Raw genomic sequence first — 115,343 nt, forward strand, 5'->3', positions numbered from 1 at the left:
GTAGACAGAAAACAGGTAGTCGGCAAGTGATGATGGAACCGCAGCGGATCATTCTGAACTAAGGCAATAACAAACAGCCAAATATCCAATTTTTTTTTTGGAGAAACACGTCAACTTAATAGGTGTTGTTGTTTTTGCTCAAATGGATAAAGTCCAGATGTAATAATATGTTATTTTTTGTGGATAACCTTTGATCGCAATTAAACTATTCTACGATGTTAGGTTTGATGCATGCTTAGNCAAATGGATAAAGTCCAGATGTAATAATATGTTATTTTTTGTGGATAACCTTTGATCGCAATTAAACTATTCTACGATGTTAGGTTTGATGCATGCTTAGTGTATTTTTCATCGTTGCAGATGCGAGGGGAAGTGAAATCGTGTCTGTAACGATATATTTCAAGCGTACGGCTCTATATAAGAACCTGGTCATCGGCCAGGTTTTTTTATCTCTTGACCGGAAGCCATCATAAAAAATCACAACCCAGCGGAAGTTACCCCATGGAACAGATGGAGCAACCATTGTACCATCAGGACATAGATGTTATAGAAGGAGGAAAAGGAACGAATATGGAGATGAAAAACGGTAAAGAAGCGTTTGTGGAACGTATCATGCAGCTGCCTGTTTTGGATACTCACACCCACCTTGTGGGCGATCGTCTATGTGCAAGCGACTTCTGGGAAATTGCGCATTATTTCTGGTTGTTTCGCGAGCTGCAGGCTGCAGGGTATCCGGCGAATGCCATGGAGCTCCCGGAGGATACACGTATCGCTGCCTTTTTGGAAGCTTACCATGGATCAAGAAACACGATGATGAATGTGGTGTTGACCCAAATTTTCAAAAATCTATATGGCATTGTGATCAGCGACGCTGCCTCAGTACGGAAAGCTGACGAAGCTGTCAAACAGACCGCGCAAAGTGTCACATGGGCGCAAGAGGTCGCAGATCGTTTGAACGTTCGCAGGTTCGTCGTGAATATACCCGAGCATGCGGAGTTCCAAGGGATGCGAGAGAACGCCATACTGATTCCGCGAATTGACGGGAAATTGGGCGGATGGGTCAAAGAAGTTGAGTTGTCGCATAACCCGGCTGAGGCATTCGCTCAAGCGCGTGAGAAGCTTAAGCAACTACTCGACGAGTACAAGGAAGCCGGTTACGTGGGCATCATGACGACATTGCCAAGCTATGAAGCCAGAGCGAATCGCAAGGTTGTGATCGGGCAAGGCAGCACGAAGGATGAGATATTAATGATGCTTCTGCACGAATTAGGTGCTGCTGCTGAGCAGAGAGGACTTCTCATTCAGTTATTTCTCGGCGTGGAACGTTCCTGGTGCGGAACAGCCACCCCGGTCAATGACCCGGCCCGTATCTTGAAGCTATCTGCTTTGTTTGAAGCTTATGCCTGTACCTTCGAGCTTGTGGTGGCCTCGGAGCTCAACAATCTGGATATTGTGCAAGCGGCATGGAATTTTCCGAATGTTCATGTGGGCGGACATTGGTGGTTTAACTTTCGGGCGAGTACATACCGGGATAGTATGCAGTACCGGCTAGAAGCGCTTCCGGCAATCAAAAGCTCGCTCATCGTATCCGATGCCCGTTGTATGGAATGGAGCTACGGCAAGATTTTACTTGTCAAACGGATTGTGAGCGATTTCCTGTGGGGACAACTCGAAGCTGGGTGGATCGATCATGACACGGCCTTATTTGTTGCAGAGAACTGGTTGTACGGAAGTGCAGCGAAGCGCTATGGCATCGTTCGTTGATTCAGATTTTCCAATCGTAAAAAAACACAAAGCCCTATAAGTTTCACCATCGCTACCTCCAGACAACCCAAGTAAGATGAAGAAGACAAATTGAAGCAGCATATAAGAAGGGGAGGAAACCATGGCCAGTAAAATACAGCCATCCGATCGAACGGTTTACGATTTCTCATCGCAGAGTCAGAAATGGGCTTTTGTGCGAAAGCATTGGCCGATTTACGTGATCTCATTACCGGGAATTATTTATTTTTTACTTTTTAAATATATCCCGTTATTCGGCTCCGTCATCGCGTTTCAAAACTACAACATTTTCAAAGGTATTAAAGGAAGTAAATGGGTTGGTTTGGAACATTTCCAACGAATGTTCGAGTATACGGATTTCCTTCAAATTTTGAAAAATACGATATTAATCGGTATTTACGATATGTGCTTCGCTTTTCCAGTTCCGATTATTCTGGCCCTTCTCATCAATGAAGTGCGAGTGATGATGTATAAGAGGATTGTTCAAACCGTAGTTTATATGCCGCATTTCCTGTCATGGGTCATCGTAGGCGGAGTTGTCGTAGGGGTATTATCGCCATCCACGGGAATCGTCAATCATTTGCTATCCATATTTAATATCGAACCTATTTATTTCTTAGGCGAAAATACCTATATTCGGACCATTCTAATCAGCTCAGGGGTGTGGAAGGATAGCGGATGGGGAACCATCATCTATTTGGCTGCGATTGCTGGTATCAACCCCGATCTGTATGAAGCTGCACAAATCGATGGAGCCAGCCGTATTCGTCAAGTGTTCTCCATCACAATTCCGAGTATTTTGCCAACGATTGTCATTTTATTCCTACTGCATATCGGTAATTTTCTAGATTTCGGTTTCGAACGCGTCTTTGTATTTCTTAACCCGCTTAACAATGAGAATGGGGAGATTATTGATACGTTTGTGTACCGGGCAGGGCTTGTTGATCGTCAATACAGCTACACGACCGCCATTGGTTTGTTCAAGTCGGTTGTGGGTCTTATGTTAATCATGATCAGTAATACGTTTAGTAAAAAGTTGACCGGAGAAGGTTTGTACTGATACGGAAGGAGACAGGAGGTGAATCGCTATGATTATGACAAGAGGCCATAAAATTTTTAATATATTCAACATCATTTTGCTAGGTATCATTGGATTGAGCATGGTGCTTCCCCTTATTCACATTATTGCGCAGTCATTAAGCAATAACACGGCCATTAATGCGGGGAAGGTATCACTCTGGCCAGTTGGCTTCACACTGGGAAGCTATAAACTTATTTTACAGGACCCGACGATATGGATTGGGTTTCGGAATAGTGTCATTATTACGGTTTTTGGCACCTTGATCAACCTGTTTATGACAACAACGCTAGCTTATCCTTTATCTAGACCTGAATATTTGTTCCGTAGATCGATTCTCGTGATGGTGCTGTTTACCCTTATTTTCAGCGCACCGTTAATTCCGAATTATTTGTTAGTGAAACAGTTAGGGCTTCTTAATACACTTTGGGCTTTAATGCTTCCTATGGCGATAAGCGCGTTTAATTTATTCGTTATGCGTTCATTTTTCCTGAACTTACCGACGGAGCTGCTGGATTCGGCAAGAATTGACGGGTGTGGGGAGTTTCGGATATTGTGGAATATTGTACTGCCACTTTCGAAACCTGCAATGGCTACGATGGGCATCATGTACGCAGTGGGTCATTGGAACCGTTATGCAGAGGCTGTGTTTTATATCGATCATCGCAATTGGATTCCGCTGCAAGTGCGGCTAAGAGAAATTGTATTTACAGATCAAATGGGGCAATCGGACGTTTCTTCGGAATTAATGCTATTACTATCACCTGAAGGGATTAAGATGGCAGTCATTGTCGTGGCTACAATCCCCATCCTTTGCGTATATCCGTTCCTGCAGAAGCACTTTATCCAAGGGATGATGGTAGGTTCAGTGAAATCCTGATATTTTCTTTTGGAAAGAAGGGGTTCTTTTGAAAAAAGTTACAAGTGTCGCGATCGTCGCTGTAATGTCTGTTGGTACTTTAGCAGGCTGTTCAACGGGAAAAACCGATCAGGAACAAGCGACGCCGTCATCAGTCACAACAGCGGCAAAAAAGGCACCGACCAAGTTTTCTATTTCATATCCGACCACGACTAACACTGGATACCACACTCGTGTTGACATTAACAATGACAAATGGGTGAAGAAATTGGAGGAGCTGACGAATACCGACCTTACGCTGAGAGTAACGGAAGTAAGCAAGATGGGCGTTTTGTTCGCGAGCAATGACATTCCAGATGTGGTAGGCAGCTTGGGCACTGCGACAGACAAAGCGATGTCAGGTTCCGTAGAAGCAGGAATGTTCTTGCCACTGGATGACTTGCTGAAACAGAATGCACCTAATTTAATGAAAACAGTGCCAAAGGAAGCGTGGGACGCCGTATCCTATAATGGGAAGATTTATGGTATCCCCAACTGGTTAGAGAATCCTTCTAGACGTGCTACGTTTATTCGTACCGATCTACTTGAAAAGGCAGGTTTACAGCCACCTAAAACAATCGATGAATTCCTGAATGTACTTCGAACGTTTAAGGCAATGGGTGTTAAATATCCATATGGTGCTCGTGAGAATTTGAAATATGCCGACACCGTTCTGGGTGCATTTGATGTGCTGCCTTATAAAGAACAATTCGAGTTTGTAAACGGTCAAGTTGTTCCGAAGTTTTTTGACGTGGAAAATATGACCAAAGCACTTAACGTGATCAAGACCATGTTTGATGAAGGTTTGATGGCCAAAGAGTTCGCGACGACAACCTCGACCGATTGGTTGAAAAATATCCGCAACGGCGATGTTGGTATCTGGTCCTCCAACTTAGTCAGCTTGAATGATTTCCGGACGAACATTCCGAATGCAGTGAAAGACGCCAAGATTGATGTTATCGCTTCACCGAAGGGACCGGATGGCAAAGGCGGATATCTGATGTATCAGCCAGTCATTGGCGCTCACTATATCAACAAAAACGTGAAACTTGAAACGGCCGCAGAAATCGTTAAATATTTCGACTGGATGACGTCAGAGGAAGCATTCAAGTTCTTTACTTTTGGTATCGAAGGTGATACGTATACGGTAGTTGACGGTAAAGTGAAGTATAAGGAACCGACCAACAAAGAAGAACAAGAGGAGCAGGATCACCGTGGTACGCTGCACTCCTCCCATGAAAGTACGGTTAACCGTCTGAAAATGCAAACGGATTCTAACGGACCTTATATTTTGAATGCATTTGACAATATTTTAGCAAAAGAAGGCTTATCGGGTATTGGTTTTTCTCCTAATTTGGAGGCCGATGCCAAGTACCCGGATGCCGCTTCACCGGGTTCGGATGCTGGTCCGAAGATTATTATGGATCATATGATTAAAATGATTTACGGCAAAGAACCGATTTCCGACTGGCCAAAGGTCATTGAAGAGTATAAAACCAAAGGCGGCAACGAGATCATTAAAGAAGCGACGGACCGTTATAACAATAAAAAAGGCGTGCTTTTTCTGGGTAAGAAACCGTAATACTTCAGTCACTAAGAAACTGCCCCGTGAGTGAGAGGCCACTGAAGAACTGTCACATTTTATTAAATGGTGTTTACTAAGCAAAAAAGAAGACATCGCCCACTCGGGAAGATGTCTTCTTTTGCTGTATGTAGCTTTTCCGTACATCAATTTCAATCATTTAGCTTTAATATTCGTTTTAGATTCACCGTAAAAATCGCCATTGCTCCCTGTAGTTCCATACCTAATAAACCCGAGGATGTGGCTACATCATACCCGTGTCTGTGCTTCAACTCACTGTTTTTAGCTTCAATTTTGTAACGTTCCTTCGACTTCGCTTTGAAATCTTCACTTTCTTGAAATACCATTTGCTCAGAATGTTCGTCGGACTTTATGCTGACGGAATAGCTTTTCGACTTGGCTCCTTCCTTGTAGCAACCTTCCCGAAGAGGGCAACGCTTACACTTCGACACATCAAAATAATAGGTCGTCACCTGGTTCTTGCTGACGCCTTTTTTTCCTTGCCGCGCTCTCCGCATCGCCAAATGGCCGGCTTTACAGACATACATACCTGCGTCTTTGTTGAACTCAAACTCCTCTTCTTTTTTTCGGTTTCCTTGGCTAACCACAGGATTTAGTTTGGATACTAAATCAATATCATTTATTTTGCTGTAGATGAGATTGTCCTTCTCCGAGTACGCCATATCGCCAATCACTGTTCGGACATCCATGCCTGCGGCTTTACTTTTTTCAATAAGTGCTTGCAACTGCTTGCCGTCGTTCTTTTCACCTGTGGTGACGATGGCAGCTGTAATAATACGTTCCTCGGTCATGGCCAGATGTGTCTTGTACCCAAAAAAAGCGGAGTCCGCACTTTTGTGCCCAATACGTGCGTCAACATCTTCCGAAATTTGAAGATGCTCCACATCATCTTGAACAGTTTCCTTCAACAGATTAAGCGGTTCCTGAAGTTTAGGAACTAGCGGTATCCCTAAATCATTTTCTACGATGTGAATAAGCTTTTGTCAATAGCTAAGCTCGTCTTTCAAAAATGTACTGACATTTTTAGCAGGAAGCTTACCCTTTAGGGTTTCGTCTATGGTATAGAGGGCTTTTCGCACCTTGCGTGCTCGATCCTGTAAGATTTCTTGTGGGGACTTCTGGTTGTAGCGCGCTTTCGTGTGGGTGGCATCAACAATAATTGATGTGCTTTTGATGATTTCCTTCTCAATGGCGAGTGACACGGTTTTCTCAATGAGCAAATCCAACATATTCATGTTTTTCAACCGGAGTTTTCGGAACTTGGTCAAGGAACTGGGATCCATTACAGGGTCCTCCGGTGCCATCCCTAGGAAATACTTAAAAGACATATCGTACCGAGAGCGATCGACAATATCCACATCGGACAAATCGAATATAGCTTTCAGTAACAAGTATTTGAACATTCGAATTGGATCAATAGCGTTACGACCATTATCGAGACAATAATTGACTTGAAGTTCTTCGTATATGAATGAAAAATCCACGAGTTCATTAATTTTGCGTAGCAAATTATCCTTGGGCACAATCAAGTTATAGAGTTCGTAGTAAGGACTTAATACCAAAGTCTGCTGTTTTTGGATCACTCGGCTCACCTTTTTTCCCATGATACCTAAAAGTATACAAGAAAAAAGCGCAGTCTCCTCAAAATTTTGAGAAAACTGCACCTTTTATTTAATTGAACTTTTTCAGTGGCCTCGTGAGTGAGGCGGTTTTTTTGACGCCAGAATTTATAAGATTACCTCCGGCATTCTTGCAGGGTTACATAGTTTTGGCTCGCGTTTGAGGGGAAGGAATACCTCTTGACAGTCTAATTCTCATCCCGAAAAGCGCTTGGTGTTTTCCCGACCTTTTGCTTAAAAACCAACATAAAATGCTTTGGACTTTGATAACCGGAAAGACGCGCTACATCATAAATCTTCAATTGAGTACCTGAGAGCAATTGCTTGGATCTTTCGATCCTCGCTTCCGTAATATAGTCTGAAAGATTGGTCTTCGTTTCGGTTTTAAACAGCTGGCACAAATAGTTTGGATTAAGATGGACATTATCCGCTATAACCTGCAGCCGCAAATCATCCTGAATATGAGTTCCGATATACTCCCTCACCTTTCGTATTATTGAAGAAGTCTTTTCCGTATGAGTTCCGGTGCCTTCGACTGGATTCTTCTCGGCCGGCTTGGGTTCGAAGGGGGATGGAGTCATTGGACCTGGGATCCTTCTGATCTTACCTATCGCCGTTATCAGCGCCATTCTGTCAATTGGTTTCAGCAAGTAATCGCATACCCGATAACGAATCGCCTGCTGAGCATATTCAAAATCGCTGTATCCGCTTACAATGATGATTGGAATGTCTGCATGCATCTCTCTAATCCGGGCCGTCAGGGTCAAACCGTCCATTTCCGGCATCCGAATATCCGTAATGATGCAATCCGGTGGTTCCTCATGCAGCATATAATGCAGCGCTTCTTTGGCATTGGCTGCACTTTTGACTATCCGGAAATCATCCGGCATTTGCTCGATTAATTGGGTAATACCTTGACGGATAACCGCCTCATCCTCCACCAGTAAAATATTCATCTTCGAAAATGTCCTTTCCTATATCGGTATCGTTAGTGTAAAGGATGCCCCGCAGTCCGGTGTCCCATCAATATCAAGGGTATGTTCCTCCCCGTACATAAGTATCATTCGCAGATTGATGTTTCGGAGGGCTAAGCCTCTGCCGGACAGAACGCCTTGTTCAAATAGCGACTCTTTTGGTGGTTTCAACGATTTCCTTAGTCGCTCGATATCCGAGTCGGTAAGTCCTTTTCCGTTATCACTCACCGTCAGCAGCAGCTTATTATCAAATTGTGCAGCCATGATCCAGATCGTCCCCCCGTGCTCAAGACTATCTAGGCCGTGATAGATGGCATTCTCAACCAATGGTTGGAGCAATAGCTTTGGAATAGCCAACCCCAGCAGCTCCGTTTCGGCGTCGATAATAACGCTCAGTCTATCTCCGTAGCGGATTTGCTGAATTTTGACATACGAACGTATCGATTCCAGTTCGTCGCCAAGCATGACCATGCGGTCATGCTTATCGACAGAATAACGCAGCAAGCTGCCCAATGCGGATACCATATCGGAAACGTCGTAAGCCTTGTGCCGGATTGCCATCATATTAATCGATTCCAGTGTATTATAAATAAAATGTGGATTTATGCGCGAAAGCAGTGCGGCGATCTCGGCTTCCCGTTCCTTTAAACCCAACACGTAGACTTCCTGGATCAGGTTATTAATCTCCTCGGTCATCCGGTTGAAGCCTTGAATCAAATGACCGATTTCATCGTTCGATGAAACGATAAGGCTTTGATTCAACTTGCCATGCTGCATAAGCCGCATTTTATTCTTAAGTAAAATTAACGGCTGGCTAAATCTGTAGGAGAAGAACAGCGCCAGCAGACCCGCAGCAAACAGACATACTAACCCGATACCAATCGTATAGTTGCGTAATTCGACCGATTTCTGCAGAAGTAATTCCAGCGGAATCATGCTTACCACTTTCAACTGCAGCAGTCTAGAATCCTCAGACAAGATTAAGTAAGGCTTTCCATCGATATCCATGCGCCTATTCGTATTTTCATTGGGTAGCTGTTCAAGAACTCTGTACGTAGGGAAATCCGTATTATCTGCGTTCTGCTCGTAATAAAGCTCGTTATTCCTGTTGACAACCACTACACGCCCGATCTCGGCAACCTGATAACCAGACATAATCTGTTCAAAAACCTCCAGACGATAATCGAGCTTGATCATGCCGATCACCTGCGTAGAGCTAGGGTCTCTAATTAATTTGGCAAGAGAAACATATCGCTCAGAAGTCGATTCCAGTAAATAGTTGGGCTTGTGCTGGGCAATAGCCACCCATTTGCCATCCGCCTCTTTAACCTGGGGCCACCAGGTTTCCTGATTATAATCGATAAACGGTTTAACAATGTAAGGATCCATACTCGTAAATATAAACCCATTATTGGCAATAACCTGAATGCCACGAATTTCCGTTTTATAAAAATTAGTAGCGACGATATGGCGGTACATCCTGCCTCTTTCCTCTATGGAGGGCACCGCCAGACGATTTCCAGGATCGTCGTATTTTTCCAGTAAAGCGCGGACATCTTCGTTGTAGAGCGGAAGAAGTGATAGATTCTGCATATTTTCTTCCAGGTTTTGTTCAAGGCTTTGGTTGATTTGATGAATAATCCGAACTGCGTAATCCATTGTTTTTTGTTCTAATGTAGAGGAAAAGTCTCGATAGGTAACGAAACCCTGTATGCCAAGAGGAACGGCGATTAATAAAAGAAATAGGATGAGCATTTTCTGCCTCAAATTCATATTGATTTGTTTAGAAGACGGCCTCCAGCTGCATCTTCGGCTCCTCACTTCAGAATATAGCCCAAGTATATCACGATGGAAGGCGATTAAAAGGTTAATTCCAAATGATCTGAACATATAGAACCAAACCTTAAGATTAGAGGATTTTTTTGGCTAAGTGAATCCCTATATAATAAGTTCATTCAATCAGAGGAGGCGCTAAAAAAATGAAAGCGTTGTTTAAAATAATAATTCCAGCCGCAGTGGGACTAAGCCTGATCGCAGGTTGTGGGGGGACGCAGCAGGGGAATAACGTCAGCAAGCCTGCCACAGCTAAACCTGCTGTAGATGAAAAGATTGAATTAACCTTCTACTACCCCGTGCAGGTAGGCGGTCCATTAACTGCAACCATTGAGAGCATGGCTCAGCAATTCACGAAGGAAAATCCTAACATTACGATCAAACCTGTATATACCGGAAGCTATGGAGATACGACAGTCAAGGTACAGGCAGCAGTACAGGGAGGGAACCCTCCGGATATAGCTGTTCTTCTTGCAGCGGATCTATTCACATTCATGGATATGGACTCCATCACACCGTTGGATGAATTTATTTCTCAAGAAGGTAATAATTATATATCTGACTTTTTCCCGGCATTTACAGCCAATTCCAAAGTCGATGGGAAAATGTACAGTCTTCCCTTCCAACGCAGCTCTGTCGTTCTCTATTACAACAAAGATGCCTATAAGGAGGCAGGACTTGATCCGAACAAACCGCCACAAACGTGGGAGGAGCTTAGGGATATATCGAAAAAGCTGACGAAGCCTGGTAAATGGGGGATCCAAATACCATCCACCGGACCGACATCATCTACTTGGATGTTTCAAACTCTTGCCCTGCAAAGCGGTAAAAACCTCATGTCAGACGATGGAAAACAAGCCTATTTCAATACACCCGATAATGTTAAAGCACTGCAATACTGGGTAGATTTGACCAAGAAAGATAAGAGCATGCCCGCAGGCATTGTTGACTGGGCTACGACGCCATCGGATTTTATTCAGGGTAAAACCGCTATGATGTATCATACAACCGGCAATTTGACCAGTGTGAAAAAGAATGCTCAGTTTGATTTTGGCGTTAGCTTCCTGCCGCAAAATAAACAGTTCGGTTCCCCGGTTGGCGGTGGAAACCTGTACATATTTAAAGGAATTCCTGAGAAAAACAAAATAGCCGCATGGAAGTTTATGAAATTCATGACCGAGCCGGAGCGGGCGGCACAGTGGAGTATTGACACCGGTTATGTAGCGGTGCGGCAATCGGCTTACCAGACGGAAAAAATGAAAGCTTATACAAAGGAATTCCCGGCTGCACTCGTTGCCAAGGATCAACTTCAGTATGGAGCCAGTGAACTGGCAACGCATAATTCCGGTAAAGTAGCCAAGGCACTTAATGATGCCATTCAAAGGGCATTGACCTCCGAGGTAGACCCTGCCACCGTTTTGAAGCAGGCGCAAGAAGAAGCAGATAAAGCACTGGCTCCTTTCAAAAAATAACACAACTAGAGGAGTGAACAAATGTGCTTAGATGGAACTATTGGAGGACAACTTTATTCGCTTGGATGCTGCTGTTGCCTTCACTCGTTATTTTAATGCTCTTTACTTTTTATCCGATTTATAAAACATTGATTTTGAGTTTTCATCATTCGGATCTCGCGGTTCGCAAGCCTATTTTTATCGGGTTAGACAATTATAAGGCTTTGGCAAGTGACTCCATTTTTTGGAAAGTCATGTCCAATAACATCTGGTTTGCTATCGGAACTGTCCCGACATCGATTGCATTAGCACTCTTTATGGCTGTCATGGCCAACAAAGCAATCCGTGGAAAAGGATTCCTAAGGACAGCTTTCTTTTATCCCAATGTGATACCGATGATTGCAATCGCCAATGTGTGGCTGTTTATTTACACGCCGCAGTACGGATTATTAAGCAGGTTGTTAAATTATGTGGAGCAGGGCGGGCTGAACTGGCTCGGCTCCCAGCAATTGGTCATGTGGGCGTTAATTATCATGATTGTATGGCGCGAGGCTGGATATTTTATGATCTTTTATTTGGCCGGATTGCAAAATGTATCCCGAGATTTATATGAAGCCGCTGACGTCGATGGAGCAAAACCATGGCTGGTATTTCGCAAGATTACAATGCCGCTGCTTATGCCCACAACTCTGTTTGTCATGATTATCGCTATGACGAATTCATTTAAGTTGGTCGATCATCTCTTCATCATGACGAAGGGCGGGCCGGACAATGCCAGTAGTCTACTGCTCTATTATATCTATGAACAAGCATTCGCCTTCTGGGATTTAGGCAAAGCCTCTACGCTAACCATCGTAATGATTGCGGTGCTCCTGTTGATCTCGGCAGTTCAATTCTTCGGATTGGACAAAAAAATTCATTATGAATAAGGGAGTACGGGTTACATGTTGAAAAAGCTGCATCTTTCATCTTGGGTAACGTACAGTTTTATTATTGCGGCTGCCCTGGTTTGGTTCATCCCGCTATTCTGGATGGTATATACAGCATTCCGACCGTCCAAGTTGGCATTATCCCAACAATTTTCATTCGAATTTACCCTGCAAAACTTTGTGACTGTTTGGCAGGGTGCTCCCTTTGCGATTTATTATTTGAATACGCTTCTGATCGTTGTCGGGGTATTGGTTGTACAAATGGTAACGGGCACGATGGCGGCATACGCTTTTGCCAAAGTGAATTTTCTCGGAAGATCTCTCTTGTTCACGTTATTTCTTATTCAGATCATGGTTCCAAACGATGTATTGATTTTCCCAAACTATATGACGTTAAAGGAAATGTCACTGCTTGATACGAAACTTGGCATTATGATTCCGTTCTTTGCTACCTCATTCGGTATTTTCCTGCTGCGACAGCACTTTAAAACAATACCGAACGAGTTGGAGGAAGCAGCAAAGGTAGAGGGATATTCCAAATGGTCGATTATATGGAGAATATATTTTCCGCTCAGTAAATCCGCATACCTCTCATTTGGTCTAGTTTCGGTCAGCTATCATTGGAACAATTTCCTTTGGCCTTTGATTGTTACGAATTCTGTAGAGAATCGACCCCTGACCGTTGGTCTTGCGATATTCGCACAGGCTGCGGAGACGGGAGCACAGTGGGCTGAAGTTTCTGCGGCTACATTGATAGTTGCGGCTCCGCTGCTAATAGGATTTTTTGTATTCCAACGCCAATTCATCCAAAGCTTTATGCAGTCAGGAATTAAATAAAGGAGGACTTACAAGATGGAATCAAAAAGAAAATTCTCGATTTCCACGTTTGCCCTCATTCATGTACCACTTAAGGAAGCTGTCAAGCGTCTGGTAGAGGAAGGTTGGAAGGGCATTGAACTGATGTGTGAGGACGGCCATCGCGAAATATTAGCTTGGTCCTCAGAAGAGTTGGAATGGCTAAAGACGTTTGGTATCCAAAATGATGTTCGCTGGACGTTGCATGCTCCCATTCATGGTATCAACCCATGCGCCGAGTCTGCCGTACGAATCGAGGAAAGTAAAAAACTTCTGCTGGAGGCAGGGGCGATTGCCGAATTCCTTCAATGCTCCTATGTTGTTCTGCATGCCGGCCTTTACGAGAAGCAGGACAACCATGGGATCGAAGCGTTACAAGATGAGACTGCAGCGTTGCAGCGCTGTCAACTTTTTATGCAAGATATAATCAAGGAAACGGTCAGCGACAAGTTTGTATTTGCTTTGGAGAACGTCCCCCCTTACCCGGGTTTACTGGGGATAGAGATAGGGTTTATTGCACAAACGGTAGAAGCCGTCAATCATCCTCGCTTAAAGGTCGTATTCGATGTAGCCCATGCCCATTTACTTGGAGAAGGCAAATGCCTGTTAGGCTTGGAACAGGTATTGCCGCATGTGATAGGTCTTCACATTAACGATAATTGTGGAGATCAAGACAACCATCTTGCGGTTGAGGATGGAAATATCCCATTTCCGGCTATAGTTACTCTGTTGGAGACTCATCAGTTTTCGGGTCATTGGGTAATGGAAACCTGCCGTGTTGAATACGCGGACTCTTCGGTTAAACGGCTGCAACAAATGGGGACTGCTTCCCTATGGTCCTGATCATTGGAACTGATTTTACAACTCAAATTTGGGAGGATACTGATGAAAAATTTCGTCTTGAAATTCATTCCGTCTCCACGAACATTTGTTGTCTATGCCTTGCCTGTTGCTCTACTTGCCATCAGCCTGCTTCCACTTGATCCTGGACGTGCTTATGCTTCTACCTTTAGTGATATTCTGGATCAATTTCATGATCCGAATGGCCGTGTCCATGTCGTAGCACACAAAGCCGATTGGCATCATCATCCCGAGAACTCATTATCCGCTATCCAAAGCTCTATTGATATGGGCGTCGAGATGGTGGAACTTGATATTCGTAAAACGAAGGATGGCATCCCTGTTCTCATGCATGACGATAACATCAATGACATGACAAATGGTACAGGTAAGGTAGCCGACTTAACCTTGGCTCAAATCAAATCTTATTACCTTAAGGAGGGTGAAGGAGGTCCGAGTGCCCCCCTAACGACGGAAAGGATTCCCACCCTTGAAGAAGCTCTAAATGTAACCAAAAACAAAGCTATGGTCAATCTGGACAAATGTTGGGACATCCGTAATGATGTGTGGAATGTCCTAGTTCAGACTGGAACAACCAATCAAGCCATATTTAAAAGTACTGCCGCCAACTCGGTTGTAGATGCATGGTTGGACTCCAAATCGCCTCGCCCTCTATATGCGGCAGTGTTGGAAGAAACCAATGTCAGTCTGTTAGACGACCTGCTGGCAGGAGCTAAGCCAGACATATTCGAACTTGTATTCGATCAGGAGAGTGATGTTGTCGCATCCGAGATAACGATTAATAAGATTCTGAACGGTGGCTCAAAAATATGGATGAATACCATGCTCTCACACTATGCGGGCGGTCATACCGACAGCGGTTCGCTGGTCGATCCAGAAAGTGGATGGGGATGGGTCATCAATAAAGGCGCTTCATTTATACAAACAGATCAGCCGCAAAAGTTGATCAACTATTTGAATTTGCGGCAGCCTTTGGCATCTGGATGGAATCAACAAGATATCGGAGCCGTGGAGGCCCTTGGAAGCTCGGGATGGAAGAACGAACAATTTACAATTTCGGCTTCAGGATACGACATTTGGGCTGCCGCCGATGAATTTCATTACGTGTATCAGCCTGTTAACGGTAATGTAACTATCGTTGCCCAGGTAGCCGATATGGAGAACACGAACGGTTATGCAAAAGCAGGAATCATGATTCGCGAAACACTGGATAGCGGCAGCAAATTTGCCGATGTGGTCGTCACTCCTTCTGAAGGCATCAAATTTCAGCGCCGTATTACGACTGGCCAGAACCTGACTAATACGACTGGATACTCGGACAGTACCGCTGGAAAAGCTCCGCAATTTGTCAAGCTAGTTCGCAGCGGTGATAGCTTTACCGCATACAATTCTACGAATGGGAGCACATGGCAGCAAATTGGCAGCGCGGTCACGGTCACTATGAACAGTACCGTCTATGTCGGCTTGGCAGTAACATCCCACAACGACGGTGTATTAGGAAACGCTACCTTCAAAAATGTTTCTCTGACCCAAGCTTCTCCTTATACGCTAACAACCGTAGCATTGCAGCAGGGAGTTAATGGGTACACCCAAACGACGGATGCACATCTGATCGAATGGAGCTCGTATGCAAGCCGCAATACGGGAGGAAATGATGAACTGGAAACAAGTTCTTACTCAGGAGCGAGCAACGACGAGAAGCATGCGCTGATCCGATTCGGTATTCCTGCAGCGATTCCATCCAATGCAATCATTACAAGCGCACAACTTGAAGTTAAGCTTAGCTTAGTACGCAACGGTGCAGCTCATAAATTGCTCCAAGTGCATGAAGTGACCGGTAGTTGGACTGAGGGATCTGGCACAGGGATTGATGGTCAGAGTGTTACCGGGGTGAACTGGACGAATAAACCATCTTACGGCACAGCCACACTGGATCAACATATGATTCACAATATCAAGGACAGTTGGTACACTTTTAATGTCACAGGTCTGGTACAAAATTGGGTAAACGGCAGCAAAACGAATAACGGTATCGTTCTGCTTGAGAATACGGTGAACACGGCTCCTGGCAGCAAAGCCTTCGCCTCATCCGAATTTTCGAATGCGAGCAGCAGGCCGATTCTCGTCATAACCTACCGTACTCCATGACACAAGGCAAGCACTGCCCACCACATGAGCAATTCATTTCATGTAATCCATAAACTCACCTTGGTTATTACCACAGCTATCAAAAACAAGGAGTAGAGCCCTCGCGGCCAACTACTCCTTGTTTTTCTCTTCAATGTTATCCGACCCACTAACCAAACTTTAATTGCAAAAGTATGTTCATTAGATATGAATAAATAACCTGATTCGCAAAATGAGCGAACTTTCGTTAACCGGGCAAATGACCAAACAATACTCTAATATCGAGGTGTATGAAGATGAACGCTGTTTGGCATATTTCTCAGTTACCAGATTTTAGCGGAACGTAGATGCTTTATTTTGCTCAAAACTGCATATTTCACGTTTTCGCGGAACGAGGATCCGCTAAATCCAGCTTTCGAGGTGTAAAAACCGGTAAAACGCCAAAATAGCGGAACCACGTTCCGCGTACTGGTCTCAAATCGGCATGTTCACCAAAATAGCGGATCCTCGTTCTCCTCAAGCCTCAGATTAGCAGCTTATATGTCCAAAATCAGTCATTCATAGATTTGACCAGCTGCTATCTATATTTGAACATATTCTTGACTTCTACCTGCCCTCGCACCAAACTTTTAACTAGCCCTTCAATAACGTATCACGTCACATAGTTTATCAATGGTCAAACAAGAATCACGCGCCCCCTACAATGATGGAGTATTACGAGCCGACGCTCTCCCCTTGGGTCACAATATACTTAGCGGAACGTAAACGCCGTCTTGTTTTAACATACTTCATCCTGTGTTCAGAACCGTCTGTGTTTAATCGTATAAAACGACATAGCGTCTTAAAATTATACATACAGGAAACGCCAACTTTTCGTTATGATACATACAGAGTCGTGAAACCGCTTGCACTTTGAAATGGAAAGAAGGGGTGTTTATATGAAAAAAACAATCAGTCTTACCCTGGCTGTCATGATGACAGCTTCTGCATTAACTGCCTGTTCTTCGGATGGAAAGGTAGCGGGAAATGCTTCACCACAGCCATCGGGCAACGTGAAGAAAGCTCCGGTCAAATTCTCCCTGCTCTATCCAACGACTGTCAGTACGGGATATCATACCCGAGTACCTGATTTGAACAAGGATAAATGGATATTGAAGCTTGAGGAGTTAACGAATACGGATTTGGACGTGAAGGTCGTGGAGGATGCCAAATTCGGCGTTATGTTCGCAAGTAACGATATTCCCGACGTTGTCGGCAGTATTGGCGGTCCTGGCAGTAAGTCGATGTCCGGTTCTGTAGAGAACGGTGTTTTCATGCCGCTGGACGAGCTTTTGAAGCAGAATGGGCCGAATTTGTTAAAAGTGGTGCCCAAAGCAGCTTGGGATAGTGTTTCGTATGAAGGGAAGATTTATGGCGTTCCTGAATTTTTGAGCAATCCATCCCGTCGTTCCACGTACATTCGTGCGGATTTACTAGAAAAGGCTGGGCTTCAAGCTCCTAAAACCGTAGACGAATTTCTGAATGTGCTGCGGGCCTTTAAGAAGATGGGCGTAGAGAATCCATATCAAATGAGGGAAAACTTCAAGTATGCGGACGTTATCCTAGGAGCTTTCGATGTTTTGCCTTATAAGGACCAATTTGAGCTGGTAAATGGTCAAGTAGTCCCGAAATTTTTTGATGTAGAAAATGTTCAGAAGGCACTCACCACGTACAAAACGATGTATGATGAAGGATTGATTCCTAAGGAATTCGCAACCATCACTTCTACCGATTTTACGAAAAGCATTGAGTCGGGCAAAGCGGGAATCTGGTCGCAAAATGCTTCAGGATTGCCAGGTTACCGTACGAAGGCCCAACAAGCTGTTCCTGGAGCAAAAATTGATATTATTCCTTCACCTAAAGGTCCGGAAGGAAAAGGCGGATATTTCTATTATGCACCTGTCATTCGTTCCTTCTTCATTAATAAAAATGTGAAGCAAGAAACAGCTGCGGGAATTATTAAAATGTTTGATTGGATGGTTACTCCGGAAGCTGAAACTTTCTTTACCTTCGGAATTGAAGGCGATACTTACACCAAGGATAGCAGCGGCAAAATTACTTATAAATTCCCGACGACGAAGGAAGAAACAGATGAAGAAGGGTTCCGCAGCGGAACGATGTGGGCGGTGCATGACTCCACTTACAATAAACCAAGACTGCTGCTGAATGAAGATGGAAAAGCGACCTTGAAAGCATTCGATGAGGTTCTATCGAAGGAAGGATTGGCCGGTATCGGATTCTATCCTGATTTGAGCAGCTTCGCTAAATTTCCGGATCTTGCCGCTCCTCAGCCTGACGTAGGTCCGAAAATCATTATCGATCACATGATCAAAATGATTTATGGCAAAGAACCAATCACCGATTGGCCGAAGGTGATCGAAGAGTATAAAGCCAAAGGCGGCAATGAAATTATTAAAGAAGCGACTGAGCGCTGGAACAAGAAGCAAGGCGCGATTATGATCGATACGAAATAAACGGTTTTTCAAAAGAGGCATCCCTCACGCAGAAGTATTCAGCGGAGGGATGTTTTTCATATGCTAATTCGTAAAAAAACACATGTTATCTTAAGTTTGTCCGTTCTACTTGGGCGAATAATCTCCTATAATGAAGGCAATAAATCAATCGAGAGGTGAGTGTCTGAATGGAAAGTATTGCAGAACGTATGCTGCCCGCGCCTCGCGGAGGCGGATTTCGGATGGAAGGTTATTGGGTATGGTGCGGTTCGGTTATTCGGGGAGAAGATGAACGCTATCATATGTTTGCTTCTCGTTGGCCCAAATCGCTGCCTATGCATCCTGGTTGGCTGGTTGCTTCAGAAATCGTGCGGGCGGTTTCGGATACTCCGGAGGGTCCATATACTTTTCAAGAGGTCGTCTTACCTGCTAGAGGAGCTCAATATTGGGACGGGCGCAGCACGCATAATCCACATATCACCAAATTCGGAGATAAGTATCTTCTTTACTATATGGGTTCAACTCATCCGCTGCCTGATGTGGTCGCCGGTGATGGATTCGGGTTGGAAGACCCGCGATGCATCGTTGCACGTTCCAATAAGCGAGTGGGTCTTGCTATGGCGAACAGTGTTTTTGGCCCTTGGGAAAGAAGCGATAGGCCGATACTCCCTGTGCGTCCAAACCGGTTCGATAGCTATTTGACCTCCAATCCGGCACCTTGCTTACAGGAAGACGGTTCCGTGCTGCTTGTCTACAAAGCTCGTCAATATGAAGGTAATGTTCATGGGAAAATGACGATCGGGGCAGCCGCAGCAGATAGCTACCGAGGACCCTATCGCGTATTAACAGAGGAGCCTATTTTTCCCCCGGATCAATTTCATATTGAGGATCCATTCATTTGGAAGACGCAGGAAGGGTATGAGCTGTTAGCCAAGGATATGGAGGGGACGCTTTGCGGGGAAAGACATGGAGGCATTCATGCTATCTCTCCAGACGGGTTGAAATGGCAATTGTCAGAGACGCCAAAGGCCTATTCACGTACGGTTCTTTGGGATGATGGAACGGAGCAGACGATGGGCAATCTTGAACGGCCTTTTCTGTTATTTCATGACGGAAAACCGACGCACCTGTTCGCTGCAGTAGCCGACGGACCAGGGGGTTTTCGCAATGCAGAGAACACTTGGAATATGGTTATTCCATTGAAGCCTTAGGGAGGTAGTTTACATATGAAAGCTATACTGGTTGGTTTGGGATCTGCTGGTTTCAGTTGGTATAAACGTCTAAGAGATCAAGGCTTATTAGCAGCCGTTGTTGAGGTTGATAGGGCCATGAAAGAGAAGATGCAGGAGGATCCGTATCCTTTCTACACCTCATTAGAAGAAGCTTTGCAAAACGAGCAGGCGGATTTTCTTGTCAATGTGACTTCCCCGATGATGCACACAGCTGTAAACCATGCGGCGTTTGACCGAAAGCTGGCTGTTTTGTGTGAAAAACCCATTTCCTTTGATTATGAGGAATCCATTGAGGTCGTGGCTCGAGCTGCTCGGGAACACATCCCTTTTATGATCGCAGAAAATTACCGCAGGATGCCTTATATTCGTAAAATGAAACAACTAATAGACGAGGGTGCCATTGGCACACTTTCCTCGCTGGATATTCAGTTCTACAGGTACCACCATGTGCAGCGGAGATATACCGTTAGTATCCTGGATGATATTGGTGTTCATCACTTGGATATGATCCGTTATTTAACTGGAAGAGAAGGAAAATCGGTCCAGGCCAAGCTCTACAATCCAATTGGCGCGTGGGAAGAGGAAGGGGCAATTATTAATGCCTATGCTTTCTTTGAAATGGACAATGGTATCACTGCAGCCTACAATGCATCCATCGCTGCAAGAGGGACAGAGACACCGTGGAGCGGCAATTGGAGAATTGAAGGAACCAAAGGCGCTATGGAAGTCATCGATAAGGAAATCCGCCTAATTCGGGACGGAGAAGTCTTGCTGGTCGATGATATTAGCGGAGTTAATGAAACGGATACACTGGCTGAGTTTTTGTCGTCGCTTCAGGAGGGTCGCGAAGCGGAGACAAGCGGCAGGGACTATTTGAAAACCCAAGCACTTGTTCATTACACGAAGCTGGCAAGCGAATCCGGTCAAACGAAGGCCATTGAGGTTCCAACTCTATAAATGAATGGGGAAACTAGCATGCAAATAACGAACCCGCAACAATCGGCGCCAGGCGTATGGCGCTTTACGATCGGAGAACCGCAAGGAATTACACCGCTCTCCTTGATGGTCGTTTCGCCGAAAACCGAGGCTATGCAGCGAATGCCGCAAGTACAGCCGCCTTTTGCTTGGGAAAGTATTCAGCTCGAGGAAGCAAGTGGCTGTCTTATTCTGTCTATTCCGCTTGATCGTACAGAAAAGCTTTATGGTACAGGTTTGCAATTATTAAGAATGAATCAACGGGGAAGAAACCGTTATTTGCGTGTGAACAGCGATCCTAAGCAGGATACGGGTGAGACGCATGCTCCTGTGCCTTTTTACGTAAGTGATCTTGGGTATGGCGTTTTGGTGGATACCTCACGGATCGTTACGCTGTACTGCGGGTCAACCATGAGGCAGGAGGAAACGCAAAGCGAGGATATTCGTGATCGCAACACCGATAAGGGATGGAAGGCAACACTAGTCGCATCGCGGGTAGAGATCCGGATTCCTGTCGAAGGTGCAGACGTGTATGTATTTGGCGGTCCAACCCTTTCGGATGTGGTCGCTAGATACAATTTATTTTGCGGTGGCGGCACACTGCCTCCAAAGTGGGGACTTGGCTTCTGGCACCGAGTACCGACGCTGTATACGGATCAGCAAGTGCTTGAAGAAGCGGAGCAGTTCCGCCTGCACGATATTCCCTGTGATGTGATCGGGCTCGAACCCGGTTGGCACAGCCAAAGCTACCCAGTCAGTTATGAATGGGAGAAAAGCCGATTCCCTGAGCCTGAAAAATTCGTGAAAGCTTTGGACCAAAGCGGCTTTCGGGTGAACCTGTGGGAGCATCCCTTCGTATCGCCAAAGAGTGCGCTGTACGAGAAACTGAAGCCGCTTTCGGGGAGTCATTCGGTATGGGGCGGGCTTGCGCCGGATTATTCGCTGCCAGCAGCTGTGGAGCTTTATAAGAAGCAGCATGAGGAGCAGCATGTCAATATCGGAGTATCCGGTTATAAGCTGGATGAATGTGACGGCAGTGACTTGACCAACAATTCCTGGATGTTTCCAGGACATGCCCAGTTTCCATCCGGTCTGGATGGGGAGCAGATGAGACAAATGTACGGGTTGATGTTCCAAAAAATGACGGCTGATCTGTTCCGCAGCAAAAATCGGAGAACATACGGACTTGTTAGAGCTTCGAATGCCGCAGCCTCAACGATGCCTTATGTCCTTTATTCGGATCTCTATGATCATAAACAATTTATTCGTGGTCTATGTAACTCCTCCTTCAGCGGGCTGCTGTGGACTCCAGAGGTTCGAAGAGCCAGAAATGCCGAAGATTGGGTACGGCGGATGCAAACGGTATGTTTCTCGCCACTTGCGATGCTGAATGCTTGGGGAGATGGAACGAAGCCTTGGTCTTTCCCTGAAGTGGAAGGAACTGTCCGCCATTATATCAAGCTGCGGATGAGATTGCTGCCTTATTTGTATACGGCTTTCGCCACTTACCGAGAGCAGGGTATTCCTCCTTTCCGCGCAATGCCATTCGTCATGTCCGTACCAGAAATCGCAGAAGCCGAGGCGATGTATGTCGAAGCAGCTGAGCAAACCTTGAATACGACAGATGCTGCTTACGGCAAGAAAAAAGTAAGAGAATGGGATGACCAATATATGTTCGGCGATGCATTGTTAGTAGCCCCACTCGTTGAAGGAGAGTCTGAGCGGGAGGTCCTGCTACCGTCTGGAATCTGGTATGGATTAGAGACAGGAGAACGTTATACCGGTGGATGCATCATTCGCGTTCAAGCAGGCTTGGAGCGAATTCCGGTATTTGTTAGAAGCGGGTCCGTCATTCCGATGATGCCTGCGCTATCGCATGTCCCTCCCTTAGGCACGCGTGTTCCGCTTGAACTGGTTCATTTCGGTGATGGAATGGGTGAAGGAAATCTGTACGATGATGACGGGGAATCGTTCGATTATGAACAAGGCAAGTTCGGCTGGTGGAAGGCGGCAGTCACGCAAAATGCAGCTGGCGTCTATTCCGGGGAACTCATAGGGACTGACGGGGAGCCTACATCTTTCAGTTCTGTCACGTGGCGTTTCGCACACAAGGGATTCTTACCGTTGTAGAACCAATTTCCGTGAGTTATCATAATTGGATAGCGATTCTGAGAAACATAGGGGAGGTCTGAACATGCATGTACTGATTGTAGACGATGAACCTGTCATTCGCAGAGGAATGGTAAAGATGGCGGAAATGTACGTGCCTTCTTTCTCGAAAATACAGACGGCTGAGAACGGTGTGGCTGCTTTAGAGCGGATTCGCGCCTGCGAACCTGATCTTGTGTTGACGGATGTTCGCATGCCCAAAATGGACGGATTGGAGCTCTGCAGAATCATTCATGAGGAATTTCCTCAAATTAAGACCGTTGTGATATCCGGTTACAGTGACTTTGAATATGCCCGAAAAAGCATGAATTATGGTGTTCGGCACTATATGCTGAAACCGGTTACCAAATCGGATGTGCATGGCATGTTGGATCAATTGATCAAAAAGCCATCACGCAGCTATATGCCGCCTTCCCGTTATATCGAGTGGATCGATCAAATGGAACAGCAAATATGGGCCTTGCAAATGGAGGAACTAAACAGCTTAATCAGCCGGTGGCGTGAATACTGCCTATCTGCCAATTTATCGTTGGCCCAGCTGAAGGAGCTATTGGACGATTGTAATGCGCTTCTTGTCAAACGCTTTCAAGTCCGCAATTACTCCCCTTCCTCTGTGCAAGCCCACTTGCAGGCGGATAGTGTGAAGGAAGCCCTCGAAGCGTTTGAGAAGGGTTTGGTTCAAATGGCGAAAGGACTTCAAGACGTTCGAAGCGGCAGCTTCAAAGATCCAATGGAAGAGGCCAAAGGCTTTATCGACAGCAGGTTGTCAGAAGACATTTCGCTGGATCAAGTGGCTGCGATGGTCGGATTGACACCTACCTATTTCAGCTCGCTTTTTAAAAAAGTAACGAATGAGACCTTTGTTCAGTACCGGATCAAAAAAAGGATGACGAAGGCGAAGGAAATGCTGGCTATCCCTTATGTCCGAATCGTGGATGTAGCCTCCGATGTCGGGTATGACGATTACCCCCATTTTACGAAAACCTTTAAAAAAATTGTTGGCGTTTCGCCTTCTGAATATCGCGCAGGGCTCGGTATCAAATGAAAATTAGAGGTCTAACGAAAAAGCTATTCGTCTATTTTCTAATTGTCATTATTCTTTCTCTTAGCAGTGTCGGTATTTTCTCTTATATGACATCTTCTGATGAATTAGCCGAGATGGTTGAGAACCAAATGAATCAAATCGTCGGAAACGCGGTTCATCATACGGATCTGTATTTGAAAGACTATGAGCGCTCCATTGTCTCTATTTTGACGAACAGGCAGGTTATGGAGTTTATTGATCTGAAGGCGAATCGGGAGGAATATGACTTTTTTACCTATCGGAAAATGATTCTCGAAACGAGTGTCGATCCGTTATTTATTCGCAATCCTAAATTAGCTTCTGTGTATTTGCTCAGCGATAAGCTGAATGCAGTCTATTACTATAATGGTGTGAACGAGCAATCCTTCAATGCGGAGGATAAGCGAAAACAGCGGGAATATTTTCTCGCCAATACAACGGCTGACGGAAAATTGAGTATTTTGAACCACACCATTATTGAAGGTCAAGAGAATCAAATGCTCACGCTAGTCCGCCGTATTCGAGGCTTCACCTCGCCTGAATTGAGTGGCTTGCTCGCCATTGAGATGAGATCTGCTGATTTATCTGCCCTATGGAAAGGGATTGATTTAGGTAAATACGGGTACTTGTTTATCATGGATGAAAAAGGTCGTTATATCTATCATCCTGATGGAAAAAAAGTCGGTTCAGATGTTCCCAAAGAGTTCGTGGAGAAGCTGCAAGAGGCTGGGACTTCTTCCTTCGTTGACAGCAGTGAGGGGGATCAGCGCATGTATCTAAGCCGCACATCCGATTATTCGGGTTGGCAGCTTGTTGTCTCCATGCCGCTTCATGAACTGCGTAAACCGGTGGCTAACATCCGTTCAACAACGCTTGTAGTCGGACTATTTACACTAGTATTAGCAATCTTACTTGCTTATAGATTCGGTAGGTCGATTACCAAGCCGATCCAAGTACTCAAATCTGGGATGAGAGAGACGGAGAAAGGGAATTGGGCCACGATTCCTCTCCCCTCTCACAGGGACGAAATTGTCGAACTCATGGTTCGCTATAATCTGATGGTCAAACGGCTATCTGAAGCGGTTGATCGCGTGGTTCAGGTCGAATTAAGCAATTCAGAAATTCGGATGGAACGGCAGAAGGCTGAGTTTCAATCTCTTCAGCTGCAAATCAATCCTCATTTTATGTACAACACACTGGAGACGATTATCTGCTATGCCACGATTCAGGATTCAGAGGAGATATCCGAAATCGTTAAGGCACTGGCTTATATGCTGCGATACTCGGTCCAAACGAATTTGGAAGAAATAACGGTTGCGAACGAGTTGAAGCACGTTTTGTATTATCTGGTCGTACTGAGGCATAGAATTGGCCGGGAGTTTGAGATTGATGTTGCGATTAAGCCCGAATATTTGCTTCATGTCATGGTTCGGCTGACTCTTCAGCCTCTGGTCGAAAATGTGTTCCAGCATGCATTTCCGGAAGGATTGGAAGATTATCATTTCGTCCGAATCGACGGAGGGATAAAGGATGGAATCTTCTGGATCAGTGTAGAGGATAATGGTTCAGGAATGTCGGAGACACAACTTACGCAGCTCCAAGAGAAGTTGAGGACCAACAGACTGGCAGATGCTGAAATCGATGAAGCAGGTAAAAAAGGCGGTATTGGTGTGCTGAACGTTCATCGGCGGATTCAAATGGTTTATGGGGAGAATTATGGACTGAGGATTGAAAGTATGGCTGAGCAGGGAACTAAAATGATCATGGTGATGCCTGCATCGCCTAAACATGATGATAAACCAAATCTTGTATAGGGGGCGTAAACTTGAACAATCGCGAGAAATTGTGGTACCTTCAGCCTGCTAAGATGTGGGTAGAAGCGCTTCCGATCGGTAACGGTCGACTAGGCGGGATGATTTTCGGTCATGTGCAAGAGGAAAGAATTCAATTAAATGAAGATTCCATCTGGTACGGAGGTCCCAAGGATGGACTCAACCCCGATGGTTCTCGATATTTAGAAGAAATCCGAGAGCTGCTTTTTACCGGAAATGTCGTGGAGGCCACGCGATTAACGCGAATGGCACTCTTTTCTACACCTAAATATTACAACCCTTATCAGCCTTTGGGAGACCTAAGGCTTTATTTTCATGACCAGAAAGGCGAAGTTGAGGCGTATCGGCGAGAATTGGATTTGAAGCAGGCAATCGCTCGTACAACCTATAGGATCAATGGAGTCACTTACCGTCGCACGATGTATACCAGCTGCCCAGATCAAGTAATGATGATTCAATTGGAGTGCGATCAGCCAGGTAAGCTTAATTTCTCTGCGAATCTGAATCGCAGACCGTTTGAGGGAGAAACCGGCGCATTGTCGGAGGATAGCATTTGGATGGGCGGAGAATGTGGGAAGCACGGTGTTGAATATGCCTGTGTGTTGAAAGCCAAATCCCGTGATGGTCATGTGTCCGTGATCGGCGACTTCTTGTCTGTGGAGGGGGCTAGCTCTGTGACTTTAGTACTTGCCGCAGCCAGCACATTTCGAGAGCCTGACCCATTAGCAGCTTGCAAGCTTCAAATTGAAGGCGCGGATCGTTTCAACGCAGATGAGGTGGAACGCCGGCATATTCAAGATTATCAGGAATTGTATAATCGGGTGAGTTTGCGGTTGACCGTAAACGATCCGCTTGATAATCTGCCAACGGACGAGCGGTTGAAGCTTTTACAAGAAAGTCAATCGAGTGTGGATAGCGGTTTGGCGGAGCTTTACTTTCATTTCGGCCGTTACTTATTGATCGCCAGCTCCCGACCGGGATGTCTGCCCGCGAATCTTCAAGGCATTTGGAATGACAGCTTTACGCCTCCATGGGAGTCCAAATATACGATTAATATCAATACACAAATGAATTATTGGCCGGCTGAGGTTTGCGGATTATCGGAATGCCATGAGCCGCTGTTCGATCATATCGAACGGATGCAGGTCAGCGGTCGGCAAACTGCGCGCGAGCTGTATGGCTGCTCGGGTTTTGTCGCTCATCACAACACGAACATATGGGGAGAGACACGTCCTGAAGGTTTGTTTCCGACATGTGTGATATGGCCGATGGGAGCTGCTTGGCTAAGCCTGCATGTATGGGAGCATTTTGTGTTTACCGAAAATATAGAATTTTTGCGGCACAGAGCCTACCCGATCTTGAAGGATGCTGCTGCTTTTTTCCTTGATTATTTGGTGGAAACGCCAGATGGACAGCTAGTGACTGGACCCTCTGTGTCTCCAGAAAACGTGTATGTCTTATCGGATGGAACCAGAGGGTCATTGACCATGGGACCTTCTATGGATACGCAGATTATCCGTGAGTTGTTCGAGGCGTGTAAACAGAGCAGCCTCCTGCTGCAGGTCGATAGTGAGCTTCGTGAGCGGCTCTCCGCGCTGCTGGAGCGGCTGCCTAAGCCACAGATTGGCAAGCACGGACAGATCATGGAGTGGTTGGAGGACTATGAGGAGGATGATCCAGGTCATCGGCATATTTCACAATTGTTTGCGCTGCATCCGGGAACCCAAATCAACCCGCATCGCACGCCCGAATTAACCAAGGCAGCTGCAGCTACCCTGCAGCGCAGATTGGAAAACGGAGGAGGGCATACGGGTTGGAGCAGTGCGTGGATCGTCAATATGTTTGCAAGACTGGAAGATGGCGAACAATCGTATGCGCATTTGAGTCACATGCTGAGGAAATCAACATATCCCAATCTCTTTGATGCGCATCCTCCATTTCAAATTGACGGGAATTTCGGAGCCACGGCTGGTATTGTGGAGATGCTGCTGCAATCCCATGCCGATGAGCTGAACCTACTTCCTGCACTGCCGCCTGTGTGGTCTGATGGAGAAGTGAGAGGACTGAGGGGGCGCGGCGGATACGTCGTCGACCTGAAATGGACCGATGGCAAACTATCGGAAGCGGTCATAAGCGCAGCGAAGGCTGGCTTATGCAGAGTCCGAACACGCCATGCGGTTCTGGTCCGCTGCGGGGGAGAAGATATTGCCTTGGGCGGAAATCAGTCAGTTATAGAGTTTAGCGTTGAAGCGGGCAAAACATATGAACTATTTAGTAAATAATCATCTGCGATTCATCAGGACGAGCAGCTTCTTCGCAACTGCTAATCCATAACATTAACCAAAATAGTAAAGCGAGAAATCCATTACAGTTAAAAAATTTCGGGCAAGTTATCCTCCATGAGTGCATAGGATTGTAGTACACAATTCACCATCACGAGCTGACCTAGATAAGAAAGGCAGCAGTGAAAGGAGGTACCCATGGACATATTCAAAAGAATTTCGGAGCATCGTACGGAGAAGGATTCATTGAGCTGGACCGGTACGTTCGCGGAGTACATAGAATTGCTTCGCAAAAATCCTGGACTCGCGAGAACAGCGCATTCAAGGGTCTATGATATGATTGCTTCGCAAGGAATCAATGACCAAGTCGGGCACAAATCCTACAAATTCTTCAACAAAGAGATTTTCGGCCTGGATAGAGCCATTGAGAAGCTGGTGGAAGAATATTTCCATTCCGCTGCCCGTCGATTGGATGTTCGTAAGCGGATATTACTGCTGATGGGTCCTGTAAGCGGTGGTAAATCAACCATTGTGACCATGCTTAAAAGAGGGCTGGAGCAATTTGCTAGAACTGACTTAGGGGCTGTCTATGCGATTAAAGGTTGTCCGATGCACGAGGAACCACTTCATTTGATCCCTATGGAGCTGCGTCCCGAGATCGAGCGAGAGCTGGGAGTAAAGATTGAAGGCAGTTTGTGTCCTTCCTGTCAAATGCGTTTAAAAACCGAGTACAACGGCTGTATTGAAGATGTTCATGTTGAGCGTGTGTTCGTTTCAGAAGAAGCGCGTGTAGGTATCGGTACGTTCAGTCCATCGGATCCGAAATCACAGGATATTGCCGATTTGACGGGAAGCATAGACTTCTCCACCATCACGGAGTTTGGTTCCGAATCCGATCCGCGTGCCTATCGGTTCGACGGGGAGCTGAATAAGGCAAACCGGGGGATCATGGAGTTTCAGGAAATGCTGAAATGCGACGAGAAATTCCTCTGGAACTTACTGTCACTCACACAAGAGGGTAACTTTAAGGCAGGACGGTTCGCCCTCATTAGCGCCGATGAATTGATCATTGCGCATACGAATGAAACCGAGTATAAATCTTTTATTGCGAACAAGAAAAATGAGGCTTTGCAATCGCGGATGATTGTTATGCCAATTCCGTATAACCTTCGGGTTTCGGATGAAGAAAAAATTTACTACAAGCTCATCGGACAGAGTGATATGTCTCACATTCATATTGCTCCGCACGCGCTCAGAGTTGCTGCGATTTTCTCCATTCTTACCCGCTTGAAGGAAACGAAGAAGCAAGGGATGGATTTAGTCAAGAAAATGCGTATGTATGATGGTGAAGTTGTGGAAGGTTACAAAGAAGCGGACCTCAAGGAAATGCAAAATGAATACCAAGAAGAGGGCATGAGCGGCATCGATCCGCGTTATGTCATTAACCGAATTTCAAGTGCATTGATTCGCCAAGATCTTCAGTGCATCAACGCGCTGGATGTTCTGCGTGCCCTTAAGGATGGTTTGGATCAGCATCCGTCGATTACGAAGGATGAGCGTGAGCGGTTCCTCAATTTCATTTCCGTGGCGCGCAAGGAATACGACGATATTGCCAAGAAAGAAGTGCAGAAAGCGTTCGTTTACTCCTTCGAAGAATCAGCCAGAACTATTTTCGATAACTATCTCGATAATATTGAGGCTTATTGTAATTGGGGGAAAATTAAGGATCCTCTTACCGGTGAGGAAATGGATCCGGATGAGCGCCTGATGCGATCCATTGAAGAACAAATTGGCATTTCTGAAAATGCGAAGAAAGCATTCCGAGAAGAAATACTGATCCGCATTTCCTCCTATTCCCGTAAAGGTCGGAAATTCGATTACAGCAGTCACGAGCGGCTGCGTGAAGCGATTGAGAAGAAGCTCTTCGCTGATTTGAAAGATATCGTGAAAATAACGACTTCCACGAAAACACCGGATGAGAAGCAGTTGAAGAAAATTAATGATGTGACCAAACAATTGATTGATGAACATGGATATTGCCCTGTATGTGCGAATGAGCTGCTGCGTTATGTAGGGAGCTTGCTGAACAGATAAAACTTCATGGTGGAAGTAAAACGGACTTGAGGCGGTGACGATCCCTCAAGTCCGTTTTTTCATTTGTAAAGGAAACTGTCTACGGTCAATCACCGAATCTATCAATCTCTCATATACTATAAGATCTAACGAATAGGGAGGTGCAAGAGATTATGATAGGTAATTCAATGAAAAAGACAGGTGCATACCTTTTACTAGTAGTGAGTTTTCTAGCTTTCGTGATGACTTGGGAGGTGGGGTTATTATCTCCTTTGGGGGGAATATGTATAGCGGGATTTAGCTTCGGCGGAGCCATTCTGATGTGGCTGGATGTCCATGAGTCGAGGCAAGTTGCTGATAAGAAAGATGCAAAACGAGCAAAAGCCGATCTCTGATCGCCAACAAGACAATTCCCCCCAGAAAAAATCCAACGAGCCCGGAAGATGGTCAGACGTCTTTGGATTCGGCAAAATGTTGGACAAACTACCACTCCATAAGCTTTCAGCTCGCATGGCCTACTGTATGTTTTTTGATCTAGTACTGCTCTTATTTGTTCTTGTTCTCCGTGCTTCGGGTACTCAGGTGAATGATTTTCCGAACGCATGGGATATTCGTTTAATTGTGTTCACGACAATTGTTGTTTTTTTCGTCGGACTCTGCGATATCTGGAAAGATCGGAAGTAATAAGATGGTTACAAAGCATAAGAAATAACCGCCCAATTTTTGGAGAAGTGGTCACCAACTAGGCAATCGCACACATACAGTATTGTAGGCTGTTAACTATACAAGAATGTGAGTGATCCAGAAAATGACGAAACCAGAAGAGCAAGAATTTCGTCCACCACAAGGTGGGCACGGAGGCGGCGGCCATGGTGGACCGGGGCATGGCGGTCCAGGTCATGGTGGCCCCGGACATGGCGGTCCTGGTCATGGTGGGCCAGGATTCGGTGGTCCTGATCATCATGGCTTCCCAGGGCATGGCGGGTTTCCGCACTTTGGACATGGCGGAGTGAGCAATCTGCTGCCTTTGGTTGTAGCCCCTTATGTATTGAATGCGACACAGCCTTACTATCCATATCCATATCCAAATACATGTCCATGTCCATATCCATACCAGGATTATCTATGTCAATGTCCATATCCATACCAGACTTATCCATACCAGACTTATCCATACCCACCCTATTCCCCGGGTTATCCAGGTATTTAGACGGTATAATCTCAACACGATAAAGTTTAAGAACCGAGATGCTTTCTTATCAGAAAGTTTCTCGGTATTTTGTTACCACATTAGAGGTTTTCTCATTTATTACATAGTTTTGGATGGAATAACTCAAATTCCTTTATCAAATCTTAATATTTAAGTAGGAAATGCGTAGTTTTCGTGCTACAATTCATTTTGGATAGCGCTTACATAAATGACTCTCTCGTTTACTAATCCTCGCGATTTTCCCCATTGGCTTACATTCATCTAAATCATAGAATACTAATTCAGCTTTTTCAGCTATTGCCTGTTCAACTTTAAGGGGGAATGTGTATTGAGCCATCAACCCGTTCGGATCTTACATCATATTAGTGATATGAATCGTGGAGAAGCGCAAAGCTTTATTATGAATGTGTATCGGCACATGGATCGATCAAAGATTCAATTCGATTTCGTTGTCCACACGCATAATCCTTCTGATTATGATGAAGAAATACGAGCATTCGGTGGGAGAATATTCATCCTGCAGAAGCCTAGAGCGGGCTGGATGGGTTACATATATGAGTTAAAGTCGACGATTCAACATCACGGTCCTTTCCATGCTTTGCATAGTCATACCTATGAAGCTAGTGTCTTAACTTTGTTAACATCAAGGCTGTTTGGCATTGATATTCGTATTGTACATTGTCACAGCATAAGTGATTATACATACTCTTCCTCAACGACTAAGGTATCTCGATGGCTGAAGAGGAACATGATACGGCGATTTGCGACCAGTTGGGTAAGCAGCTCGATCACGGCAAGTCAGGCGCTATTCGGGTATTACTGGTTTAAAGATAATCGCGGCAGAATGGTGCGTAACGGGATAGATGTTGGTCGATTTACAAATAGATTACAGAAGCCCATGACGCTCCGCGAGCAATTGCAGATTCCACCCGAAGAGCCAATTATTGGTCATATTGGACGGTTTAGCGCAGCTAAGAATCATACATTCCTGATTGAGATTTTTGAAGAGCTGCTCTACCGTATGCCGAATGCGAGGCTTATTCTGGTGGGGGATGGTGCATTGCGACCTCAGATTATAGCGATGATCGAGCAAAAAGGGATCCAAAACCGTGTTCATCTATTAGGACGGCGAGACGATATTTCTGAGCTCCTTCAGGAATTTGATGTCATGGTCTTACCTTCATTCAAAGATGGTTTACCCATGGTTTTGATTGAAGCGCAAGCCGCAGGAGTTCCCTGCGTGGTATCCGATGTTTTACCAGAAGAAGCGAATCTGAGAGCAGGTTTTTTCGCATTCGTGTGTTTGAAGCAAGACATTGCCGTATGGGTACAATGGTTAATGAAGGCATTGCGCAGCGATCCTGTCCCGGTTGATGAGCGAATCCGAGCGATTCGACTAGCCGGCTATGATATTAAAGAGGTAGCTCTAGAGTTAGAACATGTCTACGCTGCTCAATAGGAAATAGTGAGAGCCCTTATGTTGATGACATGAGGGTTCTTTTCTTATTTATAATAATTATTAAAAAGGATTGACTTTTATTATTATTTATTTATAATAATTATTATCTGATATAAATTCTCATTGGACAAGCAGTCACTATGGGTTGAAAGGAGTGCACAGCGATGTATGATGTCATTATTATTGGAGCTGGACCGGCGGGAGCCTCAGCTGCTATCTATACTGCAAGAGGAAATCTGAAGACACTCGTGATTGACAAGGCACCGAATACAGGAGCTTTGGCTATTACTCACAAAATTGCGAATTACCCGGGTGTAATTGGAGAGCTGTCAGGTAAAGATTTGCTTGATACGATGCGGGAGCAAGCCAAAGGCTTTGGGGCTGAGTTCATCCAAACAACGATTACAGCCGTAGATGTGGAAGGTGATACGAAGTATGTATTTACGGCTGATGGTATCTATGAAAGCAAGTCGATCGTTATCGCGACGGGTTCCAAAGGACGCAATCGTATGCTGCCTGGAGAAGAAAGCTTGTTAGGGCGTGGCGTTAGTACGTGTGCAACGTGTGATGGAGCTTTTTTCGATGGGAAAACGGTCGCTGTCATTGGTGATTCAGAGGAAGCCTTAGAAGAAGCACAAGCGTTAAGTAAATTTACGGAAAAAATTCACTTCATAGTTCCACGACCAGAACTGCAAGGTGTTCATCACGTTCCAGAATTGCCGGGCACTGACTTTCTCTATAAAGCCAAACCGCTTGAAGTGCTTGGAGACAAGCACGTAGAGGGACTTAGAATACGTACGAGTTCTGGGGCAGAGGAAATACTCCAAGTGGATGGTGTGTTTGTCTTCCTATCCGGCAGTAAACCAGGCACAGATTTCCTACAGGATCAGGTTCCGCTGGACGCGGATGGTTTTATGATTCTGGATAGCTCGATGCAATCATCTATTGCTGGTGTATTCGGGGCTGGAGAAGTTAGACGCACACCGGTGAAGCAAGCGGTTGTTGCAGCTGCTGATGGAGCCATCGCAGCCATGGCGGTCGATAAATTTATTAATAAACGGGCTCAGCTGATCCCGCAATACAAATAATCTTAGCCACACAAGGAGATGAATTCCGATGTCTAATGTCATTGTATATTCAAGTACAAATTGCCCTTATTGCCAACAGTTGAAAAAGTATTTAACGGAACAAAATGTCTCCTACGAAGAAAGAAACATTGATCTGAATGATCAATTCGGACAAGAACTTCACGATTTAGGCCTGATGTCTTTGCCTGTGACGGTCATTGGCGAACACAAAATTTTGGGTCTCAACGTTACTAAACTCAAAAAAGCTTTGGCCGAAATCGCAAGCTAATAACATACTATATAAATAGATAGAGGAGAGCTAACCATGACACAATTAACCGTACAACCCTCACAATCTTTTGCCAAAATAGGGCTTCCTGCCCCTTCATTTTCATTGCTTTCGACGAAGAATATGGAAACCTTAGAAGAGAAAATAGCGCTTGAAGAATATAGAGGAAAATGGCTTGTTTTCTTCTTCTGGCCATTCGACTTTACGTTCGTGTGTCCAACCGAAATTACAGCTTTCAGTGACAATTACGAACAGTTCCTTGAATTGGATTGTGAAATCGTTGGAGCTTCTGTCGACAGTGTGTATACACACAGAGCTTGGACTCAAACGCCGCGCGACCAAAACGGCATCGGTCCTGTGAAATTCCCGTTGGTCAGTGATTTCTCCAAAGAAACAGCACGCGCATATGGCGTGTTAGACGATGAAAGCGGCGCCGCACATCGCGGATTATTCATCATTGATCCGGAAGGCGTGCTGCGCTACCAAGTGGTCACGGATATGAATGTTGGGCGCTCTGTAGATGAGACGCTGCGTGTGCTTCAAGCGCTTCAGGCTGGTGGACTTTGTCCAGCGAACTGGAAACCAGGCGATAAAACTCTATAAGCTGCAAAAGTAAACAAGCCTCAATCGACTCTCACTCGATTGGGGCTTTTGTGTGTATTCAAAGTCTGATTTGAAGTATAATAGAAGAACTATATAGGTGAAGACAGAGAGGTTAGATGCATGATGCAGTCCATATCGGACAAACTGTTTATGGGTTCTTTGATTTTACTCATGATTTCCATTGTGGTTAGCGGAATTGGCTTTCAATTCGTGAATTGGCGCACACAAGTGACAGATGAGTTAGATGGGGAGACGCAAGAAAGCGGCTCTCGCAAGAAAGCCGTATTGGACCGGCAAGATAAGAGCTTGGGACGTGTGCTTCGTTCCTACTTATTTTGGATCGCGATAGCAGGCATTCTAATTTCCATTGGACTTTCATGGTTTAGCTCTAAATAAAAATATAAGGCGTATAGCCCTCGGGATGAGTGTTATACGCCTTTGTTGTATCCTATTTTAGCCGGAATCATGATCTAAACAATTTCTTCTACGCAGGAGCTGCAGACCAGCTTGCCTTTGAAATAGGTCATATTTTCGAAATTACCGCAGAATACACAGGCTGGCATATACTTCTTGAGTGTAATGCGCTCCGGATCGACATAAACCTCGATCGCGTCACCGATATCGATATGAAGTGTTCGTCGCAGCTCAATCGGCAAAACAATCCGGCCTAACTCGTCTACTTTTCTCACTATTCCCGTCGATTTCATCTGAAAGCCTCCTATTTATTTCATTAAACTTCGATCATGTATGTTGTATAAACAATTCCACATATAAACTTGAATTCCTTTTATTTACTTCAAACATTTTAGGCAATTATCTGATACATGCATGAAGGTGGACGGCAAAAAAAGGACTTACACATGTTTCATTGAACACGTTTAAGCCCTTTATACTTATAAGAATCTAGTTTTTGTTCTCCTGTTGTTGTTGTTGTTGGTCTTTGGAGATTTGCTCTTTAAGTGCCGCATTTTTAAGAGCCAACTGTTTGGATAATTCAACTTGTAAAAGGTTGATTTTATTAATCTCATCCTTTAATTTGCTAAGTCGAGACATCTTGCTGCTTAAATCACTGGGTGAAGTACTTATTTTTATATCCCTTTGTAATTGATTTATTTTTGAAAGTGCTTTTTCCTTTTTTTTCTGTTCGTCGATACTTCTTTGTTGAGTTTCAGTAATTTCTTTTTTTAAGCGATTTATGATAGATAAAGTGAAACTTATAGCCATTCAAACACCTCTTAGCAGTTTAGTGTAGCTTCACACCATTCTACACTAAATAGTTGATCCGTGCCAAAAGGGGATGAAAAAGACGGGGAGTGAAGCGGGGCAGCAGCTCTGAATCTCACATGGAAGGAACTACTCAATCAGCTTTACATCAACAATGACTTCCAAATCTTGCTGACCGGCACCGCGATAGACGCCTTTGACGGGAACGATATCGTTGTAATCGCGGCCGTGTCCGAGCTTAATATAGCGCCAATTGACCTCACAGTTATTCGTAGGGTCGTAGCCGAACCAACCAGTTCCCGGGATTAGGCACTCAACCCACGCGTGGGAGGCTTGGGTGAATTCCGTGCTGCCTCCTTGTAGATCGCCAACAAAGTGATAACCGCTAACGTACCTAGCAGGAATCCCTTTATCTCGGCAAATGGCAATCATGAAATGAGAGTAGTCCTGGCAAACACCACGCTTAAATTGAAGCATTTCTCCGACAGTGGTCTGTACGGAAGTAGCTGAAGGATCATAGGTGAAGTCGCGATGAATCGTTGTGTAGATTGTACGCAGTAATTCGTATAAGCTTATATCTTGATCGGAAATGGCATCTGAGTAAGCCTTAAGTTCAGGGGTCAAACCCGTATAACTGGTAGGCAGTAAATATTCTGCATGCTGATTTTGGAAGTCATCGCTAAATCTCATCGCTTTCTCCTCTAAGGGAGATGCGATGCCTGACGGGATGTTATCGTTGTCGTTCGTGACGACAGTGGACACCATTTTAATAGTTAGCTCGCGATGAAGTTTATTGACGGTAAAAGCATGTACGCGATTATGAAAAAAATCCGAGTACGTAAAGAAAGCTGAAGCAGGCTCCGTGGTGATGGCGTGGTGATAACAGGCTTGACGATTGTCCGTGAGAGGCGTTAAACGAACTTCATTGACACTGTCCTGCGCTGTATCGGTGTAGGAATAGCGTGTGATATGCGTAATCTCCAGCTTTTTCATGCGATGACCTCTTCCCGGGAGGGAAAAAAGACTTTCGACATCCTTAAACCCATCACGTTACAGGATTCCCGAAGTGCACTTAACGTCATTTCCAATTTGCCGGATAAAATATCATCTTCTTCCATGCAAGCAAGGTTAGCCTTTACTTTTCCTGCGAGCTTAGCGAGCCTATGAACAGCAAGGTTTAAATCGGGGTCCTCCATTTGAATGCCCTGCAAGGAACGCTCCAATGATTGGAAAGAGAAGCTGACCGAGCGTGGAAATGTTTCGTGGAGCATCAGAAATTTAATTATGCTGCTTAGATTAACTGTATCTGCATGCTCCCTGCGATACGACTCATAACCGCTAACCGATTTCAATACGGACAGCATAAGCGGGTAAGAAGAGAGCTCTTCCCTAGCGTAATCATGACATAACGACTGGAGTAAGCGCAGCAAGTTCTCGGCACGCTCCAAATATCTTCCGGCTTCCACGAAGTGCCATTCATTTTGACGCGGCATGACGGATGTGGCCGCCCCTTGAAACATAGACAAGGTGTCACGAATGAAACGATAGAACAAATGAGGCGAATCGTTTGTAATATCCCGTACTTCTTTTTCTTTTAGCCACAAATATAGGCCATTCATAATATCCCACAGCTCTGCGGGCATTTTCTCGCGAATATTACGAAGATTGGAGCGGGCATGGTTGGTACAAGCGAGCAAAGAATTCGAATTATTTTTATCGAGAGTAATATAATGGAGAACATGCTGCTCGGTGAAGCTCCCATACTGCTCAGTAAATGCGGCCCGATCGCCAATCGTATCAATTAATCGGCTCCACGATTGATCGCTGCTAGTCTCCTTCTCCTCGCGAATATGATAATACACGTCGATTAGCCTCGCGTGATTCTCCGTTCTTTCCGTATATCTTCCGATCCAGAATAAAGCTTCCGCTGTACGTCCCATCATCACCATGAACGCTTGCCTCCAATCAATATTTGATTCTCTATGAATGAGTGACCCAAGTGTCCTTACATCCCCCGCCTTGTGAGGAGTTCACGACGAGTGAACCTTCTTTAAGCGCTACCCGCGTAAGTCCGCCAGGTATAACCTGAATGCTCTCGCCAGCGATGACGAAGGCCCGAAGATCGATATGCCGCGCAGCCATTTGACCGTCCATCATGACAGGAGCTCTGGAAAGCTGGATCGTTGGTTGAGCGATATAACGATCGGGATTCGCTATAATTTTAAGCCGGAAATCAGCCAACTCACTCTCAGAGGCCGAAGGTCCAATGAGCATGCCGTAACCGCCGGAGAGCGATGTCTCTTTGACGACCATTTCATCTAGATGCTGCAGCACGTGATCGCGTTCTTCCGGTCTAGAAAGGATATAAGTAGGCACATTATTCAGGATAGGTTCTTCATTCAAATAGTAACGAATCATGTCTGGAACATAGGCATAAATGGCTTTGTCGTCGGCCACGCCAGTTCCAGGGGCATTCACGATGTTAATATTACCCGCACGATAGGCATTCATGATCCCCGCGACACCTAACATCGAATTCGGATCAAAAGCGAGCGGATCCAAGAAATCGTCGTCAATTCTGCGATATAAGACATCGATTTGGCGGAGTCCCTTGATCCCGCGAATATATACCTTATGATCAATAACAACGAGATCGTGTCCTTCTACAAGCTGTATGCCCATTTGCTGCGCAAGGAACGTATGTTCGAAATAGGCTGAATTGTAGCAACCTGGGGTGAGTAAGCCAATGACAGGATCGGATTTGCCCGAAGGGCTTAGCCGACGTAAAGCGGATAGAAACACATTTAAGCTATGCTCAATATCTTGGATCGAATGGCTAAAAACGAGCTCAGGGAATAAGTGCGTCATGATGGAACGGCTTTTGTACAAATAGGAGAAGCCTGAAGGTGATCTCAGATTATCCTCCAGAACGAAATATTCTCCATGCTCGTCGCGAATTAAATCGATACCTGATACGGTTACGTACACATCATTCGGGATGGATAGACGCATCATTTCAGGTCTGAAATAGCAGTTGGAAAGAACCATTTTCCTAGGGATAATACCATCCTTTAAGATGCATTGGTCATGATAAATATCCTTGAGAAATAGATTAAGCGCCTTAACGCGCTGCTGAAGCCCTCGTTCTAGCTTGAGCCATTCATCCCGAGGAATGATTCGTGGGATCGGATCGAAAGGGATGGTTCTTTCCAATGCTTCAGCTTGATCAGGACTGTAGAGTGTAAACGTAATTCCTTCTTCCATCATGCGTTTCATGGTGGCCGTTTGGCGCTTGCTCAAATTCCCCGCCTTCATGGACATGAACTGAAGGAATACATTTTGATAATGTGATCTTACCGAGTATGAATTCACAAACATCTCATCAAAAAAAGGACGGGGATCATAGGGGGTGGTGACCAGATTCTCAGGTTTGGACATCGCAGCTCCTGGTTTCTTAGCTATACTTCGAGTGGAAGTTACGTTAGAGGGCCCGAAGCAGAAACCAGGCCTCCTTTCTGATCTAAGTTCTTATTTTGTGTTAGAAAATATGACGCGATTTGATGAAAGATTATTCGTTTTTCTTACATTGTAAATTTATCAGAAAATTATGTCAATATATCTTACGTATAAATTAACTGACATGAAATGCGCAAATAGATCGAATGTATGATAGTTTCAAGAATTTTCTGTTTATATCTTGATTTACGTCGAAATCAGCTATAGAATGTCGAATAAGTAGATGTTATATAAAGTCACAATAAAGTCACATGTGTAATGTGAATATAGGGGGTTGGGGTATGTTTGATTGGCTTGGATTTCGAAAGGGTCTACCCTTGTGGTGGTCGTATCGCCTGAATCGTCACCTCAAGGAAGATGTGGAACATATTTTCGAAGGGATTGCGCATACGAGAATTGAAATTTTACGATGCTGGGTAGAGGCCTATTGGTCCAATCTGGATCGTCTGCTTGAGCAGCTCTCTGAATCAGAATCTGGACCTACTGGCTTGACAGACGATGGTTCGATGGTTCAACGGCTGCTGGCAGCTGCTTCAAAGAGCGGGGCAGATTTCTCGGAGATTTTCATCGTAAATGATAAAGCAGAAGTGATATACTCCACGTCCCCCACTCATGTTGGGAAATCATATGATTCAGGAAGTGATCTTACAAAAGGGCTAGAGGAAACACGTAAAGGCAAGAAATGCTTATACGGACCTTATTCCGATCCCCTTACATTAAAGCTAGGTCCAAGCACTTCGCCGTTTCACGATGCTATGACACTTGCATTTATTACGCCTATAATGGTTAACGGAATATGGAAAGGGGCCATTTGCGGACGTGTCCCGAACGATGTGCTCGGCGATCTGATCCAGCGTGAATCAGGACATGTGTATCCAGACTCTGGAGATAATTATTTATTTATGGCGAAGCCTGTGTTGAATAAACAGATTGCCCCAGGCACAGCGTTATCTCGAAGCCGTTTTGAGGATCTTACTTTTACCTATGGTGACAATTTAAAAGATGGCGTGCGCACAGATTACGGCATTGTCGGTGTAAAGGAGCATACGGAGCTTGAGCTCATTTTTACGGATCCGGCAACGGGGCAGCTTCATCCGGGGGTTGCGGGAACGATTGCAAAGGGACATAATCTATTCGTGGAGTTCCCAGGTTATTCCGATTACCGGCATATTTCTGTCATTGGCAAAGGTGTTACCTTCCAGCTTGCGCATTGTCCTGATGTTTGGGGGATGATGTGTGAAGGCGATCTAGAGGAGGTATACCGAATTCGCAGTATTGACTGGAAATTGCTTAAGCTGCAGCTGCGTTTCATTGTAGGATATATATTACTCTCTGCAGGGGGCTTTTGGCTGCTGAATGGACATGTTTCTAGTAGCTGGGGATCAGTAATCTTGGCTGCTGTAAGTCTTGTGTATGGAGGAATAGGCGCAAGCATTATAAGGAAAAAAGGCAGCAGGCCGATTGTAAGGCAGCTCGCGCAAATAAATAAGTTCATCCGCATTAACGCAGAGGGCAGCGGAGATTTGACACAGCGCCTGCAAGTGCAGGAGTTCGCTGGCGATGAGACGCGGGAATTGGCGAAGTGGATTAATAATATGATCGATTCCCTTGAGGGTATTATGCTGCAGGTGAAGCAAGCCGCCGCTGAAGTTCAACTAAGCCAGGAACGAATGAATGAATCAACGAGTTCAACGGAACAATCAACTGGACGAATGAGCACCAAGATTCATGATATGATTCGTTCACTGCGCGGTCAGCTCAAGGACATCGATGTTGCGAAGGATGTAACGCAGAATATGAGTGGGACACTGCTCGAATTGGAAGAGAAGGCTTCGGGTCAAATTGCTGTGGCGCAGGATGAAGTGGATCGTATTGGCGAAAAGATGAATCATATTTCTGCGAAAGTAGCGGAAACGAATCGTACCATTCAAACTTTTTTGCAAACGACGCAAGAAATCCCGAAGCTGCTCAAGGTTATCGAAGAGATTTCCGCTCAGACGAATCTGCTTTCCCTGAATGCTTCTATTGAAGCCGCGAGGGTAGGCGAGCACGGGAAGGGCTTCGCTGTTGTAGCCGGAGAGATTCGCAAGCTGGCTGATTTGACCAAGAAGTCGACAATGGAGATCAATGACACCATTGAGCATATTGAACGTCATGCGAATGAAGCGTTCGTTTCGATGGAAGAAGGCACCAGAGTTGTTCTGGAGGGGACGCAAATAGTAGCGGCGGCGTCTGAAATTCTCAGCAGCGCGAACGCGCACGACACCATGAAGACACAGGTGGTGGATGAAGTGGTGGCGCTGATGGAGAAGGTAGCGGCGGTAAGCATGGAGAACCGCCAAATATCGGCGGAGGTTGAGCGTACCGTGCAAGAGCTGCTGCAGGATATGCTTCACGTGCGCCAAACGACGGGGGATGTTGGCGCGATTACGGACTCACTGCTCCTGCTTGTAAATCAATTTCATTTAACGGAGAGCCGCATTCGATAACGGTTTGATTCTAAGACATTTCCTGCGCATGTTAGCTAACCCATCCTGCATACAATGATAATGCGGATTGGGTTAGCTTTTTGCATGCTTTACGAAGTAAGTTTTCTAACGAAAACTCGAAGGAGGATGTCTAATGAATGACCGTTTGAGCATTCGAACGAATAGGGAGTACATGATGGATCCCGGCTATTTTCCAATGCTCGTAGAGCGTCTGAAGGAGGAGCATGTGCAGATGCGCGAGCAGCTCTCCGAGATCCGAACGATGGCTGCTTCCTTGTACTCCCTCGAGGATTGCTCAATAGGAATGTGTAAGCTGATTGAACTTCAAGATCTGATTCTTTCCCTTGTTGAAGAGCTGGAACAGCATTCAGAATGGGAAGAAAAAGAACTATTTCCTCTTCTGCAATCTTATTTACAACCAACAACAGCACTGTCTGTCTCTCGTTCCATGACTGTACTGGAGCAGGATCATGACTTGGCGAAAAGAGTTGTGCAAGCTTTCGTTGATGGTGTGAATGCGATGAAAGTGCCGATAGATGAGGAGTTTTTACATTTGATGGCATCGGAACTAATGACGGCTTGCTTAATACTGCTCAAACATTTCACCTTAGAAGAGGAGCTTGTGTATCCGCTCACCGATCGGATCGTGGAACAATTAGCCTAAGTACATAAAGAAGGGTCTTTTCAAGTCATTTGACTTGTAGAGGCCCTTTTTTTGTGCAGATAACGCGGTCGCTAGTTCGCTAGTTGACGAGATTTGTGCTATATCATCGCAAATAGAAGCTCTCAAAGGCTCTTATTCCGTTCCAATAGCCACTTTCATCGCAAATAGAAGCCTCCAAAGGCTCTTATTTCTCTGAGTAGCAAACTTTTCACCATTTCAACGACGAATAGAAGCCCCTAAAGGCTCTTATTCCGCTCGAATAGCCACTTTCGTCGCAAATAGAAGCTCCCAAAGGCTCCTATTTCTCTGAGTAGCAAGCTTTTTCACCGTTTCAGCGACAAATAAGAGCCCCTAAAGGCTCTTATTCTGCTCCATTAGCCACTTTCTTCGCAAATAAAAGCTTCCAAAGGCTCTTATTTCTCTGAGTAGCAAACTTTTCACCATTTCAACGACAAATAAGAGCCCCTAAAGGCTCTTATTCCGCTCCATTAGCCACTTTCATCGCAAATAGAAGCTCCCAAAGGCTCTTATTTCTCTAAGTAGCAAGCTTTTCACCATTTCAACGACAAATAAGAGCCCCTAAAGGCTCTTATTCCGCTCCATTAGCCACTTTCATCGCAAATAGAAGCTCCCATAGGCTCTTATTTCTTTGAGTAGCAAGCTTTTCACCCTATCAACGACAAATAAGAGCCCCCAAAGGCTCTTATTCCGCTCCATTAGCCACTTTCATCGCAAATAGAAGCTCTCAAAGTCTCTTATTTCTCTGAGTAGCAAACTTTTCACCATTTCAACGAATAAGAGCCCCTAAAGGCTCTTATTCCACTCCAATAGCCACTTTCTTCGCAAATAGTAGCTCTCAAAGTCTCTGATGTGTCTCAATTCCGGAACAAAACAACAAAATAGCGAATCGAAGTTCTTCCTGTACTCGAATTTAGGCGTTTTCGGCAAAATAGCGTACTCACGTTCCGCAAAAGCTGCTTCTCCCCCTGGTAGGTCGCTGTAACTTTGCACCTAAACAAATAACCCAAGGCAGCGCCTTAGGTTATTTGTTATCGATATGCTTAAGCCTCAAGCGTACTCATCGTTTTCTCTTCGCATTCCTTAGAACAGAAGCTATTATGCTTCTCTTCACAGGCTTCACAGCAGATATGCTTCAAGTGGCAAGCATCGTTGGCGCAGTTGATGTAGCGATCTTCAGCTGTTCCGCAGTGATAGCATTTACCTACGACGATATCTTCGTCTGTACGATTGATGGGGACTGAAATCCGCTCGTCGAAGACGTAGCATTTGCCATCGAATAAGCGGCCTTGAACATCTTCATCTTTCCCGTAGCTCACAATACCGCCATCCAGCTGATAAACCTCTTTGAAGCCTTCCTGTAAGAGGAATCCTGACAGCTTCTCACAGCGGATACCGCCGGTGCAATACGTGAGAATGGGTTTGTCCTTATATTCCTGGAGATTATTGCGAATCCATTCCGGGAATTCCTTCGTAGTCTCAACCTCTGGACGAATAGCGCCTCGGAAATGTCCGATATCGTACTCGTAATGGTTGCGTCCATCAAGGACGATGACATCTTCATGCTGGAGCTTCTCGTAGAATTCCTTCGGCTTCAGATGTGTGCCGGTTAGTTCGTTCGGATTCACGTCTTCTTCAAGTCGGAAAGTGACGAGTTCCTTTTTAGGACGAACAAATAACTTTTTGAAAGCATGCTGTTCACTTTCATCTATCTTGTAGATCATGTCTTTGAACAGCGGCATTTGACGCATCATCGCCATGTAAGCTTCGGTTTGCTCGACCGTTCCTGAAAGCGTCCCGTTAATGCCTTCGGGAGCGATAAGGATACGGCCTTTAATTCCGAGCTTTTTGCAATAAGCCAAATGTTCCTGTGCCAACGCTTCGTGATCTATTACAGTAACGAATTTATAATACAACAAAATGCGATATGGAGCGCCTTCTACTGTCATGATTAACTTAACCACCTATACGTATAAATTGCATGCTCAATCAGAAAAAGCATAAGCATATAGTGACATAAATCAGTGCATTTTTCAATCTAACAGCAATTTTTGGATGGAATGAAAAACTTCCTCCAGAGCTATGGCAACCGATTGAAGTTGGTTCTGGATCATGCTGGCATTTGATTCGTCGGGCCCAGCATGATGTTCTAACATTTCTTCTAGGGCAGTTGCCGCGGCGAATACCCGATTGGCTGACAGGTTGCTAGAAGAGCCGCGGAGTGCATGCAGCTGATTTATGGCTTCGGCATAGTCCCCTTTCTGAATCGCAAGGGTTAATTGCGCAACAATAGGAGCGGATTGACTATGAAATTTTCGCAGCATTTCGTGATAGATCTCGGTTTTTCCGCTAAGCCGTCCGAGTGCTTCTTCTATATCAAGTCCTGGGACAGCCATCCTATTCTTCTCGCTAAGAACAGCATCGACGGCTGCGAACAATCGGCTAGGAATGATAGGCTTGGAGATCACTTCGTTCATACCAGCGCGAATACAATCTAAACGCTTCTCCAAAGTAGAGTCCGCGGTTAAAGCAATAATAGGAATATGCATCCATTTAGGCTCAAGACGAATTCGTTTGGTTGTCTCAATGCCGTCCAGAACGGGCATATGGATATCCATTAGAATCAAGTCATAATCATTATTCTCTAAGTCATTTAATGCTTCGAAACCGTTGGAAGCCAATTGAACGTCACAATTCAACCTGCTTTCCAGCAGCGAACGAGCGACAGTCTGATTAATTTCGTTGTCTTCGACTAGCAGAATACGTTGAAATTTTGTCATTGTTTCCGCTGTTTGTGTGAAGTCTGTCGTAGATATGAGCTCCTTCTCGGCATGGGTGCCTGTTAGTGTTTGTAACGTTTGGTACAGTACGATCCGTGAGATCGGTTTGACCAGAATGGCATGCGGAGCCGATGGTGCAGGCAACTGCTCCAGGGCATCTCTGCCCGATAAGGTTGTGTAAATAATCGTTAAAATGTTCATTCGATTGCAGGCTTCAAGCATGCCCAGCCATACTTCCTCTCCGTACATATCAACAGCTTCCATATCAAGCAGGATCACATCTACGGGAATAACATCAATGGCATTCCTTGCTTCTTTCCAAGAATAAACGCCGGCCGCTTCTGTACACATGGATTGAAGGGTATGAGCAAGCACTTGGTTCAAACCAGGGTGATCTTCCACAATTAATGCGCGCAGCGGGAGGACTGCCTGAGACTTCATAGGTTGCAAGGACAACGAGAAAGGCAAGCTAATCCGGAATTCACTGCCGAGCTCTGGTTGGCTTGACACCTCGATGGTGCCGCCCATATTCTCAATGATGTTCTTGGAGATAACAAGACCGAGTCCCGTTCCTCCAAATTTCCGACTCGTTACTTCATCTACCTGAACAAATGGCTGGAAAAGCTTGGATAGGTGCTCTTCATCCATCCCGATGCCTGTATCGCTGACAGTAAAGCCAATTCTGACTTCTTCCTCACGGAGCTGTTCCACGTTAACACGCAGCATGACTGTTCCTTGCTCAGTAAATTTTATCGCATTGCTAGTTAGATTCAGCAAGACTTGATACATGCGTAGTGAATCCCCAATGAGTCCAAGCGGCACATTGTCATGGATATCACAAATAAAATCAACCGGCTTGTGGCCAAGCAGTACGCTAAGGGTTTCACAAACACGGTCAATGGTCTCATCCAACTGGAACGCATGATGTTCAATAGCTAGCTTGTCCACCTCGAGCTTCGAGAAGTCCAGAATGTCATTAATAATATTGGATAGGGACACCGAGGATCTCACTATTTTGCTTATATAATCCCTCTGAAGCGGTGACATGTGCGTTCGCTCCATCAAGTAGGAAAGTCCGACGATGCCATTTAAAGGTGTCCGAATTTCATGACTCATACGAGCCAGGAAAATTCCTTTAGCCAAATTGGCTTCATCCGCTTCTTGTTTCGCTCGAATGAGCTCCTCTTTGGAATGTACTTGGTCCGTAATATCTCGCGTAATGGCTGAGAAATATCGCTCTCCTTTGTCTGCGGGGAAGTGGGGCACGATGATAACGGAAATGAATATTTGCCGTTGTTCCTTCGTTAGGACCTCTGCTTCAAATTCCCAGAATCCTTCCCGAATAGCTGTGTTCAGACCCTCTTCAAAATTGATGTCATTCTGGATATCTACGTACTCACTGAAATGTTTGCCAACGGTTTGCTGTTTATCTAATCCAACGGTGCTCTTGCATGCTTGATTCATATAAAAAATAAAGCCTTTCTCATCAAATGAGAGAATGGAATCACGTGCGCTTTCTACAATCGTTAACAGCCTCTCCCTAAACTCATTGCTCTCCTTAATATCACTAATGTCTCGAGCGATGAATACGAACCCTTTCAGCTCGCCATTCGGATTTGTAATGCTGCTGACACTAACCTGAACGAAGAAACGAGTGCCATCTTTGTGATGCCAAATCCATTCAGAATCCTCTTTAAGGTGACGTAATGAACGAATCACGAGAGCTGTACAATCAGCTGGCACATATTCCCCAAGCTCTGATGAGTATTGCGCGGCTCTTTCTATCAGTTGTTCTTCATCCAACCACAGAAGGGGCGTTGCTTTCTTGTGAACTTCTGCTAAAGAATAGCCAAGAAGCTGTACAGCTCTACTGTTGAGATGATTAACGATAAAGGAAGGATCTGTCACGATCATGGCATATTGATTGTGATGAATAAAAGCTTCGAACGGCTCGAATAGTTCACGTAAGTTTTCTATCATGCCATTCACAGAATGGGCAAGAGCACCAAGCTCATCCTTGCTTTTGAAAATAAGCGGTTTTATGTAGAAATTACCCGCAGCGACGGATTCTGTGACATGGAGAATTTGCTTGATGCGTTTAATAATCAGTGTATTAGCGGTTAAGTAAATAAGGATAAAAATGACCACGGCCGTCATCACAATTAATCCGATGGTCGACCAAAGTAAGGGGCTCGTGGGAGCCTCGAATGCTGAAAGGGGCACGGAATAAGCGAGATACCAGTCTAATTTAGGTACACGCGCATAGAACCACCGAGCTTTTTGGCCACCGTTAAAAGATTCATCCAGAAAGCCTTCGTTCGTCTGCAGCGCATTTTGAAAGGCTGGCACAAGTGAAGGGTATTCGGTGAAAATATTAAGGTTCAAAATTAAAGGTGTATCGGTATGATACAGAACGAGTCCCTCATGATTCACGATAAGTATTTCGCCCTTCTCCAAAGGGGTATGAAGATGCTCGAAAAAGGTTTGTTCCGCATCAAGAGAGATGTTTATGATACTCGTCACTTCGTTTTTCTCATTGAAGACTGGTGCAGTAATAGAAATGATGTATTTGCCGGTTAATTTACCGATTTCAGGATCAGAGATGAATGTTTTCCCATTTAGAGCCTCTTGGAATCTTCGTTCCCCTGTTATATAAAGCGTTTGCCCGGAAGTAAGAGTCAAGTAGCCATTGAGATCTATAATTCCCATGGAATGATAGCGATTAGCGCCTGTTTTTAATTCTTGGGTCAAAAATTGGAGCCGCTCCTCAAGTGTCCCGTGCTTCATAACATCTACACGACTAATTAGCTCCACTTCTGCCAAACGAATGGATAAGAAATCGTATAAATTTTGTGCGGAATTGGTAACGGAAGTTATCGATTGCTCTTTCATTTGATGAATCAGTTTATCTTTCGAGAGCCGATAATTTGTAATCCCTACAACTGTTAAGGAAATACAAGTGATAAGAACAAGCAATGAGACAAGTTTGAAACGTAAAGATGATGACATGAGCAACCTCCGTGAAGTTTAAAACTGTTAGCAAATCTAACAGTTTCACAATGAATGTAAGGTAAGAAATTTAATGAATAAAATTATGATGATTGCAGTAGATGAATTGAGTATACATCATAGTTGGGTCATTCATTCATTATTTGGGGGGAATTGGTAACATGCGACTTACAGTGCGAACAAAAATGGTTGTGGTATTCACAATCATCTTTCTGATGATTGGAGGTTTAAGCTGGATAGATATGAGTCGAATGGGCGCGTTGAAGGACAATACGAAAAAGCTTGCTGAAAATTGGATGATGGGCATTCAAATTATTGAAGAGATTCACTATAACTCAGATCATATATTAGCAATCTACTATCAGAAGAAGCTAGAGCCAGATGTTAAAAAGCATGAGCCACTCGATGCTGGCATGGCAGCATCAATCGCGAGTATTGATAAATTGTTAGCGGATTATAAGGAATCCCTCGCTGGGGAAGAGGATGCCAATTACTTTAACGAGCTAAATAAGAATTGGGAAGATTTCAAAGCTGCTTTTATGAAAAATAAACAGATTGCCGCTGATCCTAATAAAGTAAAGGAAGCTGCAGAAAGCCTTCAGGTGATGGCAACCACTTTTGGAAAAGCGCAAAAAACGATGGCGGATATGGTTGTGTTTAATCAAGAGGGAGGAAGAAAAGCGGAGCTGGAAAGCTTAAATGTATACAAATCAAGTGTGAACACATCTCTTATCGTTCTTAGTGTCATCATTGCATTCATGCTAATTACTTGCTACATACTTGTTAGAAACATTTCCTCCCCTGTTCGTAAAGCATCACAATCCTTAAATCGGATAGCGAATGACTATTCTAGTAAAAAATAAGGACGAGATTGGCGATTTAGTCGGTTCTGTTAATCAAATGGTTAACCATTTGCGTAAGTCTGTAGAGCAAATGATGCAAGCCTCGAATAGCGTAGCAGCATCGTCTCAGCAGTTGTTTGCAAGCTCCGAGCAGAATACATCTGCCTCGCAGCGGTTGCAGAAGCTGTTCAGGATTTCGCAACTGGAGCTGATAAACAAGCCCAAAGTTCGATAGAATGCAGCAGAGCGATGGAAGAAATGGCTGTAGGTATTCAACGGATTGCAGAAACAACATCGGATGTATCTGATTTATCGATTTCTGCAACGCAGATTGCTGAGCAAGGGACCCATTCGATGGAGCGGGTGGTTAACAAGATGCAGGCAGTGAGTCATTCTGTGGATGCTGCGAACAAAGTCATCAATGAGCTGGAAAAACATACCCAGAGCATCGGTCAAATCTCGACGTTGATTGGAAATATTGCTTCGCAAACCAATCTTCTTGCCTTGAATGCAGCGATTGAGGCTGCACGTGCAGGAGAGAGCGGCAAAGGTTTTGCTGTTGTAGCCGGTGAAGTTCGGAAGTTAGCGTCTCAGACGGATGATTCTGTACGTGGTATATTTGAGCTCATTTCGAACATTCAAAGAGATTCTGCTCGTGCCGCTCTAGTTATGAATACGGGGTTGTCAGACGTAGAGGAAGGTCTTAAAGAGGTAGAGATCGCAGAGTTAGCATTCGGTAAGATCGTCAATGCATCGCAAGAAGTTGCCAGCAAGATTCAAGAAACCGCTGCGGCGGCTCAGCAAATGGCTGCAAGCTCGGAAGAGGTTTCGGCAACCGTAGCTAGTGTAGGCTCTGTTGCGCAGCAAACTTCGGGGACTGCTCAGTCAGTAGCGGCTGCAACGGAAGAGCAGTTAGCGTCCACGAAAGAGATTACAGCTTCTGCTGAAAGCCTTGCTGGAATTGCTCAAGATTTGCATCAAGTAGTGAGTTCATTCCGAATTTCATAAAAGAATGTTGAAGTTCAGACTTTCTGGAACGTTGGTGCGTCTTGTTATCGTGAAGGTTAATTCAACCGAAAGATACTCACGATAACGAATGAGGAGTGAACATGAAATGAAAAAAAATCCTTTTAACATGTTGAAACTTGGTGTAGTCGGATGTGCATTGCTGTTAGGAGTTAGTGGTGCCGTATTCCCATTAACAGGTATGGCATCAGCGGAAGCAGTTACCATAGTTCCAATACTTTCACCAGTTGCAGCTGAGTCAACTTCACCAGTTCAAATGAAAGAAGTAGATCTCACATCTAAAACGCAGGATCTAAAAACCAATATTAAAGTGCCGCAGCTTTCAGGTATGTTGGATACGAAATATCAAGAGCAAACGAATGACTTCATTTTATCCCAAGCAAACAAAGATTTGGCGAATTGGGAGAAAGAGGCTGCGGAAGCCGCTGCTGATGCAAAAACGAATGGTTTCACATATCGCCCCTACGAGCTGACGATTAATTATGTATTGAAATCGGATGGTTCGAGCAATCCGGCGGGTGTTATCTCGCTTGAAGTTACAACATATGCAGCTACAGGTGGTACAGGTATGCCGCGAGTTGATACGTATAATGTGCTAAATCGCGAACAAGGGCAGCGTGTTTCTTTGCAGGATCTGCTTGGAGATAACTTCAAAGAGAATGTAAATGCCGGAATTCAGGCCAAAATCAATGAAAAACCTGAGAATTATTTCAAAGATGCATTTAAAGGCATCAGTGAAGAGCAAACCTTTTATGTGGAAAAAGGCGAAGCGGTCATTGTATTCCCGAAATATTCGATTGCGCCAGGCTCCACAGGCACTCCGGAATTCCGTTTTAACTTGCCTGAGAAATGGCATATGACACCTAAACCCGTTGCCCCTATCCCGGTAGAGAAAATGAAGCTTGATTTAGCGGCAAGCGACAGCCTAACCAATGCCGAAGGCGTGAATCTGCTGCCCTTACGCAAAGTGGCTGAAGGACTTGGCTACGAAGTGAAGTGGAATCAAGAGACATACGCTGCCGAATTGAATAAGGGTGCTGGGTGGACGAGTGTTACTGTGGGTCGAGACAGCTATTTCTATGCGAAAATGGCTCCGGTTACGCTAGGGACAGCTCCAGTTATTCTGAACGACATGTTATATGTACCTTTGAAATTCGTAACGGACATCCTGCGTGCGAATGTGAAAACGGGCGATGCAGGCGCCATTCATATCGAACAATAAGACATTTGAGTCCGTCGATTCATTCATTCATTCATTCATTAATTAATTAATTCATTCATCCATTCAAGTTCTGCATGGAATGTCTTAAATCGGAATCAATCGGCACATATGTTCACTTAACAGTTCATGGATGATTGAATCCAAATTCTTTTGTTTAATGTTGTTGTAAAAAGTGCAACAATTGTTGCCTAGAAACCGCCTCTCACCGTTCTTTGTTGCATTATGTACAACAATTCTGCCCGATACAGGCGATTTTGCAACAAATGAGCTCGAATTGTTGTACGAAATACAACTCCAAGTTGGAATAGCCTATTGGCTTACAAATTGTTGCAGAAATTACAACATTGTAAACCTCAACCTCAATACCGTAACTCATCAGAAAACAGCTCAATGACCCTAAAATCACCTTTTAGAGTCATGCCTACAGTGTCAAGGAAGCATCATGAATCAATCGAAAGTCCTCATTTAGCAACATTAGCCTCTAGCTGCCTATTTATTTGGGTGAGCTGGAGGCTTTTCCATTTCACCATACTGAAAGCGTTTGCATATACTATCTCGTAAAATAGGAGGTGGCAGTAGACGATGTATTTGAAAAACTTATTGTCCGCTTGTATGGGCCTTTGGTTTCTGGTGAGTCCCTGGGTGTTCGGCTTTGAAGCTCATACGAATGCACTTTATACCTGCGCGCTGCTAGGCAGCTTACAATTCGTGGCATCTCTGATGGCCCTAGGGAAAACCGGTAAAAAAGTTTGGCAAAATTGGCTTTGTTTTATTATTGGTGCTGTTTTTATTGTCGTTCCCAACGTATATCATTTGGATTTAATGGCCTTTTTTTCATTTGTCGTGTTGGGCTTTATGACCATACTGGTCAATTACGCCAATCTATATGCCGATCATCAATGAAGTAGTCGAATGCGGAAACGTGAGATTGCCACGAGGTTAGTTTATACTAGTCATATAGTGATAGGTAGGATGGGAGGATCATATACCGGCATGTTAAGTTCATTAGAATTAATAAAAAGGTATCGGGCAGGGGAAACAAATGCCGCAGACCAACCTAAATGGTTAACCTATATCGTTTCGGCGGAGGAGCGCATCGTTAACTTCGAGCGGATTCAGTCGATCCAGGAGCTGGCACAGGCGAACCCTGTGCTTGATTATGTTGAGCGGACATTACAAATTTTGGACGGGCTAGCGTTGTCCTTTTGGAAGAAAGATTTACTAGAAGAGGTGTTGAGCTGGTCTGAAGTAGCGAAAGGCGGGACTTCAAGAGACCGTTTCATGTGGCAAGAAGCAGGTATTCATCTTTACGTCCATAACCTTGGTTCGGCCCAGCTGTACAAGCTCGATAAAGGAAATCCAAGCGAGAAGTCAACTGTCATACATACGTTAATCTACACTCATGGGCTAATTGGTCAAACCATCCGTGGCGAAGTACCGCTTAAAGAACATACACCGTTAATTCGTTTGATGATGGATAACTTGCTTTCAGCTGATGAATTAAGAGACTTGCTCTTGCCGCTGAATCAATGCATTATTGCAGGTGTTTCAGAAGAACTCTGGCAATCCGTTCGTAATGAAGTTGAGACAATGATTGAGCAGATCGTTTCCGATTCTTTGGAAAAAGAGCCTGCCATAAAGGATCGCCTTGCCAGACTGCGGGGAAACACGATTCAAAAAGGAGAAAATTTCGATGCCGAGTATGGGAAGCTGCTGAACGAAGTTCCATTAGATGCATTAACGGCATTTTTGGATGGTAGAACGCTGTGGTTCGTAGAAGCGGCCCTGCAAGAATTTTCTTTGGAGCAGTTGGTGAAAGTATTTCTGATTATCCAGGGTGGTCAAGAGGATTCCATTCAGCACATTAGCTTCGAACCTTTGATGAATACGATGTATTACGATTACAAGGGCAGCAAAAAGGTAAACGTGTATAAGAAGAGGATGATTGAGAAGTATTTGGGTGAGCTTTCTTGGAAGGATTTGATGAGGGATCCGTTGGAATTATCGCAAAAGTTCAAACCCGATGGTAAGTGGGGCAATGCCCATTTGAAGCACCTCATTGATCGAAAGCTGCAGCTCCCGGACACGATATTCTTTACCTTCCAATTTTCCCCTGCTGCTGAGAAACTGATTGATTTTTGTGTAGAAGCAGAGAAATCTCCTCTATATGAAAAGGCGGTTCTGCTACTGTTCGATCTGTTCGAATTGCGCAGAGATGCTTATGATCGGTTTCATAACGAGGAAGAGTACTTAGCCACGATGAACCAAACGGCTGACTATAAGAAGCTGATGCTTGATTACGTTGTAGGGAAGCGGGTTGTCGATATTGGACCTGGCGGCGGGGTTATGCTGGATCTCATTGAGCAGTATTTGCCGGACAAGCATCCGATTGGGATCGACATTTCGTCGAATGTCATTGAAGCGCTGGAACGCAAAAAGCAGCTGGAGGGGCATCGGTGGGACGTTATGAAGGGGGATGCACTTAATCTCAAACAGTATGTAGAGCCGGGCTCAATCGACACGGTTATTTTCTCTTCGATCCTGCACGAATTATATTCTTACATACCCTTTGGCGGAAAGAAATTCAACCATGCTACGGTTGCTGCAGCGCTGCGAAGCGCTTTTGATGTTCTCGCACCCGGAGGACGAATCGTTATCCGCGATGGTATTATGACGGAGCCTGCTGAGCAGAAACGGACCATTCAATTTCTGCAAGATGGGGCGATGGCTTGGCTGCAGCGGTATGCGAAGGATTTCGCAGGGCGAACGATTCAGTATGAGGTCGTAGCTAAGGATGAGGTCATCATGCCCGTGAATGATGCGATGGAATTCCTTTATACATATACGTGGGGAGAAGAAGCTTATGTGCATGAAGTACAGGAGCAATTCGGGTACTTTACTCCGAGCGAGTTTACTGCGTTCATCTTGGATACATTAGGTAATGAGGCCAAAATTGTGGAGAGCAAACACTTTCTACAGGAAGGGTATACGGACGCGTTGGCGGATAAAGTAAGGATCATGGATCAAGATGGAAACGTGGTTCCGCTGCCGGATAGCACGTGTTTGATTGTGATAGAGAAGTAAGCAGCAGACCGGCCGATGAATGCCTATTGCAAAAGAATTTTAATTATGTCATAATGAAATTATCAAATTGACAATATGAAAAGAAATGTGATTAAGCAGGTGATCAAATGAATATCCCAATAGAGAATGAAAGCAACTATCAAGCGAGTAAATATCGCACACCGGACGGCGCGCCTACGGATATCGTCATTTTTACAATTACCTCAGAAGGAAAAGGATCAGTGAAGAAGTCACTTCCTACTCGGGAGCTGCAAGTGTTATTGATTCAAAGAAAGCAATGGCCGTTCGAAGGCCAGTGGGCACTTCCTGGGGGCTTCTCGATGGAAACTGAAACGATCCAAGAGTGCGCACGGCGTGAGCTAACGGAGGAGACGGGTGTTTCGGACGTACACATTGAATATTTCAATGTGTATAGTACGCCGCAGCGCGATCCTCGGGGGTGGATGATCTCGCATGCGTTCTTCGCACTCGTGCACGAGCGCCATCTCGAGAAACGTCAAGCCGCTGATGATGCAGCTGATGTTCGCCTTTTCCCTATCGATGAGGCGCTGGCGATGGATCTCGCTTTTGACCATGAAATCATAATGAAAGATGCTCTTACTCAAATTCAGCAGAAGATGCTGACGACGACGATTGCCAGAGAGTTCCTGTCCGAAGAATTCACGATGAGTGAGCTGTATCAAGTCATTCAAACGGTCGTTCCGACGTTCAAGGAACGGAATTTCATTCGTAAAATTACTTCGACCCAGAGTCGTAAAGGGATAATCGAAGAGGTACTGGATCATAACGGACAGGGCAAAATGTCTAACCGTTACTCCCAACGAGCCGCTCAGTTGTACCGATTTACTGATTATGTGCCTCAGCTGTCTATTTACAGCTAGGCCTCTCTTTTCTATTTTGATATTGTCTTAATAATAATATCAAATATACAATGTGAAGGAGTGTTTAGGATGAGAGCTCTTATTATCATTGATTATACGGTGGATTTTGTTGTTGGGAAGCTTCCTTGCGGGGAACCAGGCGTTGCGATTGAAGCGAGAATTTGTGAAATTACAGAGCAATTTTTGGCCCAGCAGGACTTTGTGGTTATGGCTGTTGATCTCCACGACGAACAAGATCCTTTCCATCCAGAGACGAAGTTGTTTCCTCCACATAATATTCGCGGCACGGCGGGGCGCGATTTATATGGCAGATTGAAAACTGTACATGAGCATAATAACAGCGAGATTTATTGGATGGACAAAACAAGATACAGCGCCTTCTGCGGCACCGAGTTGGAGCTTAAGTTAAGGGCAAGAGGAATTCATGAGCTGCATTTGGTTGGCGTTTGTACGGATATTTGTGTCCTTCATACAGCGGTGGATGCTTACAACAAAGGCTACGAAATTATTGTTCATGAGGATGCAGTCGCTAGTTTTAATCAAACGGGCCATGAATGGGCCTTGCAGCATTTTCAAGGTACACTTGGGGCGAAAGTCGTTCGAGGTTAAAGTGGTAGCTGAGTTGGGTGCAAAGGTATGAATCGGACAGAAATCACGGAGAATGAGGAGATGGTGAATATGCGGAATCTTAAGCAAGAAGCGATTCAAGCTTCATTATTTGTGCAGGGGAACATTGACGTGACTTACGAAATCGATCGCCGAGTAAAATTCCTCAAGGCGTATCTGGTTCATACAGGATCCAAAGGCTACGTGCTTGGGCTGTCTGGAGGTCAAGACTCCACATTAACAGGCAAGCTGGCCCAAATAGCTATCGATGAGCTAAATGCCGAAGGCGGCACTGAAAGCTTTCAATTCATGGCTGTAAGGCTGCCTTACGGTATCCAGAAAGATGAAGATGATGCACAGGCAGCAATTCAGTTTATTCAACCTAGCCGTGTTGTTACGGTCAACATACAACCGGCAGTAGACGCGTCCGTACGGCAATTTGCCGAAGCTACAGGAGAAGTCTTGAGTGATTTTCACAAAGGGAATGTGAAGGCTCGCGAGCGTATGAAGGTGCAGTATGATTTGGCCGCGCACCATCAATTGCTTGTTTTGGGGACGGATCATGCGGCTGAGGCGATTACCGGATTTTTCACGAAACATGGAGATGGTGCATGCGATGTGGCTCCGATCTATGGCCTTAATAAGCGGCAAGGCAAGCTGCTGCTCGAGCGCTTGGGATGCCCAGAACATTTGTATTTGAAAAAGCCTACGGCAGATTTGGAAGATTTAAAACCAGGTCTTCCGGATGAAGAAGCGTTGGGACTCACTTACGATCAGTTGGATGACTACTTAGAAGGAAGCCCCCTACTCGCTTCTGCCGTACAGAAGATTGAGGAGCGCTACGCTGTTACTGAACATAAACGCAGGGGTCCAGTAACATGCTATGACAATTGGTGGAAAGGATGAATCCTATGAAATACGACAACTTGACGCTGCACACAGATAAATACCAAATTAATATGATGTACGCGCATTGGCTGCAGGGCACTTATCAGCAGAAGGCTGTTTTCGAAGTATACTTCCGTAAGCTGCCTTTCGGGAGCGGATATGCGGTCTTCGCTGGTTTAGAGCGGGTGATTCAGTACATTCAAAATCTGCATTTTGGCGATGAGGAGATCGCCTACTTGCGAACACAGGAAGAGAATTATCGGGAAGATTTCCTGGAGGCGCTTCGCGCATTTAAGTTTGGTGGAGACTTGCAAGCTGTACCGGAAGGTACACTTGTCTTCCCGAATGAGCCGCTCGTACGTGTAGTAGCGAGCATGTTCGAGGCGCAGCTGGTTGAGACGGCGATTCTCAACTTCGTGAACTACCAGACGCTTATCGCGACGAAAGCTTCGCGGATCAAACAAGTTGCTCCGCGCGATGTGCTGCTGGAGTTCGGCACAAGACGCGCCCAAGAGGCTGACGCCGCGATCTGGGGCGCAAGAGCGGCCTATGTCGCAGGGTTTCATGCGACATCCAATCTCAGAGCCGGGATGCTGTTCGGCATCCCGACCAAAGGCACGCACGCTCACGCATGGGTGCAGGCCCACGACACGGAAGAAGAAGCCTTCCGTGCTTATGCTGAGGCGCTGCCTGAGCAAGTGACGCTGCTCGTCGATACGTACGATACGCTGCGCAGCGGCGTACCGAACGCGATCAAGACGGCGCGTCTGCTGCAGAGCCGCGGCAAGAGCTTGAACGCCATTCGCCTGGATAGCGGCGATTTGGCTTATTTATCCCAGCAGGCTAGGCGCATGCTGGATGAAGCGGGCTTTCCCGAGGTGAAGATCGTCGCATCGAATGATCTGGATGAGAACATCATCGAGGGGCTGAAAGCCCAAGATGCGAAGATCGACGTCTGGGGTGTTGGCACCCAGCTCATTACTGCTGCGGATCAACCCGCGCTAGGCGGGGTTTACAAGCTGGTGGCCCGTGAGAAGAATGGCGAATTCGTGCCGGTCATTAAGATCTCGGGCAATCCTGAGAAAGTAACCAATCCCGGCTTCAAGGAAGCCTACCGGATCATAAACAAGAAGACAGGCAAAGCGGAAGCCGACTATTTGGCTCTTCAGCATGAAGTCGATATCAAGAAGGGTGAACGAATCAAGCTGTTCGACCCCATCCACCCTTATATCTACAAATATATTGATGACTATGAAGCAATTCCACTGCTCCACCCCATCTTTCTCCAAGGGAAGCTTGTCTATGAAGAGCCCGCATTGGATGAAATTCGTGATTATCATGCGCAGCAAATGCAGTCTGTTTGGCCGCAGTATTTGCGTAAGCTTAATCCGGAAGTTTATCGTGTGAATTTAAGCGCGGCATTATGGAAGCTGAAGATGGATTTGATTCATGAGCATCAAGGGTAGCTATCGCACATCTAGGTGGTCTGCCCCTTTCGTTCAATTCAACAACGCGATCATCTGATACACCTCGCGATGATCGCCGGGGAGCAAGTAATTGGCGACTTTGAGCTGGGAGGAACCATCGCCGTCCAGGAACAGCCCATCCACCAGCTGTCCATTTCCAACCTGATCTTGCACGGCTGTGCGGAACTGCTCCCCGGTGCATGGCGTTGGAGCCACGACTAGGTAAACGTTGTTATTCCTGTCGTAGACGATACCTGATCGCATGCGCTTCTCGTTAATGAGGGGCATCTCTTCCGCTATCGCTTGCTCCGCCCATCCGTCTGGATTCGTAAGTCCCATGCTCACGCCTCCCTGCGCCCAATAATGAGCGCGATCCATCACCTTCAGCTCGTCCGCATGTTCAACGACTTGAATGGTGAAGGTTTGAGCCTTTTCATCCCATACGAGCGTTCCCCGCTTGCGGTCAATATTAAACCAGCCAGAGCCGTAATCGCCGGCTTCCCCTTTGACGGGACGATCATTAATGACAGCGATGCTAAGGAGATAGCCCTGCCAGAAAAAACCGCCATTAATCCCATTTTCCTGCCTTTCAGTCACATTGCCTGTAATTGCCTTCAGCCCTATGTTCTGTGGCGGAGTCCTAATACTATGGAGCGTAACGCCGTTGCTGGCTTGGTGGATGCTATATTCGGAAACAGGGAGGTTTGGCGGTGGTTTCACCGCTGCATGGGTTCCCCAGATGATAGTCCATATAAAACTAGTTATCATAATAAGGAGATAGATAAGAAGGTAAGCTGCATTCATTTTTACAAGTCGTAACATGTACATGGGGCAACTACTCCTATTCTCTTAAATCAGATCCTTTCTATGAGTCTATGAAATTTAATTTCGAATTATGCTTGTAAATAAAAAAACAGTTGAGCGGGGGAATATAGATCCCGTGCAACTGTTTTTTTTTTGCTTATTTAAAATCGCCTAGCAAATAATTGTAGAAGGGTTCGTCCACCCAGAACTTATAGGAGTCGACGTTCAAGCTGGCATTGATTTTCTTTAGGCCAGTAACGACATCGTTAGATTTATCACTGAGCGAGAAGGACTGTGCATAATAATGGCCTTTACTAACTTTATTATTAGAAATTACTTTGTAGTCTTTCACATCGGTTAATGAATAGTAGAGTGGCTGCCACCAGGAAGAGTAAATAAGTCCTGTCTCGTCTTTACTGTTCTTTTTAGCATATTGGAAAATGACTTGCTGGAACTTGTTCTTTTGCTCGGCGTTATCGAATTCGAACTCAATGTCGTATTCCTTGGCGTAGGCAATGAAATTGCCATTCTCGATTTGGACGACTTGATAATCATCGGATTGTGTCGGCTCGCCCCATTCTTTCAAATAGATGAAGGCAGACGTTTTGGGCTCCAGCTGTACTTTCGCTTGAATGTTCTCGCTGCGCAGCAGTCCGATTAACTGAATCGCATGCGTAATGTCAGAATGTCCATAGGTGAGAGAAAGCTTAGGATCAAAGTTTGCGTCGAAACGAGAATCTTTCAAGTTATAGCCGGTAACTAGATTCTTTTTCAAGGCTTCATCGAAGACAGCACGCAATTCCGTTGATGAAATAAGATCCTCCGTACGCCAAGTATCGTTAATTTTGCGGAAAATATCATCATCGGAAGTCGTTCCAATATAGTGCTTGTATTGTCCTTGGAAAGTAAGAATCTTACCCAGCAGTTCATCCGCAAAGCTTTCGCCAGCCGCCGCATCCGCTTCGAAATCGGAGGAGACGAGGCCGGTATCAATAGCGGCGGCCAGTTCTTGGGCGGCTTGCAGCGTTAGTTGATTGTTTTGATCGTAGTCTATATGTACTTTAGCCAGAGCGGCTTTAATTTTATCCTTGGGATATGTATATGCGAGTTCCTTCAAGCCGGCGGCTTTTAAAGCGATGAAAGTTGCCTGCAGCTGGGTAAGCGTCTGATCACCTTGCAGCTTGCCTTCGGATAGAATGCCTTTTTCGTGCAGAGCAAGGGCTGCTTTGTAATAAGGGCTGTCCTTTTGCAAGTCTGTAAAGGCATTGGTTTGATCTTTCGCTTCCGCTTTCAAGATGCTGTTAACTGCGATAACGAAATCGCCTTTTGATATGGAGTCTGACAAGCTGATGGTATACTGGTTTTTCAAAAACTGTTTGTAAGCTACTGCAGAATCACTTGCTTCTGCGGCAGCGCTTAATGTGCTTACAGAGGCGAAGAGGACGGCTGTTAAAGCAGCTATTTGCAAAGATTTGCGGGATTTCAATGGTTTCATAAGAATAAAACACCTCCGAGTTTTTTTAATTCATATAGGAATAGTATGGTTTATTGAAATATATCAGTTAAGCCTATAGGTGTCAATAAATAATAGTTGTCGTTTTTATTCTTGACATGACCTATGGAATCTACTACTATCAGTCTTAGTTGAAAAGTCGCACTTTGTCGAATAGGATAAAAAAATCTTTGATAAAAACAGATCAAAAGGGGAGAGCCACACATGAAAAAAACGTTATTTTCTATTTTCGCCGTTACATTAATGCTGACTGGCTGCGGCACCGCTAAAAATGATACAGCAGCTCCGGCAGCTACGAAAGCTGCAGAAGCAACGAAAGCGCCTGAAACCAAATCATCCAAAAAAATCATTCTAATAACACCAGAAAAAATCGGTGTGAACCCTTTCTTTGCTCAAGAGGATGAAGGTGTTAAAAAAGCAGGTAAAGAATTTGGCGTTGATGTGAAAACAGTAGAATCTACGGATGCCAGCGCGATAGAGCAAAACCTGCGTGCTGCTGTTGCAGATAATTATGATCTTATTATTACCAGCTCCTTTGAATCCGAGGATGCTCTGAAAAAGGTAGCTGCTGAAAATCCAAAGAAATCTTTTGCAATTATTGATACCGTTGTTGATCTGCCGAACGTTAGAAGCGTAGTATTCCGTGAGCACGAGGCATCCTACTTGCTTGGTGCAGCTGCGGGTCTTGCAACTAAGAAAAATGTTGTCGGTATGGTAGCAGCACTTGATATTCCTTTGATCAAAAAGTTCACAGTCGGTTTCCAAGAAGGCTTGAAATCAACGAATCCGAATGCAAAATTCATCGTCAACTATGTAGGCAGCTTCACGGATCCAGCCAAAGCGAAAGAGCTGGCGTTGACGCAATTCTCTCAAGGAGCAGATTTCATCGCAGCCGCATCAGCTGTTGGCGATTTGGGCGTGTTCGAAGCGGCTAAGGAAAAAGGCTTCTACACATCTGGTCAAGATATCGACCGTACAGTGACAGATCCTGAGCACATCGTTCTCTCTCAATTGAAAGGTACAGACAGCGTTGCTTACCAAACTGTGAAAGATTTCGTGAATGGAACTTTTAAATTTGGCGCTATGGATTACGGCTTGAAAGAGGACGGAGTAGGTCTTACTTTTGTAACCAAAGAAAGCAAATCCAAACTAAGTCCATTTATTGGACAAGACGTTGTGACTAAAGTTAAAGCCATCAAAGACGATATCGTAGCTGGCAAAGTTACGGTTCCGAATCCTCTTAAATAGTAGTACGTCCTTACAATTATAATATGACCCTGGAAACTGTTTACGGCGACGTAGGCAGTTTCCGCATTTCTAGGAAAGGAGTGCGAAACCCGTTATGCTGCTTCAAATGAACCAAATTACCAAAACCTATGGAAGCTTGACAGCTAACTCCAACGTAGATTTTTCGCTGCGCGAAGGTGAAATTCATGCGTTAGTCGGCGAGAATGGGGCAGGTAAAACAACCTTAATGCGCATCCTTTACGGAATGGAACAGCCAACGTCGGGAACGATTATTTTACGAGGAAGAAAAATTCAGTTCGTGAATCCTACGGATGCTATTCGTCATGGCATCGGTATGGTGCATCAGCATTTCATGCTGTTTCCTTCATTTACGGTGGCTGAAAATATTGTCATCGGCAATGAACCGCAAGTCGGCATGAAGTTCGACCGAAAGAAAGCTGCCCTGCAAGTGAAGGCATTGTGTGACATGTACCGACTACCCATTGATCCACTCAGGAAAGTGGCTGACCTTCCGCTAGGATTACAACAGCGTGTTGAGATTTTGAAGGTGCTCTATCAAGGTGCGGATATCATTATTTTGGATGAGCCTACTGGTGTTTTGACTCCGCTGGAAGCGAAGGAACTGCTTGTCATTATGAAGAGCTTAGCGAGCCAGGGTAAAAGCTTCATTGTTATCACACACAAATTACATGAGGTCATGGAAGTTGCGGACCGAGTTACGGTGCTTCGAGACGGTAAAATCAGAGGGACAGTAGATACATCGGCAACTAACGCTGAAGAACTTTCTAGATTAATGGTAGGAAGAGAACTGGTGCAAACGAGCAAAAGTGCCGCAAGACTTGGTGAAACGGTTCTCGAAGTGAAAGAGATTACCATACAAGGCAAGAAAGGTAAGCCCGTACTGAGCCGTGTCAGTTTTGAGGTGAAGGCTGGCGAGATCTTAGGTGTCGCCGGTATTTCCGGTAACGGACAGTCTGAGCTAATCCAAAGCATTACAGGACTCCAATCGATTGATCAGGGTCACATTCGTCTGATGGGCAAGGATATTACAGGCTGTTTGGTTCGTGAGATCAGAGAAAGCGGGCTTTCGCATATTCCTGAGGATCGTTACCAATGGGGGGCTGCCAAGGAAGGCAACGTACTTGAAAACGGTACTATGGGGCATCACAGAACGCATCGGCGTAACGGATTATTGCAAGGCAAGTCACTGCGAAATATGGTTGACGGATTCATTCAGCAATTTCAGATTAAAACAGGTTCCCAGGATACGAAAGTCAAATTTCTATCTGGAGGCAATCTTCAAAAACTGATTGTGGCCAGGGAAATTGCCCAAAAACAACCGTTCCTTATCGCTGCCGAACCCACGCGTGGCGTTGATGTTGGAGCGATGGAAGTGATCCACGATGAGCTGTTGAAAAAACGAGATGAGCAGGGTGCAATTCTATTGGTATCTTCGGAATTGACGGAGATTCTTAAGCTTTCTGATCGCATTATCGTGATGTATGAAGGGCGAATTGCGGGAGAGCTGTCAGCACAGCACGCGACTGAGGAGCAAATCAGCCTGTTGATGGCAGGAGGTAATTCCCATGCTTAATTGGAAAGGAAACATTGGCGCGCTGCTGCAGCCGCTTATTGCGGTATGTATCGGTTTGTTGGGCGGGGCCATCGCCATCGTTTTGATTGGAGGCTCCATTTCGGACACATACGCACAAATGTGGAAAGGCGCTTTCGGCAATTTTTACTTTTTTACAAATACGTTGACGCGAGCGACACCGCTTATTTTAGTTGGATTAGGCGTTTCAATAGCCTTCCGCGCCGGATTTTTCAACATGGGTTCTGAAGGTCAAATGATCCTTGGTGCTTTAACAAGCGCGATGATTGCGCTCTATTTTCCTGGACCTCCATTATTTAAATTATTTGCCGCGCTGCTAGGCGGTATTGCAGTCGGCGGTATATGGTCAGCCTTAGCTGGCTGGCTTGATGCGCGATTTAAAATGAATTTGATTGTCACCACACTCTTGCTCAATTATATTGCAGCTTTGTTTGCAGGCTATTTGGTTGCTTATCCGCTCAAGGATAAAACGGGATCTGCTGCACTAGCGCAAACGATGATGGTGGATAAAAGCGTATGGCTGCCCAAGCTTTTCCAAGGGATGAGCATGCATGCGGGCTTCATCATAGCCATTGTTTTTGCGGTTCTCTTATTTTTGTTTATTAAATATAGTGCTGCCGGTTACGAAATCCGTATGCTTGGTTACAATCCGTTGTTTGCCGCTTATGGGGGCGTTAACCGTGGTAAATTAATGCTCACGAGCATGTTCGCGAGTGGTGGTTTTGCTGGTCTTGCAGGCGCAGTCGAAGTGCTTGGCATGCAGTACCGCTATACGGACGGCATGATAACAAATCCGGGTTTCGCTTGGTCTGGCATTATGGCTACGCTGCTTTCGGGCGCACATCCGCTCGGTACGACTGTTGCCGCAGTTCTTCTGGCTGCACTCCAGACAGGCGGTATGGGTGTTGAACGTAACACGAGCATCCCACTCGAAATATCAAGTGTCATTCAGTCTCTCTTGATCTTGTTCGTCACGGCTAAGTTCAGTTATACCCTATGGAAACGCAGGAAAGGAGGAGGAAGCGGTGCAGCATCTTCTTGATGTTTCGTTATTTAATTCCATGATTCGGATGGTTGCTCCGATTCTCCTCGCTGCGCTCGGCGGTGCGATATGCTCAAGAGTGGGGTTGTTCAATGTTGGTTTGGAAGGCTTCGTGCTAGTAGGTGCGTTCTCTGCTATTGTAGGCAATCATTATTCCGGGAATGTGTACCTAGCAGTCTTGATTGCGATTGCGGTGACTATTGTTTTTTCACTCGCATTTGCGTATATTAGCATCCATTTGCAAGCGAACGTGATCGTCGTCGGTATTTCATTTAATTTTCTGGCGCTCGGCTTAACAGCGTTCTGCCTAAAAGCCATTTTCCATGTGAAAGGCGCCTTTTACGATAAAAATATGGTTGGGCTTCCGAAATGGAATATTCCCATTGTTCAAGACATACCTGTGATTGGCGGTATTATTTCGGGCCATTCCCCTCTTATTTACTTGGCCTTTGCACTTGTCTTTGGCTTGCAGTACTTTTTGTTTAAATCAGTCCTTGGTTTCCGCTTGCTGGCCGTTGGTGAGAACCCGGTTGCAGCGAAAAGTATAGGCATTAAAGTAGGCCGAATGCAGTATCTGGCCGTTTTAATTTGCGGCTTGCTTTGCGGATTGGCAGGGGCTCAGCTGTCACTCGGTCAAGTCACGATGTTTACCGAAGGCATGACGGCGGGCAGAGGCTTTATCGCACTGGTCGCAACGATGTTAGGACAAGCGAATCCGCTTGGCGTCATGGCATCGAGCCTCCTATTTGGACTGATGGATGCATTCAGTATCAGGCTGCAGGGCTTCTCGCTGCCGACTCATTTCACACAAATGCTTCCTTATATTGTGACGCTGCTGGCGATGCTCTTTTTTAGAAAGAGCAGTTATATGGCAGATGCTCAGAAAGCTAACGGAAGCTCGCGCTAGGTTGCAAAAAGGAGATAATGAACAGATGGCTAAAGCTAAAGACACCAAAGCTGATCGAATCAGAAAGATGAAGGTCGCCTCCTTAGGTGCGGTAATGTCAGACCGAGTCCCGCCTGGGCAGGTTCTGACAGACCGGTTTCCTATTTTGCATGAAGGAGAAGTACCGGAATACAACATGGCGGAATGGACATTGCGAGTGTTTGGCGAGGTCGAAGAGGACAAAGTTGTTACGTATGAACAATTGCTCACGATGCCACAAACGCAAGTCCTCTGCGATATTCACTGCGTAACCCGTTGGTCTAAGCTTGACACGGCCTGGGAAGGGATTCTATTTCGCGATTTTCTTCGCCTGCTGGAAATCAAGCCGCAAGGCAAGTTCGTCATGCTGCATGCCGACAACGATTATGAAACGAACGTCCCGCTCGAAGATCTGATGGGCGATCACGTTTTGTTGGCTTTGAAATATGATGGAAAGCCGCTGACTCCTAAACATGGTTGGCCTCTACGGCTGATTGTACCTCACCTTTATTTTTGGAAAAGTCCTAAATGGATCCGAGGCGTCGAATTTATGACGGCTGACCGCGAAGGCTTCTGGGAGCAAAACGGCTTCCATAATGTGGCCGATCCATTCCAAGAGCAGCGCTTCTCGGGGGAAGCGATTCCGATTCCAGAAGATGAATGGGAAAAGAAGGAGTTTGATTGACATGCTATTACCAATTTTACAGGTTCATTCAGAGGATTTATCACCGTATGCAATCGTATGCGGTGATCCTTTACGTGCGGAAGTCATAGCCAGCAAGCTTGATCATAGCAAAGAACTCGCCTTCAGCCGTGAATATCGCACGTTTGTTGGTGAATCACAAGAAGTTCCGATTACAGTTGTAAGTCATGGCGTCGGATCGCCAGGTGCAGCGGTTTGCTTCGAGGAACTGATCAAGGGCGGCGTAAAGACACTGATTCGCGTTGGCACAGCAGGCTCCTATTCGGCTGATGTGCCGCCAGGCAGCTTAGTCGTCAGTACGGCAGCTGTGAGGGAAGAGGGCTTAACCCGCCAACTCGTTCCGCATGGCTTCCCTGCAGTTGCTGACTTAGATGTCGTGCAAGCGTTGTACGAAGCCGCATCAGAGACCGATGGCCTTGTGCGCAAAGGGATTACTGTGACCCTGGATGCCTTCTTCCAAGGTGTCGAGGAATTTCCACACCGCAAGTATAAGCAAGCCGGTGCTCTTGCCGTTGAGATGGAAATCGCAGCGCTCTATGTCATTGCTTCATTGCGCGGTGTTCGTGCGGGTGCGATTGTTGCGCTGGACGGTTATGCCGATGCTGATTTGAGAGAAGTTTACAACCCTCATACCGATGTTGTCGCACAAGCGGTTGAACGTGAAATTCTGACGGCGATTCATGCCGTTATTAAACTGCACGCTAAGGCGTAGAGACAATGGGATGACCGATGGCGCAGTTGTTGCTTTAGAAGAGGCTGCCCTCAAAAGGCGTTTTTGGAAGTTATGCTCTTTGCCCGTTACTATAATGTGCTATGGTTTGCTTTGCTTCGGTAATCAGAAGTTATCGAGGGAACGTAGAGGCGTTATTTGGTTGAAAAACACCCGAAATGATGAGGGAAAGGAACGAGGAGGCGTTATTTCACGGGTTTTTGTCTCCGAATCGCTCTTTTTAATCAAATAGCGCACATACGTTCCTCTTAGTCGATTTTATGCGAAGAATTCCCAAAATAGCGGCTCTACGTTCCGCTAACTAGAGTTCGGGGTGACTTTCTATTGCAGTTGTAACAAAACAAAAAAATGAGAAGGCAAGAATCTTGCCAACTCATTTTTTTTGTTTTCTGTACCCAAAGTAATCTACTTGGGTTAGAGCTTTATGCGTATGTAACGATTATGTAATTAAAAAATTGGGATTCTTGCTTTATTCCCATCTTTGGCATATAAAATGGCTTCTGAACTAAATAAATCAACGTGTTCTAACGGTTGAGCAAGGTTCATCGTTGTAAATTTGTTATAACGAAGAGCGTTGATCAGAGAGGGAATTAATTTGTGGTCCGTTCCAACGAAATTGACAGAAATCGGCGTTTTGTTAAATAAAATATTCATTCTCAACTTCAACTCATCTCCTATAAAAAAATAAATAATAATATTAACTGAGTATTAAGAATATCATCTATGAAATAATAAGTCCGTCGATTACCGTTGTCGGAATAACACTAGTTCTGTCGAGGCTCAGGGAAATAAAACACGTGCAAATAGAGGCCGCTTGAACCAATACGTTCAAGTGGCCTCTTCGTTTTAGAGAAAACGACGATGATGCTTCTTCCCGTCATAGGTGAACAAAACCGGCTTATCTTCGACGATGGTATGCATATGAATAGATTTGCCCCAGAGCTTGTAAATGTAGGGGAGCGTTCGCTCGACATACTTGAGATCAAGTTCGACCCCTTCGAATGCGTGCTTCAAATACAATTCGCCGCTGCGCTGGTAATCGCCATCTTCCACAACAATGTAGGGGAAGCCGCCATTTACACGTGAGTAAATGAGCTGATCCCGGGTGTTTTCCCACGTTTTATCGGTAATCTTCCACTCAGGACCTTTCTTTTCAAATACATATAAATCGAGTTCTTCCACGAGAGGTTTATTCAAATAATTCCGGATAAACGAGGTATCCGATTCGTATTCGCGGACTTCGAATATTTTGGCACGACCATTCCCGGGTTTGCGTCCATGCCTTCTTATTTCTTCCTCCGTCGGATTGTCCCAGTGCTTCTCGATATCTTCATAAATTTTGAGCCCGAGATAATAAGGATTTAAGGTATGACGGGACGGAACCACGACAGAGGAGTTGAGCTTGGAGTACTCAATCGTCTCCTCTTCAGTCAAATCCAGCTCGCGCAGTATGTGTTGGTGCCAGTACGAAGCCCAGCCTTCGTTCATGATTTTCGTTTCAAGCTGCGGCCAGAAATAGAGCATTTCATCGCGGAGCATCGTCAGAATATCCCGCTGCCATTCTTCCATATAGGGGGCATTCTCCTCGATGAAGAGCAAAATATCTTTTTCGGGTTGAGGTGGAAAGCGTTTGTTTTCGTCTTTTTCAGGTGCAGGGGGTCTATTCTTTACATCTAGATCCCATATATCCTCGTATCCATAGGTTGCTACGGAACGTGCGGCTGGTGTGGAGGCTTTGTGGGATTCCTGACGCTTACGCGTCTGTCGATAGGATAGGGTCAGAACAGGATCAATGTGCTCCTGAATAGCTAGCACGGCGTCAATGAATTGCTCGACTTCGTCAATGCCGTGTTCGATTTCATATTGCCGAATTCTTTCGGCGGTAGCGGACATACTCTCTACCATATTGCGGTTCGTGTTTGCGAAACGGGCGTTATTTTTGAAAAAATCACAATGGGCAAGAACGTGTGCGACGATCAGTTTATTCTGAATGAGCGAATTCCCATCTAACAAGAAGGCATAGCAGGGGTCAGAATTGATGACTAATTCGTAAATTTTACTTAAACCAAAATCATACTGTGTTTTCATACGGTGAAAATTTTTACCGAAACTCCAGTGACTGTAACGCGTCGGCATTCCATAGGCACCGAAGGTATATATAATTTCGGCGGGACAGATTTCATACCTCATCGGGAAGAAATCAAGTCCAAAGCCTTTAGCAATTTCCGTTATTTCATCAATGGCGTATTCGAGCTTTTGGATTTCGGTTTTACTCACTGAACAGCCACCCCTTCCTGCTTGGTAAAAAAGGTTTTCAGTGCTTTGTACACTTCACCTTTCTCACGAATGACATAATGAAGAAATTTAGGATCATGAATATGGCGGAAAGCGGACATGAGTGTACTGCTGCGATTGTACTGGTTGACTTCTCCGTATCCGAACATGTTGGAGCGCTCCATTAACTGCGTAATAAGCTTCACACAGCGTTCGTTATCTGACGTCAAATTATCTCCATCGGAGAAATGAAACGGATAAATATTAAATTGTGACGGTGGATACCGTTTGTCGATAATATCAATCGCTGCTTGGTAAGCCGAGGAGCAAATCGTACCTCCGCTTTCGCCTTTGGTGAAAAACTCTTCCTCCGTGACCTCTTTAGCTTCGGTATGGTGAGCAATAAATACAATCTCGACATTCTCATACTTCGTGCGCAAGAAGCGCGTCATCCAGAAAAAGAAGCTGCGGGCTATATATTTCTCAAAGGAACCCATGGAACCGGAGGTATCCATCATCGCAATAATCAGAGCATTCGAGTGAGGCTTCTCTATCTCTTCCCACGTTTTGAAGCGAAGGTCGTCTGGACTGATATGATGGATCCCAGGGGAGTTCGATTTTGAATTACGGCGCATATTCTCCAATATTGTCCGTTTCTTATCGATGTTGGACATAATCCCTTTTTTGCGGATATCGTTAAAAATCACTTCCGTCGTGGTCATATTGCGCTTATCTTTTTTCTGCAAATTGGGCAGCTCCAGCTCAGAGAACAACATGGCTTGCAGTTCCTCCATGCTCACTTCCGCTTCATAGTAATCTTCGCCAGCTTGATCGCCAGCACCCTCACCTTTCCCAGGGCCTTGGGCTGGCTGCGGATCTGTGCCCAACACATCGCCGACCTGAGAGTCCCCGTCTCCCTGACCAACATGCTTTCCTTTACTAAAGTTATAGCGGAATCGGTATTCATCCAGACTCTTAATAGGCACTTTTACGACCTGTTTTCCATTGGACATGACGATACTTTCGTCAGTAACCAGATCGGGAAGATTCTGTTTAATCGCATCTTTCACCTTCTCTTGGTGCCTGGTCTGATCCTGATATCCTTTGCGATGCAAGGACCAATCCTCTTTGGAAACGATAAAAAGGGGTTCTGTCATGAGGACACCTCCTTAGAGTTTTGCTTTAGCGAAATTTACGTCATAAGCTTTTGCTGAATTATTATGGCAAGCATAATGCTGAACGGACTAAGGTGAAAAAAAGCTTGTTATTAAATATATTCAAATATGGGTGGGATATGTGATGCTTTATAAGTTTGCCAGACCGAAGAGTTGACAGGTAGAAGAGAATTTCCATTACATGTCGAATAGTCAGGTTATTTAGTTCATTTTCCTCATTTTCACATCAATAGAAGGTGATATTGTCCTTATCTAGAATTATGTCTCAGAACATATCCGTTAAATGTCAATGTATGGAAGCGAGGTGAACCGTGATACGACGACGACCAATTCCTATCTTCATCCAGTTGCTGGCTGGTATGTTTCTCATTGCGGCTCTGGCTATTGCGCTCACCAATCTATTCAACTATCGCTTAACTTCACAGCTAGCGTTGAATCGTACGGCTGGATATACGCAGGAGTCTGTCGATCAATTGTCGGCAAAGATTGATGTGCTGCTGCGTCAATATGATCAAGCCTCTCAGATGATTGCGTTCGATGAAAAGGTGCAGACCGCTTTGAACAAGCCGATTACAAAGCAAGGAGGGCAAGAGCAGCTTGCGCTGAACCGCTACCTTGCGGAGAAAACGCGCTATATCGCAGGTGAAATGCTCATTCACCTTTTCGACCGGGAAGGCAATGCTTACTCGTCTAACGAGTCGCTCCAATTGTCTTGGCGGAAAGCGGATGACGCTGTGAGCGCCGTTACTTGGTACAGAAAAATGGAGGAGCTCGATGGTCATATGCTATGGGTGTATGGTCCGGCTTGGCGAGACGGTGAAATTCCTGCCATAATTGGGGCTCGAAAGCTGAAAGACTCTCGAAACCTTACCATACTGGGGGATCAGTTCGTGGTGTTTCCTGTGGAGAAAATGAACCGGATGATTGGTGAAACGGGCCAGCGCATCGAGCGAAAGGTGCAGGTGATGGATTCCATAGGGAATATCGTGTATTCGACAGAGCCTCGTGAGATTGGAACGGCGGCGGATCAAGGGCTCTTTGCCAAGTTCGGCGGGAATGCGCAGCCTTTCTTCGAATGGACGACAAGGGAGGATCGCAAGCGGATGCTTGTGGCCTATGCCAAGTCCAATTACAGCGATTGGACCACCATCGCTTATTTCAAACCCGAAGCGGTGTATAGTGACGCTTCACAGATGTGGGCGAATGCGCTGCTGACCATGGCTGCAGGTATCGGGATTGCCCTCGCGCTGGTAGCGTACTTCACTTGGACGTTAACGAGGCCAATCCGTCAATTGGCTGATGGGATGAACAAGCTGAGCAAGGAAGGCATTAAGCCGATCGACCGGCCTTTTACGAGCCGGGAGATCACGCAGCTGTATTCGAACTACAATGCCATGGTGCGTCAGCTGGAGGAAGTCGTTCAACGGCTCTCCGAGCAGCAGATTAGTGCCCAGAGAGCGGAGCTTGTCGCATTAAAAGCCCAGTTTCGCCCGCATTTCTTATACAATTCACTGAATCTGATTTACTGGACGATTGAGGACGAGAGGTCGGAGAAGGCACAGGAAATGACACTCGCGCTCGGAGAACTGCTTCGCTACAGCGTCCATCCATCGACCGATTTCGTGACGCTCGGTGAGGATCTGGCGCAGCTAGACCGGTATTTATTGCTCCAGCGGGCGCGCTTCGGAGAGAAATTCAACGTAAGTATCGACGTTGAGGAAGGATTGCAGCAGCAAAGCGTGATTCGGCTCGTCCTGCAGCCCCTCGTCGAGAATGCCTTCCACCATGGCTTAGAGCACAAGGACGAGGGGGATTGGCTAATTAGGGTCCAGATCTACCGGCAGGGAGGCAAGATCCTGTGCTCTGTGGAAGATAATGGCGTAGGCATGCCGCTTACGGCTCTGCAGACACTTGAAGACTCGATTCATAGGGAGCAAGGCTTTGAGAAGAAGGCAGGCGGCATCGGGTTAAGCAATCTGCATAAGCAGCTGCAGGCTTTCTTTGGTCCAGGCTACGGAATTCGCCTGATGACAAGTCAAATGGGAGGACTGCAGGTAGTATTATCGCTTCCTTTGCTGGACCCGCCGTCTCAGTTTGATAGGGAGCAAGGATTGTCGATGCTGGGTAAGAGAGGGGATGATGGCGCTGCTTAATTTATTTCTTCGGATTTCACTAGTACTGGCAATGATCAGCCTACTCTGCTCTTGCTCCCCCGAAATGGTCATGCCGAGTGTGAAAAGCTCTCCGAAGCCCAGTACGCTGCGTATCTGGCTGTGGCCGGGAAGCGGGCTGGAGCCGCTGATTAAGACGTATGTGGCAAACAATCCTCAGATGGATGTAGAAATGGTTACTTTTCAATACGACGATGTGGTGCCGAGTCTCATGACTTCGTTAGCCACGAAGGCTGACTCCCCGGATCTTGTTCTGTTGGAGGCTTCGCAGCTGAATCAATTAAAGCGCTTCCAGAGCCAGTTCTATAACCTCTATGAGTACGGCGACGAGCGAGTTCATTATCTGGACTGGAAATGGCGGCAAGCGGAAAGCAAGAATGGTGGCTTCTTGTTTGCCATGCCTGTCGATATCGGGCCAGTGGCGCTTGCGTACCGTCATGACTTATTTAAGGAGGCCGGTTTACCAACAGAGCGGGAGGAGGTGGCGGCTTATTTGTCCGATTGGGATGCGTTGGAGCAGGCAGGAGTCCAATTGAAGCAGCGGACGGGGGCTGTATTATTCGATAATATAACGAATATCTTCCTTAGCTATCTCAACCAGTTTGACGGTCAATATGTGCTGCCTGTGGAGCATGAATTAAGTCCGCATGTTAAGGAAGCTTGGGATCGGGCGGTGTATTTCCACAAGCGTGGCCTCAGTGCCGGGTTGCCGTCGCAGACCTCATCTTGGGCCGAAGGAGCGGTCAATCGAAAATTCGCCCTCGTATTGGCTCCCTCTTGGCTTCACGGCATGATGAAGAAGAATGCTCCTGCTACAGCGGGCAAGTGGGATCTGACGCGGGCACCTGGTCTGCCATCCAATTTAACGGGGACGTACTTAGCGGTACCGAAGACAAGCCCATCTCCCCATGCGGCGTATAAGCTGGCCTACTGGTTAACGGCTCCACAGCAGCAGTTGGCGAATTTTATCGGCAGCGGGAATTTTCCTTCCACACCGGAATCGTACTCCTCTTCTAATTTTCTGGAGGTTCACGATCCCTTTTTCAATGATGCGCCTGTCGGTCAAATTTATTCTTACACGGCGCTTCGCTACAAATCCGGTTACGATGATTACGATTATACGACGATTGAAAGATGGATTCGCGACGGTCTTCGGCGGGTTGAATCTGACGGTGCAGATCCTGAGTTAACGTGGAAAGGGATTATGCAGCAGTTTGAGACGCTAAACCATGTAGCGGGAGGAGGGTAACCGTATGTTTACTGTTCTGATTGTAGACGATGAAGCGAATGTACGTCTTCCAATGTGCAGAACATTGGCCCGATTCGAAGGCGTGGGTGAAGTACTGGACGCCTCTAGCGGGTTGGAGGCGATTGCAATACTGAAGCAGAGGACGGTGCAGCTCGTTATTACCGATATCCGCATGCCGGCGGGGGACGGCTTGCAGCTTGCCGAATATATACGGCAGCATTCACGGCAAACCGATGTGTATGTGCTGACAGGGCACGCGGAATTCGATTATGCAATGAAAGCAATGCAGCATCAAGTAGCAGCCTACCTGCTAAAACCTCTTTCCAAAGAGAAGCTGCTAGAGGTATACAACGAAGCTTACGGGAAGTACCGAAGACGGATGGAGTCCGAGCAGGTGAATGTGATCCGCAGCCGGGCGTTGCTGGAGAAACGCATGCACGACCTACTTCACGGGGTGCCGGTGCCAACCTTCGATGAAGGGTTGATTCCGCAATATGCCACCATCCGGCTCGTCTCCTTTTCGACCAAGGATTTGCGGTCTCTGGGAGAGACCTCGGTACGTTACTTTATCCGGGAATGTGCGCATGAATCGTTCAGCGGATTGGGGACGGCGGCAGTATGCGAAGAGGACCGGCTCATCACTGTGGTTCTGTTCACCGAGCACGATGATAAGATGGCCTGGGAGCAGCGGGTGCAGGAAATTTCGAAGTGGATGGAGGCAAAGCTCCGCATCGAAGTGAAGACAGGTCATGGCGGCTGCACCAAGGAGATAAGTGATCTTGGGTTGATGTATATGCGCAGTATGATGAGCCTGGGCTTCAACGAAATTACAAGGAAGGAAAGAGGGGACTCGTTTCCGCCAATTATTAAGGCGCTCTTGAAATACGTACATAATGAATATGCCAACGAAACGGCGAATTTGTCCGATTTTGCCCAGCAATTCCAAGTGAATGCCAATTATTTAAGCAATTTGTTTCATCAGGAGATAGGGCTCACCTACACCCAGTACTTGACACAGTTCAGGCTTACGGAGGCCAAGCGATGGCTGCGCGAGACGAACCTGAAGGTATATGAGGTATGCATTCGGGTAGGGTACAAGGACCCAGCCTATTTCAGCCGCATCTTCAAAACCTTCGTCGGTATGGCCCCCGGGGATTATCGGACGGTGGAACATTCCTGAGAAGAGTCCAAGAAATCGAAGATTTGTTACCTATACGAGCTGTATAGACCTGCCTATACTAAATGTAAGGGCTTACTTATTTGGAAGTCCAGTTGAAAATGGTGAAGGGAGCGTTTATCGAATGAATTGGGTGCCTAAACGCAAGTCCATGTTTCTGCTTTTGGTTTCTCTTCTAGTTCTTCTTAGTGCATGCAGCAGCGGAGGAACGCAAGACGCAGTAAAAAATGAAGCAGCAGGTGGAAACAACGGGAAAAAGGTTCAACTGCAAATGTGGTTTTGGCAGGGGGCATCATTTGAAAAGATTATACCGGAGTTTAACCGTACCCATCCGAACATCGAGATTATTCCACAGATTTATAAGTGGGAAGACGCCCACAAGAAGCTGTTGACGGCTATGTCGGCAGGTTCGGGGGCTCCGGACATTGCGATGATCGATATTTCACAGATGGACCAATTCTTGAAGTACCCTGATAAATTTTATGACCTGAACGAGTATGGAGCTAAGGATCTGTCCAAGGATTATCTGGATTGGAAATGGAAGCAAGGCAGCGTTGGCAGCAAGCAGCTTGGATTTCCAACGGATATAGGTCCGATGGTGCTTTATTACCGCCAAGATCTGTTCCAACAAGCCGGACTCCCTTCGGAGCCTAACGATGTTGCGGCCAAGATTAAGAATTGGGACGACTTCCTCGCTGCCGGCAAAACATTGAAGGAGAAAACAGGCGCCAGTATTTTATCTAACCCTTATGAATTGTATGGTGCGATTCGCGACCAGGGCAATGAACTGTACTTTGACAAAGACGAGAATTTGACAATGGAATCCAACCCGCAAATCAAGAAAGCGTTGGATTATTATAAAAAAGCCCGTGAAATGGGCATCGCTGGAGCTTATGACCAGAAAAATGCGCTGCAGGAGTACTCTGCCGCTCTGAATTCGGGCAAAATCGCGACATACATCTCTGCAGCTTGGGGCAAAGGGCACGTCGAAACCCGCGCACCGGATACGAAGGGCAAATGGCGCGCAGCCAAAATTCCAGAGGGCACTGGCAACATGGGCGGTTCGTTCTTACTTATTCCGAAAGAAACGAAGAATGCCAAGGAAGCTTACACAGCTATTAGTTGGATGCTGTCACCTCAGCAGCAGTTAGAAGTATTCAAGATTTCAGGCAATTTCCCTTCGACTCCGTCGGTCTATGGCGATAAAGCGTTCACAGAGGCGGGGTATGAATTCTGGGGCAACCAGAAGCTCGGTATCTTGTTCTCCGAGGTTGCCAAGGATGTAAAAGTGCAGCGTAAAGGACCTTTCTATCAAACCGTGGAAGATATTATTAGCGATGGCATGCAGGCAGTGACGGTCGATAAGTCCAAGGATCCTGACAAAGAATTCGCGGCCCTCATTGAGAAGGCCAAGACCAAATTGAAAAACAAATAGGGATGTGGCTGCAATGAGAGGGTTGAAGACGTATCTGGCGCCCTACCTGATGATATCTCCATTTTATATCTTGTTTATCGTATTCGGCTTGTTTCCGATCCTGTTCTCGCTGTACTTGGCTTTCCATTCGTGGGATGGGCTCGGGCCGATGGAGTTCGTGGGACTTCGCAATTTCCGTAATCTGCTGACCGATGATCCAGATTTCTGGAAATCGGTCGGCAACACCTTCGTCATCTGGTTTTTTTCGACCTTACCGCAGCTGTTTCTGGCACTGGTCGTAGCATTTCTGCTCAACGCCGCTTTCGTGCGGTTCAAGGACTTTTATCGAGCGGTCTATTTTCTGCCGAATATTACGTCCATTGTGGCTGTAGCCATTATCTTCGGCTCGTTCTTCGGCAGCCAGTTCGGACTGATTAATGGCCTGCTTCAGGTCGTTGGGCTGCCCCGAATTGAATGGATCAATGATCCCTTCTGGGTGAAGGTTGCCGTGTCGGTGATGGTCATTTGGCGGTGGACGGGCTATAATGCCATCATTTACTTGGCCGGGCTTCAGAGTATCCCGCATGATCTGTATGAAGCAGCTACGATTGACGGGGCGAGCCGGAAGCAGCAGTTTTTCAGCATTACGCTGCCTCTGTTAAAGCCGATCATTCTATTCACTGTGATCCTTTCGACGATCGGCGGTATGCAGCTGTTTACCGAGCCCTTAATTCTCGTCGGCAATACCGGCGGGGCAACCAAAGGCGGGCTGACGCTGGTGTTGTATCTGTATAACCAAGCCTTCGGCAATCAGCTGTTCGGCTATGCTTCCGCTATCGCTTGGATGCTGTTTCTGATCATTGGTATTTTCTCCTTCTTGAATTGGAAATTCGTTTCGAGAGGGGAGGGCATCTGATGAGCGCGGAATCTTCTAAAGTCACGGTCACTCGCCGAAGCAGAGATGCCGTCGTCCTAACCAAGACACCAGCGAAGTCCTCTTGGGCTTCAGGAACGATCCTTATTCACATAGGGATGCTGGTCGGTTCTTTATTGTCGCTATTTCCTTTTTACTGGCTGTTCGTGATGTCTACCGCAACGACTTCGGATATGTTCCGGTTTCCCCCAAGGTTTCTGCCGAGCGATCAATTGCTGGTTAATATCGGCAAGGTTATCGATCATGTCGGGTTTTTCCGGTCGTTCGGCAACAGCTTGATCGTAGCAGGTGTGCACACACTTCTGGTTTTGTTTTTTTGCTCGATGGCGGGCTTCGCCTTTGCGAAATTCCAGTTTCCAGGTAAGCCGTTCCTGTTCTTCTTCCTGCTAATGACCATGATGGTGCCGCAGCAGCTGGGGCTAATCCCCCAGTTCATCATTATTCAAAAGCTGGGCTGGATCAATGACCTGAAAGCCTTGATCATCCCGGGCGCGGCGAGTGCATTTGGCATCTTCTGGATGCGGCAGTATGCGGCATCCGTGCTGCATGATGAGCTTATCAATGCAGGACGCATTGACGGCTGTAATTCTTTCGACCTGTACTATCGCGTAGCGCTTCCGGTGCTTCGCCCGGCGTTAGCTACGCTAGGCATCATTACGTTCCTGAATTCTTGGAATGATTATTTGTGGCCGCTCGTCGTCATCTCGGTACAGAACAAATTTACGATCCAGATGCTGATCGCCTCAATGAATGGCGTGTACAGCACGGACTACTCCATGGTCATGGCTGCTACGCTAATGGCTACGGTACCGCTCATTGTTGTGTTCTCAATCTTCAGTCGGCAGTTTATTGCCGGGCTTATGCAGGGGTCAGTGAAAGATTGACAATAGCTGAGCTAGGAAGCTGCTCGGGTGTTGGATAGAGCTGCTATTGCAGGAAGGAGCCGTCCCAAAAAATGAACAGTGACCCGAAAGAAAGACACTTTGAAGAAAGTGACCTATTTCGGGTCTTTTTACATTTATATAATAATGAATAAGAAAGGTCGAGTCGAGGATTACACATGGGAAATAATTGGAGTAGGGAATCCTTCTTCTCGGTTGAAAGATGTTGTAAAAAGTGCAACAAATCTACCTAGATCCCGCCTTTCTCCCCTCGATGTTGCATAATGTACAACAATTGGGCTCTATACAGGTTATTTTGAAACGAATGGATTCGAAATGTTGTACAAACTGCAACTTCAACGTACAAAATAGCCTTTTGGCATATGAATTGTTGCAGAAAATGCAACATTGGTAATTACAATAGTCGATCGCATTAGCATTCAAGGCTAGCTGTGGTTAAAGCTAACCAAGAGGGCAGGGTACTTTCTGAGCACCATCTTTTAACAGCTTATTCCAGGTCTTCCTTTGAAGTGTCCACGAACGGGGGGGCAGTTCAGAAATGGCTGAGGGATAGCCCTTTTTTTGCGTTTAATGAGTACAAACATTCGCCCATGGTGCTATACTAAAACGTGACGAAAAAGATCGGTTGGAAATCGAATTGGAAACATCATTTTGATAAAGTCTACTTGGGCTTAATCGCTCAAACAGGCTTTTTTTATTGGATGGAACGACTTCCCAATAGCCTTCCAATCCATCAACCTTTGAAATTTTGATATAATAGGCATATATTCTCATACAGGAGCAATCGTACATGGATCCTATTTCCCAAATACGCACTTATTTACAATCCTACAAGAAAAGTAAAGTTTCACTCAAAGAACTAGAAGACATATTTCCAGTACAGCCAACCGATGAACAATTTGCTGGTGCAATATTGGAACTTGAAGCTGCAGGAATTCTTCAGATGGTTCCGAGTCTAGGCAGAACGGGGAAACGACTTTCTCTTGCCTATCAATATAACGTACAGAAGAATCGTTTAATGCAAGATACGCATAAGGAAATCAATCGAGCCAGACTGAATCTGCATCTCTTGATAAACCTCGATACCTACTATTCATTGAAATCTAGCATTTGGGAGGAAGATAGGCCTTTTATTGAACGAATAGATGCTTATTTGAAGAAGAATATGCTCCCAAGTACTCCAGCTCCGGAACCGGAGAGAAGCTTTGAGCTTGTTGCTGATGAGAAATGGATAACGGAGAAGCAAGGGAAAGAGATGCTGATCCGAATCGGTTTGTGGGATAAGTTGCTTATTCTACCTGTGGATGATCCCTTAATGTTCGCTGTTAATCCTTATGTTCTTACCAATTCGGTTCACAAGCATCTCATCGTTGAAAATAAAACAACCTATCAAGCGCTGCTGCAAGTTTTGCCGGATGTCCCGTTCGCGACGCTAATTTTTGGCGGCGGTTATCGTGTAACGAAGAGCATTGAGCTGCTGCCGATGCAGCTTCCGCTCAGGGATGCTGCGCATGAGTTTTACTATTTTGGAGATATCGATAAAGAAGGAATCCACATATGGCATCTATTCAATAAGCGGGTGCTTACTCTTTTCGGCAGACCCGCTAGTCTGGCCCTTCCCTTTTACAGAGCATGTCTGAGCAGGGAGTTTGCTTCTGGCAAAGAAAACCAACGTAATTTTGAGCAGGCTTTACAGGCATTTGTGTCTCATTTTACAGAGGAGGAACAAATTAAAATCGACCGTTGTTTCGCAGCCGGCGGTTACTTCCCGCAAGAAATATTACCTACACACGAGCTTTGTACGATTTGGAGGCACACAGCATGGATTACATAGAAATTGGTCAGGTTGTTTCCGGGTTTCGGGAACGTATGACCAAGCTGGCACTTTTTGATCCTCTCTATGAGCTTCAGAGAAAGCGGCAAACCGATCGGCAAAATAAACCGATAGATTTCATGGAGCTTGGGCTGTTGACGCTGCTTTACTTTTTTGAGCAGAAGTTGATGCGAAACAATAAGGCGGGTGTCAAAGACTTAGCCGAGTTTCTTTTGAAAGTGACTGGGATTTTCATCGATTTGGATGAAGCTGAATTTGAGGATCTGGCAAGGCAGATTACGCAAGTTTTTCGTCCAACGACAGGGAAAAAACGGGATTTCACCTTTATGAATTGGGAATCCGGCCAGTCGGAGCATATTTATATATCGATTCTGAAAGCGAATGCCTTCGACCTAAAAACGAATACGCAGTACTACACGCTCGACGAAGATGGGTTGGAGCTTATTTTTGCGACCAAGGAATTTTATACCGAATTTCAATTATCTATTCATCAGTTGGTACTGCGCAAGCAATTGGAAAAAGGCGAGTTCGAAGGAGCCCTGCGGCAAATTAATGAAATGCGGATTGATGTGGAAGCTTTGCAGGAGCGGATGGTCAAGCTGGAGCATGAGTTGAAAAGAAATATCGTGTCGGAAGAGACGTTCGGACGTTATAAAGGTCTGCTGGAAGATATCTATTTGCGCTTGCAGATGGAGAATGAAGAATTCGAAGAACTGCGGCAATTCGTGAAGGAGACGAAGGATCGCGTTCAGGCACAAACGGTTAGACAAGCAGATCAACGGCCTTATGAGTTAATTTTACGTATATCCAATGAGCTGGAGAAGGTTCATGGCGAGCATTCGGATCTATTTCATCAAAGTATGGTGTTAAAATCACATGCACTTGGCGCAGCGCAAGAATCCTTATATTACACCGGGTTGGATTCCTTTAATTTTGATCAGGATATTGCTTCTCTTATCTTTAGTACACCACTGCCTTTGGAGACGATGAAAGGTGTGCTGGCCCCGTTCTTACCGGTTCAAGAGACGAAGGCGTGGTCGCTTTTGACGGTGTGGGCTGAGCAAAATATGCTAGAAGACGGCAGTGGACAAGAACGGGATGACAAGTTCCTGGAACTTGGCGGAGACAGCGACGAAAACCGTTACCAAACGATGCAGAAAAAGTTGTACAAACTTCTGATGGAGCAGCTGCTGCAAATGATGGAAGAGCAGGGCCAAGTTGAATTGAAACTGTTTATTCAGCTGTTCAAAGAGAGCGAGCTTGCAAGATTGCTGGGCGAAAGAGCGTTCTATGATTTCTGGATCTATTTGCATCAAAGAAGTCCACTTCGGGCGGATGATAGGGATAAGCAGCAAAATGAAGAGCAGGGGACGTTGCTGGAAGATATGTATATGCTTCTGGGAAGCCGCTGTCTGGTCATCATAGAGCAAGAAGATATTATTAAGGTAAACGATAGATTTAGCATTCAGAATATGTTGATTTCGTGGGGAGAACAGGATGACAATTGGACTTGAAAATGGGACAGTAATGAGAGCTTTTCGCATCTATACCTTGTTAGCTCGCGATAACGCAGTTGGCAAAGAGCGGCTCCAAGAATACATGGCCGACGATGTGGTGCGAGGGCTAGTGGATCAATTCGCGCGAGAAGTCGATTGCGTAACGGTTATTGCCGGTGAGCAGCTGTATATGATTCCGGAGACACGGCTATCGCCTTTTCATATGAACAACGAAGTGATTAAACGTACCTATCTGCGGGCGAATGCCGTGAATGCGGATCTTTATCTGATGTATGTCAGCATCATCGTGTTGATTGGCGCCTTTTATGACAGCTACCAAACGATGGAGCCGACGAGAAGTTTTATCGGAATTGAAGAGTGGACGGAACTTGTGAATGAGCGAATAGCATTATTGAAGACGCATCCTGAAGCTGAACTAAGAGAGATGGAGCAGGAGTTTTCCTATAACTGGACGGCCTTGATTGAAAAATGGAGTGCCATGGACGATATCAAGGAAACAGCTGCGAGGCAAAGCGGGAATACGATTAGCCGTGTTAGCTTCATGGATTCTGTCCGCAAGTTTCTGGTTGCGCAAGAGTTAGTGATCGATATTGGCAACCAGGAAATTACGTTAACCGAAAAGGCGAAAGTGGTCGTGCAGCGTTATTTTATGGAGCTGGAATATAACCGTGGCATTTTGGAGTTTTTATATCAAAGCAATGCGTTTGAGGAGGAGGGAAGCGAACATGCCAGCCATCTCTAAAATACGTTTTACCAATGTGGTCTATGAGGATGGAAATAAGCGCTACAACGATGAATTGTTTCATTTCGATGGGCATAATGGCGCGATTCTTCTGGAAAATGGAGGGGGCAAGACGGTTTTTATCCAGTCTGCCATTCAAGCCATACTGCCGCATGCGGAACTTGCCGGACGTAAAATGAAGGATACGTTAAGTCTCGAAAACGGCCCTGCGCATATCGCGATCGAGTGGATTCTGAGTGAACGGCCACGGAGATATGTGGTCACTTGCATTAGTTTGTTTCTAACAGCAACAGGGATAGATTCCTATCGGTATGTCTATGATTATCCGGAGCTTGATGCCGATGCCATTGATCGGATACCTTTTGTCAAGGAAAGTGCAGGCAGCCTTCGAGCAGCCGATAAGGGCGAAATCCATGATTATTACCATCAAATGACGTCGAAACGGATGAACGCGAAGCTGCCGTCATCGATTAAAGAATACAAAAAAGTATTGGAAAACGATTACCACATTATCGCATCGGAGTGGGATCGCATTGCGAAGATCAATAGCTCAGAGGGCGGTGTAGAGAGCTTTTTTGATGAATGTAAAACGACGAGTCAATTGTTCGATCGCTTGTTGATCCCAACGGTAGAGGATGCGATGGCCGGGTATGAACAAGGCGAGTTCGCGAATAATTTTGAAATGCACAGGGACAGCTTCAAAAAATATAAAGAATTAAAAGAAAAAATCGAAGAAAATAAGAAGATCCTCGTTGAATTGGATGGCTATGTGCTTCATTTTGCCAAAATGGATGCCAAACAGATGGCTTATGCAGCTGCCCAGGCCGAAACGAAGGCCTATTGGTTATTAGTGAATGAGCATAAAAATGAGGAAGCCTCTAAGCTTTCACAATGGCACCGGCAAATGGCAGAATGCGATCAGCAGCTGCTGTTATTGGCTCGGAAGAAAGAATCCCTTCAGATTGCCAAGCAAAAACAAGAGCAATCCGCTTTGGAAACAAAGCTGAGATTGGTCGAGGAAGACGTTGAGCGGAAAGAGGCGCAAGTACGAAGTGCTAAGCAGCACTACTACTCTCTGCGTTTGGCAGATTACAAGCAGCAGTGGACCTCTGCAGAAGAGCGCATGAACTACTTGCAGCGCGAACTAGATCAGTTCGGTAATACCCAAGAAGAGGGGGATCTTCGCGAAGCATGGAACAATAATAGCGGGCAAATTCGCAGTATTTACAGCAAGATGGAGCAAGAGTGGCAGGTGGAAGAAGAGAAACTCAGGCAGGAATTAGATGCTCATCAGAATAGGACGGCTTTAGAGGAAACGATTCTGAGAGATCTGTCGAGCGAACTTGAGGGATTGAACAAGCAGCTCATTGAACATAGATCCATTGTGCAGGCCCGCGAGAAAGATAAAGAAGTGCTTAGAGCTAATGTTTTGGCAAATCCAGCAGTCGAGAGCATGGAAGGCAGTATGACGGATTGGATTCAGCGTTATCAGAAGTTGGATGACAGCAATGTGCTGCTTGTGCAGAATAACAAGGATTTGGCATTCGGTAAAGAGGAAAGCATGAGAGAGCTGGAACGAGTGAGTGAAAGCCTTAAGATCGCCTATGTGGGACGCGCCAGCTCGGAGCAAAATCTCGAAGCATTTAAAAAAGAGCATCAATCCATGCTTACCGAAATTTCTGCGTACAGGTCATCATGGGGGAGACTCTCATCCGTATATGAGAAGCAGAGTTCGATTGAAGAGCGGCTTAGGGAGGATTTGGAAAAGCTGCACCTGCAGAAAGAAGCATATTTGCTGAAAGAACGTCTCGCTTTCCGGTATATCGATGATTACAGCTACCAGCATACATTTTTTGCGGATACCTATGTGGCAGGCTTGGTAGACAAGTGGAGAAATCAATTCGCGTTATTGGAGACAGGCATTCAATATTTGCAGGGCTTAGACCTAAGCGAGCGGGCAATGACACATCCTCTGTGGTCAGTGACTTTGATTACGACAGAAGAAGAGGTTGGGTTATTAACGAGCAAGCTTGGGCAGTATGCGGAGGATATGCAGTTTCCGATTCAAGTCATCTCATCGCAGGAAGCATCACGTCTAGCCAATATGGATACGCCGATAGCTGTGCAAGACAAAGCTTGGGTTGAACCGCAGCATTGGCGTGAAAATGCCGATGTCGCTGAATTTGCGAGCTGGAAACGAGCGATATCTCAAAAAGGTGAAGAGGTCCTGACAGCACGTAAAGTAAAGGAAAGCGAATTGCAGCGTACTTCTGATTTACAAACCTCTTTCAGTCGATTCACTGCTTCATACCCGCTTGAGGTCGTACAAGAAATGGAAAGGCAAGTTGGACTTAAGCGCGAACAAGTGCGTGAATTAGAAAGCCAGGAGGATTCCATTAGGAAATCCGTTCGTCAGGCTGAGCAAACGATTCAGCAGCACAATAACATCATGGACGAGCAAAAAGGTGAAATGGTTCAGCTCCAACAGTGGATTGAAAAAGGACGGACATATGTCGAGCTGGGGAAAGAAATCGCTGCATTGAACGTGGCGATTGATCAGCTTGTTGAACAGGCAGAAGATCAGCAAAGCAAGTTGGATAGCAGGCAGCGCTCTATGGAGCAAGTGAAGCTGCAGATCGAATCAGTGAAAAGCAGTATGAACTATTTGAGGACCGAGAAAGCGAGTCTTCAAAGTCAAGATACGTATATAGAGACTCTCGATGTACAGCCGATTGAAACGAATCATAGTTTAGATTGGTTGAAAACAGAAAGAAAAGATTTGCATCTCAAGTTAAATCGCATATCTCAAGGACGTCAGCAGCTTGAAACGGAGTGGAATCATGCCAAGACCAGCAGAACAACGCTGGAGAAGGAGATGAACAAGCTTCGACTGGAACAATCGGACTTGGATTTGAATGAGGATCTTGCGTTTTCTGTGACCGGTGAAGACCAGATGTCGCAGCTGTTATCGGAGCTCAAGGATTTTGAATCTCGGTTGTCTCGTGACAAAGAAGAATTTACGCGAGTTGAGAAGCAATTTGATGCACTAGCGACGACAATTAAACTACTCATTGAGCAGTATGGCGCTGCGCATTCGGGTGGGCTGCCTGTAACCTTTACAGAGTCGCTGACAGTGGTGGATGATCAAGTTCAAAGCGAAGAAACACGCCTGCATCAGCAGAAGACGGGATTACAGCAGCAGCATACACAAATTCATGCCCAATTAGGTAAAATCGAAGACGTTATCCAATACTTAAATCAATATAAAATCATGCATGGGTTTGAAAATCCGCTCATTCAGGCGTCATTAATCACGCAAGAACTGAAAGCCGAGTTTCTGAATAACAGGATGAAAATGGTCCGAAAATCCGTGACTTTGTTATCCGCCGTTATGAAAGAACTGGAAGCCGAAGAGTCTTCTGTGAAAAAAGCCAGAGTTCATTTCGTTGAATTTTGCCGGAAACAAATCAAAGATATCAAAATGAGAGATATGGCCGAGCAAGGTGTCGAGAAAAAAGACAACTATCAGGAGCTAATGCAATTTCAACAGAAAATGCACAGCCGGATTGAACGTGTCAATCATGTCGCAGAAGAAACGATGCGTACACACAATCAACAGCTGGAACAGTATATTATTCATGTGCATAGCCATATCAAGCTAATTGCTTCTGAGCTTCGAGATATTCCTAACAAAACGAGAGTCAAGGTCGAGGATCAGTGGAAGCACATTTACTCGTTTCAAATTCCGGAATGGGATGAGCTTGAAGCCAAGGACCATCTGCGCAAGCATCTGGAGTGGATTTTGGCCGAACTGGACAAAGGTCATTACCTTGATGACAACGGTCAAGAAGTGAAATCGACGGTTCGCAAGGAGATCGAAAAATGGTTGGATACCAAGCAGCTACTGCACATTGTTTTGCAAGAAAGGCCGATGAAAGTATCCTGCCGCAAAGTAACCAATGAGAATAACGTGACGAAGGCCTCCTTCTCTTGGGAGCAGTCTAATAATTGGTCCGGCGGGGAAAAATGGAGCAAGAATATGACCTTATTCTTGGGATTACTTAACTATGTCGCCGAGAAACGTCAGCATATTCAAGCGAATATGAAAAGACATCGGACCGTGATCCTGGATAATCCCTTCGGAAAAGCATCGAGCGACCATGTATTAAGTCCTGTATTTTTTATAGCCGAACAGCTTGGGTTCCAAATTATCGCGCTCACCGCGCATGCGGAAGGGAAATTTCTTAAAGACTATTTCCCTGTCGTCTTTAGCTGCAGGCTTAGACAAGCGGCTAATGGAAGCAAACTAGTCATGACCAAAGAAAAGGAAATTAATCAGGCCTATTTCCGTGATTATGCGCCGATTTCACTGGAAAGATTAGGGGATGTCAAGCAGATGGAGTTATTTATATAGCGGCTTGAAAAGTAAATAAACCTTAAGAAAGTCTGCCTGATCTCCCGCAATTACGCATCGGAGATCAGGCAGACTTTTTGTTACTTCTGAAAAACCTTGATTAAGCAGACTACTAGGGGGATTATTATGTTAATTCTTGAAGAACAGCCTGTTTCTTCATTTCCCACTCATTTGTGTTACTTTTTTTTCCAAACTTTAACAACAGTTCAATCATCCAATCGTAGTACCTGATTTCATGCTTCCTTAAAAATATGGCATAACTAACGAAATTCATTGCTTTCTCATAGTTTAATTTTTCTTGGTGAAATAGTATGAAATATTCAGTTAATTTGAGTAATTTTCTTTCAATATTATCTCTTAAGGTTAAAATCCAATTATCATAATATCCGCTAAGCCAATCAAGTGGTAAGTTTTCGATGATATCTAAAACCAATTTTTCCTTTTTTTTAGGTATCTCTTCGTTAGCAGCTCGGTGAAGCATTTCAATTAAATCATTTAAGTCACATTGGATTTGCCCCTTGAGGTAAATATGCTCCCTGTCTGTGTGTAGAAAACTAAATTGGTCCGTATAAATTAATTTGTTTAAATAATTAAGCGATACCCTGAGATTATTTTGAGCTTTACCTATTTCTAGATCTGGCCAAAATTCATCATAAAGTTCTTCACGTGTGGATGTGGGATGCAACAATAGATATATAAGTATTTTTTTTGCATTTCTTTTATTCCATCCCTCTAGAACTTCGGTATCATTAATGTAAACACGAAAGGTCGTTAATACCTGGATTTTCAATATGCCTGTTTGTTGTTTCTTTTGTTTACGGTTTTTAATTATTTCAAATAATTCTTCTTTTGTATCAATAAGCAATGGATCATTATATTGAGTGCAAAGTGTTGACAGATCTGGTGATTCTAAAAATCCAATGATCTTTTGAGCAGTTTCCTGTGGTTGATCAATAAAAGTTACATTTGAAGAGTTGGCAATTGTGATAAAGGTTGATTTAGGAATTAGGCTGGACATAACTCCTGACAAATATGGTTGTAGCAAGAGATCTGAGGATCCTGCCATGACCAGCGTTGGTACATGGAGCAATGAAAAATCATCCAATGATGGTCTTGCATCAATAAATAAGTTGAAAAGTTCAAAGTATTTTGTGACTATAACTCGTTGATATGCATTGTGAAGTAAATGAACTTCTTGTGAATCGGATGGTTTATTCGAAATCGTTTTAACTAAAAGAGATGATAAGGGCTCAATAGATGTTCCGCTAGCTAGGGAATGTCGGAATTCAACGGATTTCTTGAGTACATTCTCAGAGTAAAATCCAGGTGTAGAAATAAGCGTTAGTGATAGGATAGAGTTTACATTTTTTAGAGAGTAGTATATTCCGATAATGCCCCCAATCGCATGCCCGACTAGATGAAAACACTTCATTTTTAAATCTGAAATAACTTCATTTAAATCCTCACACATTAAATCCCAAGTAAAAGGAATGTCTCCAGCAGAAGTTAATCCATGTCCCCTTAAATCGTACAAGACAATATTATATTCTCCTTTTAGAAAAGGGACAATGTAATGCCAAGTTGTTAGATCTAGGCCTAAGCCGTGTATAAATACAATGTATTCCGCATCTATTTTCTCAGTTAAGTGAATTTCTCTATGTATTGTCACGTCATTGTTATGTAAGTTATTCAAGTTGCCTCCGAAAAATGGGATATTCTTGTAATGATAGTGTAATGGTGGAACTGGTAGTATTGTACTATAGATATGACAAAATAACTAATATCTAATCAATTTTTATTGTTTGATAGTTCGTCGGTCGGTTTTACCTAAGTGAAAAGACCTAATTTACTGAGGGTATTTATTTTTTAAACTTTGTTTTACCAATTATTAGGTACTAAGGATCATGGAACATTCGTTCCTATTAATGAAAAGCTAAGTAGGGTATGTGAGCATTTTGTGTCGAAAAGTGCATGTATCCACGATGCTGCTGACTGAAAAGCTAGAGAAAAAAAGTTTCACGGAAGGGGATGGGTGGATGGGAATCGGGACATTTAAGCAAATTTGATTGAAATACAAGCGACAAGCCCTGTGGAGGAACTAAGTATGCATGAAAGCTCAAATGTCGAACAAGGTATTTGTGAGGATGTGGAGCAATCCGCAACATAGAGGATTTAAGAAGTTTTAAATCTGCAAACGAAGATATTCACGGCGAAAGCGAAAGCGGTTATTTCTGTAAGGATGCTTGTCCAAAGAAAGGTTAAGTTTTATTTTATAGAAGTTATGTCCAAATCATACAATTATAATAATCGGAGGAACACAAAAAAATGAAGAAAATTTTACCAACAATTGTATCAACAGCTATGCTATTATCCCTTACAATTCCTGCACTAGCAGAAGAAACTAATCAATTCTCAGACATTACTAATTCATTCGCTAAAGACGCAATCATTCAGCTTCAAAAAGATGGCGTTCTAACAGGTATGGACGCTGAACACTTTGATCCGAAAGGCACGCTTACACGCGCTCAATTCGTTACTATCCTAGTAAAAGCTTTAAAACTTCAAATTGATAATAGCGCTGTTTCTAGTTTCACTGACGTTGAAGGTTGGGCAGTACCTTACGTTGAAGCAGCTAAAAAATATGGCATCATTGATGGCATGGGTGACGGTACTTTCGCACCAAACGGAACTGTAACACGCGAACAAACGGCTGTAATTATGGTTAAGGCATTGCAAAAGCAAGGTAAAATCGAAGATTCAGCAGAATTGACATTCACGGATGCTGATAAAGTATCTGATTGGGCTAAAAAATATGTTGCACTTGCTCTTAAATACAAATTGGTTTCTGGTAATCCAGACGGTTCATTCAATCCGCAAGGCAATGCAACACGCGAACAAGCTGCACAAATGGGTTCAAACTTCATTAAAGGCGCAGAAGAAGTTAAAGACCAACAAAAACCAGAAACACCACAACCAACACCTTCGACGACACCTGCTCCAAGCGCAACTCCTGCACCTAGTACTGGTGGCGGTGGCGGTGGTAGCACAGGCGGTGGCGGCGGTGGCGGCGGTGGAAATAACACAACTCCGGCAACAACAAGCCTAACAATCACGGCACCTAATATTTCGAATGCTGTTCAAGGTACGCAATTTAATTTAGCCGTAACAATGAAAGGCGCAATAGAATCAGACCATGCAAATGATAAAGTAAGACATTATGTAGCCATTAGTGGTCTGACTTCAAGCGATATCGTCTTGACCGCAGTTAATGGTGTGGTTCCAGTAGTCGTTCAAGAAGGTACAGCGACTTTACCACTAATAATTGCAGCCGGATCAGCAGACGGTTTTAGATTGGGCGATTTTGTTTCCCAATATGCAGCAGGCGTAACAACTACGTACCCTGTCACTATTAAAAAAGTAGGCAATTATACATTTAATTATAGCCTAAAAACGGTTGGCGCTAGTCCAGTAAGTCTAGTAACGGGAGCAAGCACAGTGGCAGTTCAAGCTTCAACTACTACGCCTGCACCTGTAGTAGTTGACGGAGTAAGCATGAGAAATCTTACACAGTCCGAAGTAGCTGCAAATGGTAAAACTTCTTCTGGCGGTATTGAAGCCGTTGTTACTAATAGTGATGTTCCAGATTCCGTAAAAGACTTTAAATATATTGCTGTTCGCGGTTCTAGTAATGAACGCACAAACCTCACTTTAAATGATTTGGTACTAGGAGAGAATGAACGTACTGTAGAAAAAGGAAATAGTACAACAGTTTTTAATTGGGCTTTTTCAGTTTATAGCCTTGACCAAGAATGGTTTACAGTTATGTTCTATGATGCAAACAAAAATCCAATTGGTTACTACCAAAAAAATCAAGTTGTCGATTTCTTCCCTGCTGAACTAGGTTCGATATCATACCTAGTTGGCAAAGGGCTAGATGATGTTCTTTTTGCAGAAGACGTTGCTAGGGCGCGTGAGCGTTACGAAGAGTTAAACGAGCAACAAAAAGCATTAGTATCAAACTACAATGTTTTGTTAGCAGCAGAAGCTTTGCTTGAAAATCCAACGCCTGCAACTTTAGAATTGACTGCCATTGGTATCTTTTCAAGTAATGCTAATGACAAAACGATAGCAGTTAAAGGTGACACAGTTTCAGTATTGTTCCTATCCACAGAAGAAACGTTTATGCTTGACACTTTCAAGATCAACGGAAAAAATCCTACTTCATTTACATCAGAGCTAAAAAGCGGTAAATGGCTAAATCAAGCTAATTACGTTCTTGATGGAACTGAACCAGAAGGTCTTGTTACTTTCAAGATCAACGTAAAAAATAGTGCAGGCACATTATCAAAAACTATTGAAACTACAACAATTGGCGGTAGCGTTACAGTGGTAGTGCCTGTAGTAGAATTGCCTGATACAACAGCAATTGATACAGCTATTTCAGCAGCAAATGCAGCCAAAGCAAATGTTGAAATCAGTGTTAACGGATCAGATGTTGAAGTAACTTCTAAATGGGTAACAGAAGAAGTTAACGATGCATTAGTAGCTGCTATCACAGCGGCAACAACTGCTAAGGCTACAGCAACAACGGCACTTCAAGTAACGAACGCAGCAGCAGCATTAGATGCGGCGGTAGTAACGTATAATGCAGCTAAAACAAACGGAACAAAAGTATTGGTTGATACAACAGCACTTGACCAAGCAATTATTGCCGCTGAGATAGCTAAACAAGGTGTAGCAATCAGTGTAAATGGTACAGAAGTTCCAGTAGCATTCTCATGGGTTACAAAAGAGGTTTGCGATGTATTAGACGCAGCGATTGCAACGGCTAAACTTGCTAAAACAAATGCAACAACAACACAACAAGTAACAGATGCAGTTATTGAGCTGAATGACGCGGTACTAGTTTACAGCGCAGAAGTAAAAAATGGTACTTATGTAGCTCCTGTATTAGATACAACGGTAATCGACACAGCAATTTCAAATGCTAACACTATTAAAATGAGCTTCGAAATCAGCACAAACGGTAATGACGTTATACCTGCTGCTAAATGGGTAACACAAACAGACTTCAACACTTTACAAGCGGTAATACTAGCTGCTACGACTGTAAAAAATAATGCGGCTACCCAACAAGAACTAGATGATGCAGTAACATCATTGAATCTAGCCGTTGAAACCTTCACGGCTGCTGCACAATCTGGAACAAAGCCGCCGACTCCACTTGACACAACTTTGTTGGACGAAGAAATCACAAAAGCGCAGCTTCTACCTTCTTCGGTTCAAATTAGCTTAAATGGTTCTGACGTTGATCCGGCGAAACAATGGGTAACAACAGAAGTTAATGAGACATTGCTTGCTGCAATTACCGCTGCTCAAAACGCTAAATCAGCCGCAACAACGCAACATGAAATTACAGTAGCAGTAACAGATTTAAGTACTGCTCAACAGGTTTTCGAAAGTGCCAGAGCTTTTGGAACTAAAGTCCAACTAGACACAACATCACTTGAATTATCAATTCAGTCGGCTACTCTTAGTAGTGCCGCAATATCAGTTAGCGAAAACGGCTTAGACATTCCAACTACTAAATATTGGGTAACAGAAGACGTTATGAATACATTTAACGCGGCGATTCAAACCGCTACAGATGTAAAAACTAACGCAGATACGCAACAAGAAATTGACAATGCAATAATAGCGCTACAAATGGCTCAAGGTATGTTTTCAGTAAATCAGCAAAAGGGTACGCTTGCTGATCCAACGCTTACGACTGTAGCGACAGCGGAAGAATTAGCAACTGCTTTAACGGATACCTCTGTAAAAACAATTAAATTGAGCGATGATATTACTTTAGCTGCTGATTACTTGATGATTAATCGCGCAGTAACTATTGATGGAGGAAATTATCATTCAATCAATAAAGGTATCGCGGTAGAAGCTTCCAATGTTATCATCAAAAATATTCAAATCACTCCATCTAAGTTCTACACTGTAGAAGGTTTTGATTGGTTCTATGGAGTAATGGTTGGTGATGGTATGACAGGTGTACAAATTAATGATAGTCTTATTAATGGTATAAATGGGATTGATTCTATTGGTATCAGCGATAAAACAGGAAGCAATGGTACTCAATTTACTGTAAGCGGAACTAGCATCAGTAATGGATGGATTGGTATTATCGTTGATAGCCCAAACACTACTGCTACACTTACTGGTAACATCATTAATGATGAAAAACATGCAATCTCATTGGAAAATGCAACGTTAGGTAAATTAACCGTGACAGGAAATACGATTAATAGCCCGAAAAAGTTGAGTGATGGTGTTACAAATGGTGATGGAATCACATTGCCAAATGGTGCGCCAGAAACAGCGAAAGCTCCAGTACTAGCAGCTAACTTTTTCTCAGGTGTTGCAGAAGGTAGCGAAGTTGTAATTAAAGTTGCAGCAGTATTGCCAGTAACTATCAGCAATATTAGTATCACTTCAAGCAATGCAGACCCTAGATATGCTGTCACAGGCGACACAGTTACATTAACGTTCCGTACAGCAGAGCAAGTTACAAAGCTTGGTAGCTTTAAAATTAATGACAATGATCCTACTGATTTCACAAGCGTTTTGGATGGCAGCGACTATCTAAACACAGCTACATACACCGTAACTGATTCTGACCTTGATACACTAATGACTTTCAAAATCAACGTTCAAAATGCATCAGGCGTTAGTTCTGCAACAACAGAAGCAACAACAGACAATAGCAAAGTACAAGTATTGAAAGCAGCTATTATCTCCAATGTTCATATCGAATCTAACAATGCTGATACAACAAAAGCAGCAGCAGGCGACACAGTAACTTTAACATTCACATCATCGCAAGGAGTTTGGGCGTTAAATGATTTCTTGATTAGTGGAAAAACTCCTACTACGTTTAATCTTGCAGGTGACTTTGGTGGTATCAATACTGTAACATACGTCTTAGACGGAACTGATCTAGTAGGTCTTATGACGTTCCAGATCAACGTTAAGAATGTAGCAGGATTGAATTCTGCACCAACCGCAGCGACAACAGATAGCAGCTCTGTAACGGTTATAACATCTACACCATAAAGACTAGTCTTCAATATAATCACTTCCTATAAACGGGAAGTGGTTATATTTTGCCCAATTAAAGAACATTCGTTCCCATTTTGACTACTTCACAAAACTCGTTTTTATACATATGTATGGCTATAGCAACTTTTCGGTTTTTGTGAATTATTTGCGACGACAAACAAAAAAAAACACAACACACACTCACTGGTTGGTGTTCGCTAGGTAGATTGTTTAACGTTAAAAAATAATGTAATATTCAAAGGCTGTCCCGAAATCTGTAAAAGATTTTGGGGCAGTCTTATTTTTTTATCACCGTATGAAAAAGACAAGAAATGTGAGCCTACGACTGCTATTCATTTAGGTCTATTAATGGATAACACATAGAAATGCTATGCTATAATATACAGCAGGAGGGGTAATATGGAAGCGCTCGCACTTCTGCTTTTTGAGCGTATGGGTATTCTGTTGATCGTAACGTTTATCCTGACGCGAATTCCTATCGTTCGTCAACTGCTGGACAGAAAAATGTCCGTTATGAATACCATATATTTCATCTGTTTATTTGGCTTGTTCGGCATTCTTGGCACCTATGCAGGTGTGGTGATCGAGGGCGGAGTTATCTCGTCTTCCTTTTGGATCTTTCCTCTGCAAGCCAATCAAGCATTAGCCCATTCCGCTCTGGTTGGCGTTGTCATCGGAGGTTTAATGGGAGGTCCTATTGTGGGGATCGGTGCAGGTTTAATTACTGGAAGCCACTTATATGTGATGAGTGGATTTACAGGTTTTGCGGGTGGAATCGCCGCTCCTCTGACCGGATTATTAGCAGGCGGAGTGGCGAGATTCTTCTTGCAGGAACGGGTCATTTCTCCGGCTAAAGCCATTTTTATCGGCATGTTCGCGCCCATCGTGCAGATGGGAATTATCCTTATTGTATCAGTGCCATCTAAGATAGCGATTGAACTTGTGGACTTGATCGGAATTCCGATGGTGCTCACGAACAGCATCTCCATCGCGATTTTCACAACCATGCTGCGTGTTGTATTCCGGGAAGAGGAACGCGCGGTTGCTTATGAAACTCAGCGAGCCCTGCATATTGCAGAAGCTGCGCTGCCTCATCTGAAGCAGGGACTAACTTATCAATCGGCAGATGCGATCGCTAGGTTACTTCTAAGGGAGCATAAGACAGCTGCGGTTGCTATTACCGATACGGAGAACATTCTTGCCCACGCGGGGCTTGGTGATATGATTCTCATACCAGGTGAACCGATTCGCTCTGAGCTTTCGAGGCAGGCCATTGGCACAGGCAAGTTGCAAATCGCTCTTAACCACGAGGATATCCAACCGAATCATAGATTGCTTAGAGCTGCGATCATAGTTCCGATCAAGCAGGCTGGACAAGTTGCCGGTTTGATCAAGCTATATTTTAAGAAACCACAGGAAATTCGTTCGGTTGAGATCGTACTTGCAGAAGGATTAGGCAAACTATTGTCTTATCAACTTAGTGTAGCTATGCATGAGAGTATGGAGGCATTAATGAAGGAATCCGAACTAAGGATCCTGCAGTCGCAAATCAATCCTCATTTTTTATTCAATACGTTGAACTCCATTATCTCCCTGATTCGAATTGAACCTGATATGGCAAGGCATATTACCATGCAGCTTAGTACTTACATGAGGCTTAACATCAAGCTTATTGCGTCTCATACGATTTCGATCCAACAGGAAATCATGCATCTTAGCTCGTATTTGGAAATTATCCAGATTCGATTTAAGGATCAGATCACGATGGAAGTTCAGTTGGACTCTGATTTGCTAATAGCTATGATTCCTCCCGTTACGCTGCAGCCATTGGTTGAGAATTGTATCAAACATGGATTGAAAGATAGGAATCACGGGGGGCGAATCCGAATAGAAGTGTTGAACCATAAGGATACTTTACAAATATCAATCGAAGATAACGGAAGCGGCATACCTCCTGAATTGCTAGAGCAACTAGGCAATGAGCCGGTTAATAGCAGCGAGGGGAACGGGATTGGTGTTTACAATGTCAATCAACGGCTGATCGGCTTGTTTGGCGAGGAGTCTCGACTTTTTATCGAAAATAATGTAAATGGCGGATGTAGATTTTCATTTAACATTCCTGGGACAAGTACCGAGAGGAGGGGATACGTAGGTGAGAACCATGAAGGTCATGATTGCTGAAGATGAGTGGTTAGCCCGTAAAGAGCTGGTCTACCTGTTGGAGATGGAAGAGGATATAGAGCTGATGCCGCATGCCTCCAACGGTAAGGAGTTATTAGAGCTTGTAAATGAATGGGAGCCAGACGCTATATTTTTGGACATTCAAATGCCGGAATTAGATGGCATGCAAGCCGCCCGTATGCTGAAAACTGCTGCACAAGTACCCCTAATTGTATTCACAACGGCCCACGATGATCATGCGGTTGAAGCGTTCGGGTTGAATGCTGTTGATTATTTACTTAAACCTTATAGTCATGAGCGTCTAAAGGAATCACTGGCACGGATTCGCAGCAAGCTTTCCAATAGCCCACTAACGACATCACTGCCCAGCAAAATGCAATTTTCCTCCAAAGCAAGGAACTGGAATAAGCTATTGATCATAGATGGGGAAAAGCATGTCCTGCTTGATCCTGAGACCATCCTTTATGCCGAGAGGGAAGAGAAAAGCATCCATATCTATACGTATTCCAACCAGATTTATATGTCCAAAATGAGCCTGCAGGAATTGGAAAATAAGCTCGGGGAACTACCTTTTTTTCGTCCTCATCGCAGTTATTTGGTTAATTTAAATGGTATCGATGAATTAGTTCCATGGTTCAATGGCGCTTTTAATTTGATTTTGAAAAATGAAAAAAGAACGCAATTACCCGTTTCGCGGGAGATGGCCAAAGAGCTGTTTAGGCTGCTCAAATGAAAATGAAACCGTTTAAAGCTCCTTATTAGGCAATTCAGGCGGGGAATATGACGATTCGCGACAGTCTCGATACAGAGGGCAAAAAATCGCATATAATCAATTTGAAGACGCTTACATCGGGAGGGACGAAGCAAATGTCAAACGGCAAGCCTGTTCAATATGGGGAAGTGGCACAGTCAGAAAAATTCAAGAAATTAATCGGCAACAAAAAACGATTCATCATTCCAATGACAGTTTTTTTCCTCCTTTTTTACTTTACTCTACCCATCTTAACCTCTTACACCAAAGTATTGAATAATCCGGCAATCGGCCCTATTTCGTGGGCATGGGTGTACGCATTTGCCCAGTTTCTGATGACTTGGGCACTCTGTATCATTTACTCCAGGAAATCCAAGGAATTCGACCGACAAGTTGAAGAAATAAAATCGGAAATTGGAGGTAATCCGTCATGAGTCCAACTGCCGTCATTCTATTTCTTTGCATTATTTTATTAACGATGATAATTACGTATTATGCAGCTAAGAAAACCGATAGTTCGAATGAGTTCTATACGGGTGGCGGAGGATTAACGGGATGGCAGAACGGGCTTGCCATTGCCGGAGATTATATGTCGGCAGCCTCGTTCTTGGGAATCGCAGGGACGATTGCCTTGACTGGATTTGATGGATTCTTCTACAGTCTGGGTTTTCTAGTTGCTTATCTTGTCGTTCTTTATTTAGTGGCGGAACCGCTTCGGAATTTAGGGAAATATACGATGGCGGATATGATCGCGGCTCGATTTGCTAATCAGAATGTTCGTGGGGTTGCCGCATTAAACACGATCACCATTTCCATTTTCTATATGATCGCACAGCTTGTTGGTGCGGGTGCTTTGATCAAACTGTTATTCGGCTTTAATTACTATACCTCTGTATTAATTGTGGGCATCCTGATGACCATCTATGTGGTATTTGGCGGAATGCGGGCCACGAGTTGGGTGCAAATTACAAAAGCTGTTCTTCTGATGGGTGGGACGCTGATCCTGTCACTTATCGTTCTAGCTAAGTTTAATTTCAGTATTTCCGAAATGTTTACCCAATTGAAAACAGCAACACCCTTGAAAGAGGCGTTTTTAAATCCTGGCAACAAATATAAGATTCCGGTTGAAACGCTCTCCCTCAACCTTGCACTGGTGCTCGGAACTGCCGGATTACCGCATATTCTTACTCGCTTTTATACAGTAAAAAATGCGGCTACGGCAAGAAGTTCTGTCGTCTCGGCAACATGGGTCATCGGTATTTTCTATGTCATGACCTTATTCCTTGGCTTTGGAGCTGCAGCATTTGTTGGCGCAAAAGATATTACAGCGATAGATAAAGGTGGAAATATGGCTGCGCCGCTTTTGGCCAAAGCACTAGGCGGGGACTTCTTATTTGCTTTTATTTCCGCGGTTGCTTTTGCCACGATATTAGCGGTAGTTACCGGATTGGTGCTTTCTGCTGCTTCGGCCTTCTCCCATGATTTTTACGGACAAATCGTTCGTAAAGGCAAAGCGACGGATAAGGAAGAATTGAGAATAGCCCGTTTCGCTTCGATTGGTGTAGCCTTGCTCTCGATTATCTTGGCACTGTTTGCTCAAAAGCTCAATGTAGCTTTCTTGGTATCCATTGCCTTCGCTGTTGCGGCAAGCGCCAATTTGCCAGTCATTCTCTTCACCGTCTACTGGAAAAGGTTTAACACGACTGGCGCGATTGTCGGTATGTTAAGTGGACTATTAAGCTGTATCCTACTTGTTGCCGTGGGCCCAAATATTTGGGGAGAGGCAGGAAAGGCTATTCTGGTGGGCAATCCGCTTATTAATTTGGCCAATCCTGGTATTATCTCCATTCCGCTTGGATTCCTGGGAGCCTATATCGGAACAATGCTTTCCACACAAAGAGATGATGTCAAATATACGGAAATTAATGTAAAAGCAAATACGGGTATGTAAGCAGCCCATTCTTTTGAACGCCAAGAAACATGCAGTCAGCCTTTCCTAAGGCTTGCTGCATGTTTTTGCTTTTTTGTGGGCTTAAATATGCTATTCTTTTAGTAATAAATAAAGAGCACCCTAGGAAGGGATCGGGTCATTATGAATTTTTTCGCGTTTATCTTTTTTGTGGCCGTAGTGATTGGAACACTGGTTATTACGTACCATTCTGCTAAACGTACAATGAATACGAATGACTTTTACGTGGCTGGAAATCGACTCACTGGCTTGCAAAACGGGCTGGCCATTTCCGGTGATTATATGAGTGCCGCTTCTTTTCTTGGTATTACGGGGACCATTGCCATATATGGCTTTGATGGTTTTTTCTATTCAATAGGTTTTCTAGCATCCTACGTGATTGTTCTCTATATAATCGCAGAACCGCTGCATAATCTGGGACGTTTTACGATGGCAGACGCGATCGCAGTGAGGTTTCAAGAGAAGAATCTTAGAGGTTGGATGGCGATTAACAATATTTTGATCACGATCTTTTATATGATTGCTCAGTTGGTTGGGGCAGGGGGTATCATCCATTTACTGCTAGGGGTGGAATATTCCTCAGCAATCCTTGTAGTCGGCAGCTTGATGACCATTTATGTAGCTTTCGGTGGTATGCTTGCCACTTCTTGGGTGCAAATCATCAAGGCTATTTTACTCGTGTGCAGTACTTTTATGATCAGCCTGATGGTACTTGCCAGATTTAACTGGAATCTATTTGATCTGTATGTGTATGTTTCGCAAGCAACTCCGTTAAAGGAGAAATTTGTACAGCCTGGGAATTTTTTCTCGGGACCCTTGGATACGCTTTCCTTTAATCTGGCTTTGGTATTGGGGACAGCAGGGCTGCCGCACATCGTCTCCAGATTCTATACAGTCAAGGAGGCGCAGACCGTCAGGTCTTCCGTCATTCATGCAACTTGGCTAATCGGTGCTTTTTATGTGATGACCATCTTTCTTGGTTTTGGTGCTGCAGCCTTCGTTGATCGAACTTTATTATTGGGTGAGGACAATATGGCGGCACCTTTACTCGCAAAGGCGCTTGGCGGCGAGTTTTGGATGGCGTTCATTTCAGCGGTTGCTTTTGCCACCATTCTGGCTGTTGTTTCTGGGTTGGTGCTGGCGGCAACGTCCGCTTTTTCGCATGATATCTACAGCAGTATACTGAAAAAGGGAAAAGCAACAGAGGCCCAGCAGATGCTGGTTGCCAAATGTTCGGCTGTAGTGATCGGCGTATTGTCTATCGTACTTGCTTTAGGTGCTCAGCGGTTAAACGTGGCATTCCTAGTCTCGCTGGCTTTTGCGGTAGCCGCTTCCGCGAACTTGCCCTTACTGCTGCTAACGCTGTACTGGCGCCGATTCAATTCAACTGGTGCCATAATCGGGCTGTTAACGGGACTTATCACTTCGATCTTGTTTGTGATTCTAAGTCCCAATGTAATGGATCCATCGTCTGGTTGGATTCGTCGTGAAGCGCTGTTCCCTTTGAATAATCCAGGAATTGTTTCTATACCGCTTGGATTCCTTGGAGGGATTCTGGGTACTTTACTGACTTCGAAGAAGAATGATCCGGATCATTACGATAAGATGATGGTTCAATCCCAATTGGCGCGGGTGGAATTGAGAGAATAGGTGCGGGATACGAAATTTCAACAAGGAGGAAGGGGTTACTCCGGGTCGTTACCGAGAGATGAATGTTGCACATTTTTCTGTTGATCCGTGATAAATTTATAAAATAACACAAGGGCTGATTGTGAAAATAAATAGATGGGGAAGGAATAATAGATGAGGTAGGAATCTTTATAAGTAAACACTCCCGCCTTTAAACATACCCATTCAAACCCAGCGGAAAGTAATGAAAACAACGCGATATATCCGACGGCTAGTATTCCTTTTAATCGAAATAGATCATAAAAATACATAAATATATATCCAAACGGAGCATACATAAAATATACAACAAAATCCATGATTGAATACGCAGGTCCGTCCATAATATCATAAAGATCAAAAATATGGCCGCCAATTGAATTATCCAACATACTGGCAAGCGTGGAGCTGAAAAGCAATAATAATAAAGTAACAGATAGGGGGAATCGTTTCGGCATGAAGTAAATAAATCCATATGCGAAAACAATGCATATAAGCACAAAGTAGTCATTCATATCGAATGCGCGTTCATCAAATGGCATAAAACTTCTCATGCTAATAGGTACACATCCTTCTGAAACATTTTAAGGCAAGGATTGTAAGGTACAACAAAAACAATCGGTACCCGAATAAAACAGCCAAATGCCACATTCCGTCGTATGTAAACAAGCTCAAAGAACGACCTATGAATTCAAAGGCAAGAAGAGTAACTAGCGAAGTTAAAAAAAACGCCGTTTTTGTAAAATGAATGTAGGCATGAACAAGGATCACAATCATTGCAGGGATAACCAAGCTTTGATACAACGAAAATGAAACGTAAAGTAAAGGATTTTTCGATATCTGATAAAATTTGATGGGTTCCGCAAGCAGATACGCAATGCTGGTATTCACGAAATCTATGAATAAAAACACAAAGGCGAGATGTCTATGAGACGATTTTTTGGCTAATGTAGCTAGAATTCCGAATAGTAACCAGCAAAAGAACAAATATAAGGAAATGACCATTTAACCCCACCATTACATTACAGTTTCAATTTTCTGTATTATTGAAATAAATGGAATAAATTATACACAGGAATGAATGAATCCAATCGTGTATAGTGGGTTGGACTATAACTCCCCATACCTAGCCAAAGCTTTTTTGGCCGATTCAAGCATTCTCCTTTGCAAGTGCTCGCCTTGGCTAACGCGTATCCGCTTACCCAAGAAGCGAAGTTTGCTCAGGACATATTCGGCTTCATTATTTTGAAAGGTTAATCGGATTGTATACGTTTCTTGAATATCATCGTAATCAACTTGCTTCTCAAAGCAAGAGAAGGCATATAAAATCCGCGACAATTCTCGATTGTACTCCTTTATAACCTCAATCGTTGCATGAATCAGACGTTTTTGGAGCAGTTTCTCTATGTCTGAACCAATTTGGGCGACTCGCTCAGGAGAAATGGACAACTCTTTGATCGATTCAATTTTTTCGAGTTTCGTACTCATCATTGCTCGATGTCTGATGTGATACCAGAGCAAGTACCATTCTTTTTTCACCAAGGAATACTCAAGCTTATAGGGAAAGGCCATTTCATTGGTAAAAATCCGATCATCCTTCACTCTGTAAGTAAGTTGGATAGCGGCTTGACTCGTAATGAATCGACGTAATGCGCGAAGCATCGGGTGATAGACTAGCCTCTCCTTACTTCGAGCTTTCTCAATAAAGGCATCAGAAAAATCCAAGGTCTTCTCATCAACTAGCACAAATTCAAGTTTTTCCAGTGTTTCCGGTGTGAAAGCATAGGATGCAGAGGGATGGTTAAGCATAGTTTTGAGCCATGACCTTTCCTGTGAGGTGATCATGAAAGTGCCCGAGTTTTCTAGCCGCGTAATCATTTGATAGTTAAATATTTTCTCGAACAGGTTCATAATACGCCTCAAGCTCCTTCCACTCCGCGATCATCTCATTCCGAAAATAGATCGGTTCAAGCACTTCGCAGCTAGATCCGAAGCTTCTAATCCAAGGCTTAATTTCCGTAGTTCCATTCACCTTAATTTCGAAAATAAACGAATCGATCTGTTCTTCCGTGATCTCTCCCCACTGTCCTTGAAGAAGGACACGATCTTTAATGAAATTCGGCCCCGTATCACCTGGGTTAAAAAATCTTACTCTCAAGATAACCGGTCGTCCGGTATCAAGGACCCAACTATGCTTTATACTCTCTTCCAATATACTTTTCTTCTCATCAAATAAGGTTAAGTCGACAGTCTCGCCTTGCTCAATTTGAGTCATGCCTTCCATCCGATATTTCTTGATACCATGCCGGGAATCATGAGCAAGAAGGTACCATCGTCCATATTGGTGATCGTAGACAATTTTGAGTGGTAATGTTTTCTGCAGCTTCCCTTCCATTTCACGTTCGAACAATGGGTTTGTGTTTTTCGATGAATAGGATTGCGAATTTTTGGGCGAAAAGTATAGGAAATCGATCTTACGGCGATTTTGAATGGCTGATAGAAGGATGGAAAGATGCGCTTCATCCAAAATACGTGAGTGGTAATGATATTTAAAAAGGAATGGCTCTATGGATGCCGTTTCCGATGAGGTCCGATTCATCTGTTTTTTTAGCCCGTCTCGCAGTAAATAGCCTTGAACCGACGGTACCTGTGTATTCGACATCACATCAACAAAATCATAGAGATCAAGAAGCTCATCCTGACTAAGTTCATGGATTAAATCATTATGTATGCGATAACGATAGGGACGCGGTCCAGGCACTTTTTTAATGACACCGACTTCTTCGAGATATTTCAAGTCGTTTCGAATCGTTTTCTCATCAGGAAGTGAGGAATCGCTTTGGATATCTTTACAACATACGTCTAGAAGTTCAATAGCGGTAAGTGCCTGCTCATTCAAAGCGGTAAGAAGAGTAGAAATTCGCTGACTTTCGGATTCTTTCAATGACTTCGCTCGAAATAAGAACAACAGCATAGGATCCTTTGAATCGAAATAGCTGTAGCGCAGCATCTCGGCGAATTCTTTCCTTTGCGTATCCGGTGCTTGTTGATACATCGTCGCTACGATTTCTTTTAACCGGCGTAAGGTTTTATCAAAGGTATGTACCGAGATACCCAGCCTCTCCGCAAATTGCTGACGACTGTACGCCCCGCTTGTGAGGACAAGCATTCGCAGAAATTGAATTTCTTTATCAAAACTTTCCTTAGCCATTTGTACCCCTCGCTCTTCATTTCAACCTTATCTCATTGTAACAGGGGAGAGAAATGGAGAAAATGGAAAACTTTTCACCTGTCGTCATACTTTCACCATGTTCGTTCGCACGCAAATAAGCGAAGATAGCTTTAGAAGAAAAACGGAGGTTAATCAAATGGATATGAAAACAATTGTACACGGCGGTAATCATTACGAAAAGGAACTAGAGCATGGCAATCTTCATGTTTTTGCTAACCCGGATGTGTTCCAATCTTTTGAGAACAAAGTATTCGAAATGGCAGATAATAACCTGCGGATTCCGCGCAATGTGCATATGAGCTACACCCCTGACGCCCATGTCGGAATTGGAACTTGCATTGGGACAACGGCAGTTTGGAGCATGAAGGATGGGTTCGTTTCCCCTTCCATTGTTGGTGTAGATATCGGCTGCGGCATGCGTGTTCATACGACGTCCCTGCATAAACGTGATATTCAAGACAAGGGTGTTCGCAGGGCGCTAATCAAAGCAATCGAGAAATATGTTCCAACCAATGAGCGCACAAATACGAATTATTCAGATATTGATATCATGGATGTTGTCCAAAACGGGTTAAAGGGACTTCCTGAGAAATATATACCGAGCGAACAGTGGTTGACACATGTAGAAGAGTCTACGTTTAAGTTCGACCACGCCTACCTTGAGAATTTGCCAGCAAAAATTCGTAAATATGCCCACGGGCAGCTTGGGACGCTTGGTGGCGGGAACCATTTTATAGAGATTCAATATCTAGAAGTGGCGGAAGCTCATAAGGATTTGGCAGCAAAATGGGGCTTGTTCGACGGTCAGGTTGTCGTCATGATTCACTCCGGTTCTCGTGCATGGGGAGCTATGTTAGGTCAAGAATTCACCAAGGTTTTTAGAGAAGTAATGAACAGTTGGGGTGTCGTAAATCCGGATCGGAATCTCTTATATGCGCCAATTGCAAGTCATGAAGGGCAAACCTACTTAAATCTGATGTATTCCGCTCTAAACTTTGCAGTAAGTAATCGACATATGATTGCTTATGGTGTGCGTGAAGCTTTCAGAGAAGTTTTTGGCGAGAATGAAGAATTGCCTGTTCTATATGACCTTATGCATAACTATGCGCTAAAGGAATTTCACCGCAATCAGCCGATGCTTGTTCATCGGAAGGGAGCGACAAGAGCGCTGCCGCCAGGTCATTTCCTGAATTCAGCTGCCTATAAAGAAACGGGGCATCCGGCATTAATCCCAGGTTCTATGGGAACCTCATCGTACATTATGGTTGGGAAAGAAGAAGGGCTGAAAAACTTCTACTCCATCTGTCACGGTGCGGGCAGAGCAAGATCACGGAAAGCAACGAAAGAGCTCGTCACTGTTGATCAATTCGCGCAATCGATGAAAGTTGGAACAGATGATGAGATTCTGGTTAATCATCGCTCCCTGCAAACCATCCTTGATGAATGTCCGCAAGCCTATAAGGATGTGGATCAGATTATTGATAGTGTTGTGGGTGCATCGTTAGCGGATGTGGTGGCGATTTGTAAGCCGATGGTTGCGATTAAAGGCGTTTAGGAAAATAATAGGAGAGGTGAAAACAATGAAATTAGCAGAAGCTTTAATGAATAGAGCCGATTGCCAAAAGCGTGTGGAGCAATTGAAAGCTAGATTAACACGCAGCGCCAAAGTCCAAGAAGGCGAGCAACCTCCTGAGAATCCAACAGACCTTTTTCAAGAGTTGAACGACACTTTAAATGAATTTGAATCTTTAGTGACGGCCATCAATCGGACGAATTCTCAAGTCTCGTTGAGCACTGGGGTTACACTTGCCGAGGCATTAGCACAAAGAGATACATTATCCATTCGGAGATCTATCATTCAAGATGTTATAAATGCTGCAGCTATTAGACAGGACCGATTCAGCAAATCGGAAGTGAAGTTTTATTCGACTGTATCTATTGTGGTTTTGCAAAAGCAGGTTGATCTGTACTCGAAAGCTTTTCGCGAACTAGACACGACCATTCAAGAAGCGAATTGGAAAACAGAATTGTTGTAAGTTATTTCATTATGACGTTGGTAGCCTTTTGTCCGAAGGTGAGCACAACCCGCCAACTGGGTAAGTTGGAACTGATGGTGGATGTGAGGGGCCATGTCCTGTAGGTTCGAATCCTGCTTAAACAACTAATGCCCATTACAGTTACAATCGTATAAGTTATGTTTATTGTTACAACCAAGTGCTGATTCAGACGAAATGGTGAGGGTGGGAACGGGGACTTTCATAGTGGAAATAAAGGAACGTCGATTCGTTATTCTTCCTTAAAATGACTTAAAATGCTTGGACGCGGAAAGTCAGTATCTTATTTGTCCAAAATGAATAGTGAAACTTGTCAAATGGAGCATATAGAGCATCCTCGTTCCGCTTCATCACTAAAAGGGGCAGTATTCGAACAAATAGAGCACTGACGTTCCGCTATTAGTGAAAAGGTGACGGTTTATGCAGCAGATCCTTGCCAAATTGATCGTCATAGCTTCTGATTGCAATAGATTATATTTATGATAGTGATCATTATAATTAATCTTTCCGCCGCAACGGATTGACAGTTCTTGGGTTTGACTCGTATGATGTTTGTAAATGAATGGAAAGGAGGCCGACGATATGATTCGCAATCAAATTTCTATGAATAACCTGACAATTGAAAAGCACATCATTCCATCGGTCTCAACCGGACTTGTGACGAATACGTAGGTACTCTTTGAGTAGGCCTAGTTTAAATTTGACATGATAAAGCCGTAGACGATGTTGGTCTATGGCTTTTTTGCGTCCACATAATAAGAAGAAAGGGTGAGTCCCATGACATTTGATATAGGAAAAATAGATAGTGAGCTTAAAAGAATTGAGCAAGAGGAAGGTGTACGGATCCTCTATGCCTGTGAATCGGGTAGTAGAGCGTGGGGATTTCCATCGAAAGACAGTGATTATGATGTGAGATTTATCTACGTAAGACCTGTGGATTGGTACTTATCTCTATTCGAGAAACGAGATGTCATTGAACGTCCGATTAGCGATCAGCTGGACATCAACGGTTGGGATTTGAAAAAGGCGCTGAACTTGTTTCGTAAATCGAACCCACCTTTGCTCGAATGGCTTCAGTCGCCGATTCAATATATGGAGCAATACGGTGTAACGGAGCAAATCCGCGAGCTGTCACCGCTAACCTTTTCACCGCGGTCTAGTATGTATCACTACTTGCATATGGCGAAAGGGAACTTTCGGGAATATTTGCAGGGTGAATATGTGAAAATCAAAAAGTATTTTTATGTGTTACGCCCAATACTGGCTTGCCAGTGGATTGAAGAGCGCGGCAGTATGCCGCCGATGGATTTTGAAGAGCTGGTAGAGCAAATGCTGCTGGAATCGAAATTAAAACAAGAAGTATATACGTTGTTGGCGCGTAAGAAGGCTGGTGTCGAATTCGACTTAGAGCCGAAAATTACGGTAATCAACGATTATTTAGATCGACAAATCGCTTATTTTGAAGAAACTGCCAAACATATCGCTGTCTCTGGCGAAAAACAAGAAGCAGCATTAGATGCTTTATTCCGAGATGCGCTAAGGGAGGTTTGGGGTTCATAGAGAGGAACAAAACGAATGAAAGAAAATTATATTCAGCAGGTCCAGCTCCCATCGGGAGTTGTGCATGTATACGCAGGAACTGAGTTGTTTAAAGCTTTAGATTATCAAGTTTTTCAAATGGCCAATAACAATTTGCAGATTCCTAATCAAGTGTATATGAGCTATACGCCTGACGTACATGTGGGAGTTGGCACTTGCATTGGGACGACAGCAGTTTGGAATACGAATGACGGATATGTATCTCCATCCATTGTTGGTAGCGATATTGGCTGTGGGATGAGGGTACATATGACGAATTTGCATAAGGATGAGCTGAAGGATGTGAAGCTTCGCCGCAAGCTTGTGAAAACGATCGAGAAGTATTTACCCGTTGAAGATCACGCACGTGGGCATTTCTCGGACATCCGATTGGAAAACATCGTCACCAAAGGACTGCATGGACTTCCAAAGAAGTATATTCCCGATGGCTACACGCCTAGGAAGGCGACTTCGCTTACACATGTAGAAAGCAGCAAATTTACGATGGATGAAAATGCATTGAATCGATTTCCGAGCCATGTTTGGCATCGGTCACACCGCCAGCTTGGGACGCTTGGGAATGGGAACCATTTTGCGGAGATTCAGTCGATAGAGATTGCGGAAGAGAACCGTGAGGTGGCTGAAGCATGGGGACTATTTGATGGTCAAGTGGTCATTATGATTCACTCGGGCTCGCGTGCATGGGGTGGCTCTGTGAGTCAATATTGCAGCAGTGATATGTTGAAGGTGATGAGGATGAACGGATTAGGGACGGCTGATCCTAAGCTGTTATTTGCACCTTTAGATCATCCGGCGGCCCAGACCTATGTAAATTTGATGTATTCGGCGCTTAATTATGCTGTTGTAAATCGTCACCTCATTGCGTATGCCATTCGGGAGGCTGGCAAAGATGTGTTTGGGTCGAAGTTTGAAATGACCACCTTGTACGATCTTATGCATAACTATGCATGGGAGGAAGAGCATGAAGGGCAGCCCTATTTTGTTCATCGAAAAGGGGCGACGAGGTCGCTTCCGGCAGGCCATCCAAGCAATCCGCTGCCTTATCTAAACACGGGTCACCCTGCATTGATTCCAGGTTCAATGGGGACGGCTTCCTACATTATGGTAGGAGCTCAGGGTGGCAAAGCTAACTTTCATTCCATCTGTCATGGAGCAGGACGAATTCGCTCGCGTAGCGCGACGAAAAGATTGATAACGCTAAATGAATTTGCTTCTTCCCTGCGAGTAGGTACGGATGAGGAAATTGTCGTAAACCAAAGATCGTTAGAGTCGATTCTAGATGAATCGCCTCAGGCTTACAAAGATGTAGATCAAATTATTGAGAGTGTCGTCGGAGCGGGATTGGCAGAAGTTGTAGCCAAATGCAAACCTATGGCGGCAGTAAAAGGTGCCAAATGAAACAATTACAAAGCTTGAAAATTAATGAAGAATCCGCAGCTGTATCAGCTCCGATTAGGTCTGAAAGCGGCTCGCTTAAAGCATATGGGGACTATGCCTATGTATTAGAACGCATTCAATATGTGCTGGAAGAGAAATATGGTCACGACTTTGAACCCTATTTGAGTGATGATGGGAAAGAAGAGTATTGGGAGCTGCTTGAACAGGATGTGAAGACAGAGTCTAGTGATGTGCATTTCGTCACTAGGATCTTCGACCATATGGAATCACGTGCATTCGGAATAGATGAGGAAAGTGATGCTGCGTCTTATCGAACGTTTCGTACACTGCGTAATAACGTTTTTGCTTACCCGTCCTGGGGAATCGCTTTAGCTAGAGTACCTATCTTTCGAATGAATGGCGTCGGAGAAGAGGATTTTGTTTTTGCTGTGGATGATGCGAGTCTGTTGCATTTTCTAGAACACGCTCGGCAGCGGCGAAGAGACTTGGATCGGCGACAAGTGACCGTTTTCACGGATGGGCCTCATGGAATGGAAAAAGAACTGGCTCCAATTACACGTATGGTCGACCGTGCGGAGGTCATTATGAAGGATGAAGTGAAGACGGATATTTATCGTTCTATCGATCAGTTTTTTGCTGAGGATCGTGCCTTTTTCAAAGAATATGAGCTTCCTTACAAAAGAGGCATCCTGCTCTATGGGAAGCCTGGCAATGGAAAAACAACGCTCGTCAAATCGATTGCCGGCAGCGTAAAAGCTCCTGTTGCTTATTGGCAAATAACGGAGAACACCGGTAGCGAATCTATCCAAGAGGTATTTCAAGCTGCAGCTAAAATGGCGCCAATGATTCTTGTTATTGAAGATATCGACGCTATGCCTCAGCGGGCAAGGTCGTACTTTTTAAACATTCTGGATGGTGCGACTTCCAAAGAAGGTATATTCCTTATTGGGACAACGAATTATCCGGAGCAAATTGATCCGGCACTTATGAACCGGGCAGGGAGATTCGACCGTGCTTATGAAATCAAGCTCCCAGACCTAGAGCTGAGACAAATCTATTTGGAGCAAAAGGGGATAGGGAAGCTTCTGAGCGAAGAGTTGATTCGCGTAACGGCGAAGCAAACGGAAGGGTTTACTTTTGCCCAGTTAAATGAATTGTATGTATCGGCTGCGCTTCAGTGGCATTACGAGCAAAACGTGAATATCGAGAAGCTGGTGAAATCGATGAAGTCTGATCTGCACAAAGGGCAGACGATGTCATGGATGAAAGAGGATGCGGATGTGAGGGTTGGGTTTTTGGTTAGTTGAGAAATGTGATAACAAATATGAATTAGATTTTAGGACGTGATTGACATGTTACCTGATAAAGTACAAATCCAATTAAGTAAGTTTATGAGTAAAATACTTCGGCACTCACCAGAAGAGTTCGGACTTAGCATCGATCCTATTGATGGTTCATGTGCGATTGCTGATTTAATAGAAGTTCTTCGTGTACAAACGAAGTGGTCAGAGATTAGAGTGAGCAATATTGAAGAAGTTGTAGCGCGCTGTGAAAAGCAGCGTTTTGAAATTAACGGCGATCGGATTCGGGCCAGATATGGACATAGCCATGATAAAGTCAGCTATCCAATGGCTGTGACTCCTAATGTGCTCTACCATGGCACGAATGTGCAGGTTGCCCCTGTGATTTTAAAACAGGGGCTGCGTCCCATGAAGCGTCAATATGTCCATTTGTCCGAAGGGCTCCATTTTGCAATTCTTGCTGGTCAACGAAGAGGGAAATTAGTTATTTTAGCCATTGATACGGAGAAGGCTTCCCAAGCTGGAGTAGTCTTCTACTACGCGGGCAATGAAGTATGGCTTGCAGACATAGTTCCTGCTGAGTTTTGCAGCGTTTATGGGGACGAAAAGGAAGGACAGGTAGATGGATAATCAACTCATTGATATTGGAGTTAATTTGATGCATCGTTCTTTTGATCAGGACCGCGACGAGGTGGTTGCGAAGGCATTAGCAGCGGGAGTGTCTCCACTCCTTTTGACTGGCACAAGCGTGAGAAACAGCGAGGGAGCTGCGCGTTGCTCCAATAAATTTCCGGGGAAATTATTTTCAACGGCTGGGATTCATCCGCACGATACACGCAATTGTACGACGCATATCATTGATAAGCTGCGTCAACTAGCGAAGCTGCCTCAAGTCGTGGCCATTGGTGAATGCGGACTGGATTATAACCGTGACTTTTCACCACGCGATGTGCAGCGTAAATGGTTTGAGGAACAGATTCAGCTTGCCTGCGAGCTGGAAATGCCGCTTTTCCTACATGAGCGAGAAGCCCATTATGATTTCGTTCGCATAATAAAGCCTTATATTGGCTCAATGAAGGTAGTGGTCCATTGTTTTACAGGGTCCCTGCATGAGCTTCAAGTCTATCTGCAGCTAGGATTTTATATCGGAATCACAGGCTGGATCTGTGACGAACGTAGAGGTAAACACCTGCGTGAGCTTGTGAAGCATATACCTCTAGATCGTTTAATGCTAGAAACCGATGCCCCATTCCTTACACCGCGGGATTTACCCTCAAAGCCGCAGGGTGGCCGGAATGAGCCAGCTTTTCTACCACACATCGCAACGACAGTTGCTTCATGCCTTGGTATAACTGTTGAGGTAGTTGCCGAATCAACGACGCGGACAACAAAGGATTTTTTTGGATTAAACGAACGCAATATGTGAGGATTTCCTCTTTGGCTTCAACCTCCTAGACGTTTAGGTTTTAGGTGGTACAAATAGTCAAAGGGGATTTCCTCTTTTTTTGATTATATTACACGCCAGAAAGTATACGATTTCGGCATTCCGAAAGCCACTTCCATATTTGCAAATAAACCTTCTTCTTGGCATGGTCGCTCATCTTTGAAAGTCCCCGATAGAGAGGTTACCCTCTAAAGGTAAGATAAGTCATTATATCCGCGCCGTGTGCAACCTGTAACGATGTTTTACATCGTTACAGATGGCTCGCCGTGGCCGTCGCGCGCTGTAACGATGTTTTTCATCGTTACAGATGGCTCGCCGAGTCTGTCGCACGCTGTAACGATGTTTTTCATCGTTACAGATGGCTCGCCGTGTCCGTCACGCGCTGTAACGATGTTTTTCATCGTTACGGATGGCTTGCCGTGTCCGTCACGCGCTGTAACGATGTTTTTCATCGTTACGGATGGCTTGCCGTGTCAGTCGCGCGCTGTAACGATGTTTTTCATCGTTACAGATGGCTCGCCGAGTCTGTCGCGCGCTGTAACGATGTTTTTTTTCATCGTTACAGATTGTTCAGTGGGGGCTGTTAATCGAAAGACTTGCCTAATGGCCAAGTTTTTCTTGTTTTTCTACTCCTTCGTTCTATTCGCAACTGAAATTCCATACCCATGAAAAAGGAAAAATTAGGAATTGTGTGGAAACTGTTTGTATAACCAAGTTATGAGGGGTACAAGATGAATTATTTAACGGAGTCGTATGTAGATAGTTTGGCGCTTAACAGCAGTGCGATCAAGAATGGCAAGGATTTGGTGAAGAAAAATAGTTTTCCGCTGCTCTGTCAGTCGGAGGACGAAACGATCATTTTTGGGGAGTGTAAAGGTAGCGGAAAAGACCCGTATCGATGTTCGGTCGATGTGGCGAAAGAGGGGAATCCCGTATTCCGCTGTTCTTGTCCGAGCCGTCAGTTTCCGTGCAAACATAATCTCGGTTTAATGTATGCCTACACGTCAGGCAAGACGTTCATCACTGCACCTGTGCCACAAGATATTGTGGATAAAAGGGAAAAGGCGGAGAAGCGGGAAGAGAAGAAGAAAGAACCTGTCGACCCGGATGCTCCAGCAGTTAAGCGCAAGACGAACAAGTCAGCATTAATGAAGAAAATAGCTGCACAGCTGGAAGGGATCAGCATTGCTGAGAAGCTTATCTTGCAGCTTGTACAGTCAGGGCTAGGAAGCCTGGACAAAAAGGCGCTGCAAACTGCTGATGAGCAGGCAAAACAACTTGGCAACTATTATATCCCGGGGATCCAAAAGGCACTTCGTGATTTGACGCTTCAGTTAAGAGCAGAGGAAGATCGGGAGACCGTGTATACCAACGTGATTGAGCAGCTTACCACACTGCAAGCATTGATCAAGAAAAGCAGAGAATACCTCAACAGCAGATTGGAAAATCCAGATCATCCTATGGATACGGAATCAACGTTGGAAGAATGGATTGGGCATGCCTGGCAAATTGCAGAACTGAGGGAGTATGGTCGCGCTCGCAGCGAGTCCTCGGAATTGCTGCAGTTGTCGTTCCGATCCTATACGGATCAGGCGAGGGGCGAGTTCATAGATGAAGGGTACTGGTCGGACCTGCAAAATGGACAGATCCATTTTACAAGAACATATCGGCCATTCCGTGCAGCGAAATACATACGTGAAGAGGATTCTATGTTTCAAGTCGTCGAAGCGAAGGAACTTGCGCAATACCCCGGGGAGCTTAACACGAGGGTTCGTTGGGAGGAAGCGATGTTCCGCGAAGCCGACTCACAAGATTTTCAGAAAATCCGTGCTTCAGCTCACAAGTCATTCCCAGAAATCATTAAACAAGTGAAGAATCAGATTAAAAACCCGCTTTCGGACAAGCGCCCTGTCGTACTGCTGCAATTTGCTGAGATCAAGAAGACGGAAACTTCCTTTGTACTCTTAGATGAACAAGGTAAGCAGCTTCCACTTGCAGACATTCCATATCTCAGCGAGCCTACGACTCATTTGCTGCCTATGTTGAATAAGACGTACTTACAGAATCAGGCTCTTCTGGTTATGTTCGAACACAATTGGAAGCATAACAGGCTTGAGGCGCAGCCTTTAAGCATCGTAACGACAAATGAAGTCGTTCGCTTGCTGTATTGACGAATAGAATTAGGAGACGAACCCATGAGTATAGATCTATTGTTTGAGCTGCAGCATGAGGTGCGGCGTTTGTTTATAGCAGGTAGCGGGATGGCGGCAGGCGATTTACGTTTGCAGAAAATGCTTCCCCAACTTCAGAAGCTTGGCGAGTCAGCGCCGGTGTTTAACCGAATGGCTCAGGCGGTTAGTCAAGTTCTTGAGGCGGAGACGAGTGGCTCAGCGAGCAGACTTTTAGAGTTAGGAACAATCTTGAATTCCGTGCTGTACACGCAAGGGAAAACGGAGACGAAAGAGGAACTCGTACCTGTGGAAGGAACGGGAGTGAAACTTTCGACGTCAATCCCGTACCGCAAGCTGCATCCACTGATTGAGGCATTGACGCAAAAAGGTCAGGGTCGAATGGAGCAGATTCGTCAAGGGTACGACGATGGGTTGTTTCATGATTTCCGCGTCATACCTGCTGCTGTTTCTGCGTTAGAGGATAGTTATGTAGAAATACCCGATTTTCTTCATCGAAAGGTGCTGCCCGAACTCGGAATAGAGGCTCTCCCCGCGCTTCTGCAGCAATTTAAGCTAGATGGCGGGAAAGGTGACGCCCGCAGATTGGAGCTAATCCATGATTTGCTTGCCCTATCTGCCTTAGATCTCCTTCTTCAAGCAGCTAAACAGGGTTCTACGGAAGTCCGTTCCACGGCGATTGAGCTTCTGGGCGATTATCCTGAGCAAGAGGATTTTATTCTAGAGCAAGCTGATGATAAGAAAAAAGAGATACGCAGAGCCGCCTTATTCGCCTTATCTCGTCTTGGAACGGAGCAAGCCATCGCTCGCCTTTACAAGGCACTGGGTTCGAAGGATCAGGATCTTGCCATTGAGCCGATTCAATTATGCAAGGCCAACGATTTGACTCTCAGTGTCATCGGGCATGCGGAAAGCGTGTTGGAGCGAATCGTTCAACGTACAAACGTGGAAGATTCCGCACAACAGTTGTTGGCGGACATCCGCAGCTTACAAGGCAAAAGAGTACCGGAAGTCGTGGATTTCCTAGAAAAATTGCTGTCTACGACTAGTTTTATTGTTCCCGAAACGGAAGCCGTACAGGATGCTGCCGCTGATCTTCTATTGCAATTAGATCTGCCTGAGGCAGACCGTTTTGCTGTTACTTTACATGAGGTGTACAATCGCAAATTTATTGCTTACAGCTTTAGAGCGGCCATCAAGATTCTTCCTCCAGAAGACGTCTACGAACGCTTTTGCCATGATCTTAAGGATAAAAAGCAGCCGGCGGCTAAGGATTTATTGCGAGGATTGTATGAAGTGACACCGACGCTGCTATACCAAGCAGATGAACCCAATGAGGTTGCTTCAGCAAAACTTACAACATGGGATTCAAGATGGGTGCATCTGTTTGTGAAATTGGACGAGGAAGAGCTCGTGTGTAGATTTGCTCAAGACCCGGACCCGAAAGTCACGGCTTATCTAGTCAAAAAATGCGAAGAGCTGCATAATTTTAACCGAAATAAAACAGCTAATATGTTGTTGATTCTCTTCAGCCAAAACTATCCGGATGCGCCAAGGCTTCTCATGGATATATTGGAAAAAGGCGGAGCCAAG

87 protein-coding genes and 1 pseudogene (1 of these 88 running past the window's edge) are annotated in these 115,343 nt (G+C 44.8%); 69 read left to right on the forward strand and 19 right to left on the reverse strand.

Going from position 1 to position 115,343, the window contains the following annotated elements; all coding sequences use genetic code 11:
* The first annotated feature begins 501 nt into the window (after positions 1-501).
* From ASD40_RS31515 to ASD40_RS31530, 4 genes are all read left to right on the forward strand, one after another.
* Positions 502-1,764: a glucuronate isomerase gene (locus tag ASD40_RS31515; protein WP_235549462.1), complete on the forward strand. Its 1,263-nt coding sequence runs from the start codon at positions 502-504 to the stop codon at positions 1,762-1,764.
* A 121-nt stretch (positions 1,765-1,885) separates the two neighbouring features.
* Positions 1,886-2,842, forward strand: a complete 957-nt coding sequence (locus ASD40_RS31520) for an ABC transporter permease (protein WP_057307114.1) — start codon at positions 1,886-1,888, stop codon at positions 2,840-2,842.
* A 28-nt stretch (positions 2,843-2,870) separates the two neighbouring features.
* Positions 2,871-3,740 carry a carbohydrate ABC transporter permease gene (locus tag ASD40_RS31525; RefSeq protein ID WP_057307115.1) on the forward strand — a complete coding sequence of 290 codons (870 nt, stop codon included), beginning with the start codon at positions 2,871-2,873 and terminating at the stop codon, positions 3,738-3,740.
* 28 nt (positions 3,741-3,768) lie between these two features.
* Positions 3,769-5,340: an extracellular solute-binding protein gene (locus ASD40_RS31530; RefSeq protein ID WP_057307116.1), complete on the forward strand. Its 1,572-nt coding sequence runs from the start codon at positions 3,769-3,771 to the stop codon at positions 5,338-5,340.
* Positions 5,341-5,492: 152 nt separating this feature from the next.
* Here ASD40_RS31530 and ASD40_RS31535 read toward each other — a convergent pair.
* The 3 genes and pseudogenes from ASD40_RS31535 to ASD40_RS31545 form a co-directional block, all read right to left on the reverse strand.
* Positions 5,493-6,944, reverse strand: a pseudogene (locus ASD40_RS31535) (IS1182 family transposase).
* A gap of 224 nt (positions 6,945-7,168) precedes the next feature.
* Positions 7,169-7,936: a response regulator transcription factor gene (locus ASD40_RS31540; RefSeq protein ID WP_057307117.1), complete on the reverse strand. Its 768-nt coding sequence runs from the start codon at positions 7,934-7,936 to the stop codon at positions 7,169-7,171.
* A gap of 18 nt (positions 7,937-7,954) precedes the next feature.
* Complete coding sequence (locus ASD40_RS31545; protein ID WP_235549463.1) at positions 7,955-9,709, reverse strand: cache domain-containing sensor histidine kinase; 1,755 nt, start codon at positions 9,707-9,709, stop codon at positions 7,955-7,957.
* 224 nt (positions 9,710-9,933) lie between these two features.
* On the opposite strand from ASD40_RS31545, the gene ASD40_RS31550 reads away from it, so the two are divergent.
* From ASD40_RS31550 to ASD40_RS31645, 21 genes are all read left to right on the forward strand, one after another.
* Positions 9,934-11,259, forward strand: a complete 1,326-nt coding sequence (locus ASD40_RS31550) for an ABC transporter substrate-binding protein (protein ID WP_057307118.1) — start codon at positions 9,934-9,936, stop codon at positions 11,257-11,259.
* A gap of 65 nt (positions 11,260-11,324) precedes the next feature.
* On the forward strand, positions 11,325-12,167 hold the full coding sequence (locus tag ASD40_RS31555) for a carbohydrate ABC transporter permease (protein WP_057307443.1): 843 nt from the start codon (positions 11,325-11,327) through the stop codon (positions 12,165-12,167).
* 15 nt (positions 12,168-12,182) lie between these two features.
* On the forward strand, positions 12,183-13,004 hold the full coding sequence (locus ASD40_RS31560; RefSeq protein WP_057307119.1) for a carbohydrate ABC transporter permease: 822 nt from the start codon (positions 12,183-12,185) through the stop codon (positions 13,002-13,004).
* 15 nt (positions 13,005-13,019) lie between these two features.
* The gene (locus tag ASD40_RS31565) at positions 13,020-13,865 is read left to right on the forward strand and encodes a sugar phosphate isomerase/epimerase family protein (protein WP_057307120.1); all 846 of its coding nucleotides are present in this window, start codon (positions 13,020-13,022) and stop codon (positions 13,863-13,865) included.
* Positions 13,866-13,907: 42 nt separating this feature from the next.
* Positions 13,908-16,031 carry a glycerophosphodiester phosphodiesterase family protein gene (locus ASD40_RS31570; protein ID WP_057307121.1) on the forward strand — a complete coding sequence of 708 codons (2,124 nt, stop codon included), beginning with the start codon at positions 13,908-13,910 and terminating at the stop codon, positions 16,029-16,031.
* A 917-nt stretch (positions 16,032-16,948) separates the two neighbouring features.
* Positions 16,949-18,523: an extracellular solute-binding protein gene (locus ASD40_RS31575; RefSeq protein WP_057307122.1), complete on the forward strand. Its 1,575-nt coding sequence runs from the start codon at positions 16,949-16,951 to the stop codon at positions 18,521-18,523.
* A 167-nt stretch (positions 18,524-18,690) separates the two neighbouring features.
* On the forward strand, positions 18,691-19,713 hold the full coding sequence (locus ASD40_RS31580) for a glycoside hydrolase family protein (protein WP_200957491.1): 1,023 nt from the start codon (positions 18,691-18,693) through the stop codon (positions 19,711-19,713).
* 15 nt (positions 19,714-19,728) lie between these two features.
* Complete coding sequence (locus tag ASD40_RS31585) at positions 19,729-20,691, forward strand: Gfo/Idh/MocA family protein (RefSeq protein ID WP_057307123.1); 963 nt, start codon at positions 19,729-19,731, stop codon at positions 20,689-20,691.
* A gap of 18 nt (positions 20,692-20,709) precedes the next feature.
* Positions 20,710-22,839 carry a TIM-barrel domain-containing protein gene (locus ASD40_RS31590; RefSeq protein WP_057307124.1) on the forward strand — a complete coding sequence of 710 codons (2,130 nt, stop codon included), beginning with the start codon at positions 20,710-20,712 and terminating at the stop codon, positions 22,837-22,839.
* Between the two features lie 64 nt (positions 22,840-22,903).
* On the forward strand, positions 22,904-23,923 hold the full coding sequence (locus ASD40_RS31595; protein WP_057307125.1) for a response regulator transcription factor: 1,020 nt from the start codon (positions 22,904-22,906) through the stop codon (positions 23,921-23,923).
* On the forward strand, positions 23,920-25,755 hold the full coding sequence (locus ASD40_RS31600) for a cache domain-containing sensor histidine kinase (RefSeq protein WP_057307126.1): 1,836 nt from the start codon (positions 23,920-23,922) through the stop codon (positions 25,753-25,755). The genes ASD40_RS31595 and ASD40_RS31600 overlap by 4 nt, the downstream gene beginning before the upstream one ends.
* A gap of 11 nt (positions 25,756-25,766) precedes the next feature.
* Positions 25,767-28,055, forward strand: a complete 2,289-nt coding sequence (locus tag ASD40_RS31605) for a glycoside hydrolase family 95 protein (RefSeq protein WP_082562583.1) — start codon at positions 25,767-25,769, stop codon at positions 28,053-28,055.
* 198 nt (positions 28,056-28,253) lie between these two features.
* Complete coding sequence (locus ASD40_RS31610; protein WP_057307127.1) at positions 28,254-30,149, forward strand: PrkA family serine protein kinase; 1,896 nt, start codon at positions 28,254-28,256, stop codon at positions 30,147-30,149.
* Between the two features lie 152 nt (positions 30,150-30,301).
* Entirely contained in the window at positions 30,302-30,523 is a 222-nt protein-coding gene (locus ASD40_RS31615; RefSeq protein ID WP_057307128.1) for a hypothetical protein, read from the forward strand.
* 76 nt (positions 30,524-30,599) lie between these two features.
* Positions 30,600-30,812, forward strand: coding sequence for a hypothetical protein (locus ASD40_RS38340; protein ID WP_156390254.1), 213 nt, complete (start codon positions 30,600-30,602; stop codon positions 30,810-30,812).
* A gap of 124 nt (positions 30,813-30,936) precedes the next feature.
* Positions 30,937-31,338 carry a hypothetical protein gene (locus tag ASD40_RS38345; RefSeq protein ID WP_200957492.1) on the forward strand — a complete coding sequence of 134 codons (402 nt, stop codon included), beginning with the start codon at positions 30,937-30,939 and terminating at the stop codon, positions 31,336-31,338.
* A gap of 328 nt (positions 31,339-31,666) precedes the next feature.
* Positions 31,667-32,797 (forward strand): glycosyltransferase, encoded by a 1,131-nt coding sequence (locus tag ASD40_RS31625; RefSeq protein WP_057307130.1) that lies wholly within the window; start codon positions 31,667-31,669, stop codon positions 32,795-32,797.
* A gap of 164 nt (positions 32,798-32,961) precedes the next feature.
* A complete protein-coding gene (locus tag ASD40_RS31630; RefSeq protein WP_057307131.1) occupies positions 32,962-33,885 on the forward strand; it encodes an NAD(P)/FAD-dependent oxidoreductase in 924 nt (307 codons plus the stop codon).
* A 28-nt stretch (positions 33,886-33,913) separates the two neighbouring features.
* The gene (locus tag ASD40_RS31635; RefSeq protein WP_029196850.1) at positions 33,914-34,153 is read left to right on the forward strand and encodes a glutaredoxin family protein; all 240 of its coding nucleotides are present in this window, start codon (positions 33,914-33,916) and stop codon (positions 34,151-34,153) included.
* A 36-nt stretch (positions 34,154-34,189) separates the two neighbouring features.
* Positions 34,190-34,756, forward strand: a complete 567-nt coding sequence (locus ASD40_RS31640; protein WP_057307132.1) for a peroxiredoxin — start codon at positions 34,190-34,192, stop codon at positions 34,754-34,756.
* A gap of 120 nt (positions 34,757-34,876) precedes the next feature.
* A complete protein-coding gene (locus ASD40_RS31645; RefSeq protein WP_057307133.1) occupies positions 34,877-35,152 on the forward strand; it encodes a hypothetical protein in 276 nt (91 codons plus the stop codon).
* Between the two features lie 74 nt (positions 35,153-35,226).
* Here the strand turns inward: ASD40_RS31645 and ASD40_RS31650 are convergent, their stop codons facing one another.
* The 5 genes from ASD40_RS31650 to ASD40_RS31670 all read right to left on the reverse strand — a co-directional run bounded on the left by ASD40_RS31650 (position 35,227) and on the right by ASD40_RS31670 (position 39,418).
* A complete protein-coding gene (locus tag ASD40_RS31650) occupies positions 35,227-35,463 on the reverse strand; it encodes an AbrB/MazE/SpoVT family DNA-binding domain-containing protein (protein WP_047677188.1) in 237 nt (78 codons plus the stop codon).
* A 196-nt stretch (positions 35,464-35,659) separates the two neighbouring features.
* The gene (locus tag ASD40_RS31655) at positions 35,660-35,980 is read right to left on the reverse strand and encodes a hypothetical protein (RefSeq protein ID WP_057307134.1); all 321 of its coding nucleotides are present in this window, start codon (positions 35,978-35,980) and stop codon (positions 35,660-35,662) included.
* 129 nt (positions 35,981-36,109) lie between these two features.
* Entirely contained in the window at positions 36,110-36,973 is an 864-nt protein-coding gene (locus ASD40_RS31660) for a transglutaminase family protein (RefSeq protein WP_057307135.1), read from the reverse strand.
* Positions 36,970-37,929, reverse strand: a complete 960-nt coding sequence (locus tag ASD40_RS31665) for an alpha-E domain-containing protein (RefSeq protein ID WP_057307136.1) — start codon at positions 37,927-37,929, stop codon at positions 36,970-36,972. Before ASD40_RS31665 ends, ASD40_RS31660 begins: the two co-directional genes overlap by 4 nt.
* Positions 37,930-37,960: 31 nt before the next feature.
* Positions 37,961-39,418 carry a circularly permuted type 2 ATP-grasp protein gene (locus ASD40_RS31670; protein WP_057307137.1) on the reverse strand — a complete coding sequence of 486 codons (1,458 nt, stop codon included), beginning with the start codon at positions 39,416-39,418 and terminating at the stop codon, positions 37,961-37,963.
* A gap of 359 nt (positions 39,419-39,777) precedes the next feature.
* On the opposite strand from ASD40_RS31670, the gene ASD40_RS31675 reads away from it, so the two are divergent.
* Positions 39,778-41,985 (forward strand): methyl-accepting chemotaxis protein, encoded by a 2,208-nt coding sequence (locus ASD40_RS31675; protein ID WP_057307138.1) that lies wholly within the window; start codon positions 39,778-39,780, stop codon positions 41,983-41,985.
* A gap of 133 nt (positions 41,986-42,118) precedes the next feature.
* Positions 42,119-42,649, forward strand: coding sequence for a hemerythrin domain-containing protein (locus tag ASD40_RS31680; protein ID WP_057307139.1), 531 nt, complete (start codon positions 42,119-42,121; stop codon positions 42,647-42,649).
* 1,061 nt (positions 42,650-43,710) lie between these two features.
* Here the strand turns inward: ASD40_RS31680 and trhO are convergent.
* On the reverse strand, positions 43,711-44,616 hold the full coding sequence (gene trhO, locus ASD40_RS31685) for an oxygen-dependent tRNA uridine(34) hydroxylase TrhO (RefSeq protein WP_057307140.1): 906 nt from the start codon (positions 44,614-44,616) through the stop codon (positions 43,711-43,713).
* 84 nt (positions 44,617-44,700) lie between these two features.
* A complete protein-coding gene (locus ASD40_RS31690) occupies positions 44,701-48,456 on the reverse strand; it encodes a response regulator (RefSeq protein ID WP_057307141.1) in 3,756 nt (1,251 codons plus the stop codon).
* Positions 48,457-48,617: 161 nt separating this feature from the next.
* On the opposite strand from ASD40_RS31690, the gene ASD40_RS31695 reads away from it, so the two are divergent.
* The 10 genes from ASD40_RS31695 (at position 48,618) to ASD40_RS31740 (ending at position 58,471) form a co-directional block, all read left to right on the forward strand.
* Complete coding sequence (locus ASD40_RS31695; RefSeq protein ID WP_057307142.1) at positions 48,618-49,319, forward strand: MCP four helix bundle domain-containing protein; 702 nt, start codon at positions 48,618-48,620, stop codon at positions 49,317-49,319.
* Positions 49,297-49,533 (forward strand): HAMP domain-containing protein, encoded by a 237-nt coding sequence (locus tag ASD40_RS31700; RefSeq protein ID WP_057307143.1) that lies wholly within the window; start codon positions 49,297-49,299, stop codon positions 49,531-49,533. Before ASD40_RS31695 ends, ASD40_RS31700 begins: the two co-directional genes overlap by 23 nt.
* A gap of 14 nt (positions 49,534-49,547) precedes the next feature.
* Positions 49,548-50,306 (forward strand): methyl-accepting chemotaxis protein, encoded by a 759-nt coding sequence (locus tag ASD40_RS31705; protein ID WP_057307144.1) that lies wholly within the window; start codon positions 49,548-49,550, stop codon positions 50,304-50,306.
* A 106-nt stretch (positions 50,307-50,412) separates the two neighbouring features.
* On the forward strand, positions 50,413-51,546 hold the full coding sequence (locus tag ASD40_RS31710) for a stalk domain-containing protein (protein ID WP_057307145.1): 1,134 nt from the start codon (positions 50,413-50,415) through the stop codon (positions 51,544-51,546).
* A gap of 582 nt (positions 51,547-52,128) precedes the next feature.
* Complete coding sequence (locus ASD40_RS31715; RefSeq protein ID WP_057307146.1) at positions 52,129-52,449, forward strand: SPW repeat domain-containing protein; 321 nt, start codon at positions 52,129-52,131, stop codon at positions 52,447-52,449.
* A 90-nt stretch (positions 52,450-52,539) separates the two neighbouring features.
* A complete protein-coding gene (locus ASD40_RS31720; protein WP_057307147.1) occupies positions 52,540-54,630 on the forward strand; it encodes a class I SAM-dependent methyltransferase in 2,091 nt (696 codons plus the stop codon).
* A 107-nt stretch (positions 54,631-54,737) separates the two neighbouring features.
* On the forward strand, positions 54,738-55,511 hold the full coding sequence (locus ASD40_RS31725) for an NUDIX domain-containing protein (protein WP_057307148.1): 774 nt from the start codon (positions 54,738-54,740) through the stop codon (positions 55,509-55,511).
* A gap of 69 nt (positions 55,512-55,580) precedes the next feature.
* Positions 55,581-56,120, forward strand: coding sequence for a cysteine hydrolase family protein (locus ASD40_RS31730; protein ID WP_057307149.1), 540 nt, complete (start codon positions 55,581-55,583; stop codon positions 56,118-56,120).
* Positions 56,121-56,147: 27 nt separating this feature from the next.
* Positions 56,148-57,023 carry an ammonia-dependent NAD(+) synthetase gene (gene nadE / locus ASD40_RS31735; RefSeq protein WP_442952753.1) on the forward strand — a complete coding sequence of 292 codons (876 nt, stop codon included), beginning with the start codon at positions 56,148-56,150 and terminating at the stop codon, positions 57,021-57,023.
* 5 nt (positions 57,024-57,028) lie between these two features.
* Positions 57,029-58,471: a nicotinate phosphoribosyltransferase gene (locus ASD40_RS31740; RefSeq protein WP_057307446.1), complete on the forward strand. Its 1,443-nt coding sequence runs from the start codon at positions 57,029-57,031 to the stop codon at positions 58,469-58,471.
* A 33-nt stretch (positions 58,472-58,504) separates the two neighbouring features.
* Here ASD40_RS31740 and ASD40_RS31745 read toward each other — a convergent pair whose 3' ends face one another.
* Together ASD40_RS31745 and ASD40_RS31750 are read right to left on the reverse strand one after the other, a co-directional pair.
* Positions 58,505-59,299 (reverse strand): hypothetical protein, encoded by a 795-nt coding sequence (locus tag ASD40_RS31745; protein WP_057307151.1) that lies wholly within the window; start codon positions 59,297-59,299, stop codon positions 58,505-58,507.
* A 133-nt stretch (positions 59,300-59,432) separates the two neighbouring features.
* Positions 59,433-60,770 (reverse strand): hypothetical protein, encoded by a 1,338-nt coding sequence (locus tag ASD40_RS31750; RefSeq protein ID WP_057307152.1) that lies wholly within the window; start codon positions 60,768-60,770, stop codon positions 59,433-59,435.
* A gap of 222 nt (positions 60,771-60,992) precedes the next feature.
* Between ASD40_RS31750 and ASD40_RS31755 the strand changes: the two genes are divergently transcribed.
* From ASD40_RS31755 to ASD40_RS31780, 6 genes are all read left to right on the forward strand, one after another.
* Complete coding sequence (locus ASD40_RS31755) at positions 60,993-62,036, forward strand: BMP family lipoprotein (RefSeq protein WP_057307153.1); 1,044 nt, start codon at positions 60,993-60,995, stop codon at positions 62,034-62,036.
* A gap of 94 nt (positions 62,037-62,130) precedes the next feature.
* On the forward strand, positions 62,131-63,630 hold the full coding sequence (locus ASD40_RS31760) for an ABC transporter ATP-binding protein (protein WP_057307154.1): 1,500 nt from the start codon (positions 62,131-62,133) through the stop codon (positions 63,628-63,630).
* Positions 63,623-64,690 (forward strand): ABC transporter permease, encoded by a 1,068-nt coding sequence (locus ASD40_RS31765; RefSeq protein WP_057307155.1) that lies wholly within the window; start codon positions 63,623-63,625, stop codon positions 64,688-64,690. The genes ASD40_RS31760 and ASD40_RS31765 overlap by 8 nt, the downstream gene beginning before the upstream one ends.
* A 28-nt stretch (positions 64,691-64,718) precedes the next feature.
* On the forward strand, positions 64,719-65,597 hold the full coding sequence (locus ASD40_RS31770; protein ID WP_082562622.1) for an ABC transporter permease: 879 nt from the start codon (positions 64,719-64,721) through the stop codon (positions 65,595-65,597).
* Between the two features lie 25 nt (positions 65,598-65,622).
* Positions 65,623-66,300 carry a sulfite oxidase-like oxidoreductase gene (locus ASD40_RS31775; protein ID WP_057307157.1) on the forward strand — a complete coding sequence of 226 codons (678 nt, stop codon included), beginning with the start codon at positions 65,623-65,625 and terminating at the stop codon, positions 66,298-66,300.
* Position 66,301: 1 nt separating this feature from the next.
* The gene (locus tag ASD40_RS31780) at positions 66,302-67,030 is read left to right on the forward strand and encodes a nucleoside phosphorylase (RefSeq protein WP_057307158.1); all 729 of its coding nucleotides are present in this window, start codon (positions 66,302-66,304) and stop codon (positions 67,028-67,030) included.
* 465 nt (positions 67,031-67,495) lie between these two features.
* Here ASD40_RS31780 and ASD40_RS31790 read toward each other — a convergent pair whose 3' ends face one another.
* The 3 genes from ASD40_RS31790 to yhbH all read right to left on the reverse strand — a co-directional run bounded on the left by ASD40_RS31790 (position 67,496) and on the right by yhbH (position 70,479).
* Entirely contained in the window at positions 67,496-67,708 is a 213-nt protein-coding gene (locus tag ASD40_RS31790; RefSeq protein ID WP_029197871.1) for a hypothetical protein, read from the reverse strand.
* A 186-nt stretch (positions 67,709-67,894) separates the two neighbouring features.
* On the reverse strand, positions 67,895-69,325 hold the full coding sequence (locus ASD40_RS31795) for a SpoVR family protein (protein WP_057307160.1): 1,431 nt from the start codon (positions 69,323-69,325) through the stop codon (positions 67,895-67,897).
* Positions 69,322-70,479 (reverse strand): sporulation protein YhbH, encoded by a 1,158-nt coding sequence (gene yhbH / locus ASD40_RS31800; protein WP_057307161.1) that lies wholly within the window; start codon positions 70,477-70,479, stop codon positions 69,322-69,324. The genes ASD40_RS31795 and yhbH overlap by 4 nt, the downstream gene beginning before the upstream one ends.
* 329 nt (positions 70,480-70,808) lie before the next feature.
* Between yhbH and ASD40_RS31805 the strand changes: the two genes are divergently transcribed.
* The 10 genes from ASD40_RS31805 to ASD40_RS31850 all read left to right on the forward strand — a co-directional run bounded on the left by ASD40_RS31805 (position 70,809) and on the right by ASD40_RS31850 (position 86,851).
* Positions 70,809-72,650 (forward strand): cache domain-containing sensor histidine kinase, encoded by a 1,842-nt coding sequence (locus tag ASD40_RS31805; RefSeq protein WP_235549464.1) that lies wholly within the window; start codon positions 70,809-70,811, stop codon positions 72,648-72,650.
* Positions 72,634-73,917 (forward strand): ABC transporter substrate-binding protein, encoded by a 1,284-nt coding sequence (locus ASD40_RS31810; RefSeq protein ID WP_082562585.1) that lies wholly within the window; start codon positions 72,634-72,636, stop codon positions 73,915-73,917. Before ASD40_RS31805 ends, ASD40_RS31810 begins: the two co-directional genes overlap by 17 nt.
* Positions 73,918-73,921: 4 nt before the next feature.
* Positions 73,922-75,097, forward strand: a complete 1,176-nt coding sequence (locus tag ASD40_RS31815; protein ID WP_057307163.1) for a response regulator transcription factor — start codon at positions 73,922-73,924, stop codon at positions 75,095-75,097.
* A gap of 121 nt (positions 75,098-75,218) precedes the next feature.
* The gene (locus ASD40_RS31820) at positions 75,219-76,529 is read left to right on the forward strand and encodes an ABC transporter substrate-binding protein (protein WP_057307164.1); all 1,311 of its coding nucleotides are present in this window, start codon (positions 75,219-75,221) and stop codon (positions 76,527-76,529) included.
* Between the two features lie 13 nt (positions 76,530-76,542).
* Positions 76,543-77,424: a carbohydrate ABC transporter permease gene (locus ASD40_RS31825; protein WP_057307165.1), complete on the forward strand. Its 882-nt coding sequence runs from the start codon at positions 76,543-76,545 to the stop codon at positions 77,422-77,424.
* A 116-nt stretch (positions 77,425-77,540) separates the two neighbouring features.
* Positions 77,541-78,326 carry a carbohydrate ABC transporter permease gene (locus tag ASD40_RS31830; protein ID WP_376769354.1) on the forward strand — a complete coding sequence of 262 codons (786 nt, stop codon included), beginning with the start codon at positions 77,541-77,543 and terminating at the stop codon, positions 78,324-78,326.
* A gap of 808 nt (positions 78,327-79,134) precedes the next feature.
* Entirely contained in the window at positions 79,135-80,178 is a 1,044-nt protein-coding gene (locus ASD40_RS31835; protein ID WP_063870881.1) for a Wadjet anti-phage system protein JetD domain-containing protein, read from the forward strand.
* Entirely contained in the window at positions 80,166-81,692 is a 1,527-nt protein-coding gene (locus ASD40_RS31840; RefSeq protein ID WP_057307167.1) for a hypothetical protein, read from the forward strand. The genes ASD40_RS31835 and ASD40_RS31840 overlap by 13 nt, the downstream gene beginning before the upstream one ends.
* On the forward strand, positions 81,676-82,437 hold the full coding sequence (locus ASD40_RS31845) for a DUF6063 family protein (RefSeq protein WP_057307168.1): 762 nt from the start codon (positions 81,676-81,678) through the stop codon (positions 82,435-82,437). Before ASD40_RS31840 ends, ASD40_RS31845 begins: the two co-directional genes overlap by 17 nt.
* Positions 82,421-86,851 (forward strand): hypothetical protein, encoded by a 4,431-nt coding sequence (locus tag ASD40_RS31850; protein WP_057307169.1) that lies wholly within the window; start codon positions 82,421-82,423, stop codon positions 86,849-86,851. The genes ASD40_RS31845 and ASD40_RS31850 overlap by 17 nt, the downstream gene beginning before the upstream one ends.
* Positions 86,852-86,975: 124 nt before the next feature.
* Here ASD40_RS31850 and ASD40_RS31855 read toward each other — a convergent pair whose 3' ends face one another.
* Positions 86,976-88,544, reverse strand: coding sequence for an alpha/beta hydrolase (locus ASD40_RS31855; protein WP_057307170.1), 1,569 nt, complete (start codon positions 88,542-88,544; stop codon positions 86,976-86,978).
* Between the two features lie 632 nt (positions 88,545-89,176).
* Here ASD40_RS31855 and ASD40_RS31860 point away from each other — a divergent pair.
* The 6 genes from ASD40_RS31860 to ASD40_RS31885 all read left to right on the forward strand — a co-directional run bounded on the left by ASD40_RS31860 (position 89,177) and on the right by ASD40_RS31885 (position 100,515).
* Positions 89,177-93,958, forward strand: a complete 4,782-nt coding sequence (locus ASD40_RS31860) for an S-layer homology domain-containing protein (protein WP_057307171.1) — start codon at positions 89,177-89,179, stop codon at positions 93,956-93,958.
* Positions 93,959-94,363: 405 nt separating this feature from the next.
* A complete protein-coding gene (locus tag ASD40_RS31865) occupies positions 94,364-96,145 on the forward strand; it encodes a LytS/YhcK type 5TM receptor domain-containing protein (RefSeq protein WP_057307172.1) in 1,782 nt (593 codons plus the stop codon).
* Positions 96,126-96,878: a LytR/AlgR family response regulator transcription factor gene (locus tag ASD40_RS31870; RefSeq protein ID WP_057307448.1), complete on the forward strand. Its 753-nt coding sequence runs from the start codon at positions 96,126-96,128 to the stop codon at positions 96,876-96,878. The genes ASD40_RS31865 and ASD40_RS31870 overlap by 20 nt, the downstream gene beginning before the upstream one ends.
* A gap of 134 nt (positions 96,879-97,012) precedes the next feature.
* Positions 97,013-97,330 (forward strand): DUF485 domain-containing protein, encoded by a 318-nt coding sequence (locus ASD40_RS31875; protein WP_057307449.1) that lies wholly within the window; start codon positions 97,013-97,015, stop codon positions 97,328-97,330.
* The gene (locus ASD40_RS31880; protein ID WP_057307173.1) at positions 97,327-98,847 is read left to right on the forward strand and encodes a solute symporter family protein; all 1,521 of its coding nucleotides are present in this window, start codon (positions 97,327-97,329) and stop codon (positions 98,845-98,847) included. Before ASD40_RS31875 ends, ASD40_RS31880 begins: the two co-directional genes overlap by 4 nt.
* Before the next feature lie 141 nt (positions 98,848-98,988).
* Complete coding sequence (locus tag ASD40_RS31885; RefSeq protein WP_057307174.1) at positions 98,989-100,515, forward strand: solute symporter family protein; 1,527 nt, start codon at positions 98,989-98,991, stop codon at positions 100,513-100,515.
* 35 nt (positions 100,516-100,550) lie between these two features.
* On the opposite strand, the gene ASD40_RS31890 is transcribed toward ASD40_RS31885, so the two are convergent.
* The 3 genes from ASD40_RS31890 to ASD40_RS31905 all read right to left on the reverse strand — a co-directional run bounded on the left by ASD40_RS31890 (position 100,551) and on the right by ASD40_RS31905 (position 103,744).
* Positions 100,551-101,087, reverse strand: a complete 537-nt coding sequence (locus tag ASD40_RS31890; RefSeq protein ID WP_057307175.1) for a hypothetical protein — start codon at positions 101,085-101,087, stop codon at positions 100,551-100,553.
* A gap of 556 nt (positions 101,088-101,643) precedes the next feature.
* Positions 101,644-102,444, reverse strand: coding sequence for a WYL domain-containing protein (locus tag ASD40_RS31900; RefSeq protein ID WP_057307177.1), 801 nt, complete (start codon positions 102,442-102,444; stop codon positions 101,644-101,646).
* Positions 102,419-103,744, reverse strand: coding sequence for a helix-turn-helix transcriptional regulator (locus ASD40_RS31905; RefSeq protein WP_057307178.1), 1,326 nt, complete (start codon positions 103,742-103,744; stop codon positions 102,419-102,421). The genes ASD40_RS31900 and ASD40_RS31905 overlap by 26 nt, the downstream gene beginning before the upstream one ends.
* A gap of 163 nt (positions 103,745-103,907) precedes the next feature.
* Between ASD40_RS31905 and ASD40_RS31910 the strand changes: the two genes are divergently transcribed.
* The 10 genes from ASD40_RS31910 to ASD40_RS31955 form a co-directional block, all read left to right on the forward strand.
* Positions 103,908-105,320, forward strand: coding sequence for an RtcB family protein (locus ASD40_RS31910; RefSeq protein WP_057307450.1), 1,413 nt, complete (start codon positions 103,908-103,910; stop codon positions 105,318-105,320).
* A gap of 25 nt (positions 105,321-105,345) precedes the next feature.
* Positions 105,346-105,801: a DIP1984 family protein gene (locus tag ASD40_RS31915; RefSeq protein WP_057307179.1), complete on the forward strand. Its 456-nt coding sequence runs from the start codon at positions 105,346-105,348 to the stop codon at positions 105,799-105,801.
* Positions 105,802-106,596: 795 nt separating this feature from the next.
* Positions 106,597-107,379 (forward strand): nucleotidyltransferase domain-containing protein, encoded by a 783-nt coding sequence (locus ASD40_RS31920; protein WP_057307180.1) that lies wholly within the window; start codon positions 106,597-106,599, stop codon positions 107,377-107,379.
* A 15-nt stretch (positions 107,380-107,394) separates the two neighbouring features.
* Positions 107,395-108,816 (forward strand): RtcB family protein, encoded by a 1,422-nt coding sequence (locus ASD40_RS31925; protein WP_057307181.1) that lies wholly within the window; start codon positions 107,395-107,397, stop codon positions 108,814-108,816.
* The gene (locus ASD40_RS31930; protein ID WP_057307182.1) at positions 108,813-110,123 is read left to right on the forward strand and encodes an AAA family ATPase; all 1,311 of its coding nucleotides are present in this window, start codon (positions 108,813-108,815) and stop codon (positions 110,121-110,123) included. Before ASD40_RS31925 ends, ASD40_RS31930 begins: the two co-directional genes overlap by 4 nt.
* Positions 110,124-110,168: 45 nt before the next feature.
* A complete protein-coding gene (locus ASD40_RS31935; RefSeq protein WP_057307183.1) occupies positions 110,169-110,747 on the forward strand; it encodes an RNA 2'-phosphotransferase in 579 nt (192 codons plus the stop codon).
* On the forward strand, positions 110,740-111,543 hold the full coding sequence (locus ASD40_RS31940; protein ID WP_057307184.1) for a TatD family hydrolase: 804 nt from the start codon (positions 110,740-110,742) through the stop codon (positions 111,541-111,543). The genes ASD40_RS31935 and ASD40_RS31940 overlap by 8 nt, the downstream gene beginning before the upstream one ends.
* Before the next feature lie 255 nt (positions 111,544-111,798).
* Positions 111,799-112,230: a hypothetical protein gene (locus ASD40_RS38900; RefSeq protein ID WP_156390255.1), complete on the forward strand. Its 432-nt coding sequence runs from the start codon at positions 111,799-111,801 to the stop codon at positions 112,228-112,230.
* Positions 112,231-112,292: 62 nt separating this feature from the next.
* Positions 112,293-113,732, forward strand: a complete 1,440-nt coding sequence (locus ASD40_RS31950; RefSeq protein ID WP_057307186.1) for a hypothetical protein — start codon at positions 112,293-112,295, stop codon at positions 113,730-113,732.
* Positions 113,733-113,756: 24 nt separating this feature from the next.
* Positions 113,757-115,343 carry the 5' portion of a HEAT repeat domain-containing protein gene (locus tag ASD40_RS31955; RefSeq protein ID WP_057307187.1) on the forward strand. Its footprint extends 228 nt past the window's final position, so the window shows 1,587 of its 1,815 coding nt (coding positions 1-1,587); it begins with the start codon at positions 113,757-113,759; its stop codon lies off the right edge, out of view.

This window comes from Paenibacillus sp. Root444D2, assembly GCF_001426375.1.
In the GTDB taxonomy this organism is placed as follows: Bacteria; Bacillota; Bacilli; order Paenibacillales; family NBRC-103111; genus Paenibacillus_E.

Coding starts and splice junctions, on each gene's coding strand:
- ASD40_RS31515 (WP_235549462.1), top strand. CDS start 502: ATGGAACAGATGGAGCAACCATTGTACCATCAGGACATAGATGTTATA.
- ASD40_RS31520 (WP_057307114.1), top strand. CDS start 1,886: ATGGCCAGTAAAATACAGCCATCCGATCGAACGGTTTACGATTTCTCA.
- ASD40_RS31525 (WP_057307115.1), top strand. CDS start 2,871: ATGATTATGACAAGAGGCCATAAAATTTTTAATATATTCAACATCATT.
- ASD40_RS31540 (WP_057307117.1), bottom strand. CDS start 7,936: ATGAATATTTTACTGGTGGAGGATGAGGCGGTTATCCGTCAAGGTATT.
- ASD40_RS31545 (WP_235549463.1), bottom strand. CDS start 9,709: ATGCTCATCCTATTTCTTTTATTAATCGCCGTTCCTCTTGGCATACAG.
- ASD40_RS31550 (WP_057307118.1), top strand. CDS start 9,934: ATGAAAGCGTTGTTTAAAATAATAATTCCAGCCGCAGTGGGACTAAGC.
- ASD40_RS31555 (WP_057307443.1), top strand. CDS start 11,325: ATGCTGCTGTTGCCTTCACTCGTTATTTTAATGCTCTTTACTTTTTAT.
- ASD40_RS31560 (WP_057307119.1), top strand. CDS start 12,183: ATGTTGAAAAAGCTGCATCTTTCATCTTGGGTAACGTACAGTTTTATT.
- ASD40_RS31565 (WP_057307120.1), top strand. CDS start 13,020: ATGGAATCAAAAAGAAAATTCTCGATTTCCACGTTTGCCCTCATTCAT.
- ASD40_RS31570 (WP_057307121.1), top strand. CDS start 13,908: ATGAAAAATTTCGTCTTGAAATTCATTCCGTCTCCACGAACATTTGTT.
- ASD40_RS31575 (WP_057307122.1), top strand. CDS start 16,949: ATGAAAAAAACAATCAGTCTTACCCTGGCTGTCATGATGACAGCTTCT.
- ASD40_RS31580 (WP_200957491.1), top strand. CDS start 18,691: ATGGAAAGTATTGCAGAACGTATGCTGCCCGCGCCTCGCGGAGGCGGA.
- ASD40_RS31585 (WP_057307123.1), top strand. CDS start 19,729: ATGAAAGCTATACTGGTTGGTTTGGGATCTGCTGGTTTCAGTTGGTAT.
- ASD40_RS31590 (WP_057307124.1), top strand. CDS start 20,710: ATGCAAATAACGAACCCGCAACAATCGGCGCCAGGCGTATGGCGCTTT.
- ASD40_RS31595 (WP_057307125.1), top strand. CDS start 22,904: ATGCATGTACTGATTGTAGACGATGAACCTGTCATTCGCAGAGGAATG.
- ASD40_RS31600 (WP_057307126.1), top strand. CDS start 23,920: ATGAAAATTAGAGGTCTAACGAAAAAGCTATTCGTCTATTTTCTAATT.
- ASD40_RS31610 (WP_057307127.1), top strand. CDS start 28,254: ATGGACATATTCAAAAGAATTTCGGAGCATCGTACGGAGAAGGATTCA.
- ASD40_RS31615 (WP_057307128.1), top strand. CDS start 30,302: ATGATAGGTAATTCAATGAAAAAGACAGGTGCATACCTTTTACTAGTA.
- ASD40_RS38340 (WP_156390254.1), top strand. CDS start 30,600: ATGTTGGACAAACTACCACTCCATAAGCTTTCAGCTCGCATGGCCTAC.
- ASD40_RS38345 (WP_200957492.1), top strand. CDS start 30,937: ATGACGAAACCAGAAGAGCAAGAATTTCGTCCACCACAAGGTGGGCAC.
- ASD40_RS31630 (WP_057307131.1), top strand. CDS start 32,962: ATGTATGATGTCATTATTATTGGAGCTGGACCGGCGGGAGCCTCAGCT.
- ASD40_RS31635 (WP_029196850.1), top strand. CDS start 33,914: ATGTCTAATGTCATTGTATATTCAAGTACAAATTGCCCTTATTGCCAA.
- ASD40_RS31640 (WP_057307132.1), top strand. CDS start 34,190: ATGACACAATTAACCGTACAACCCTCACAATCTTTTGCCAAAATAGGG.
- ASD40_RS31645 (WP_057307133.1), top strand. CDS start 34,877: ATGATGCAGTCCATATCGGACAAACTGTTTATGGGTTCTTTGATTTTA.
- ASD40_RS31650 (WP_047677188.1), bottom strand. CDS start 35,463: ATGAAATCGACGGGAATAGTGAGAAAAGTAGACGAGTTAGGCCGGATT.
- ASD40_RS31655 (WP_057307134.1), bottom strand. CDS start 35,980: ATGGCTATAAGTTTCACTTTATCTATCATAAATCGCTTAAAAAAAGAA.
- ASD40_RS31660 (WP_057307135.1), bottom strand. CDS start 36,973: ATGAAAAAGCTGGAGATTACGCATATCACACGCTATTCCTACACCGAT.
- ASD40_RS31665 (WP_057307136.1), bottom strand. CDS start 37,929: ATGGTGATGATGGGACGTACAGCGGAAGCTTTATTCTGGATCGGAAGA.
- ASD40_RS31670 (WP_057307137.1), bottom strand. CDS start 39,418: ATGTCCAAACCTGAGAATCTGGTCACCACCCCCTATGATCCCCGTCCT.
- ASD40_RS31675 (WP_057307138.1), top strand. CDS start 39,778: ATGTTTGATTGGCTTGGATTTCGAAAGGGTCTACCCTTGTGGTGGTCG.
- ASD40_RS31680 (WP_057307139.1), top strand. CDS start 42,119: ATGAATGACCGTTTGAGCATTCGAACGAATAGGGAGTACATGATGGAT.
- trhO (WP_057307140.1), bottom strand. CDS start 44,616: ATGACAGTAGAAGGCGCTCCATATCGCATTTTGTTGTATTATAAATTC.
- ASD40_RS31690 (WP_057307141.1), bottom strand. CDS start 48,456: ATGTCATCATCTTTACGTTTCAAACTTGTCTCATTGCTTGTTCTTATC.
- ASD40_RS31695 (WP_057307142.1), top strand. CDS start 48,618: ATGCGACTTACAGTGCGAACAAAAATGGTTGTGGTATTCACAATCATC.
- ASD40_RS31700 (WP_057307143.1), top strand. CDS start 49,297: ATGACTATTCTAGTAAAAAATAAGGACGAGATTGGCGATTTAGTCGGT.
- ASD40_RS31705 (WP_057307144.1), top strand. CDS start 49,548: ATGGAAGAAATGGCTGTAGGTATTCAACGGATTGCAGAAACAACATCG.
- ASD40_RS31710 (WP_057307145.1), top strand. CDS start 50,413: ATGAAAAAAAATCCTTTTAACATGTTGAAACTTGGTGTAGTCGGATGT.
- ASD40_RS31715 (WP_057307146.1), top strand. CDS start 52,129: ATGTATTTGAAAAACTTATTGTCCGCTTGTATGGGCCTTTGGTTTCTG.
- ASD40_RS31720 (WP_057307147.1), top strand. CDS start 52,540: ATGTTAAGTTCATTAGAATTAATAAAAAGGTATCGGGCAGGGGAAACA.
- ASD40_RS31725 (WP_057307148.1), top strand. CDS start 54,738: ATGAATATCCCAATAGAGAATGAAAGCAACTATCAAGCGAGTAAATAT.
- ASD40_RS31730 (WP_057307149.1), top strand. CDS start 55,581: ATGAGAGCTCTTATTATCATTGATTATACGGTGGATTTTGTTGTTGGG.
- nadE (WP_442952753.1), top strand. CDS start 56,148: ATGAATCGGACAGAAATCACGGAGAATGAGGAGATGGTGAATATGCGG.
- ASD40_RS31740 (WP_057307446.1), top strand. CDS start 57,029: ATGAAATACGACAACTTGACGCTGCACACAGATAAATACCAAATTAAT.
- ASD40_RS31745 (WP_057307151.1), bottom strand. CDS start 59,299: ATGTACATGTTACGACTTGTAAAAATGAATGCAGCTTACCTTCTTATC.
- ASD40_RS31750 (WP_057307152.1), bottom strand. CDS start 60,770: ATGAAACCATTGAAATCCCGCAAATCTTTGCAAATAGCTGCTTTAACA.
- ASD40_RS31755 (WP_057307153.1), top strand. CDS start 60,993: ATGAAAAAAACGTTATTTTCTATTTTCGCCGTTACATTAATGCTGACT.
- ASD40_RS31760 (WP_057307154.1), top strand. CDS start 62,131: ATGCTGCTTCAAATGAACCAAATTACCAAAACCTATGGAAGCTTGACA.
- ASD40_RS31765 (WP_057307155.1), top strand. CDS start 63,623: ATGCTTAATTGGAAAGGAAACATTGGCGCGCTGCTGCAGCCGCTTATT.
- ASD40_RS31770 (WP_082562622.1), top strand. CDS start 64,719: ATGGTTGCTCCGATTCTCCTCGCTGCGCTCGGCGGTGCGATATGCTCA.
- ASD40_RS31775 (WP_057307157.1), top strand. CDS start 65,623: ATGGCTAAAGCTAAAGACACCAAAGCTGATCGAATCAGAAAGATGAAG.
- ASD40_RS31780 (WP_057307158.1), top strand. CDS start 66,302: ATGCTATTACCAATTTTACAGGTTCATTCAGAGGATTTATCACCGTAT.
- yhbH (WP_057307161.1), bottom strand. CDS start 70,479: ATGACAGAACCCCTTTTTATCGTTTCCAAAGAGGATTGGTCCTTGCAT.
- ASD40_RS31810 (WP_082562585.1), top strand. CDS start 72,634: ATGATGGCGCTGCTTAATTTATTTCTTCGGATTTCACTAGTACTGGCA.
- ASD40_RS31815 (WP_057307163.1), top strand. CDS start 73,922: ATGTTTACTGTTCTGATTGTAGACGATGAAGCGAATGTACGTCTTCCA.
- ASD40_RS31820 (WP_057307164.1), top strand. CDS start 75,219: ATGAATTGGGTGCCTAAACGCAAGTCCATGTTTCTGCTTTTGGTTTCT.
- ASD40_RS31825 (WP_057307165.1), top strand. CDS start 76,543: ATGAGAGGGTTGAAGACGTATCTGGCGCCCTACCTGATGATATCTCCA.
- ASD40_RS31830 (WP_376769354.1), top strand. CDS start 77,541: ATGCTGGTCGGTTCTTTATTGTCGCTATTTCCTTTTTACTGGCTGTTC.
- ASD40_RS31835 (WP_063870881.1), top strand. CDS start 79,135: ATGGATCCTATTTCCCAAATACGCACTTATTTACAATCCTACAAGAAA.
- ASD40_RS31840 (WP_057307167.1), top strand. CDS start 80,166: ATGGATTACATAGAAATTGGTCAGGTTGTTTCCGGGTTTCGGGAACGT.
- ASD40_RS31845 (WP_057307168.1), top strand. CDS start 81,676: ATGACAATTGGACTTGAAAATGGGACAGTAATGAGAGCTTTTCGCATC.
- ASD40_RS31850 (WP_057307169.1), top strand. CDS start 82,421: ATGCCAGCCATCTCTAAAATACGTTTTACCAATGTGGTCTATGAGGAT.
- ASD40_RS31860 (WP_057307171.1), top strand. CDS start 89,177: ATGAAGAAAATTTTACCAACAATTGTATCAACAGCTATGCTATTATCC.
- ASD40_RS31865 (WP_057307172.1), top strand. CDS start 94,364: ATGGAAGCGCTCGCACTTCTGCTTTTTGAGCGTATGGGTATTCTGTTG.
- ASD40_RS31870 (WP_057307448.1), top strand. CDS start 96,126: ATGAAGGTCATGATTGCTGAAGATGAGTGGTTAGCCCGTAAAGAGCTG.
- ASD40_RS31875 (WP_057307449.1), top strand. CDS start 97,013: ATGTCAAACGGCAAGCCTGTTCAATATGGGGAAGTGGCACAGTCAGAA.
- ASD40_RS31880 (WP_057307173.1), top strand. CDS start 97,327: ATGAGTCCAACTGCCGTCATTCTATTTCTTTGCATTATTTTATTAACG.
- ASD40_RS31885 (WP_057307174.1), top strand. CDS start 98,989: ATGAATTTTTTCGCGTTTATCTTTTTTGTGGCCGTAGTGATTGGAACA.
- ASD40_RS31890 (WP_057307175.1), bottom strand. CDS start 101,087: ATGAGAAGTTTTATGCCATTTGATGAACGCGCATTCGATATGAATGAC.
- ASD40_RS31900 (WP_057307177.1), bottom strand. CDS start 102,444: ATGAACCTGTTCGAGAAAATATTTAACTATCAAATGATTACGCGGCTA.
- ASD40_RS31905 (WP_057307178.1), bottom strand. CDS start 103,744: ATGGCTAAGGAAAGTTTTGATAAAGAAATTCAATTTCTGCGAATGCTT.
- ASD40_RS31910 (WP_057307450.1), top strand. CDS start 103,908: ATGAAAACAATTGTACACGGCGGTAATCATTACGAAAAGGAACTAGAG.
- ASD40_RS31915 (WP_057307179.1), top strand. CDS start 105,346: ATGAAATTAGCAGAAGCTTTAATGAATAGAGCCGATTGCCAAAAGCGT.
- ASD40_RS31920 (WP_057307180.1), top strand. CDS start 106,597: ATGACATTTGATATAGGAAAAATAGATAGTGAGCTTAAAAGAATTGAG.
- ASD40_RS31925 (WP_057307181.1), top strand. CDS start 107,395: ATGAAAGAAAATTATATTCAGCAGGTCCAGCTCCCATCGGGAGTTGTG.
- ASD40_RS31930 (WP_057307182.1), top strand. CDS start 108,813: ATGAAACAATTACAAAGCTTGAAAATTAATGAAGAATCCGCAGCTGTA.
- ASD40_RS31935 (WP_057307183.1), top strand. CDS start 110,169: ATGTTACCTGATAAAGTACAAATCCAATTAAGTAAGTTTATGAGTAAA.
- ASD40_RS31940 (WP_057307184.1), top strand. CDS start 110,740: ATGGATAATCAACTCATTGATATTGGAGTTAATTTGATGCATCGTTCT.
- ASD40_RS38900 (WP_156390255.1), top strand. CDS start 111,799: ATGTTTTACATCGTTACAGATGGCTCGCCGTGGCCGTCGCGCGCTGTA.
- ASD40_RS31950 (WP_057307186.1), top strand. CDS start 112,293: ATGAATTATTTAACGGAGTCGTATGTAGATAGTTTGGCGCTTAACAGC.